Source organism: Mucilaginibacter terrenus, assembly GCF_003432065.1.
GTDB classification, from domain to species: domain Bacteria; phylum Bacteroidota; class Bacteroidia; order Sphingobacteriales; family Sphingobacteriaceae; genus Mucilaginibacter; species Mucilaginibacter terrenus.
Genome location: NZ_QWDE01000001.1, coordinates 634,385 through 749,727, shown reverse-complemented (window position 1 = coordinate 749,727; position 115,343 = coordinate 634,385). Strand labels below are relative to the sequence as shown.

General features: G+C 44.0%; 113 protein-coding genes, 1 tRNA gene and 2 other RNA genes (2 of these 116 running past the window's edge). 67 read left to right on the top strand and 49 right to left on the bottom strand.

Going from position 1 to position 115,343, the window contains the following annotated elements; all coding sequences use genetic code 11:
* The 4 genes from mtaB to ppk1 all read right to left on the bottom strand — a co-directional run.
* Positions 1-1,000, bottom strand: the 5' portion of a protein-coding gene (gene mtaB / locus DYU05_RS03140; RefSeq protein ID WP_117381525.1) for a tRNA (N(6)-L-threonylcarbamoyladenosine(37)-C(2))-methylthiotransferase MtaB. 320 nt of this gene lie to the left of the window's left edge; only the first 1,000 of its 1,320 coding nucleotides appear in the window; the start codon lies at positions 998-1,000; the stop codon falls past the left edge of the window.
* 120 nt (positions 1,001-1,120) lie between these two features.
* Positions 1,121-1,687: a UbiX family flavin prenyltransferase gene (locus DYU05_RS03135; protein ID WP_117381524.1), complete on the bottom strand. Its 567-nt coding sequence runs from the start codon at positions 1,685-1,687 to the stop codon at positions 1,121-1,123.
* Positions 1,688-1,844: 157 nt separating this feature from the next.
* Positions 1,845-2,732 carry a Ppx/GppA phosphatase family protein gene (locus DYU05_RS03130; protein WP_117381523.1) on the bottom strand — a complete coding sequence of 296 codons (888 nt, stop codon included), beginning with the start codon at positions 2,730-2,732 and terminating at the stop codon, positions 1,845-1,847.
* The gene (gene ppk1 / locus DYU05_RS03125; RefSeq protein WP_117381522.1) at positions 2,729-4,783 is read right to left on the bottom strand and encodes a polyphosphate kinase 1; all 2,055 of its coding nucleotides are present in this window, start codon (positions 4,781-4,783) and stop codon (positions 2,729-2,731) included. Before ppk1 ends, DYU05_RS03130 begins: the two co-directional genes overlap by 4 nt.
* A gap of 140 nt (positions 4,784-4,923) precedes the next feature.
* On the opposite strand from ppk1, the gene DYU05_RS03120 reads away from it, so the two are divergent.
* A complete protein-coding gene (locus DYU05_RS03120) occupies positions 4,924-5,415 on the top strand; it encodes a YajQ family cyclic di-GMP-binding protein (protein ID WP_117382935.1) in 492 nt (163 codons plus the stop codon).
* Between the two features lie 50 nt (positions 5,416-5,465).
* Here the strand turns inward: DYU05_RS03120 and DYU05_RS03115 are convergent, their stop codons facing one another.
* Positions 5,466-6,038 (bottom strand): hypothetical protein, encoded by a 573-nt coding sequence (locus DYU05_RS03115; RefSeq protein ID WP_117381521.1) that lies wholly within the window; start codon positions 6,036-6,038, stop codon positions 5,466-5,468.
* A gap of 111 nt (positions 6,039-6,149) precedes the next feature.
* Positions 6,150-6,587, bottom strand: a complete 438-nt coding sequence (locus tag DYU05_RS03110; protein WP_117381520.1) for an Hsp20/alpha crystallin family protein — start codon at positions 6,585-6,587, stop codon at positions 6,150-6,152.
* 134 nt (positions 6,588-6,721) lie between these two features.
* On the opposite strand from DYU05_RS03110, the gene DYU05_RS03105 reads away from it, so the two are divergent.
* The gene (locus DYU05_RS03105) at positions 6,722-7,168 is read left to right on the top strand and encodes an acyl-CoA thioesterase (protein ID WP_117381519.1); all 447 of its coding nucleotides are present in this window, start codon (positions 6,722-6,724) and stop codon (positions 7,166-7,168) included.
* Positions 7,169-7,173: 5 nt separating this feature from the next.
* Here DYU05_RS03105 and DYU05_RS03100 read toward each other — a convergent pair whose 3' ends face one another.
* The 3 genes from DYU05_RS03100 to DYU05_RS03090 are packed head-to-tail and all read right to left on the bottom strand — an operon-like array spanning position 7,174 to position 10,067.
* Complete coding sequence (locus DYU05_RS03100; RefSeq protein ID WP_117381518.1) at positions 7,174-8,571, bottom strand: FAD-binding oxidoreductase; 1,398 nt, start codon at positions 8,569-8,571, stop codon at positions 7,174-7,176.
* 11 nt (positions 8,572-8,582) lie between these two features.
* Positions 8,583-8,939, bottom strand: coding sequence for a dihydroneopterin aldolase (folB, locus tag DYU05_RS03095; RefSeq protein ID WP_117381517.1), 357 nt, complete (start codon positions 8,937-8,939; stop codon positions 8,583-8,585).
* 42 nt (positions 8,940-8,981) lie between these two features.
* Positions 8,982-10,067, bottom strand: coding sequence for a DNA topoisomerase IB (locus tag DYU05_RS03090; protein ID WP_117381515.1), 1,086 nt, complete (start codon positions 10,065-10,067; stop codon positions 8,982-8,984).
* A gap of 121 nt (positions 10,068-10,188) precedes the next feature.
* Between DYU05_RS03090 and DYU05_RS03085 the strand changes: the two genes are divergently transcribed.
* Positions 10,189-10,635: a GNAT family N-acetyltransferase gene (locus DYU05_RS03085; protein ID WP_117381513.1), complete on the top strand. Its 447-nt coding sequence runs from the start codon at positions 10,189-10,191 to the stop codon at positions 10,633-10,635.
* Positions 10,636-10,693: 58 nt separating this feature from the next.
* On the opposite strand, the gene DYU05_RS03080 is transcribed toward DYU05_RS03085, so the two are convergent.
* Complete coding sequence (locus DYU05_RS03080) at positions 10,694-11,707, bottom strand: threonine aldolase family protein (protein WP_317127848.1); 1,014 nt, start codon at positions 11,705-11,707, stop codon at positions 10,694-10,696.
* 180 nt (positions 11,708-11,887) lie between these two features.
* On the opposite strand from DYU05_RS03080, the gene DYU05_RS03075 reads away from it, so the two are divergent.
* A complete protein-coding gene (locus tag DYU05_RS03075) occupies positions 11,888-12,547 on the top strand; it encodes a hypothetical protein (RefSeq protein ID WP_165851961.1) in 660 nt (219 codons plus the stop codon).
* A 78-nt stretch (positions 12,548-12,625) separates the two neighbouring features.
* Here the strand turns inward: DYU05_RS03075 and DYU05_RS03070 are convergent, their stop codons facing one another.
* Positions 12,626-13,291 carry a hypothetical protein gene (locus DYU05_RS03070; RefSeq protein ID WP_117381508.1) on the bottom strand — a complete coding sequence of 222 codons (666 nt, stop codon included), beginning with the start codon at positions 13,289-13,291 and terminating at the stop codon, positions 12,626-12,628.
* A gap of 180 nt (positions 13,292-13,471) precedes the next feature.
* Here DYU05_RS03070 and DYU05_RS03065 point away from each other — a divergent pair, with 180 nt between their 5' ends.
* Positions 13,472-14,002 carry a 5' nucleotidase, NT5C type gene (locus tag DYU05_RS03065; RefSeq protein WP_117381506.1) on the top strand — a complete coding sequence of 177 codons (531 nt, stop codon included), beginning with the start codon at positions 13,472-13,474 and terminating at the stop codon, positions 14,000-14,002.
* Positions 14,003-14,010: 8 nt separating this feature from the next.
* Entirely contained in the window at positions 14,011-14,889 is an 879-nt protein-coding gene (prmC, locus tag DYU05_RS03060; protein WP_117381505.1) for a peptide chain release factor N(5)-glutamine methyltransferase, read from the top strand.
* Here the strand turns inward: prmC and xerD are convergent.
* On the bottom strand, positions 14,879-15,787 hold the full coding sequence (gene xerD / locus DYU05_RS03055; protein ID WP_117381503.1) for a site-specific tyrosine recombinase XerD: 909 nt from the start codon (positions 15,785-15,787) through the stop codon (positions 14,879-14,881). The genes prmC and xerD overlap by 11 nt on opposite strands.
* 40 nt (positions 15,788-15,827) lie before the next feature.
* Between xerD and aroQ the strand changes: the two genes are divergently transcribed.
* A complete protein-coding gene (gene aroQ, locus DYU05_RS03050) occupies positions 15,828-16,250 on the top strand; it encodes a type II 3-dehydroquinate dehydratase (protein WP_117381501.1) in 423 nt (140 codons plus the stop codon).
* An 84-nt stretch (positions 16,251-16,334) separates the two neighbouring features.
* Complete coding sequence (locus DYU05_RS03045) at positions 16,335-18,863, top strand: mechanosensitive ion channel family protein (protein ID WP_117381500.1); 2,529 nt, start codon at positions 16,335-16,337, stop codon at positions 18,861-18,863.
* A 45-nt stretch (positions 18,864-18,908) separates the two neighbouring features.
* Here the strand turns inward: DYU05_RS03045 and DYU05_RS03040 are convergent, their stop codons facing one another.
* Positions 18,909-19,952: a glycosyltransferase family 2 protein gene (locus DYU05_RS03040; protein WP_117381498.1), complete on the bottom strand. Its 1,044-nt coding sequence runs from the start codon at positions 19,950-19,952 to the stop codon at positions 18,909-18,911.
* The gene (locus DYU05_RS03035) at positions 19,949-20,833 is read right to left on the bottom strand and encodes a lysophospholipid acyltransferase family protein (RefSeq protein ID WP_117381497.1); all 885 of its coding nucleotides are present in this window, start codon (positions 20,831-20,833) and stop codon (positions 19,949-19,951) included. The genes DYU05_RS03040 and DYU05_RS03035 overlap by 4 nt, the downstream gene beginning before the upstream one ends.
* A 40-nt stretch (positions 20,834-20,873) precedes the next feature.
* Between DYU05_RS03035 and DYU05_RS03030 the strand changes: the two genes are divergently transcribed.
* On the top strand, positions 20,874-21,485 hold the full coding sequence (locus DYU05_RS03030) for a WbqC family protein (RefSeq protein WP_117381496.1): 612 nt from the start codon (positions 20,874-20,876) through the stop codon (positions 21,483-21,485).
* A gap of 2 nt (positions 21,486-21,487) precedes the next feature.
* Entirely contained in the window at positions 21,488-22,612 is a 1,125-nt protein-coding gene (corA, locus tag DYU05_RS03025) for a magnesium/cobalt transporter CorA (protein WP_117381495.1), read from the top strand.
* 74 nt (positions 22,613-22,686) lie between these two features.
* Here the strand turns inward: corA and DYU05_RS03020 are convergent, their stop codons facing one another.
* A complete protein-coding gene (locus tag DYU05_RS03020) occupies positions 22,687-23,529 on the bottom strand; it encodes a phytanoyl-CoA dioxygenase family protein (RefSeq protein WP_117381494.1) in 843 nt (280 codons plus the stop codon).
* Between the two features lie 182 nt (positions 23,530-23,711).
* Here DYU05_RS03020 and DYU05_RS03015 point away from each other — a divergent pair, with 182 nt between their 5' ends.
* On the top strand, positions 23,712-24,230 hold the full coding sequence (locus tag DYU05_RS03015; protein WP_205771775.1) for a helix-turn-helix domain-containing protein: 519 nt from the start codon (positions 23,712-23,714) through the stop codon (positions 24,228-24,230).
* Positions 24,231-24,561: 331 nt separating this feature from the next.
* Positions 24,562-25,296: a heavy-metal-associated domain-containing protein gene (locus tag DYU05_RS03010; RefSeq protein WP_117381491.1), complete on the top strand. Its 735-nt coding sequence runs from the start codon at positions 24,562-24,564 to the stop codon at positions 25,294-25,296.
* Here the strand turns inward: DYU05_RS03010 and DYU05_RS03005 are convergent.
* Entirely contained in the window at positions 25,293-26,921 is a 1,629-nt protein-coding gene (locus DYU05_RS03005) for an alpha-amylase family protein (RefSeq protein ID WP_117381490.1), read from the bottom strand. The genes DYU05_RS03010 and DYU05_RS03005 overlap by 4 nt on opposite strands.
* A gap of 114 nt (positions 26,922-27,035) precedes the next feature.
* On the opposite strand from DYU05_RS03005, the gene lepB reads away from it, so the two are divergent.
* From lepB to DYU05_RS02975, 6 genes are all read left to right on the top strand, one after another.
* Positions 27,036-28,148, top strand: a complete 1,113-nt coding sequence (gene lepB, locus DYU05_RS03000) for a signal peptidase I (protein WP_117381488.1) — start codon at positions 27,036-27,038, stop codon at positions 28,146-28,148.
* A gap of 65 nt (positions 28,149-28,213) precedes the next feature.
* The gene (locus tag DYU05_RS02995) at positions 28,214-29,152 is read left to right on the top strand and encodes an MBL fold metallo-hydrolase (protein ID WP_117381487.1); all 939 of its coding nucleotides are present in this window, start codon (positions 28,214-28,216) and stop codon (positions 29,150-29,152) included.
* A 28-nt stretch (positions 29,153-29,180) separates the two neighbouring features.
* Positions 29,181-29,420 carry a DUF3820 family protein gene (locus DYU05_RS02990; protein ID WP_235853940.1) on the top strand — a complete coding sequence of 80 codons (240 nt, stop codon included), beginning with the start codon at positions 29,181-29,183 and terminating at the stop codon, positions 29,418-29,420.
* Between the two features lie 320 nt (positions 29,421-29,740).
* On the top strand, positions 29,741-30,409 hold the full coding sequence (gene msrA, locus DYU05_RS02985; protein ID WP_117381486.1) for a peptide-methionine (S)-S-oxide reductase MsrA: 669 nt from the start codon (positions 29,741-29,743) through the stop codon (positions 30,407-30,409).
* Positions 30,410-30,509: 100 nt separating this feature from the next.
* Positions 30,510-30,881: RNase P RNA component class A (rnpB, locus tag DYU05_RS02980), an RNA gene on the top strand.
* An 807-nt stretch (positions 30,882-31,688) separates the two neighbouring features.
* Positions 31,689-33,065 (top strand): sigma-54-dependent transcriptional regulator, encoded by a 1,377-nt coding sequence (locus DYU05_RS02975; protein WP_117381484.1) that lies wholly within the window; start codon positions 31,689-31,691, stop codon positions 33,063-33,065.
* 89 nt (positions 33,066-33,154) lie between these two features.
* On the opposite strand, the gene DYU05_RS02970 is transcribed toward DYU05_RS02975, so the two are convergent.
* Positions 33,155-34,048: a hypothetical protein gene (locus tag DYU05_RS02970; RefSeq protein WP_117381483.1), complete on the bottom strand. Its 894-nt coding sequence runs from the start codon at positions 34,046-34,048 to the stop codon at positions 33,155-33,157.
* A gap of 158 nt (positions 34,049-34,206) precedes the next feature.
* Here DYU05_RS02970 and DYU05_RS02965 point away from each other — a divergent pair, with 158 nt between their 5' ends.
* Both DYU05_RS02965 and DYU05_RS02960 read left to right on the top strand, forming a co-directional pair.
* A complete protein-coding gene (locus DYU05_RS02965; protein WP_117381482.1) occupies positions 34,207-34,740 on the top strand; it encodes a DinB family protein in 534 nt (177 codons plus the stop codon).
* A 211-nt stretch (positions 34,741-34,951) separates the two neighbouring features.
* On the top strand, positions 34,952-36,979 hold the full coding sequence (locus tag DYU05_RS02960; protein WP_117381480.1) for a tetratricopeptide repeat protein: 2,028 nt from the start codon (positions 34,952-34,954) through the stop codon (positions 36,977-36,979).
* Between the two features lie 103 nt (positions 36,980-37,082).
* On the opposite strand, the gene DYU05_RS02955 is transcribed toward DYU05_RS02960, so the two are convergent.
* Positions 37,083-38,786: a GMC oxidoreductase gene (locus DYU05_RS02955; RefSeq protein ID WP_117381479.1), complete on the bottom strand. Its 1,704-nt coding sequence runs from the start codon at positions 38,784-38,786 to the stop codon at positions 37,083-37,085.
* Between the two features lie 130 nt (positions 38,787-38,916).
* On the opposite strand from DYU05_RS02955, the gene DYU05_RS02950 reads away from it, so the two are divergent.
* On the top strand, positions 38,917-39,741 hold the full coding sequence (locus tag DYU05_RS02950) for an MOSC domain-containing protein (protein WP_117381478.1): 825 nt from the start codon (positions 38,917-38,919) through the stop codon (positions 39,739-39,741).
* A gap of 79 nt (positions 39,742-39,820) precedes the next feature.
* On the opposite strand, the gene DYU05_RS02945 is transcribed toward DYU05_RS02950, so the two are convergent.
* From DYU05_RS02945 to DYU05_RS02925, 4 genes are all read right to left on the bottom strand, one after another.
* Complete coding sequence (locus DYU05_RS02945) at positions 39,821-40,309, bottom strand: SRPBCC family protein (protein WP_117381477.1); 489 nt, start codon at positions 40,307-40,309, stop codon at positions 39,821-39,823.
* A 495-nt stretch (positions 40,310-40,804) separates the two neighbouring features.
* Positions 40,805-41,731, bottom strand: a complete 927-nt coding sequence (locus DYU05_RS02935) for a TIGR01777 family oxidoreductase (protein WP_117381474.1) — start codon at positions 41,729-41,731, stop codon at positions 40,805-40,807.
* 6 nt (positions 41,732-41,737) lie between these two features.
* Positions 41,738-42,550: a DCC1-like thiol-disulfide oxidoreductase family protein gene (locus DYU05_RS02930; protein ID WP_117381473.1), complete on the bottom strand. Its 813-nt coding sequence runs from the start codon at positions 42,548-42,550 to the stop codon at positions 41,738-41,740.
* The gene (locus DYU05_RS02925) at positions 42,534-42,932 is read right to left on the bottom strand and encodes a hypothetical protein (protein WP_117381472.1); all 399 of its coding nucleotides are present in this window, start codon (positions 42,930-42,932) and stop codon (positions 42,534-42,536) included. Before DYU05_RS02925 ends, DYU05_RS02930 begins: the two co-directional genes overlap by 17 nt.
* Positions 42,933-43,126: 194 nt before the next feature.
* Here DYU05_RS02925 and DYU05_RS02920 point away from each other — a divergent pair, with 194 nt between their 5' ends.
* Both DYU05_RS02920 and DYU05_RS02915 read left to right on the top strand, forming a co-directional pair.
* A complete protein-coding gene (locus DYU05_RS02920) occupies positions 43,127-44,017 on the top strand; it encodes a diacylglycerol/lipid kinase family protein (RefSeq protein WP_117381470.1) in 891 nt (296 codons plus the stop codon).
* On the top strand, positions 44,018-44,566 hold the full coding sequence (locus DYU05_RS02915) for a dual specificity protein phosphatase family protein (protein ID WP_117381469.1): 549 nt from the start codon (positions 44,018-44,020) through the stop codon (positions 44,564-44,566). It begins immediately after the preceding gene.
* A gap of 3 nt (positions 44,567-44,569) precedes the next feature.
* On the opposite strand, the gene DYU05_RS02910 is transcribed toward DYU05_RS02915, so the two are convergent.
* Positions 44,570-45,667: an SMP-30/gluconolactonase/LRE family protein gene (locus tag DYU05_RS02910; RefSeq protein ID WP_165851984.1), complete on the bottom strand. Its 1,098-nt coding sequence runs from the start codon at positions 45,665-45,667 to the stop codon at positions 44,570-44,572.
* A 190-nt stretch (positions 45,668-45,857) separates the two neighbouring features.
* Between DYU05_RS02910 and DYU05_RS02905 the strand changes: the two genes are divergently transcribed.
* The 3 genes from DYU05_RS02905 (at position 45,858) to msrB (ending at position 52,108) form a co-directional block, all read left to right on the top strand.
* A complete protein-coding gene (locus DYU05_RS02905; protein WP_117381468.1) occupies positions 45,858-48,188 on the top strand; it encodes a penicillin-binding protein 1A in 2,331 nt (776 codons plus the stop codon).
* Between the two features lie 61 nt (positions 48,189-48,249).
* Positions 48,250-51,441 (top strand): DPP IV N-terminal domain-containing protein, encoded by a 3,192-nt coding sequence (locus DYU05_RS02900; RefSeq protein ID WP_117381467.1) that lies wholly within the window; start codon positions 48,250-48,252, stop codon positions 51,439-51,441.
* Between the two features lie 178 nt (positions 51,442-51,619).
* Positions 51,620-52,108: a peptide-methionine (R)-S-oxide reductase MsrB gene (msrB, locus tag DYU05_RS02895; protein ID WP_205771774.1), complete on the top strand. Its 489-nt coding sequence runs from the start codon at positions 51,620-51,622 to the stop codon at positions 52,106-52,108.
* Here the strand turns inward: msrB and DYU05_RS02890 are convergent.
* Positions 52,098-52,463, bottom strand: a complete 366-nt coding sequence (locus DYU05_RS02890) for a GIY-YIG nuclease family protein (RefSeq protein ID WP_117381466.1) — start codon at positions 52,461-52,463, stop codon at positions 52,098-52,100. The genes msrB and DYU05_RS02890 overlap by 11 nt on opposite strands.
* Positions 52,464-52,548: 85 nt before the next feature.
* On the opposite strand from DYU05_RS02890, the gene DYU05_RS02885 reads away from it, so the two are divergent.
* The 7 genes from DYU05_RS02885 to DYU05_RS02855 all read left to right on the top strand — a co-directional run bounded on the left by DYU05_RS02885 (position 52,549) and on the right by DYU05_RS02855 (position 57,857).
* On the top strand, positions 52,549-53,322 hold the full coding sequence (locus DYU05_RS02885) for an XRE family transcriptional regulator (protein ID WP_117381465.1): 774 nt from the start codon (positions 52,549-52,551) through the stop codon (positions 53,320-53,322).
* 126 nt (positions 53,323-53,448) lie between these two features.
* Positions 53,449-53,802 (top strand): Spy/CpxP family protein refolding chaperone, encoded by a 354-nt coding sequence (locus DYU05_RS02880; RefSeq protein WP_117381464.1) that lies wholly within the window; start codon positions 53,449-53,451, stop codon positions 53,800-53,802.
* A 68-nt stretch (positions 53,803-53,870) separates the two neighbouring features.
* Complete coding sequence (locus DYU05_RS02875) at positions 53,871-54,998, top strand: aminotransferase class I/II-fold pyridoxal phosphate-dependent enzyme (protein WP_235853939.1); 1,128 nt, start codon at positions 53,871-53,873, stop codon at positions 54,996-54,998.
* Complete coding sequence (bioD, locus tag DYU05_RS02870; protein WP_117381463.1) at positions 54,991-55,608, top strand: dethiobiotin synthase; 618 nt, start codon at positions 54,991-54,993, stop codon at positions 55,606-55,608. Before DYU05_RS02875 ends, bioD begins: the two co-directional genes overlap by 8 nt.
* Before the next feature lie 96 nt (positions 55,609-55,704).
* Positions 55,705-56,592 (top strand): 3-hydroxyacyl-CoA dehydrogenase family protein, encoded by an 888-nt coding sequence (locus DYU05_RS02865; RefSeq protein ID WP_117381462.1) that lies wholly within the window; start codon positions 55,705-55,707, stop codon positions 56,590-56,592.
* A gap of 98 nt (positions 56,593-56,690) precedes the next feature.
* An RNA gene (gene ffs, locus DYU05_RS02860) (signal recognition particle sRNA small type) lies at positions 56,691-56,789 on the top strand.
* Positions 56,790-56,885: 96 nt separating this feature from the next.
* A complete protein-coding gene (locus tag DYU05_RS02855) occupies positions 56,886-57,857 on the top strand; it encodes a YpdA family putative bacillithiol disulfide reductase (RefSeq protein ID WP_117381461.1) in 972 nt (323 codons plus the stop codon).
* Here the strand turns inward: DYU05_RS02855 and DYU05_RS02850 are convergent.
* Both DYU05_RS02850 and DYU05_RS02845 read right to left on the bottom strand, forming a co-directional pair.
* Complete coding sequence (locus DYU05_RS02850) at positions 57,832-58,350, bottom strand: 2'-5' RNA ligase family protein (RefSeq protein ID WP_117381460.1); 519 nt, start codon at positions 58,348-58,350, stop codon at positions 57,832-57,834. The two genes, DYU05_RS02855 and DYU05_RS02850, sit on opposite strands and share 26 nt — an antisense overlap.
* Before the next feature lie 21 nt (positions 58,351-58,371).
* Positions 58,372-58,566 carry a hypothetical protein gene (locus DYU05_RS02845; protein ID WP_117381459.1) on the bottom strand — a complete coding sequence of 65 codons (195 nt, stop codon included), beginning with the start codon at positions 58,564-58,566 and terminating at the stop codon, positions 58,372-58,374.
* 130 nt (positions 58,567-58,696) lie between these two features.
* On the opposite strand from DYU05_RS02845, the gene DYU05_RS02840 reads away from it, so the two are divergent.
* The 7 genes from DYU05_RS02840 to DYU05_RS02810 all read left to right on the top strand — a co-directional run bounded on the left by DYU05_RS02840 (position 58,697) and on the right by DYU05_RS02810 (position 64,590).
* Positions 58,697-59,383, top strand: coding sequence for a GNAT family N-acetyltransferase (locus DYU05_RS02840; RefSeq protein WP_117381458.1), 687 nt, complete (start codon positions 58,697-58,699; stop codon positions 59,381-59,383).
* Positions 59,384-59,397: 14 nt separating this feature from the next.
* The gene (locus tag DYU05_RS02835; protein ID WP_117381457.1) at positions 59,398-59,754 is read left to right on the top strand and encodes a four helix bundle protein; all 357 of its coding nucleotides are present in this window, start codon (positions 59,398-59,400) and stop codon (positions 59,752-59,754) included.
* A 42-nt stretch (positions 59,755-59,796) separates the two neighbouring features.
* On the top strand, positions 59,797-61,005 hold the full coding sequence (gene argG / locus DYU05_RS02830) for an argininosuccinate synthase (protein ID WP_117381456.1): 1,209 nt from the start codon (positions 59,797-59,799) through the stop codon (positions 61,003-61,005).
* Between the two features lie 7 nt (positions 61,006-61,012).
* The gene (locus tag DYU05_RS02825) at positions 61,013-61,435 is read left to right on the top strand and encodes a cupin domain-containing protein (protein WP_117382930.1); all 423 of its coding nucleotides are present in this window, start codon (positions 61,013-61,015) and stop codon (positions 61,433-61,435) included.
* A complete protein-coding gene (gene argC, locus DYU05_RS02820; protein ID WP_117382929.1) occupies positions 61,422-62,405 on the top strand; it encodes an N-acetyl-gamma-glutamyl-phosphate reductase in 984 nt (327 codons plus the stop codon). Before DYU05_RS02825 ends, argC begins: the two co-directional genes overlap by 14 nt.
* Positions 62,406-62,469: 64 nt before the next feature.
* Positions 62,470-63,600, top strand: coding sequence for an aspartate aminotransferase family protein (locus tag DYU05_RS02815; RefSeq protein ID WP_117381455.1), 1,131 nt, complete (start codon positions 62,470-62,472; stop codon positions 63,598-63,600).
* Positions 63,601-63,642: 42 nt separating this feature from the next.
* Entirely contained in the window at positions 63,643-64,590 is a 948-nt protein-coding gene (locus DYU05_RS02810) for a Rossmann-fold NAD(P)-binding domain-containing protein (RefSeq protein WP_117381454.1), read from the top strand.
* 110 nt (positions 64,591-64,700) lie between these two features.
* Here DYU05_RS02810 and DYU05_RS02805 read toward each other — a convergent pair whose 3' ends face one another.
* Positions 64,701-66,158 carry an NADP-dependent isocitrate dehydrogenase gene (locus tag DYU05_RS02805; RefSeq protein ID WP_117381453.1) on the bottom strand — a complete coding sequence of 486 codons (1,458 nt, stop codon included), beginning with the start codon at positions 66,156-66,158 and terminating at the stop codon, positions 64,701-64,703.
* Positions 66,159-66,334: 176 nt separating this feature from the next.
* Between DYU05_RS02805 and DYU05_RS02800 the strand changes: the two genes are divergently transcribed.
* Together DYU05_RS02800 and purE are read left to right on the top strand one after the other, a co-directional pair.
* Complete coding sequence (locus DYU05_RS02800; RefSeq protein ID WP_117382928.1) at positions 66,335-67,474, top strand: 5-(carboxyamino)imidazole ribonucleotide synthase; 1,140 nt, start codon at positions 66,335-66,337, stop codon at positions 67,472-67,474.
* A 4-nt stretch (positions 67,475-67,478) separates the two neighbouring features.
* Positions 67,479-67,976 (top strand): 5-(carboxyamino)imidazole ribonucleotide mutase, encoded by a 498-nt coding sequence (purE, locus tag DYU05_RS02795; protein WP_117381452.1) that lies wholly within the window; start codon positions 67,479-67,481, stop codon positions 67,974-67,976.
* Between the two features lie 360 nt (positions 67,977-68,336).
* On the opposite strand, the gene trxB is transcribed toward purE, so the two are convergent.
* The 4 genes from trxB to DYU05_RS02775 all read right to left on the bottom strand — a co-directional run bounded on the left by trxB (position 68,337) and on the right by DYU05_RS02775 (position 72,930).
* Complete coding sequence (gene trxB / locus DYU05_RS02790) at positions 68,337-69,293, bottom strand: thioredoxin-disulfide reductase (protein ID WP_117381451.1); 957 nt, start codon at positions 69,291-69,293, stop codon at positions 68,337-68,339.
* A 104-nt stretch (positions 69,294-69,397) separates the two neighbouring features.
* Complete coding sequence (locus tag DYU05_RS02785; RefSeq protein WP_117381450.1) at positions 69,398-70,573, bottom strand: dipeptidase; 1,176 nt, start codon at positions 70,571-70,573, stop codon at positions 69,398-69,400.
* A gap of 332 nt (positions 70,574-70,905) precedes the next feature.
* Positions 70,906-71,298, bottom strand: coding sequence for a DUF3592 domain-containing protein (locus tag DYU05_RS02780; RefSeq protein ID WP_117381449.1), 393 nt, complete (start codon positions 71,296-71,298; stop codon positions 70,906-70,908).
* 3 nt (positions 71,299-71,301) lie between these two features.
* Entirely contained in the window at positions 71,302-72,930 is a 1,629-nt protein-coding gene (locus DYU05_RS02775; RefSeq protein ID WP_117381448.1) for an acyl-CoA carboxylase subunit beta, read from the bottom strand.
* 117 nt (positions 72,931-73,047) lie between these two features.
* On the opposite strand from DYU05_RS02775, the gene DYU05_RS02770 reads away from it, so the two are divergent.
* Positions 73,048-73,659: a hypothetical protein gene (locus DYU05_RS02770; protein WP_117381447.1), complete on the top strand. Its 612-nt coding sequence runs from the start codon at positions 73,048-73,050 to the stop codon at positions 73,657-73,659.
* 41 nt (positions 73,660-73,700) lie between these two features.
* Here DYU05_RS02770 and DYU05_RS02765 read toward each other — a convergent pair whose 3' ends face one another.
* The 5 genes from DYU05_RS02765 to DYU05_RS02745 all read right to left on the bottom strand — a co-directional run bounded on the left by DYU05_RS02765 (position 73,701) and on the right by DYU05_RS02745 (position 79,449).
* Positions 73,701-74,285 carry an LOG family protein gene (locus DYU05_RS02765; RefSeq protein ID WP_117381446.1) on the bottom strand — a complete coding sequence of 195 codons (585 nt, stop codon included), beginning with the start codon at positions 74,283-74,285 and terminating at the stop codon, positions 73,701-73,703.
* Positions 74,286-74,377: 92 nt separating this feature from the next.
* On the bottom strand, positions 74,378-75,853 hold the full coding sequence (gene guaB, locus DYU05_RS02760) for an IMP dehydrogenase (RefSeq protein WP_117381445.1): 1,476 nt from the start codon (positions 75,851-75,853) through the stop codon (positions 74,378-74,380).
* A 134-nt stretch (positions 75,854-75,987) separates the two neighbouring features.
* Positions 75,988-77,268, bottom strand: coding sequence for a M16 family metallopeptidase (locus DYU05_RS02755; protein WP_117381444.1), 1,281 nt, complete (start codon positions 77,266-77,268; stop codon positions 75,988-75,990).
* Positions 77,269-77,313: 45 nt separating this feature from the next.
* On the bottom strand, positions 77,314-78,591 hold the full coding sequence (locus DYU05_RS02750; RefSeq protein ID WP_117381443.1) for a M16 family metallopeptidase: 1,278 nt from the start codon (positions 78,589-78,591) through the stop codon (positions 77,314-77,316).
* A gap of 453 nt (positions 78,592-79,044) precedes the next feature.
* Complete coding sequence (locus tag DYU05_RS02745) at positions 79,045-79,449, bottom strand: VOC family protein (protein WP_117381442.1); 405 nt, start codon at positions 79,447-79,449, stop codon at positions 79,045-79,047.
* Between the two features lie 226 nt (positions 79,450-79,675).
* Here DYU05_RS02745 and mnmA point away from each other — a divergent pair, with 226 nt between their 5' ends.
* The 3 genes from mnmA to DYU05_RS02730 all read left to right on the top strand — a co-directional run bounded on the left by mnmA (position 79,676) and on the right by DYU05_RS02730 (position 83,778).
* Entirely contained in the window at positions 79,676-80,764 is a 1,089-nt protein-coding gene (gene mnmA / locus DYU05_RS02740; protein WP_117381441.1) for a tRNA 2-thiouridine(34) synthase MnmA, read from the top strand.
* A gap of 141 nt (positions 80,765-80,905) precedes the next feature.
* On the top strand, positions 80,906-83,287 hold the full coding sequence (gene topA, locus DYU05_RS02735) for a type I DNA topoisomerase (RefSeq protein ID WP_117381440.1): 2,382 nt from the start codon (positions 80,906-80,908) through the stop codon (positions 83,285-83,287).
* An 86-nt stretch (positions 83,288-83,373) separates the two neighbouring features.
* The gene (locus DYU05_RS02730; protein ID WP_117381439.1) at positions 83,374-83,778 is read left to right on the top strand and encodes a hypothetical protein; all 405 of its coding nucleotides are present in this window, start codon (positions 83,374-83,376) and stop codon (positions 83,776-83,778) included.
* On the opposite strand, the gene DYU05_RS02725 is transcribed toward DYU05_RS02730, so the two are convergent.
* Positions 83,773-85,278 (bottom strand): gluconokinase, encoded by a 1,506-nt coding sequence (locus DYU05_RS02725; protein ID WP_117381438.1) that lies wholly within the window; start codon positions 85,276-85,278, stop codon positions 83,773-83,775. The genes DYU05_RS02730 and DYU05_RS02725 overlap by 6 nt on opposite strands.
* 281 nt (positions 85,279-85,559) lie before the next feature.
* Here DYU05_RS02725 and DYU05_RS02720 point away from each other — a divergent pair, with 281 nt between their 5' ends.
* From DYU05_RS02720 to DYU05_RS02685, 8 genes are all read left to right on the top strand, one after another.
* Positions 85,560-85,949 (top strand): response regulator, encoded by a 390-nt coding sequence (locus DYU05_RS02720; RefSeq protein ID WP_117381437.1) that lies wholly within the window; start codon positions 85,560-85,562, stop codon positions 85,947-85,949.
* Positions 85,927-87,021: a sugar transferase gene (locus tag DYU05_RS02715; RefSeq protein ID WP_117381436.1), complete on the top strand. Its 1,095-nt coding sequence runs from the start codon at positions 85,927-85,929 to the stop codon at positions 87,019-87,021. Before DYU05_RS02720 ends, DYU05_RS02715 begins: the two co-directional genes overlap by 23 nt.
* A 3-nt stretch (positions 87,022-87,024) precedes the next feature.
* On the top strand, positions 87,025-87,708 hold the full coding sequence (locus tag DYU05_RS02710) for a TolC family protein (protein ID WP_117381435.1): 684 nt from the start codon (positions 87,025-87,027) through the stop codon (positions 87,706-87,708).
* Between the two features lies 1 nt (position 87,709).
* On the top strand, positions 87,710-89,854 hold the full coding sequence (locus tag DYU05_RS02705) for an exopolysaccharide transport family protein (RefSeq protein ID WP_117381434.1): 2,145 nt from the start codon (positions 87,710-87,712) through the stop codon (positions 89,852-89,854).
* 189 nt (positions 89,855-90,043) lie between these two features.
* The gene (locus tag DYU05_RS02700; RefSeq protein ID WP_165851983.1) at positions 90,044-91,546 is read left to right on the top strand and encodes an O-antigen ligase family protein; all 1,503 of its coding nucleotides are present in this window, start codon (positions 90,044-90,046) and stop codon (positions 91,544-91,546) included.
* Positions 91,547-91,555: 9 nt separating this feature from the next.
* A complete protein-coding gene (locus DYU05_RS21455) occupies positions 91,556-92,170 on the top strand; it encodes an acyltransferase (RefSeq protein ID WP_117381432.1) in 615 nt (204 codons plus the stop codon).
* Positions 92,171-92,195: 25 nt separating this feature from the next.
* On the top strand, positions 92,196-93,533 hold the full coding sequence (locus DYU05_RS02690) for a lipopolysaccharide biosynthesis protein (RefSeq protein WP_117381431.1): 1,338 nt from the start codon (positions 92,196-92,198) through the stop codon (positions 93,531-93,533).
* 216 nt (positions 93,534-93,749) lie between these two features.
* Positions 93,750-94,940 (top strand): glycosyltransferase, encoded by a 1,191-nt coding sequence (locus tag DYU05_RS02685; protein ID WP_117381430.1) that lies wholly within the window; start codon positions 93,750-93,752, stop codon positions 94,938-94,940.
* A gap of 5 nt (positions 94,941-94,945) precedes the next feature.
* On the opposite strand, the gene DYU05_RS02680 is transcribed toward DYU05_RS02685, so the two are convergent.
* On the bottom strand, positions 94,946-96,370 hold the full coding sequence (locus DYU05_RS02680; protein WP_117381429.1) for an ATP-dependent DNA helicase: 1,425 nt from the start codon (positions 96,368-96,370) through the stop codon (positions 94,946-94,948).
* A gap of 64 nt (positions 96,371-96,434) precedes the next feature.
* Between DYU05_RS02680 and DYU05_RS02675 the strand changes: the two genes are divergently transcribed.
* The 4 genes from DYU05_RS02675 to coaD all read left to right on the top strand — a co-directional run bounded on the left by DYU05_RS02675 (position 96,435) and on the right by coaD (position 99,430).
* Complete coding sequence (locus DYU05_RS02675) at positions 96,435-97,253, top strand: DUF3822 family protein (RefSeq protein WP_117381428.1); 819 nt, start codon at positions 96,435-96,437, stop codon at positions 97,251-97,253.
* Complete coding sequence (rsmD, locus tag DYU05_RS02670; protein WP_117381427.1) at positions 97,229-97,768, top strand: 16S rRNA (guanine(966)-N(2))-methyltransferase RsmD; 540 nt, start codon at positions 97,229-97,231, stop codon at positions 97,766-97,768. The genes DYU05_RS02675 and rsmD overlap by 25 nt, the downstream gene beginning before the upstream one ends.
* A gap of 130 nt (positions 97,769-97,898) precedes the next feature.
* Positions 97,899-98,870, top strand: a complete 972-nt coding sequence (locus tag DYU05_RS02665; RefSeq protein ID WP_117381426.1) for a hypothetical protein — start codon at positions 97,899-97,901, stop codon at positions 98,868-98,870.
* A 98-nt stretch (positions 98,871-98,968) separates the two neighbouring features.
* Positions 98,969-99,430, top strand: a complete 462-nt coding sequence (coaD, locus tag DYU05_RS02660) for a pantetheine-phosphate adenylyltransferase (protein WP_117381425.1) — start codon at positions 98,969-98,971, stop codon at positions 99,428-99,430.
* Here the strand turns inward: coaD and DYU05_RS02655 are convergent.
* On the bottom strand, positions 99,405-100,037 hold the full coding sequence (locus DYU05_RS02655) for an NUDIX domain-containing protein (protein WP_117381424.1): 633 nt from the start codon (positions 100,035-100,037) through the stop codon (positions 99,405-99,407). The two genes, coaD and DYU05_RS02655, sit on opposite strands and share 26 nt — an antisense overlap.
* Here DYU05_RS02655 and pyrE point away from each other — a divergent pair.
* From pyrE to DYU05_RS02625, 6 genes are all read left to right on the top strand, one after another.
* On the top strand, positions 100,036-100,677 hold the full coding sequence (pyrE, locus tag DYU05_RS02650) for an orotate phosphoribosyltransferase (protein ID WP_117381423.1): 642 nt from the start codon (positions 100,036-100,038) through the stop codon (positions 100,675-100,677). The two genes, DYU05_RS02655 and pyrE, sit on opposite strands and share 2 nt — an antisense overlap.
* Position 100,678: 1 nt before the next feature.
* On the top strand, positions 100,679-101,074 hold the full coding sequence (locus tag DYU05_RS02645; RefSeq protein ID WP_117381422.1) for an SRPBCC family protein: 396 nt from the start codon (positions 100,679-100,681) through the stop codon (positions 101,072-101,074).
* A 405-nt stretch (positions 101,075-101,479) separates the two neighbouring features.
* Positions 101,480-103,108 (top strand): ABC-F family ATP-binding cassette domain-containing protein, encoded by a 1,629-nt coding sequence (locus DYU05_RS02640; protein WP_117381421.1) that lies wholly within the window; start codon positions 101,480-101,482, stop codon positions 103,106-103,108.
* Between the two features lie 69 nt (positions 103,109-103,177).
* Positions 103,178-103,250: transfer RNA gene (locus tag DYU05_RS02635), tRNA-Lys, on the top strand.
* A gap of 149 nt (positions 103,251-103,399) precedes the next feature.
* On the top strand, positions 103,400-103,993 hold the full coding sequence (locus DYU05_RS02630; protein ID WP_117381420.1) for a dihydrofolate reductase family protein: 594 nt from the start codon (positions 103,400-103,402) through the stop codon (positions 103,991-103,993).
* A gap of 349 nt (positions 103,994-104,342) precedes the next feature.
* The gene (locus DYU05_RS02625; protein ID WP_117381419.1) at positions 104,343-105,479 is read left to right on the top strand and encodes an AAA family ATPase; all 1,137 of its coding nucleotides are present in this window, start codon (positions 104,343-104,345) and stop codon (positions 105,477-105,479) included.
* A 239-nt stretch (positions 105,480-105,718) separates the two neighbouring features.
* Here DYU05_RS02625 and DYU05_RS02620 read toward each other — a convergent pair whose 3' ends face one another.
* The gene (locus DYU05_RS02620) at positions 105,719-106,618 is read right to left on the bottom strand and encodes a BRCT domain-containing protein (RefSeq protein ID WP_117381418.1); all 900 of its coding nucleotides are present in this window, start codon (positions 106,616-106,618) and stop codon (positions 105,719-105,721) included.
* Positions 106,619-107,246: 628 nt separating this feature from the next.
* Between DYU05_RS02620 and DYU05_RS02610 the strand changes: the two genes are divergently transcribed.
* The 3 genes from DYU05_RS02610 to DYU05_RS02600 all read left to right on the top strand — a co-directional run bounded on the left by DYU05_RS02610 (position 107,247) and on the right by DYU05_RS02600 (position 109,760).
* Complete coding sequence (locus DYU05_RS02610; RefSeq protein ID WP_117381417.1) at positions 107,247-107,822, top strand: hypothetical protein; 576 nt, start codon at positions 107,247-107,249, stop codon at positions 107,820-107,822.
* A 2-nt stretch (positions 107,823-107,824) separates the two neighbouring features.
* Complete coding sequence (locus tag DYU05_RS02605) at positions 107,825-108,814, top strand: DUF4407 domain-containing protein (protein WP_117381416.1); 990 nt, start codon at positions 107,825-107,827, stop codon at positions 108,812-108,814.
* A gap of 277 nt (positions 108,815-109,091) precedes the next feature.
* Complete coding sequence (locus DYU05_RS02600; RefSeq protein WP_133300152.1) at positions 109,092-109,760, top strand: hypothetical protein; 669 nt, start codon at positions 109,092-109,094, stop codon at positions 109,758-109,760.
* Between the two features lie 130 nt (positions 109,761-109,890).
* On the opposite strand, the gene DYU05_RS02595 is transcribed toward DYU05_RS02600, so the two are convergent.
* The 9 genes from DYU05_RS02595 to DYU05_RS02555 all read right to left on the bottom strand — a co-directional run.
* Positions 109,891-110,046 carry a DUF2256 domain-containing protein gene (locus tag DYU05_RS02595; protein ID WP_117381414.1) on the bottom strand — a complete coding sequence of 52 codons (156 nt, stop codon included), beginning with the start codon at positions 110,044-110,046 and terminating at the stop codon, positions 109,891-109,893.
* Positions 110,033-110,515, bottom strand: a complete 483-nt coding sequence (locus DYU05_RS02590; protein ID WP_117381413.1) for a DUF4385 domain-containing protein — start codon at positions 110,513-110,515, stop codon at positions 110,033-110,035. Before DYU05_RS02590 ends, DYU05_RS02595 begins: the two co-directional genes overlap by 14 nt.
* Before the next feature lie 78 nt (positions 110,516-110,593).
* Positions 110,594-110,938 (bottom strand): 50S ribosomal protein L20, encoded by a 345-nt coding sequence (gene rplT / locus DYU05_RS02585; RefSeq protein ID WP_117381412.1) that lies wholly within the window; start codon positions 110,936-110,938, stop codon positions 110,594-110,596.
* Positions 110,939-111,014: 76 nt separating this feature from the next.
* Positions 111,015-111,215 carry a 50S ribosomal protein L35 gene (gene rpmI, locus DYU05_RS02580; protein WP_022829872.1) on the bottom strand — a complete coding sequence of 67 codons (201 nt, stop codon included), beginning with the start codon at positions 111,213-111,215 and terminating at the stop codon, positions 111,015-111,017.
* 84 nt (positions 111,216-111,299) lie between these two features.
* Positions 111,300-111,866, bottom strand: a complete 567-nt coding sequence (infC, locus tag DYU05_RS02575; RefSeq protein ID WP_117381411.1) for a translation initiation factor IF-3 — start codon at positions 111,864-111,866, stop codon at positions 111,300-111,302.
* Between the two features lies 1 nt (position 111,867).
* On the bottom strand, positions 111,868-113,793 hold the full coding sequence (gene thrS / locus DYU05_RS02570) for a threonine--tRNA ligase (RefSeq protein WP_117381410.1): 1,926 nt from the start codon (positions 113,791-113,793) through the stop codon (positions 111,868-111,870).
* Positions 113,794-113,945: 152 nt separating this feature from the next.
* Complete coding sequence (locus DYU05_RS02565; protein WP_117381409.1) at positions 113,946-114,221, bottom strand: hypothetical protein; 276 nt, start codon at positions 114,219-114,221, stop codon at positions 113,946-113,948.
* A gap of 42 nt (positions 114,222-114,263) precedes the next feature.
* Positions 114,264-114,992: a (Fe-S)-binding protein gene (locus DYU05_RS02560; RefSeq protein ID WP_117381408.1), complete on the bottom strand. Its 729-nt coding sequence runs from the start codon at positions 114,990-114,992 to the stop codon at positions 114,264-114,266.
* Positions 114,993-115,020: 28 nt separating this feature from the next.
* A protein-coding gene (locus tag DYU05_RS02555; RefSeq protein ID WP_117381407.1) for an MFS transporter crosses the window boundary here: on the bottom strand, positions 115,021-115,343 show its end. The gene runs 979 nt beyond the window's last position; 323 of the gene's 1,302 nt are visible here — the last part of the coding sequence; its start codon lies beyond the right edge, outside the window; the stop codon is at positions 115,021-115,023.

Genomic DNA, 115,343 nt, shown 5'->3' with positions numbered 1-115,343 from the left:
CAGAGTAAGTAAAAACGTGCAGATAGGATACATCTAAGTTGTTAAGGAAGTTGTAAGTATCTACAAAGTCCTCTCTTGTTTCGCCGGGGAAACCCACAATAACATCCACACCAATACAGCAATCCGGCATTACTTTTTTTATCTTCGCTACACGGCTTGCGTACAGCTCTCTTTTGTAACGCCTGCGCATAAGGCCCAAGATCTTGTCTGACCCGGATTGAAGCGGAATATGAAAGTGAGGCACAAACTTTTTTGACGTTGATACAAACTCTATTATCTCGTCGCTAAGCAGGTTTGGTTCTATTGATGATATACGAATGCGGTCTATGCCTTCAACCTCGTCAAGGGCTTTTACGAGATCAAAAAAACGGTCTTCACGGTTGCCATTGCGGATACCAAAATCTCCCAGGTTAACTCCGGTCAAAACAATCTCCTTCACCCCAGAAGCTGCAATTTCATAAGCTTGCGCTACAGCATGCTCAATGGTATCGCTGCGGCTTGCGCCACGTGCTAAAGGTATAGTGCAAAAAGAACAGCTATAGTCGCAGCCATCCTGCACTTTTAAGAAGGTACGTGTACGGTCGCCAATAGAAAAGGATGGAATAAATTCATTGGCTTGTGTTACCGGCTGATTGTAAACAACTGTTTTAGGATTCTTAGTTAAGTCGGTAAGAAACTCTACTATCCTGAACTTTTCTGCAGCACCCAATACCATATCTACACCGGGTATATTTGATATTTCGGCAGGTTTCAATTGGGCATAGCAACCCACAATGGTCACATGTGCATTAGGGGATATTTTAAGCGCTTCTTTAACAATCTTCCTGCATTTCTTGTCAGCATTTTCGGTTACAGAACAGGTGTTTATAACATAAACATCCGGGGTATTAGTAAAATCAACTGTTTGAAAGCCAGCCTCGTTAAACATGCGCCCGATAGACGATGTCTCAGAGTAATTTAGCTTGCAGCCAAGTGTATAAAAAGCAACCTTCTTGTTCATTTTCAGGCCGCAAAGATAAGTATTTGTGCTGAAAGCTTAAAGACCAAAGCCAAAAGCGACTTTGCTTCAACAATCGGTTCTTCAAGATCAAACAGCTTACTACCCGTCGAGCATCTGTGCTTAGTTATCTTCGCTCCAGCGGTAACTGTCATTTTCCAGACCAATAAGATCGATTACACGATTTACAACGGTGAGCGCGACATCTTCTATGGTCTTGGGTTTGCTGTAGTATGATGGTACAGCCGGGCAAATTATACCGCCGGCTTCTGTCACCGTTTGCATGTTTCGTATATGGATGAGATTGAGAGGGGTATCTCGTGCAACCAGTATCAAACGCCTGCGTTCTTTCAGAATTACGTCGGCTGCCCTGGTTATCAGGTCGTCCGACACGCCTGAGGCGATGCGGCCCAGTGTTCCCATAGAGCATGGAACTACGACCATAGTGTCAAATCTTGCCGAGCCGGAGGCAAACGGAGCCATAAAGTCGCTCTTGGCATAGAATTTAAAGGGGTAATTGCTGTAAGCGGTATTATCTAATTCAAACTCCCACACCTGCTTTGCATTATCAGACATTACTACACCCACTTCTGCCACCTGTTGGTGTAGCTGCTGCAGCTTGTCTAACAACAATTTAGCATAAATAGATCCACTGGCACCGGTAACTGCAACTACAATTTTTCTCATCATCTTGGCAACAAACGTACGGAAGAAAAGTTAGTGCACAAAAAAGGGTCGAATAACTCGTACTCGACCCTACATCTACCTATGAAAAACATGCCCTTTGAGCGGGCACAACAAATATAAAAACAGTTTTTGTATTTATAAACTATTTGTTAAAAAATTTTTAAGCTTTTGTACTTAAATTTTTTTCAATCAAAGTCTGTATAATTCCATCTACCATACCCACTGTTGGCACATACATATTCTTTATATTAGCGCATTTAAGTACAGTTAGGTAAATCTCGCAAGCCGGTATTATAACATCCGCACGGTCCTGGTTAAGCCCTAATACGTTGATGCGGTCCTTCATCGAAAATGAATCAAGATAATTGTATAGCGACTTCAGTTTAAGATAAGTAAGCGGCGCATCATCTTTCTCGCCGGATAACTTGTAAAGCTTGTTGATGTTGCCACCTGTACCTATGCCAAAAATGTTCCTGTGATGACGTGTGTGTTCTCGTAAAAACTCGCGCATTTCATTCCAGGTCTCTTCTTTATCCTGGTTGTCCAGTATACGAATGGTTCCTAAATTGAATGATTGAGAAGCAAGCAGCTCCCCTTTGGAGAACAGCGATAATTCGGTACTGCCACCGCCTACATCTATATACAGGTATGTTTTATCCTTATCAATATTTACTTCTGCATGGCTGGCAGATATAATTCTGGCTTCCTTCTCCCCTTCAACAATCTCTATCCCTATTCCACTCTCCTCCTTTATTCTGTCTACAACCTCACTTCCATTACCTGCTTCTCTCATGGCGGACGTTGCGCAAGCCATGTAGTGCTCCACTTTAAAAACGTCCATTAAGTTTGCAAACGCCTGCATGGTCTTTACCAGGTCATCGGCTTTCTTTACCGAAATGCGGCCATTCAAAAATGCGTCATCACCAAGGCGCACCGGCACACGTACCAGGGTGTTCTTTTTAAACGAGTACGAACCGTTGTTCTCTATAATATTTGCTATCAGCAGCCTAACCGCGTTAGATCCTATGTCAATTGCAGCGTATTTCAAGTTGTTGCGTTTTTAAGTTTCAGGTAATTGTATATATCTATTTGCGACCTTGTAAGGGCCTCTGCATTAGTTTTGTGATATTTATTAGCGCTGGTTCCGGTAAGTTCCCTGGCCTTGGTATTGTCGCGCAGTTGTATATCTATTATGTCGCGCACCTCTTTCTTTAACGTTGGATCGTAAATAGGGAAACCAACCTCTACACGGTTGTCTATGTTACGGGTCATGAAGTCGGCCGAGGTAAGGTAAATCAGTTCATCTCCTCCGTTGCAGTAAATGTGCACACGAGCGTGTTCCAGAAATTTATCTACAATGCTTATTACTTCAATGTTCTCACTAAATCCTTTTACTCCGGGAATAAGGCAGCACATTCCGCGAACGATCATTTTTATTTTCACCCCTGCATTGCTGGCCTGATAAAGCTTAGCTATCATTTGCTCATCGGCAAGGCTATTCATCTTAAAAATCATGTATGCCTTTTTACCTGCTTTTGCGTTTCTAATCTCCGTGTCTATCAACCTGTAAATTGCAGGTCGTGAGTCAATCGGTGATACAATCAGGCTTTTAAGATCTTTAGGGAGGGTGAGCTTGTTTAATGCCCTAAACACAGCTACCATATCTGCCGTGATCTTTTTGTTTGATGTAAGCAGCGTATGATCCGCGTAGATGCGCGCAGTTTTTTCGTTAAAGTTCCCGGTAGACAAACAACCGTAATAAGCCGGTTTGCCTTTTTCCATCCGCTGTACCAAGCATATTTTAGAGTGCACTTTATACCCGTCTATACCATACAATACATTTACCCCCTCTTCTTCCAGCCTGTTGCTCCAATAAATGTTGTTCTGTTCGTCAAACCGGGCGCGCAGCTCTACCAGGCAGTTTACCTTTTTTCCGTTCTTGGCAGCATTTATCAGCGCGTAAATAATTTTTGAGTTCTCTGCCAGCCGGTAAACCGTTATGCTGATCTCCTTAACCTTTGGATCGATAGCCGCTTCACGAAGGAAATGTATAATGTAATCAAAAGACTGGTATGGTGTGCTGATGAGGTAGTCGCGTTTGGCCACCATGCTCATAAGGCTTTTGCCAAACATCAATCCATCCACCGGCAACGGGCGTGTTTTGGAATATTCTAGCTCCGGACGACCTACGTTGGGGAAGTTGATAAAATTTTTAAAATTGTGGTACCTGTTTCCGGGAATAAGATTTTCGCCCTGCAATCTCATTTTTTTTACCAGATAAGATAACATATCAGGCGGTATTGCAGTATCGTAAAGTAACCGCATAGGTTTGCCTTTACGTCGTTTCTGCAGGCTTTTTGCAAGCGAATCAATAAACTTCTCGCTAACTTCTTTATCCAGGTCAAGTTCGGCATCACGGGTAAGCTGTATCGAATATGCCTCTATGCTGTCGTGCTCAAAAATGAAAAATATATCTTCGAGGCTATACCTGATGATGTCGTCCAGCAGGATGATAAATTTCAGCTTATTGGTGTCTGGTAGAACCAAAAACCGTGAAAGATTGTCGGGTATCTCTATCAGCGCATAGCGGCATTTACGTCCGCGGGTAAGTTTTACAAAAAAATAAATGGCGCGGTCGCGTAGTTCAGGAAATGGTAACTCATCATCCAGCATAATCGGAACAAGTGTTGAGAGTAGTTTATCCCTAAAAAACTCCTTCACAAACTCACCGCGGATAACATTCAGTTGCTTGTCATTTAACAGGAATATTCTTTCTTCGGCAAGTTCTTTAACTATGATATTCTCATATAAGTTGTTAAACTTCTTTTCCTGCTTTATTACTATGTTTTTAATCTGACTAAGCAATTTTTTAGGGTTGTAACCTAATATTTCTTTTGCTTTTTCATTGAGGTTGGCCAGGCGGCTAAGCGTGGCTACACGTACGCGGTAAAACTCATCAAGATTAGAAGAGAAAATAGCTAAAAACTTCACACGTTCTATAAGCGGTACTGTTGGGTCGGCAGCTTCCTGCAACACCCGGTCGTTGAAGTATAGCCAGCTTATTTCCCTATTTACAAGTGGAAGGTTTTTAGTATCCATAAAGCACAAATCTGCTTATTTATTTATTAAGGTAATATTAAGAAATTGTAACGTGTGTAAAGCAGGTAAACCATTTACCCGTACTATAGTTTATGGTGGAATACAAAACTTACATTAGCTTTGCACAAAAACCACCAGTTATGCCATCATTTGACATTGTAAGCAAGATAGACGGACAAACGCTTGATAACGCAATTAACACCGCTAAAAAGGAAATATTGAATCGTTACGACTTTAACGGTTCTAAAAGCTCGATAGAGCTGGACAAGAAAACAAATGAGCTTACCGTAGTTACCGAAAATGATATGCGCCTTAAAGCTATTCAGGACTCTATCATCAGCCGAATGATGAAACAAGGACTTGACCCGAAAGCGCTGGATTTTGGAAAAGAGGAATATGCGTCAGGCAACATGATACGTAAGGAGATCAAGGTTAAAGAAGGTATTGATAAGGAAGTTGCAAAGAAAGTTGTTAAAAAGATAAAGGACAGTAAACTTAAAGTTGAAGCTTCTATCATGAACGACCAGGTACGTGTTACAGCTAAAAAAATTGACGATTTACAGGCTGTAATAAGCTTGTGCCGTACAGAAGATTTTGGCCAGCCGCTGCAATATATTAATATGAGAGCTTAGTAGTAAATACTGGCGGTGTCCCTTAATTGCCGGAGACACTGCCAGCTTTATTATAATAGCTTAAAGCTTTGAACTGCTGATTCAAAAAGTGGCTGATACTTACCAACCTGAGATGTAAGCGAAGAAGCGGTCAGTACATATGCTGTGTTGTCTTTGGGAAGTATGTACGAGTTAATCGCAATGTCGCGGCCTCCATATTGATAAGAGTAAGTTAGCTTTTTACCTTTTAAACCAGCTGCCTCTATATCTTCAGTTTTCAGGTTCTGTATCTTCATGGCTTCCATCTGCTTTAAGTTAAAGTCGATATATTCGGCCATCGTTTTTCCTTTCATATCATCTGCCAGGACATTCATATTTGGCGAAAAATCACCATCTTTTGGACCTGCAATGATCAGTAGGGTAAATTTACCGGCGGTTCTCTCTGACTTTTTCCAACCTTCCGGCTTGGTAATCTGATACTGAGTTGTTGACACAACGTTTGTGTCTGCCGCACCATTTACAGGCTTGGTCTGGCTTTCGGAAGTTGATAAACTGTCTTTCTTGTCGGCTGAGCTACCGGAGCCTTTGCAAGCGGCAAAAAACAACAGTCCTGCCGCTAAAAATACTAATTGTGATTTCTTCATACATGCTGGTTATATGGTACTCAACACGAAAATTTTCAAATAGTTCCAAAAAAAAACCGCCCATTGCTGGGCGGCCTTCAACTAAACCAAACTTATGAAAACACACTTTAATTATTTAATAGCTATTTCGCGTGACTGAAATTTAGCTTCTTCTCTTTTTGCAACGGTAAGCTTTAATATACCGTCGGTATAGTCAGCTTCTATTTTTGAATAATCGGCTGTTTCTGGCAAAGTGAATGAGCGTACAAACGAGTTGTAGCTGTATTCGCGTTTGCTGTACTTTTTAGTTTCTTCGTTGTTTTCAGACTTCTTTTCAGCTGAAATGCTTAACACATTTTTGTCAAGGCTAATTTTGAAATCTTCTTTCTTTAAGCCTGGTACCGCCAGTTCAATATGGAACTCACCATCGTTTTCTGCGATGTTAACAGCAGGAACGCGGGTAACCAGTTTGTCGCTAATGAAAGAATCGTTTAAAAATGATTCGAATACATCTGTGAAAAACGGATTAGTATTGCTTTTTAAACCGTTGTTGAATTTTACTAGTGTCATTTTTATATCCTCCTGAGTTTTTGTTTTATTAACTTCGTAACCATTATATCAAGCGATATACCAATGGCATTTAGTGAAGCAATTCACGCCAATGTGTCCGGAATAAATCACACCTACAGACAAAGTGTCTTAAAATGGCTGAAAAACTATCAGATTACAAGTACAAAACTCCTATTCACATCCGGTTTTCGGATATTGATTCTGTAGGTCACGTTAACAACGCCATATATCTTACCTATTTTGAGGTGGCACGTATCAGCTATTTCAGGAATGTGGCAGGTTGGGACACCAAAACTACCGGGATAATTGTAGGCAGATCGGAAATCAACTACTTAAAGCCCGTAACTATTGAAGATAAGATAATGTGCTACGTAAGAGTGGTGCGTATAGGTAACAGCAGCTTTGATGTTATGCACGTTTTAGTTAAGGTTACTGATGATGGCGAAGAGATATGCACTACTTGTAAAACAGTCTGCATTAGTTATGATTACTCGGCAAACAAATCTGTTCCAATTCCTAAAGATGGCCGGAGCAAGATGATAGCCTATGATGAGCCCAGATTGATCCTGAATACGAATTAATCTGCTTAAAATATCTTTCCGGGATTTAAAATCCCATTTGGATCAAAAACGCTTTTGATTCCTTTCCATATGGCAAAGTGTACCGGCGAGTACTTAAGGGGCATAAAATCTTTTTGAACCAGGCCGATGCCGTGCTCTCCTGAGAGTGTTCCGCCGAGAGCTACCGTTAGCTCGAATATTTCGGTAATACCATCTTTAAGCTTACTGTTCCAGTCTTCATCGCACATACCTGCTTTAATGATGTTTACGTGCAGGTTACCATCGCCGGCGTGACCATAGCAAACTGATGAGAACCCGTATTTACTACCTATAGCCTTTATGCCGTTGATGAGCTTTGGCAAGGCGGCGCGGGGTACAACCGTATCTTCCTCCTTATAAACCGAGTTAGACTTTACTGAGACTGCCATGGTACGCCTGATGCGCCATAGTTCTTCTTTTTGCGCGGATGAATCGGCAAAAAGTACATCCTGGCAATTGTACTGCTCCAACACACCGTTTATCTTTTCGCAATCTGCAAAGATTGAGTCTAGGTCGGAGCCGTCAGCTTCTATCAGCAAGAAAGCTTCCACACCATCCTTCAGGTCGAACGTGAGCCCGTCATGTTCTATCACCCACTCTATCCCACGACGTTCCATAAACTCCAGTGCAGATGGAACTATACCTGCCCTGAATATGGCTGAAACAGCCGCACAGGCATCTTCGTTAGTGGCGAACGACGCCAGCATCAGTGCATCCTGAGTTGGTTTTGGTATCAGTTTAGTTACTATTTTAGTCACTATGCCTAAAGTACCTTCGCTGCCTATCAGCAGCTGGGTGAGGTTATAACCAGATGCATATTTAAGCGTGTTGGCACCTGTCCAGATAACATCTCCGTTCGGCAGCACTACCTCCAGGTTTAGCATATACTCGCGGATGGTACCATATTTTACAACCCTGGGTCCGCCACTACAGTTGGCAACGTTGCCGCCAATAAAGCAACTGCCCTTGCTTGCGGGGTCCACCGGGTACAGCAGGCCTTTTTCGGCAGCCGCATTTATAAAAATTTCTGTAATTACACCTGGCTCTACAATAGCCTGCAGGTTAGCTTCATCAATATCAATAATCTTATTGAACCGCTCCATTGAGATCAGCAAACCGCCGTTAACCGCCAACGCGCCGCCTGCCAGGCCCGTACCGGCTCCGCGGGGCGTTACCGGGATAAGGTTGTCGTTACAAAGCCGCATCAAAGCAGATACTGCTTCCACCGTTTTAGGCTTTACCACTACTTCCGGGAAATAAATCAGGTCCTCAGTCTCATCGTGGCTGTAATCCTGTATCTCTGCCTCAGAGGTGAGCACAGCATCTGCACCAACAATTGCTGTTATTTCCTGCAGTAGCTGTTCAGTTATTTTATTGTAGATCATGTACTTGTAAACTATTTCGCGTAGCTGATAGTCACCACGGAGTTCTTTACCGGACCACCAAGGGCCGGGTTTGCTTTTCTGATAGTAACAGATGATGTTTTCACAAAATTGTGCCGTGCGATAACGGCATCGATGATGGATTGCGCAACTGTTTCTATGAGCTTACGGGTATGCGCCATTTCGGCTTTAGCGAGATTGTAAAGCTCCTCGTAATTGACGGTGTTGGCTATTTTATCGTCATTGAAATCATAAGCATTATCAAATACCACATCGATATCAACAATGAAGCGGGTCCCCAAAAGCTGCTCTTCGGGGTAAAAGCCGTGGTACGCGAAAAACTCCGCTCCTTCTAAAGCTACTTTAACCATTAGCCAAAAGTAAATATTGTTTACAGGAATACGGAATAGAATTTAACTCGCCTCGGCAAGTTTCTCATTCTCTAAGATGTTGAGCAGGGCTTTTTCCGCCGTATTCAGCTCTGATGCTTTTACATCCTTTTCCTCATCAAGCTCACTGATGTACTTAAATAGTGTACCTTCTTCGTAGCTTTTTATTACCGTAGGATGCACATAGTATTTCTTGCAAACCGTACGCGTATTGCCCAGGTTTATAGCAACTTCGTCCAGAACGCTTACGATCTTCTTGCGGCATTCCGACTGGTTGTTATATTCACCAACTGATTTAAATGCATATAACGCGCTAACGCTGCCCGCCCATGTACGGAAATCCTTTGCGGTAAAATCTTCACCGGTGATCTCTTTTAAATAGTGGTTGATGTCGCCAGAACCAATTGTGCAGCGTTGCCCCTCTTCATTATAGTACTGAAAAAGCTCCTTGCCAGGGATGTCCCTGCATTGTTTCACCAGCTTGGCCAGCTTTTTACTTTGCAGCGCTATTTTGTGGAAGACGCCCTTCTTACCCTTAAATTCAAAGTTGATCTGTGAGCCTTCGATCTTAACGTGCTTATCCATCAGCGTGGTGAGCCCGAAAGATCCGTACAGCTTTTTATAAGATTCGTTACCTACGCGTATGCTCGTGAGCTCCATTAGCCTCACAACAAGTGCTACAACCTTTTCATGATCAAGATTGCGGCGGGCAAGGTCATGATCGACCTGCTGGCGGATAGCCGGCAGATGTGCGGCGAACGTTTGCAAACGGTGGTATTTACTTTGGTTGCGAATTTTGTTCCAATATGGGTGATACCGATATTGTTTACGGCCGGCCGCATCTGTGCCGGTAAACTGCAGGTGCCCGTTCTCGTAAGGAGATATCCAAACGCTGGTATATGCCGGCGGGATCACCAGCTTGTTAAAACGTTGGATGATTTCTTTATCTTTTACTAAATCACCCTGGGAATCGTAATAACTCCAGCCTTTGCCTGATTTCTTTCGGGTATAACCAGGTGTCGAATCTGAAACATAACGCAGGCCTACCGCTTTCGCGGTGATCTTTGGGTCGCGGCCAATTTTTTCTAACTTTTTGAGAAGACGATTCATCTGGAGTTTACAACATCTGATAACGTTATAAGTTTTACTGGCTTACGTACTCCTTTGACGCTTATTAATACTTTGTGTAGGTGATGTATTTACACTATCTTTAGTAACATCAACACCCCGAATGCAATTTATCCCAGTAGCACTCACAATAGAGGCAAACGCCGGCTTACTGAATTATCCTGAATGTGCAGAATCGTTGCAGGAATCTATTAATTTCTACTCGCGATCTGGCTTTACACCGCCCTGGATATGCTATTATGCTACCGAAAATGGAGAGCTAATTGGTTGCGCCGGCTACAAAGGGCCACCTGTAAACGGCCGCGTTGAAATTGCTTACGGTACCTTCCCTACGCATCAGCAAAAAGGCGTAGGCACCCGCATTTGCCAAAAACTTGTTGAACTTGCTTTACTTACAGATCCTTCGGTAAGCATTATAGCACACACGCTTGCGCAGGATAACTATTCATCACGCATTCTAAAGAAGAACGGTTTTGCATTTACAAGCAGTTTTGAAGACGAAGAAGATGGCATGGTATGGCTGTGGAGCCATCAGCCCGATAGCAAATGAAAAGCCCGGATGAAAGTTGCAGCTTTCAAGTCCGGACTTCTTGTGATTTGAACCAGTCTTATATGCCCGCTAATTGCGAGATCACGTATTCTACCTGATCAGGGTGGACATCCAGGTGGGTTACAAAACGTATGCGGTGCGTATCTGTGGTGTTGGCCTTTATTCCTTTGGCTTCCAATTTAGCTAATATACCCTCAGCAGGCGCTGCGGTATCAAACAAAACAATATTAGTTTCGACCGGTACCACATTAGTTACCCAACTTTGTTTACTCAGCTCCTCACCTATTATTTGCGCATGTTTGTGGTCTATCTTTAAACGCTCCACATGATGGTCTAACGCGTAAATAGCTGCAGCAGCTAAAAAGCCTGCCTGCCGCATACCTCCGCCCAACACCTTGCGTATTCGCCGCGCATAAGCAATGGTCTTTTTATCAGCTAAAAATACTGAGCCTACGGGAGCGCCCAAGCCTTTAGACAAACAAACAGATATACCATTGAAGTACTTACCGTAATCACTGGCCTTGTCGCCAGTGTGGGCCAGGGCATTGAATATACGTGCGCCATCCAGGTGCAACTTCAGATCACGATCATGGCAAAGCTGCGCTATGGGTTTTATCTGGTCCAATGTGTAACAGCTGCCCCCGCCTTTATTCACTGTATTTTCCAGCACCACAAGGCTTGTATTAGGGTAGTGTATGTTTTGCGAGTTAATCTCGGGCTCTATCATTTCTGCAGTGATAATACCCCTGTAGCCATTAAGCAACCGGGTAGAAACGGCCGAATTGAACGCTATGCCTCCACCCTCGTAACGGTACACGTGAGCGGTTTGGTCGGCAATAAGTTCGTCCAGCGGATTGGTAAAACATTTAATCGCTATCTGGTTGGTCATGGTACCCGAAGGGCAAAAAATCGCCGCTTCCATACCGAACATCTCCGCGGCCTTTTGCTCCAGCGCATTTACAGTTTCATCTTCACCAAAAACGTCGTCACCAACCTTCGCGCTCCACATGGCTTCCAGCATACCGGGTGTGGGCTTAGTAACGGTATCGCTGCGCAGATCAACAGTCATCATATTGCGTTATTTCTATTATTTTTGAACATCAAATATCTAAATCTTGAGCGAAAAGTATGATTGTTTGTTTGTCTTTTTGGTGTTACAATCAAACCCAGAAATAAACAGTTGTACTTTGCGTTAATTGAAGCAGACAACATACATATGCACAGCAAAGTAATATTCGGAATAGTTTTGTTGATGTCTTCCGCATCAGCCACATCTGCGCTTGCTCAAAAATGGCTTCCCGGCCACTTCACCGATGCAAAAGGCAACCGGTCGGACGGTTTTATTTACCAGAACCCAGGCGGCAGCGGACCTATAAAGAACGAAGGTTTTATTGAGTTTAAGGATGGCGAGAAAACCAATCCTTATAAGCTTAGCACCAGCGACCTGCAATCATTTGTAATTGGTAAGGACAGCTTTGTGGTGGCACATGCGCCGGGTAACGAAACTTGGGCCAAAAAAGAGTACGATTTCGTGCGTGTGGCTGTGGACAGCGATACCAAGATTTATGTTACTCGTGGGGCCGGCAGCGGTGGTGGCGGTGGCGGCATACATGTTTCCCCGGGGTTTGGCTTGAGTACCGGCGGTGGCTACGGCACATCGTATGGAGGTGGATTAGGTATATCGCTCGGCGGCGGCAATGGCGGTGGCGGCAAACAAAAAGCCACTTATTACTACGGCAGTAACACCGCGACCATGCAGCACATTACTAATGAAAATTTTGTTGACGTAATGAGCGAAGCTATGGGCGACGAGCCTGAAGTGGTAGAGCAGATACGGGCAGGTAAATTCGGCCTTAAAAACATGGATAAGCTGCTGCAATATTTTGAGAAAGTAAAGGCCTCTCACAAATAATTATTGTTATCACCTGATATTTAAAATCAAATGGCGGCGGTTTAACCCGTCGCCATTTAATTTTAGAGCCTAAGCTATTTATTTGCCAAAAGTGTAAAACACAGATACGCCTAAGCCATTATTAATAAAGTTAAAGTTTACGCCATCTCCGTCGCTGTTGCCCGCGACGCCGCTGTCGGCATTATAGTGCTGGTAATTTAAATTGGCAAGCATAAGTGCTACCCCCAGTTTTTTAGTTGGGTAAAACAAGAGATCGAGATTTAATCCACCAGTATATGAGTTGCCAGTAGTTTTAGTCTCCATACCGCTTCCGCCGCTCAAGTTGGTAACGGTTGAACTATTGCGGTTGTAAGTGAAATATGGACCAGTGCGTATCCCTATTTTACTTTCGTACATAACATACTTGCGCAGATAAATACTGGCTCCGTAGTTGTAATTTGTTTGTTTTTGAGTGTAGTAGGCCGTTCCGACATTATTAATCTTAGTTAAGCCGTATTGCAGTCCCACACCCAGATCGAGATTGTTGCTCAAGAATGTGCTAAAATTGGGGCCAATGTAAAAGTTGGTGTTTTTTTGATCCTGAGTGTACATAGTTCCCGATGCCTGATCAAAGATGTTGTTGTTGGTGGTTGCTCTGTAAAACTGAAGATTGATGCCCAGAGTGCTGTTACCCTTGTCTGTTTGCGCAAAGGCACAACCTGTAAATAAAATAAATGCGATTACTGTAAAGAGTGTTTTTTTCATGTTATTGGTTTTAAGTTTCGTCTTTAACGACCTCTAACAACTAATATTTTAGTTAAATACTCGTCTGAAACTTTATTTTTTTTAGATGTATTTTCGCCCTCAACAACAGCAATAACATGCAAGAACTATCGTTTTAGTTGGTTTCATCTGCGTTTTCACCTGTTCAGTAAGTATTTCATTATGAAAAAATCGATAGCTATAGATATGGACGGCGTGATTGCCGATGTAGAACAACAGTTTGTTGATTGGTATCATCGCGACTATGGCGTGTTGCTGACCAAGGAGGATCTGGTGGGAAAAAGTGATGACACGCTTTTCCCTGAAGCAGGGCTTGCACGCAAAATGGTGCTTTCGCCAAATTTCTTCCGTACCTTGAAGGTTATGGATGGTGCTGTAGAAGCTTTGCAAAAACTAAATGAAAAGTACGAGGTGTACATTGTTTCCGCAGCGATGGAGTTCCCGCTTAGTCTTGGTGAAAAACTTGCCTGGCTGAATGAACACTTTCCATTTATCAGCTGGCGCAACATTATCTTTTGTGGCGATAAAAGCATTATCAATACGGACTACATGATAGATGATCACCTTAGAAACCTTGATAACTTTAAAGGTAAAACCATTATGTTTCATGCATTTCATAACGTAAGCTATAGCAACCACGTGCGTGTAAACAACTGGAACGAAGTATTGGCGTTATTTGACAAGGAGGCATAAGCAGCGCTATGCAAAGCATAAAACAGGTTTTCACCAGCTTTCACAACGCCCTTGACGATTTGTATGGCCCGACTGAAAGTGAAGCGATAGCTATGCTGACGATTGGCGAATTAACCGGCTATTCACGTGCAAAAATAAAAGCTTTTCCTGATGACAACGTGCCCGCCGATGTTGAAGAGCGACTACCTAAAATACTCGGCGAACTTAAAACAGGTAAACCGGTGCAATATATACTTGGTAGTACAGAGTTTTATGGGATATCCTTTTTGGTAAATCCATCTGTACTCATCCCCCGCCCCGAAACTGAAGAACTTGTTGAGTGGATTTTAGAGACCTGCAGGAAACCACCGCAAAGCCCAACCTCAATTCATTTGCTGGACATTGGCACAGGCAGCGGCTGCATTGCCGTCAGTCTTAAAAACAACCTGGTTAACGCTGCTGTAAGCGCCATTGACATTTCCACCGAAGCCTTGAAAACTGCCGAACGAAACGCAGTTATGAACAATGCGGAGATTAACTTTATCAACGCCGACGTTCTTGATACATCGGTAACCTCGCAACTTGATACGTTTGATGTTATAGCGTCCAACCCGCCCTATGTAACGCCTGCTGACAAAGCTTTGATGCACACCAACGTAAACAACTTTGAACCGCATACGGCTTTATTTGTACCGCAGGATGATCCGCTGCTGTTTTATCGTGCCATAGCGGATATTGCTGCAGAAAAGTTAAATCCTGGCGGATATCTTTTCTTTGAGATAAATGAAAGTTACGGGAAAGAAACAGTTAAGCTGCTCAATACAAAGCAATTTACAGACATACAGTTAAGGCAAGATATGAGTCTGCGCGACAGAATGATCAGAGCTACAGCGCCGCTTAAGGCTTAGTAGACCGGGGATGAAATTCGGTTATTACGCTTTTCAAATAGCTCCTGTCTAAATGTGTATAGATCTCCGTTGTGGTGATGCTTTCGTGACCAAGCATCTCCTGCACCGCACGCAGGTCTGCGCCTCCCTCAACCAGGTGGGTTGCAAACGAGTGCCGGAACGTATGCGGACTAATGGTCTTCTTTAAACCTAACGTTGCGGCAAGTTCTTTTATCAACAGGAACACATATACCCGCGACAGCCGCTTACCCCGCCGATTCAAAAAGACCATATCCTCTTCACCCTTTTGTACAGGGACATGTACCCGCACCAGCTCTATCCATAACTTTAAAGCCTTAACAGCCGCACTGCCTATAGGTACCAGGCGCTCTTTGCTTCCCTTTCCGGTGACCTTGATAAATTCTATTTCAAGATGTAGGTTAGACAGCTTAAGCTCTGTCAGTTCAGACACGCGCAGGCCGCACCCATACAATACCTCCAGCATCGCTTTGTTGCGGGTGCCTTCAGGTTTGGAAAGGTCTATAGCGGAAATCATTTGATCAATTTCTTGTACGCTTAATGTATCCGGCAGCTTGCGGGTTATCCTGGGTGTTTCCAGCAATTCAGATGGGTCTGACTTGATATGGTCTTCCATCAGCAGGAATTTATAGAATGCTTTGATACCCGAAATAATGCGCGATTGTGTGCTCGGGATCATACCCAACTCGTTTACCCAAGCGATGAAATCCCTTAGATCTGTTAAAGAAAAATCTGTAGGTGATTTCTTATCTACCTGTAATTCAGAATACTGATAAAGTTTATCTATATCTTTAGTATATGCATCTATAGAGTTCGCTGATAAAGAGCGTTCCAGTTTGAGGTAAGCCTTAAAGCTTTTTGTTGCTGAAGCTCTGTTCAATTGATTTTTGTTTTAGCGTTTTATATTTAAGTTTGAGCAAATGAAGATACAAATTATCAACGGCCCTAATTTAAATCTCCTTGGTGTTCGGGAAAAATCTATTTACGGCAATACCGATTTTGAAACCTACCTGCAAACCTTAAGGCAGCGCTTCACCGATTTAACTATAGATTACTACCAGAGCAACGTTGAAGGCGAAATTATAAACAAACTGCACGAGATAGGTTTTACCTACGACGGAATTGTTTTGAACGCCGGAGCCTACACCCATACTTCCATTGCTATAGCAGATGCTATTGCGGCAATTAACACCCCTGTTATAGAGGTACACATCTCCAATGTTTACAAGCGTGAGGAGTTTAGGCACACCTCTATGCTGGCTGCCAGCTGCAAAGGTGTCATAGCGGGCTTCGGCATGAACTCATACCAGTTGGGGATAGAAAGCTTTTTAATTGAGCTGTAGTTTGCGTACTAACCAAAACCTGACAATAAATCCGGTGTTATTGCGATTAATCTATTTAAATCATAAGCATTTTTATACCTCACAATGAATCGGGTAGTTAAAATATTTGCTCCGTTACTGCTTATACTAGGTTTATTCACAATTGATTGTGTAGCACAATCATCTAAAAAGGAACGTAAGCTGAGCGTGCGCGACTCGTTGCGACAATCTATCCTGCGCCGCGATTCGATGATGAGGTCGTTTAAGAAGTCGGATACCACTATTAACACGCTGCTACAAAAAATAGAATACTATACCAGTTCGTTCAACCAGATAAAAACAAGCCTGTCGCGCAATATCGATACAGCCGACATCAGTACAGGCCTGCCATCCTTTGAACGCCGTGTAGGGCTTATAAAGACGCTTATAGACAACGACAGGAGCAGTACCCTGCGTTACCTCTACGCCATTCGCGATATACTTACGCGCAGCGACACTCAGCTGGATATATGGCAGGAGCGACTAAGCGACATCAACGCCAAATTGCAACAGAACCAGAGTGAGCTTTCGGCCATGAGCAAAGACTCTGGCCTGCGCATTGTGCCGGCAGATAGCAGCCTGCGTACATCCTTTCTGGTGCAGAAAATAGCCATCGATTCTAAACATAAACGGCTGGATACCATTAACAAAAAGCTTCTGCTTAAAGTAGGTTTATTGCAGAACCGGGTGGCATCGGTATACATTTCGCTCATAGACCTTCGTGACCAGATAGATCTTAAGATACGAGAGTTCAGCGTACAGGCCTTGTCCGACGAGGACAACAGCATCTGGCACATGGGCGACAATACCGAAACGGATTTCCCGTCGGCGTTATCAAAAACGATAAACATGAACAGCCGGCTGCTTAACTTCTTTGTAGGCCGCGACCCGCTTATCCACTTTGCAGGTCTAATGATACTTGTGCTGTTCTTTATCTGGATCTACACGAATACCCGCAAGGTGATGCATGTGAAGGACGCCCCGCACACTGTGTTGGAACATGCTAAATACGTGGCGTTCTCGCCGCTCACCTCAACCCTTGTGGTAACCTTTGCCATTGTACCCAACTTTTATGACCATCCACCGGTAGTAGTGCTAGAGATATTTTTCACCATCCTTATTGCTTCGATACTTGTTTTGGTAAAGCGCACCTGTCCGCCTGAGTTGTTTAAGTTCATGCGTATATTGTTTTGCCTTACAGCCGTTTATAGCTTCAGTAATTTATTTGTTGAGGTATGTGATACCGACAGGGTAATCGTATTACTGTTAGCTTTGGCTACTGCCGTGGTTAGCTACCGTTTTTACCTGGTAGTGAAAAAGGAACCCGGGGATTACCTCCCCTATACGGTACCGGTGTTGCGGTTCTTTATCATTTTGCTAACCGCATCATTCCTTTGCAACCTGTTTGGAAGGGTCACCTTATCCAAGATAATTGGCGTTACAGCAGTGTATAACCTGTGGCTGGCGCTGGGCATGTATTACCTGGTGCAGATCATTATGCAAAGCATGTTCCTGCAGTTAGAGGGTAACAAGAACAGCAACTCGCTAAGTTCTTTTATCGACTTCAAGATGCTACAGAACAAGTTCCGCAGCATTTTAACGGTACTTGCCGCAGTGCTTTGGTTGGTAATGCTTACCCAAAACCTGAGTATTGAGGATGTGGTGTTCACTTACATCAAGAACTTTCTAACGCAAACACGCAGCCTGGGTGGTGCAAATACCACATTTACATTCCAGAGCATCATTATTTTTATTGCAGTTATCTGGCTCTCTTCCGTAGCTGCCCGAATTATCAGCTACCTTTATGAAGTGGCCGGCAAAAGCGCTACTGATATAGACATACTAAAAAAGAAGAACCGCACTTCTACCCTGCTTATTAAGATCGCTGTTTTTGCCGTGGGCTTTCTGCTGGCAGTAACCGCATCTGGCTTCCCGCTGGATAAGATCACCATTATTATTAGTGCTTTCGGTATAGGTATCGGTTTTGGCTTGCAGAACATTGTGAATAACCTGGTATCAGGCCTTATCCTGGCATTTGAAAAACCTATCCAAATAGGCGACATAATCGAGGTGGATAACCGTAGCGGTACCATCATGGAAATTGGCATCCGCAGCAGTAAGATAGCCACCAGCGATGGCGCGGAGGTAATTATCCCCAACGGAGATCTTATTTCACATCACGTTATTAACTGGACGCTGAGCAACAACAACCGCCGTGTGGAGCTGATCATCGGTGTAGCGTACGGATCGGACATTGAAAAGGTAAAACAGGTACTAACGGACCTGCTCTGCAGCCGGGAAGACATTATGGACAACCCCGCGCCTCTGGTGTTTGTACATAATCTTAATGAGAGCTCGGTAGACTTCCGCCTATTGTTTTGGGCTGCAGATATTACCAAGTGGCTATCACTTAAAAGTAATATACTAACAGATATTTACGCCACTTTTGCTCAGGAAGGAATTGAGATACCTTTTCCGCAGCGTGACCTTCACTTACGCCTTACAGAAACGCAAACTGATCTGTTTGCCGGTAAGGCCAAATCAAATACTAATGCAGATAGAAAGGATGTTGACAGCGGTATATCAGGTAATTAAAAAGAATCCGATGGTTGGCTGTTTTAGATAAAAAGAAGTTACACCTCAGCTGAAATCCTGCTTATCCAGTTCACTGAACCTCTTCTTTTTTCCTACAAAAAAATCCCACACAATGCTGCGTTTGTAGGTATGAGATGCGATATGGTTACGTTGCGGAACGGCGATGGCTTTTGGTTGTAGTTTTTTTGATTGAAAAAGTCCCCGCACAAAGTTCCTGTGCGCCTTACTAATTGCCCAGGCATTTTTTGCTTTTCCATCTGCTAGAAATTTCACCAATGCAAGCAGGTCCAGCCAGAAACGTATAAATATTATCCTAAACGCTTTTCTACCTGGCAGGTTATTTTTCAAGAGCAACAAGTTATTACGGAAATTGAGGTAAGTTTTAAAAGGGCTCTCGGCGTTAAGCGTGCCCCCGCCTACATGGTACACTACCGACTGCGGACAATAGACAATTTTATAGCCCATATTCTTTAACCGCCAGCAAAGGTCAATCTCTTCCATGTGGGCAAAAAAACTCTCGTCAAAACCGCCTCCCTCATCCCAGTACACCTTTTTTATGAACAGCGCCGCGCCGGATGCCCAAAAGATTTCATCCTGCTTGTCATATTGCCCATTATCCTCTTCCAGTTCCGTGAATATACGTCCTCTGCAGAATGGATAACCATACTTGTCAATATAGCCTCCGGCTGCACCCGCATACTCAAAATAACTCTTTTGATGGTAAGACCGCAGCTTGGGCCCTGCTGCTGCAATTGCTGCATCACTTTCCATTAGCTTTATAACGGGTTCTATCCACCCTGGTTCCACCTCAACATCAGAGTTAAGCAACACATAATAATCTGCGTCAACGCCGCTTAGTACACGGTTATACCCGCCTGTAAAGCCGTAATTCTCGCTGTTCTCTAAAATAGCCACATCAGGGTACCTGCCTTTAAGGAAGGCTACAGACCCATCTGTTGACGCATTATCGCCCACAACAACCTGCAGGTTTGGGTATGATGATGCCAGTACCGAAGGCAGGAACTGCTCCAAATACTTTTGTCCGTTCCAGTTTAGTATTACTACGGCAACTTTGGGCAGGTTACTCATTTATTAAAGTTCTCGGGTTTAAATTTCCAGCGCTTGTGGCTCCATAACCAATACTGCGGCGTTTCATTTATTTGGCGCTCCAGGTATCCTACGTGGGTGTTGGTTATCTCGTACTCAGCTGTTTCTTTTGGGTGCTCTATCAAGGGTATGAATTGAAAGGTGTAATACCCCCTCCTGATGCGTTCTATACGGTAAAATACCACCACAGCATCCGTCATTTTTGCAAGCTTCTCTATCCCCAGGAAAACCGCTGTAGGCTGGTTTAAAAAACTGGTGAAGTAATTTACTTCGTTTATGCCAGGCGTTTGGTCTGATGCCAGGGCGGTTATTGTTCGCTCGTTTTTTACCGAAAGCACGGTTCGTAATGTTTGCTTCATAGACACCATTGTAGAACCAAACCTTGCACGCTGCTTGTTCAGGAAGTTGTCGAAAATGGGATTGTTCAACGGCTTATAAACAATAATGGTTTTATTTGGGGTAAGCAAGCCAAACGCTAGTGCAGACATTTCCCAGTTGCCGTAATGCCCCGCTGCTGCTATAATGCTCCTGCCCTGTTTAAAATAGTGCTCTACAATCTCGGGATTTAGCATCCGCATACGTCTACGCAGTTCCTTTTCACTAATGCTGATCATCTTAAAGGTTTCTACCAGTAAGTCGGCCATATAGCGAAAGTACTCTCGTTCTATCTTCAGCCTTTCGCTAACCGTTTTCTGCGGGAAAGCATTTTGCAAATTTTCTCTTACTACTTTCACCCTGTACTTTATCAAATGGTACATGATAAGGTAGAGCAAGTCTGATACAAGGTACAGGAACCAGAACGGCAGCAACGAAAACAGGTACCAGAAAAATATACCCACATTGCCACCCGCCTTTTTTAACATTATTTTAACCAATTTTGCTGCAAAAATAGGAAAATATATCATGATAGATCGCGGCGCTGTTTTACCCTTGTTCTACCTCCCACCCGTTGAATACTTTACCCAGCTTAACAAATTTAAGCCGGACGTGGTAATAGAAAAGGAAGAACACTTCCCAAAGCAAACCTATCGCAACCGAGCAAACATTTACTCCCCTGATGGTGCCTTGAGCCTGGTGGTGCCGGTTATAAAAGGATCTAAAACCCACACCAAAATAAAAGATGTAAGAATCAGCTACGATTTCAGGTGGCAGCGCCTGCACTGGATGAGCCTGGAAAGCTGCTACAGGCGCTCGGCCTATTTTGAGTACTACGAAGATCAGTTTGCGCCATTTTACCAGAAGCACTACGACTTCCTGTTTGATTACAACCAGGAGCTGCTGGAACTATTGCTTAAGCTGATGAAAATAAAACTTCCAATGCAATTTACCGAAACTTACGAAGCAGAGTACAACGGCCCAAACGATATGCGTTATAGCATGAGCGCTAAAACGCCCCCTGTGGTGGAACAAAAACCCTATTTTCAGGTTTTTGATGAACGGCATGGGTTTTTAAAGAACCTGAGCATCGTAGACCTCCTTTTTAACCAGGGGCCGCAGGCAGTAAATTATTTATAGTAATGGGCACTTTTAACACCCGCGTACACTTCAAGAACCGCAAGTCTAAAATTAACGTGGGTGCGCAGCCCGGAACCATCGACATTCCGGAAGACGCGTTGCCGCCCAAGATCGTGATCTACTCGTTCAACCAAAACGATCTCCAAACCAGCGAAGGCACGGACATGAAAACCATTACCGAGCAGATTAAGGTTTGTAACGATCACACCCATTGGATAAAAATTAACGGCTTAGGTGATGCTCAACTGATAGAGGACATAGGTACTTTCCTGGGCATTAATCACCTGGTATTGGAGGATGTGGTGAATACTCATCAGCGGCCTAAATTTGACGAATACGACAACTACGTTTTTGGCACCAGCCGCATCATTTTTTTCAACAAAAATAACGAACTGGTAAATTGCCAGTTTAGCGGTATAGTAAAGGACAATATTGTCATCAGCTTTGAAGAAAGCCATACCGACTATTTTGAATCTGTAAAAGCCCGCTTAAAGGCAGGTAAGGGCCTTATACGTACTGCCGGGCCGGGCTATATATTTTACGCGCTTACCGATACCATACTGGACAATTACTTTGTAGTGTTGTCGCAAATAGGCGATCGTATCGATGCTACCGAGGATAAGCTTTATCTGCGTCCCGACAAAAGCATCATGTTTGAAGCACAGCAGTTAAAGCGTACCCTGATTATCATACGACGCTCCTGCTGGCCGGAGCGGGACAAGATCAATGATATGATACGCAGTGAAAGCGACCTGATCACCAAAGACGTGAAAATATACCTGCGTGATGCATATGACCATTGTATACAGGCAATGGACATGGTAGAGAGTTATAAAGAGGTAACTAGCAGTATTATTGACCTTTACCTGAGTATGGTAAGTAACCGCATGAACGAGATCATGAAAGTGCTCACCATTATCTCCGTAATATTTATTCCTCTGACGTTTGTAGCGGGTGTGTACGGCATGAACTTTAGCCGGACGGACGATCATGGACATTTATTACCAGACAACATGCCCGAACTTTACACCCGGCATGGTTACGTATATGCAATTGGTGGTATGATACTGCTAGGTTTAATACAGGTGTTTATCTTTTGGAAAAAAGGCTGGTTTAATAAATTGTAGCCTCTTTACCACACTTTGGCTAAATCTCTCCGTTCGGAGGATTATCATACCCGATCAAACCATGCAATTGCCACCTATTGCTCCCAGCCGGTTTTCTTTAAGGCTGGGTCATTCTCTTTCGAAAGAAAATTATTATCAGACAGTGGTGCTGCCGCCCAACCCAAAATAGCCTCGTCAGGTACAATGTCCACCGGAACTTTCCATGATGTTGAAGTTTCGTTGTAGGCCAGGTTAGACTGTAACGAATAACAGCTTATGATAGACCAACGCGGCGTGTCTGACAAATTTGCCTCAGACCTGTGGAGCAGGTTGCTATGGAAGAAAAGCGCATCGCCGGGCTCTAGTTCACAGTAAACAAGTTCCATAGTTTTTAAGGCGTTTTCAACCATTACCATATCCGCGCCTACTTGCTCGCCTGCAAAACCATGATTAACCCGGCCAAGCCGATGCGATCCTTTGATGACCTGGAGACATCCATTCTGTTTATTAGCCCGCGTCAGCGCAACCATCACGCTCATCAATTCATCAGGGAACATAAACTGATTTTTATACCAGTAGCCATAATCCTGGTGCCACTCCCAGGCACCACCTACACGGGGTTCTTTTTGCATCAGTTTGCTGTGGAAGTGACATACCGGCGCATGTTCACCCAAGAGTTGTGCTACCGGCGTTATCATCTTTTTGCTGCGGGTGAGGTAACCAAACACATCATTACCAGGCGTAAACCAAAGCGATAAACGCGTTTTCTTCCCGGTTTGATCATTAAGATCAAGCGCGTTCTTGCTCATGGCAGTATCGGTAACGGCAGCGTTATACATTTTCTCCGTTTCTGCGCTGCTACAGAAATCCCTTATGATGATGTAACCGTCTCTGCGGTATTGCGCAAGTTGTTTTTCATTGAGCGTGTTGCTTTGCATGGTTCTGTAATTGGTTATAGTAAATGTAAACAATTGCAATGTATTTTATTAGTTGACTTGCTAACTGCAGAATGGCTGAGTGAAAAATAAGTTACAGAGGCCTGATCATCATAATGCCTTAAGATGGTTACTTTTGACACGTGAAACTGTACATCCGGAACATGGTTTGCAGCCGCTGCAAAATGGCTGTAAGATCCGCTTTTGAACAAGCCGGATTAAAGCCCTTATCTGTTGAGCTTGGTGAAGTTGAACTTACTACCGAACCTGATAAGCTAGCTTATGAAAGGCTCGAAAATGAATTAAAACCACTGGGCTTCGAGATAATAGATGACCGGAAAAGCCGCATAATAGAACAGGTAAAAACAACCCTTATCAGCCTGATTCATCATCAGGAAGAACAACCCGGCACCAACCTGTCCGATTACCTTGCGGGTAAGCTCAACTACGATTATGGCTACTTGAGCAATTTGTTTTCCGAGGTAGAAGGCACCACGATAGAAAAGTACTTTATCGCTCAAAAAATTGAGAAAGTTAAAGAACTATTGATGTACGATGAACTGACCCTCTCGCAGATTGCCGATAAAATGGGGTATAGCAGCGTGGGTTACCTCTCATCGCAGTTTAAAAAGCAGACGGGACTTACGCCCACTTACTACAGATCTCTAAAGGAAAATAAGCGCCGGAACATAGAGGATATTTAGAGCATATCTGCATTAAAGGTGCTTTATTAAGTGTCCCAAATTTGCTGTCCTGCTTAACTACACTCAAAATAGTGTAAAATCGTTTATTATTCTAATTATTAGCTACTTAACAAAACCTAACTAAAGTTTTTGTACTGTCCCGGGGTGTCCCGCCCTTTCCAGTTAAAAAGCTATTTACCAATATTTTATATTTTTCAGGTGTCCCGGGTGTCCCGCTTTTTAAGCGGGACACTCAACATCATCAATCAGTAGATTTTATAAACCATTTACATGATTACATAAACACTGCGGCACTGTGGTGACGTATCTTTGTCTCATAAAATTAATAACAATGACACATACCTATCATATAACCGGAATGACCTGCCAGGGCTGCGTTTTTAAAGTGCAGTCGGTGCTATCGTCTATTCCCGGCATCACCAACGTTGAGGTCGATCTACCAAATAATACAGCGACAGTAAGCATGGATCATCACGTTCCTATAGCAGATCTCCAGGCCGCTTTCGCTCCCTATCCAAAATATGGTTTGACAGAAGAAAACCAGCAGCACAACGTGCCAGCGTTTGTCGATACTGAAGAAAAGCGCTCCTTTGTTGAAACATATAAGCCTGTTCTGCTGCTGTTCGGCTATATACTGGTGGTATCGCTACTTGTAAGCACCACTACAGGCTTTAACTGGATGCTGGCTATGCGTGTATTTATGGCTGGCTTTTTCCTGGCTTTTTCCTTTTTTAAGTTGCTAAACCTACAGGCATTTGCAGATAGCTACGCCATGTATGATGTTGTGGCGCGCAGGTTTAAGGCCTGGGGCATTATTTACGCCTTGCTGGAGCTTGGGCTTGGAATAGCTTACGTTGTTAACTTTAATCCGGTAGTGGTAAATATTATCACGCTGCTGGTAATGGGTGTAAGCATCATCGGGGTACTGCAAAGCGTCCTCAATAAAAAGCAAATACAGTGCGCCTGCCTTGGTTCGGTATTTAATCTCCCCATGAGCACACTTACAATTATCGAGGACGCCGTTATGATACTAATGAGCGCAGCAATGCTTATGGCTACTATTTAGTCCCATTTAAAATTCACCTCCCGGTTGTTCAGCTTCCATTTGGCAGGCAGTGGATTGGTCATCCAGTCCAATGGCTCGCCTGTAGGCTGAACGCGGGCAGCGTGAGCAAAAGCTGTCTTTATAGCGGCTTTTTTGTCCGCGTCCAGTATATCAAGCTCTGCTGATATGAACAGAGGTGAGCCGCTTTCAGATAGCAACTGCAGCCACTGACGGTTCTTTTCCCAAGGCACATCTTTTGTAAGGCCCACGCAGTCGCCATCAGCCGCGTAAAATGCATTATGCTGCGGCAAACGGAAGCCCAGGGTATTCACACCGTACTTTTTAGTACGCTCCCACTCACGGCCGCTGGTATCGTCGCCAATGCGATTGAGCTCGAACACACCGGCAGAAAGGTGGCTCATAGTGTTGCAGCCAATAATGTACATGTCACCCGCTGCTCCTCTTATCGCCTGGTACAGGTTGTTGATGATTTCGGCGTTAGTTTTGGTTTGATCCTGAAAGGTCCAGCCGGGAGCCGTCATGGTATCTTTCATCTGGAAGCCCCACCTGCCGAAGATATCCCAGGTGCTGAAGTCGTGCTTAACCATTTCATAACCCCATTGTTTGTATAAGCGAATGTTGCGCTTAACCCGTTCAATATTCTCGGGAATAGTGGGATCGAGTATCAATTCATCAGTTTGGTCACGTCCTTTTATTTTCGGTGAAAGCAGCGTTTTGCTGTCATCCTTACGGGCAATCAGTGGTCGTGTCCATAGGCCAGGACGCATACCCAAGCCCTTTATTTCTTCACCCATCTTGTGCATATCCTTGAACTTCTCATTAGCTATAGAAAAGTCATCAGGTTGTTGCCAGCCATCATCAATTAAAGAAAATGGCTTGTTAGCAGCGTTAGTTACAAACTGCGCCATGGCAGCAGTTTGGTCTTTTATAGTCTGGTAGGAGTTTTTACCATATGCCACATACCAGTCATTAATACCATACACCGGCTGTTTAGGTAAACGTGGTTTGGGGCACATCATCTTACAAAAGCGGTGATCAGTGGCATAAGCATTCTCTCCGGCGCGACTTGAAGTAGTTATTATGTCTGCGGCGTGCAACTTACGATCGCCAAGTTTTACGCCGCCAGCACCGGAGTGTGTATCGATTGTAAGTGCAAGCTCATCTTCGCTTACTCCCCACCAGCAAATAGTACTGCAGCCGGTTTTTACACCAAAGGCAGCGGTGTTTGTGCCATCATTAATTAAAACATACCACGGATTTTTAACTTTTGCGTCTACAGATTTCCAGCCCATATCGGCATAGGTACGTTCCCAATGGTCGCCAAGGACTTTGCTAAAGCTTTTTACTTTGTTCTTCCAGGTTAACCTCACTCCCATCAACTCAGCTTTAGGCGACTGAATGTATACAGATTTTGAATCTGCGCCGGATTTGATATCTACTCGGATATCCTGATAGATGAATCCAGTTCCGCTGCGGGTCATCTTCACCCATTGGTCGTTTACGTTTGCCCAGGCAGCGTCGGGCTGTTGTACCAGCGCGAACGCTCCGGCGGCGTAAGTAAGATTACTGAACATAGCCGCGGCGGTACCTGCGACAGAAAGCTTAAGGAAATTGCGTCTTAACATAGATGTTTTGTTGTTGCGCTAAAACTAAAAATTTAATCTAAAATATGTTGTAACAAATAGAAAGTATGAAGGTCTAAAAATAACGGAATGTTATAATCAACTTACGATAAGCACATGAATTGGAAATTTTTCTCCCAAAAAAAAGCTGATGCGACGAAACCTAAAAAGAGCAAAACGCGAGAATGGCTTGATGCTATCTTGTTTGCTTTAGTAGCGTCTACTATCATAAGAGGGTTACTTTTTTCAGCATTTGCTATCCCTTCCGCATCTATGGAAGGCAGCTTGATGACCGGTGATTATCTTTTCGTGAGTAAGCTTGCTTATGGCGCGCGGATGCCTATGACGCCCATAGCTATTCCATTTACCGAATCCACCATTACTAATTTAAATATAAAAACTTACTGGGACGGCTTACAGCTGCCATACTATCGCTTGCCGGGTTTAGGCAAGGTCAAGATTGGCGATGCTGTAGTATTCAATTATCCGGCAGAGGTTGTACCGCGGCCGGTAGATATGCGTGTTCACTACATCAAGCGTTGCGTAGGCTTACCTGGCGATATCATCACTATTGTTGATGGACAAGTTTATGCTAATGGAAAAGCGGAGAAGAACCATCCGCAAGCTCAAACATCTTACATAGTAACTACTGATGGCAATAACCTTAACCCGGAGCTAATTCAGAACCTGCATATCGAAGTACGGCAACAATTGGACGCTGCTAATTACGAGATGATTATCCCGGCAGATAGTTATAACGAATTTAAAGCAACTGCTGGTATAAAGTCGATTAAGCCGGTGATAGAACCCAAAGGTGCTGCCGACATCCGCGTGTTTCCGCAGAGTACATTATTCAAGTGGAACGAGGATAACTTTGGCCCACTCCTTGTCCCAAAAATTGGCACAACCATTAAGCTAAACGACTCTACAACGGCGCTATACAGCCGTGCTATTGAGGTTTACGAACACAACAAACTCGAAGTTAAAGGGAAAGACATCTATATTAATGATAAGAAGGCCGATACCTATACCTTCAAAATGAATTACTACTGGATGATGGGTGACAACCGTCACAATTCCGAAGACTCACGTTTTTGGGGTTTTGTGCCTGAGGATCACATTGTAGGTAAGGCGGTGATTACCTGGATGAGCCTGGATAGTGAAGGTTCGTTCTTCAGTAAAGTACGTTGGAATCGCATCTTCAGGCCTATTCACAGCGTAGACCAGTAACATATCCTGCTGCTGATTACAAACCATTCTTAGCCAATACTGTTAGCATAGTACCATTATAACTTATGCTGACAAAAAAAGTAAAATACTTCCAGGTTGGACAAGGCGTATGGGGCATGCGCCTTGCCTTTGTTAATATTTACATGATAGCCAACCGCCGCAGTGCGGGTAAGGGCTGGGTGCTGGTGGATACCGGCACTAAGGGATCAGAAAAAAAGATCATTGCAATGGCCGAGGCACTTTTCGGCCCGGGCACTCGTCCCTCGGCTATAGTGCTTACCCATGGTCATACTGACCACGCGGGCTCTGTTTGCGAGTTGCTTAAAGTTTGGGATGTACCCGTGTACGCACATCACATGGAAGCACCTTACCTTACAGGCCGCTCTTCGTATCCACCGGTCGATCCTGAAACTGGCGGCGGATTGATGAGCCTGATGTCAGTAATGTTCTCTACCAAGCCCATAAACATCAGCAAGAACCTTCGGGAAATAGATATGTACGACGGCATTCCTGAGCTACCCGAATGGCGTGTCATTCATACTCCTGGCCACACTGCCGGGCATATATCGCTGTTTTTCCCGCTAAATACAACCTTAATAGCAGGTGATGCTTTTACTACCACTCAGGCCGAATCCGCTTATTACCTGCTTACCTACAAAAAGAAGGTTAGCGGCCCGCCCAAATACATTACTAGCGACTGGAAAGCTGCTGCACGTTCGGTACGTAAGCTTGCAGCGCTGCAGCCTCGTATAGCGGCGACCGGGCACGGCCCTGTAATGCGTGGAAAAGAATTGCAGGGAGAATTAAATTACCTGGCTAACCGTTTTGAGGAAATTGCTGTGCCTGCAACCGGCAGGTATGTCCGGCGTGCTGCTATAACCAATGAGGATGGTGTAATGTACGTTCCGCCTTACAGGAGTAGCACCAAGCTAAAAACGGCGGCTGCAATAACCGGTGCCTTGGTTGGTTTTTTATTGGTAAGCAAAGCAGCAAAAATGTGGTAAGCCGATTAGCTTTAGCTAACTTCGGCAAGTGGAAAACATAGGCCCCGATCCGCAGCTGCTAATAGATATTGTAAAAACTAAAATGCCATTTGGTAAATATAAGGACACGCTGGTGTGCGATATCCCGGTAAGTTACCTGGAATGGATGCACCGCAAGAACGCCTTCCCCGAAGGAAAATTGGGTATGCTGATGCGTACCGCTTACGAGATTAAAATTAACGGGCTCGACAAACTGTTATGGGCTTTAAAAGATAAAACACTCAAGTAGTTGCGCTGATAAACTGTCCCGCTTTGAGAGCGTGACACCCGGGACACCTGAAATACGCAAATAGTTGTCTTATAAGAGTTTATACTGTTAAAGCGGGACACACCGGGACAGTACAAATACTTTAGGTAAAATTTACAAATACCTGTTGACCAGCTCATTGATTAATTATATAGCTTTTTAATTTTTAATGCTGGGACACCAAAAAAGTATACAAGTTGGGACACCTGAGAACCCGTTGATACAATGCTACGTTTACGCTTAAATGACAACCACTTTGTAAGGTTTCGTCGTATCTTCATACAAATACTATAAAAAAGATCATGAAGAAAATAGCATTATATTTTGCATCTATTATTCTGTTTGTGGGTTGCGCAAACGGACAACCGAAGACTAACCAAAAGACCAACCAAAACGCGATGGCACCGCTTCCAAAAGCTGCCGCTGGCGAAGCAATAGCCACATTCGGCGGCGGTTGTTTCTGGAGCATGGCTGAGGCTATGAGTGAGTTAAAAGGTGTTAACAAAGTAGTTTCGGGTTATGCCGGTGGCAACACCGCTAACCCTACTTACGAAGATGTAAGCAGCCGCACAACCAACCACGCTGAGGTTGTCCAAATTTACTACAACCCTAAGGTGATCAGCTATGCAACATTAGCCGAAGCATTCTTTTTTGCGCATGACCCTACCACACTAAACCGCCAGGGACCGGATGTAGGTACTGACTACCGTTCAATTGTGTTCTACCGCAACGCTGAGGAAAAAGCGACATTGGAAAACACCATTAAAAAAGTGAATGCCACCAAGCATTACAGCAACCCTATAGTTACACAAGTAGTGCCTTTTAAAGCATTTTATACTGCAGAGAACTATCATCAGGGCTATTACCGCATACATGGCGATAACCCTTACATCAGCAGTGTTTCTGAGCCCAAGGTTATGAAGTTCCGTAAGGCAATGAAGGCCGAGCTAAAGCCTGAGTTTCAGAAATAATTCATCATAGAATTTACAAGATTTTAGAATATCGTTTGTAACCAACATCTTGTAAATTCCCAAATTCTGTAAATTCTAATACAGACATCGTACATTTGCCATTGCAAAACGTTCTATCGCTGCCCTTCACCGGGCGGAGGAAAGTCCGGGCAACACAGAGCATCCTGCTTCCTAACGGGAAGGCGCCCACAGCGGGCGACAGCAAGTGCCACAGAGAATATACCGCCCTTCGCGGGGTAAGGGTGAAAACGTGAGGTAAGAGCTCACGGCTTTGCCGGGCGACCGGTATCGCGGTAAACCTCAGGAGTTGAAAAACCAAATAGGTCCTGGAAGCGGAGCTGCTCGCTCCCTTAGCGAAAGCTACGCCAGGATGGGTAGGTTGCTTGAACCTGCCGGCAACGGCAGGGCCAGATAAATGATAGAAGCCCTTTTTATAAGGGAACAGAACCCGGCTTATAATTTTGCTGCTGAACGGCCCCCTTCTTGAAGGGGGCTTTTTTATTTAGCTTCCATTCGCCTAGCTGAGAGCAACGTTACTATTAACTTTCTCCCCTTTTTTCGATTCTCGCATAGAGGTCGACGATTCAGCAACGTTGAGGTGAGTCGATGCTGAGACGGGCAATTGGTAAGTTGACTCACCCCTGCCCTTCTCTGCTACGCAAAGGTGTTGATTTTTTTAGTCTGCTGCCTTTTAACCCTCTTTGCGCAAAGCGGAGAGAGGGTCGACGAGCGAAGCAACGTCGGGGTGAGTCGATGCTGAGCGCGTTATTTGGTGAGTTAACTCACCCCCTGCCCCTTTCTGCTACGCAAAGAGCGGTGTTGATTCTTTTTTAGTCTGCTGCCTTTTAACCCTCTTTGCGCGCAGCGGAGAGAGGGTCGACCAGCGAAGCAACGTCGGGGTGAGTCGATGCTGAGGTGAGTTGACTCATCCCTGCCCCTCTCTGCTACACAAAGAGGGGTTTTAACTCTTTTTTCGTCTGCTACTTTTTAACCCTCTTTGCGCAAAGCGGAGAGAGGGTCGACGAGCGAAGCAAGGTCGGGGTGAGTCGATGCTGAGCGTGCAATTGGTAAGTTGACTCACCCGTGCCCCTCTCTGCTACGCAAAGAGGGGTTTTAACTCTTTTTTCGTCTGCTACTTCACCTTGCGCGTAGCGGAGAAAGAATCGAGAGCAAAGCACGTCGGGGTGAGTCGATTGATCCTGAATAAAAGTGTTTAATATTCTATACATTTTTTATATTAGCACCAAAACATTACTACCTATTTTTAGTTTAACAGCTAATGGCAAAAATTTTAATAATCGATGACGAGCGGTCGATCCGTAGCACTCTCCGGGAAATTTTAGAATACGAGGATTATACAGTAGAAGATGTCGATAACGGCGTAGACGGGTTGGAACTTATCCGTAAGAACGACTACGACCTGGTGTTGTGCGATATTAAGATGAACCGTATGGACGGTATGGAAGTGCTTACCGAAGGGCTTTCCATTAAGCCGGACCTTCCGTTTATTATGATATCCGGCCACGGCACAGTAGAAACTGCCGTGGAGGCCAGCAAAAAAGGCGCGTTCGATTTTATATCAAAACCGCCTGATCTGAATCGTTTGCTCATAACCGTACGTAACGCGCTTGACCGCGGTAGCCTGGTTGTTGAGGCTAAGGTTTTAAAACGTAAGGTATCCAAGGTTCGCCCTATTCTCGGTGAATCTCAGGCAATCATTAAAATTAAGGAAACTATAGAACGTGTAGGCCCTACTGACGCCCGCGTACTGGTTACCGGTGCAAATGGTAGCGGTAAAGAGCTGGTTGCACGCTGGCTCCACGAGAAAAGCAATCGCAGTAATGGCCCTATAATAGAGGTAAACTGCGCCGCTATCCCTTCAGAACTTATTGAAAGTGAACTGTTCGGTCACGAAAAAGGCTCGTTTACATCAGCTATCAAGCAGCGTATCGGTAAGTTCGAGTCTGCGAACGGTGGTACGTTGTTTTTGGATGAGATTGGCGACATGAGCCAATCGGCACAGGCAAAAGTGCTGCGTGCATTACAGGAAAGCAAAATAACCCGTGTGGGTGGCGAGAAAGAGATAGACGTTGATGTACGGGTAGTAGCGGCAACCAATAAAGACCTGTTGAAGGAGATTGAAGCCGGCAACTTCCGTATGGACCTTTACCACCGTTTAAGCGTAATACTGATACACGTACCGCCATTGGTAGAACGCCGGGACGATATTGCCCTGCTGACACAAGCCTTTTTAGAGGAGATATGCAACGAGTACGGCATGCCTACCAAAAAGATATCAGACGCTGCGCTGGAAGCCTTAAAAGCATTGCCATGGACAGGTAACATCCGCGAGCTGCGCAACATGGTAGAACGCTTAATTATCTTAAGCGATAAAACGATTACTGATGGTGACGTAAAATCTTTTGCAAATCCATCCGCACCGGTTGCTGCTACAGCCGCTGCCCCTGCCCCGCAGACAGATTTCGATCAGTTTACCAACTTCCAGGAATATAAGGACTTTGCCGAGCGCGAGTACATCAAATTTAAACTGGAAAAGAACAACTGGAACGTATCTAAAACTGCCGATGATATTGATATACAGCGCAGTCACCTTTACAGTAAAATAGAAAAATTTGGTTTGAAGCGGGGAGAATAAACAATCGCCCAGAACGTGGTCGATGCCCCGGAAACTATACGAAATAGTCCCGACGCTTAATGCGTTCGGGACTTTCTTTTGTAAAGCTGTTATTTATCGTATTTGAGAAGTAATCCTTTATAAATCTGCAACTGCTTTTTTAAAGCTAGCTGCTGCGCTTTGGAAATATTAACCACCTTGAAGTACTTGTCACCTTCATATTTTACCTTTGCCTTTTTTGATGTAGCAATCTTAATCAGCATTGGCAGATCAGCATCAGACACTGCATCATCGCTCCACTCCCATATGGCACCAGCACCGTTGTCCGTTTTAAAAACTGGTGCATAGTAAAAGTTTTCCCCGCCGGCATTAAAAGTCATGTTCTTTATAAAAAGCCATTCGTCTGCCGTATACTGAATACAAAAACGAAGTTCCATTCCGGTACTTTCCATATTAATATAAGCAAAAACGCCGTTGTAGTTAACGTAACGCGGAGACGATTTATCATAAACTACTGTTGAACCAGAGAATGGATCTTTTTTCTTCCACGCATTTCGGTACAGCTTTTTAAAAACAGAAACATTCACCTGTACGGGTTTCATCTCTTCAAGCGCCGTTTTAACGTAGGTCGGCGTTTCATCAGCGCTATTTTTAGTGGTGTTTGGTTTATCTGGTGAGTTTATTGAATCGGCCAAAAGCGTATCTGAGTAACTAGATTGATTTGAATGCGACCGATTGTTAACACCCATAACTATTGCGAAAATTAAGATTATGATAAAAGCAACAATTATTATCCCTGTACCGCTATCCGGCTTGGTTTCTTGTACAGTGGGGGGCTTTATTGATGGTGTTGAGTTGCCTAAAGCATTCTGCGGCTTAGCAGATACTTCGAGGTTGTTGTCTTCCAAAATACTGCCGCAGTAATCGCACTTAATTTTATTTCCTGCTTGCGTAAATACTTGTGCACCGCAGTTGTTGCAGTTCTTCTGTGTTTTGTTATTCATCAATTGTATAAGGCAAGGAATGCTATAGATAAGTTGCTGATGTAATATTTTTATCAACAGCTGTCAAATATCTAAAAAAACAAACGCTCTATAAAATTTCTATAAACGGAAGTTACGATGTTATTAACTTACCTTAGCAGCACTAAATTAAACCCATCATGAAAAAAACATTACTGTTAGTTGCCTTTATGGCTTTTACTTGCGTATCTGCATTTGCGCAGTTAACCAAAGACCAGATAGTGAGTGAGTGGACACGTGCTAAAAATTACACTAAAGCCTATTTGGATGCAATGCCTGCAGATGGCTTCGCCTTTAAAGCTACACCAGAGGTACGCAGCTTTGCCGGACAGATGCTGCACCTTGCAGATGCAAACTACTTTTTTGTAGGTGTAGCAAGTGGCAAAGAAAGCCCGCTGGGCAAAAACGTATCATTAGAGAAAACGGTTGCCCAAACAAAAGAGGCCACTACCAAAGCGGTGCTGGATAGCTATGATTTTGCTATAGCTGCTATACAAGGGATGACCGAAGCTCAGTTTGCCGAAGTGGTTACGCTGCCAATGGGCAAAGACATGAAGGCCAGCAAAGGCCAGATGCTGGCAAAAGGTTTCGAGCATCAAACTCATCATCGCGGCCAAACTACACCTTACTTAAGGCTTAAAGGTGTTACCCCTCCCCCTGAGATGTTGTTTTAAATACGTATATAAATTCAAAAAGGCGAAGGATGTTATCCTTCGCTTTTTTTGTTTGATCAGCCCGTGCCAAGTACAATGTTCTTATTGCTCAACATTGTAACCATAGCTTTTAGTTGTATTAAACTATAGCTTAAAACAGCCCAAAATTGGGCATTTACTAAACCATATTTCTGTTTTTACGTATCTTAGGGACGTTTGGTAAACTAGTTTAATGAAGAAATTACTTTTTGTTCTGTTGCTGTTCCCGGCCATGTGCATGGCTCAATCTGCCAGCGATTACCTCACCAGCGGTAACACAAAGGCCAACATGAAAGATTATAAAGAAGCCATTGCAGATTTCAGCAAATCTATTCAGCTGAACCCCTCTGTAGCGCGCGCGTATCTTTACCGGGCCAATGCGTACAGCAACCTGGCCGATTACACCAGCGCTGTTGCCGACTTTACTAAAGCCATTCAACTAGACCCACGGCTGCTTGACGCATGGCATTATCGTGCAAACGCAAAAAGCAACCTGAAAGACTACCAGGGTTCTGTTGATGATTTTACTAAAGCTATATCGCTTAACCCGCAGTTTGGAGAGCTTTATAAATACCGGGGCGTGGCAAAAGCAAACCTTAAAGACAATAAGGGTGCTATTGCTGATATGGACATTGCTGCGAAGCTGCTGCCGAACGATGCCGACCTGATATTTTACCGGGCCAACTCAAAGGGCAACATGGGCGATTACAAAGGTGCAATAGCTGATTACAACGAATCTATAAGATTAAAGCCTGAGAATGCCGAAGCATGGTTTTACCGTGGCAACGCTAAAGTAAACCTGCGCGATTATAAAGGTGCTATAGCAGATTACAAAAAGGTTATCGAACTTAATCCGCAAATGGCCCAGTTGTACCAATACCTTGCAAGTGCGTCAAGCAATGCAGATGATAGTAAAGGTGCAATCGAGTTTTTTGACAAAGCTATAGAGCAAAGCCCTAAAAAAGCTGATTTATACCTTGGCCGGGGCATTGCAAAAAACAATGTTGGCGAGAAACAGGAAGCGCTTGATGACCTCACCACAGCTGTAAGAATGAACCCCAAGTTTGATGAGGCTTATCAGAACCGCGCCGACATCAGGATATCAATGAAGGATTTCAAAGAAGCACTTGCCGACGCTGATACTGCTATAAAAATCAATCCTAAGAATGCTTACGGGTATCTGTCCCGCGCCAAAGCCAAAATAGAACTGAATGATACCACCGGCGCACTTGCCGACTTTGCGACCACCATTAAAATGGAGCCAAAGGCATCCTACGCTTATGTAGGCAGCGGAGACATAAAAGCGGCACAGCGCGACTATGCGGGTGCTATTGCACTGTATTCGAAATCATTATCGATTGATGCGCGTAACCCGGACGCACTGCTGCACCGGGCCAGGGCGAGGATGAAAAGCGGGGATGTTGAAGGTAGCCTGGGAGATTACAAAGCAGCTATCGAGTCTACCCCGCAGAATAACGACTTATACATTGCTTACGGTAAAGCGCTGATTGCCAGCGGCAGATATACTGAAGCCGTAAAACTGTTTGATAACGGCTTGCAGGTAAATGCCAAAAACACCAACTTTTATAGCTGGCGCGGCGTGGCAAAAAGCAAGCTGGGAGACCTCACCGGCGCAATGGCAGACCACGACCTCGCCGTTAAGCTTTCACCATCATCTTCAGAGGCTTACCTTAATCGCGGCAACAGCCTGGTAGCGCTGCAAAAGTATGATGAAGCTCTTAAGGACATCAACAAAGGCATCTCTCTTAACGAGACCAATGATGAGGGTTACCTCGCCCGTGCAGAGCTAAAAATGGCTAAAAAGGAATACCTGGGCGCGCAATACGATTACATTAACACATTGTTACTCAATCAGAACAATACTAAAGCTTACGCCGGCAGAGCAATTGCTGAAAGTGCATTGGGCGATACCCTCGCCATGCGGAAAGACTTAACCACCGCCCTTAAACTTGAACCCGGGAGCACTGAAGTTATTTTGGCACGTGGGATAACAAACATGAACTTAAAACATTGGACGTCAGCTATAAAAGACTTTTCTACAATAATTCTAATGGACTCCAAAAATGGTTTGGCTTACCTAAACAGAGGGTTAACCAAGGCGCAGTCAGGTGATAAATTCGGCGGCTGTGCAGACCTAAACAAGGCATCACAACTTGGTACGCCGGGTGCAAACGAGCAATTGGCCACGTATTGCAAATAGCGCATCGGCTAATTTCGTCTTCGAAATGCATGAGCAAAAACCTTCGAAAACCACACTTTTTAAGTGTGGTTTTTGCTTTTAAAAAGAACCGTGCTAAGTATATTTAAATAGCGCCTTTTTTTAACTCTTCGGCGGCAAAGTTAGCGGCGCGGGCGGTTAGTGCCATGTAAGTAAGTGAAGGGTTCTGACAGGCAGACGAGGTCATGCAGGCACCATCAGTTACAAAAACATTTGGAGCATCCCACACCTGGTTATGTTTGTTCAGTACAGATGTTTTTGGATCGAGCCCCATACGCGCGGTGCCCATCTCGTGGATGCCGTCACCAACGTTATGGCCGGTGTCGTGCGTTTCTATATTCTTTACTCCGGCTGCTTCCAGCATTGCCTTAGCTTCCTTAACAATGTCTATCCGCATTTTGCGCTCATTGTCTTTTATTTCGGCATCCATGGCTAGCACAGGTAAGCCCCACTTGTCTTTGCGGTTCTTATCAAGAGTGATCTTATTCTCATGGTACGGCAGCAGTTCTCCAAAACCACCTATACCTATCTGCCATTCGCCCGGTTCGGCGAGGGCATCTTTATACCTGCCACCTACGCTGTACTCCGCAATCTCCCTTGACCACCCCTGCCTGCTTGCACCACCCTGATAACCAAAGCCACGCAGGTAGTCGCGCTTATCGTCAAACAAGTTGGCGAAACGTACTACGTATACGCCATTGGGCCGGCGTCCGTAATAGTATTTATCTTCATAGCCGTCTACAGTGCCACTGGCACCCAGGTTATAATGGTGATCCATGATGTTATGGCCTAACTCCCCGCTGCTGCTGCCCAGCCCGTCCTGCCAAACATCGGTAGCGCTATTCATCATTACCCAGGCGCTGTTAAGCGCAGAGGCGTTCAGGAAAACTACTTTAGCATAGTACTCATAAGTTTTATTGGTTTCTGCATCAAGCGCTTCCACTCCTGTCGCACGCTTGGTGTTCTTATCATAAATAACCCGGGTAACTATAGATTGCGGCCGTACAGTAAGGTTACCGGTCGCAAGCGCCGCTGGCAATGTAGATGATTGTGTACTAAAGTACCCGCCAAACGGGCAACCTTCCCAGCACCTGTTGCGGTACTGGCAACTACTACGGCCCGGTATTGGCGCTGTAACATGTGCAACCCTGCCGATAATCATGTGCCTGCCAAATTTCTTTTTAATGCTTGCTGCTACGTCCTTCTCTACGCAATTCAGATCCATAGGCGGTAGAAAGTGGCCGTCGGGCAGTTGCGAAAGCCCTTCTAAAGACCCACTTATACCGGCAAATTTTTCTACATGATCATACCATGGTGCCAGGTCTTTGTAGCGGATAGGCCAATCTATGGCCCAGCCATCCTTCGCATTAGCTTCAAAATCATGATCGCTCCAGCGGTAACTTTGCCTGCCCCAAAGGATAGATCGTCCCCCCATCTGGTATGACCGCCACCAGTTGAAAGGCTTTATTTCGGTATATGGCGCGGCTTGTTCGTCCGTCCAGTAATCCATTATAGGTTCCACTGCTCCCCACCCACGGGATATAACAGGCCGTTGCTTACGCTGTTCCTGAGTTGGTACCCGCCGGTGCGGGAAATCCCAGGGATTGTCCTGAGCTGTTTTGTAATCTTTAATGTGTTCGAAGTTTCGGCCGCGCTCCAGCATCAGTGTTTTTAAACCCCGCTCGCTGAGTTCTTTGGCAGCCCAACCTCCGCTGATGCCCGAGCCTACAACAATTGCGTCGTACGTGTTACCGGCCTTAGCCCTAAGATTAAGATTTGGTGCAGTCATAAGTATAGGATTGGCTAGAAAAGATGTAATTGGTTAAACAATACTATTAATTAGCAGCCAATAAAACAACCGTAGTATCAACATTTATTATTGTTGATATTTAATCGATGCAAAAAATTATTTTTACTGCATGCTTAACATCAGTGGTCTTTACATCTACCCCATAAAATCATTAGGTGGTATTAAGGTAAACTCAGCCGTGCTCACCGACCGGGGCTTAGAGCACGATCGCCGGTGGATGCTGGTTGATGAGAACAATCGCTTTCTCTCCCAACGCGAGAACATACAAATGGCCTTGCTAAAAGCTAGCCTGGTTTCGGATGGTATAAAAGTTACCTACACACCTGAGGGGACTTCCGTTGTCATTCCTTTTAAACCTATAACACAGACACCAGTCGACGTAACTATTTGGGACGACAAGTGCATGGCTCATTTGGTAAGTACTGAACTCGATACATGGTTCAGCAGTAAACTGGGCATTGACAGCAGGCTGGTTTATATGCCTGATGACAGCCTCCGCCAAACCGACCTACGGTACACTGATGAAGGAGCCATAACTTCTTTTTCTGACGCTTACCCGATGCTTATCATCGGGCAGAGTTCGCTTGACGACTTAAACAACCGCTTAGACGAGCCATTGCCAATGGACCGTTTTCGACCTAATATTGTGTTTACAGGAGGTGAGCCTTACAGCGAGGATATGATGAAGCACATTCGCATAAACGGCATTGACTTGTTTGGTGTGAAGCTTTGCGCCCGCTGTGTAATGACGACGGTAGACCAGGTAACAGGCCAAAAAGGTAAAGAGCCATTAAAAACATTAGCAAAATACAGGCTGAGAAATAATAAAATATATTTTGGTCAAAACCTGGTGTACCTGGGGAACGGAAAACTAAACGTGGGTGATGAGCTACAGGTTATAGAGGAACATACGGAGGAGCGGTTCTTTATCTAACAGGATAACCTGCCCGTAGCAGGTTATTTAAGCCATACAAAGATACGCATTTCAATCGTGTCGCGATCAATAAATGCACTCATGCAATTGCCTTTTCGGCATCTTCCATAAACCTGGCCTGAGTTTCCGCCGCATGCTTTATCACGTCGTTTCTTTTAGTAAGCAGCTTACGCATGTATGGCTCCAGCAGGAATTTATCTACTATCTTACCTATCCAGCCAAAAGGTGATCTGAAAATAAATTCGTCGCTCATTACAGTTGCCCTGCCCTTACGTTCAAAAGTATGCAGGTGACGCAACAACTTGAAAGGGCTTTTTACTATTTCATCAATAAAGTACTCGGGCCATCGCATCTCACTTATTCTGATCGTCATCCTGAACTTTAGGCCAAAATGCCTGGCCTCCCAAGTCACCTGATCGTTTAGGTCCATGTGGCCAAATAGCCTGCCTGCTACGGCACGCTCGTCGGTATGCTGCATAGAATTCAGGTGAAGATCTATGCTCCGGGAAAGATCAAAGCAGATATCTGCCGGAGCATTTATATTGGTGGTTAATTTGATGATAGACATTGTATTCGTTTTTGGTTTACTCACCCCCTGCCCCTCTCTCCGCTATTGCGGAAAGAGGGGTGCTATCAGCCGGTGATTTGTTTATTGACTCTCTTTTTAAAACCCTCTTTCCGCAGGCGGAGAGAGGGTCGGCCAGCGCAGCGTTGCCGGGGTGAGTCGGTCGGCGATAGTTCGCAAGTTTACTCACCACCCGTACCCCTCTTTCCGCTGCCGCGCAGAGAGGGGGTGCTGTCAGCGGCATTTGTAGCTTTATAAATTTCAATTTTCTAACCCTCTTCCCGCATAGCGGAGAAAGGGTCGGCCAGCGCAGCGTTTCCGGGGTGAGTCGGCCAGCGATAGTTTGCAAATTTACTCACCCCCGTCCCCCTCTCTGCGCGGCAGCGGAGAGAGGGGGTGCTGTCAGCGGGGTCACTTGTTTTTATGTTCTTGTTCTAAACCTTCTTTCCGCAAAGCGGAGAGAGGGTCGGCCAGCGTAGCGTTGCCGGGGTGAGTCAGTTACACACGCAGGCTTAACAGATCGTGTACAGCGTGTTCTGCCTTACTGTAGGTGAACATATAGCCACTTTGTAACAGCCTTGTCGGCGCTACCCAGCGACTTTTTAGCACCAGTTCCGTTTCTGAACCGATGATGAACATTCCTATTTCAAGCAGCCACTGCGGGGCCGGTAATCCAAATGGTATTCCGTAAGCTTTACGGATAATCCGCATCAGGTCCTTGTTCTTTATTGCCTCCGGAGCAGCGCAGTTAATCACACCATCTAGTTCGGGATGGTCAAATATGTGTGCTGTTACACGTGCAGTATCGTGCTCGTGTATCCATGATACATATTGTTCCCCGTCGCCCTGTTTGCCGCCCAATCCAACTTTTGCCAGGTTAAGCAACCGCGGAAATGCGCCATCGCTCCTGCCCAGTGCAATTGCATGCCGAAGCACCACTTTGCGGGTATTTGGCGTGTTAATACCAAAAAATGCCTTTTCCCATTGTTCACAAACTTCTACAGAAAACCCGGTGCCTATCTCGCCAGTTATCTCATCCTGGGCATGGTCTTCGGCATGGCGGTAAATGGTAGATGATGCCAGGTTGATCCATACCTTGGGTGGATTGTCAAGTTTGCCAATCACCTGCCCCAACAATGTAGTTGGCACCACCCGTGAGCGGACGATCTCTGCTTTGTTCTTTTCGGTATACCTGCAGTTAACGTTTTTGCCGCAGAGGTTAATTAGCATGTCGGCGCCCTCCAGCATAGCGGTCCAGTCACCTTCATTAACTGCGTCCCATACTATCGTCCTGACATTCCCGTCTGTTGCCGCAGGTTTGCGGCTCAGCAAAATAACTTCAGTTGCCAAGGGCTTGTAATAGTTAGCAAGTACGGTACCCAGATAACCGTTACCTCCTGCGAGTACTATCTTATGGTATTTCATATCTGTTTAGTTTAAAATAATCGCCAACAGCGCCAAACGGTATACTACCCAGCTGATGGTGAGCAGCCAGCCTAGCTGCATTAGTTTTGTGCGGCGGATATGCTCTAAAAACATGAGCCCCGCCACTGCTAAAAAGCATAAGGTACATATTAGTGCAGGTAGGCCCAGCAGTTTAGCCACAAGTATTACGGGTAGCAGCAATAACGCGCCTGCAAAAGAGATAGTCATCATGTTACCCAGGTAGTCCCAGCGTTTGGCAGGCGCATACAGGCTGATAACTATACCCTGAAAGACGATCTGCCCGCCACAGATATAGTATTCCCGCAATGGGTCGCCAATGGGTACCAAAGGGGTTAAGTAATGGGCGTATACCGTAAGTATACTGCCCACTAGTAACCATGTAAACAACAAATAAAACAAACGATAACCCAATTTAAAGCTTGGCTGTATGCCATCCTGCGCATGGGTTGCAGGTATAATTACCCTGCGGTTGTAGGATATAAAGGCGTAAACCTTTTTCATGATCCAGATGAATGGAGCAAATGAAAACAATGGATTTAAAAATGGTACACTATTGCCGATAACCTTAAACAAACTTTCTACACCATAACTAACTTCACCGGTGCGGGTGTCAACCAAAGCTATCTCGTTCACTGCACGCTGCCGGTCAACCACGGGGCAAACCTCTGCAGGCATTTGCTGGTAACTGGCCCTGCCGTTGGCATCAAGCATACCGCTGCGTGTGAACGCTTTTGTGTAAGCCTGGCACATGGGGCACTCGGCATCGTAAAGAATGATGTGGTTATTTAAGGTTTTCATGGCTGATGGTTTGCATGCGTTGTGCCAGTGTTAAAGTATGCTGAGCTCTGTTCCTCAGTTTAAAAAAGATAATAAGGTTAAGGAAGTGCATACCGCCAAGAATTAATATGATCCATCCTACTTTATAGCTCAGTACCTCTATTACCATTTGCGTGTTAAGGATATTGTTGGTCTCCTTTAACGCCAGGCTCATGTAGCCGATGTTGACAAGATAAAAACCAACTACCAGGAGTTTGTTCACGCTGTCGGCCAAGTCGTTATTGCCATGGAAAATATCTACCAGGAAAATACGGCCATTCTTGAATAGCACCCTGGCTACCCAAATAGTAAGTAAAATGCTAACCAGTAAATAAACGATGTAGGTAAGGATAAAATAATTCATGACGATTGAAGCTATAGTGAGTAATTTAATTTTCAGTAAAAAATGAAAGAAATTTTTAAAAATAAATGCATTGTGGTGAATGCATGTACAAATGTCTATATAAATATTGAACTTTCAAAATTTATTGAAATTAAATTTATGTTATCTTATCCCCAATGTTACTTATGTGGAATGATATTTGAAATCAGGAGGATATGCAGCCTAAAAACATTCACTTTATTATCAATCCCGCGTCTGGTAAAGAAGAACCCATACTTAGTTACATCAACAATGCCATAAAAGACACCAAAATTGCCTGGCAAGTAACTGTAACCACCCATGAGGACGATATTTATAATACAGCCAAAAAGCTGATCGGGAAAACAGATATAGTAGTTGTTTACGGGGGCGATGGCAGCATAACCAAAGTTGCCAGGGCATTGCAGGGCACTCCTACCCCAATGGGCATTATCCCGGGTGGCACAGCCAACGTTATGTCTAAAGAACTGGGCATACCACAGGATGCTAAAGAGGCTATTGATCTTATTGTTAAAGGAAAATTTAAAGTTGCCGAGATGGACATGGGCGAAGCCAACGGCGACTCGTTCCTGTTACGGATTAATCTCGGCATCATGGCCGACATGATCATTAATGCTGATCCTGCTTTAAAAAGCAAGATAGGCCAGGTAGCATATGGTATAACTGCGGCTAAAACTGCTGCCGCCGCCGAACAGGTAAGCTACAACATGACCATAGACGGAAAAGTAATAACGGAAGAAGGAGTATCATTAACCGTGACAAACGCCGGTAACATGGGTTTTGGCAACGCGAGCCTGGTTGAAGGCATCAGTATATTTGACGGATGGCTGGATGTAGTACTGCTCACCAGTGCCGATCCGCTCTCGTTATTGCAGGCGGCAGGTACAGCTTTCCTGAACATAGATACTGATGTAGTAAAACACTGGAGGGCGAAAGAAGTAACAATCCGGTTAAACAAACCTACTTCCTATATATGTGACGATTGTGAGGAAAAAGCGCAGAAGATTGAAATAAAACTGCTGCCGAAAGCGCTGAAGGTGCTGGTACCATCTGAAAAGAACAAATAGATGCTGGAAAAAGTTAAAAGCACGTGGCTGATTGTTGTGATTTTTCTGGAAAAGATGATCGACATTATGCATCGGTATATATTTGGCTTGCCTAACGTTAAACGCAGCCAGATAACGGCCAATCTTTTTCTTGGAAGTCAGTATAATTTGGTTGGGTTAAAAAAGCTTAAAGCACTTGGGGTAACCGCTATAGTAAACATGCGCATCCATTCGGTCTATACAGAAGCCCAATACGAAGGTTTTAAATACCTGCACCTCCCTACGATTGATAATACTCCGCCAGACCTCGACATGCTGATGAAAGGCGCAAGTTTTATAGAGAACGAAATTAAAGCCGGTGGCAAAGTTTATGTACACTGCAGGCAGGGACTTGGCCGCGGGCCTACCATGGCTATTGCTTACCTTATAAAAGCCGGAGCCACCTATGAGGATGCGTTTAAACTGGTACAGAGCGTACGGCGATTTATAAACCCCAGGCCGGGGCAGCGCGAACGCTTGAAAGAACTGGAGCGTGTATGCCGCTTAACTAAAAGCGGTACAAAATCTTAATTCCTACTGCGGCAGTTTAACCTTGTATACTGCGTACGGATAAGCGACTTTATCCTCTCCACTATTATACTTAGGTAACCTGTTCATCTGCGAGGCGCTGAAGTAAAGAAACCCATCATTACCAATGCCGAAAGAGTCTGGCCAAATGATACGGTCGTCCTGTACCAGCATGTGCAGCTTTTTATCCGGCGAAAGATATTGGATAGCATGATTTGGTGAATCGCTCAGGTAAACATTTCCTAACTGGTCGCTTATCATGCCGTGACAAATACCCGTTTCCGCAGCTAGCTCAACTTTTTTGGACAGAACTGCATCTGATAACTTTATGTTTGTCAGCAGGTCTGTTGCTATTCTGTAAAGCTTGGTTTGATTGATGGCTCGAAAATAAAAGTATTTATAGTCGCGGCTGAGCGCAATGCCGTTCACGTTAGAAACAAAAGGGTTTCCCTGAGCATCCACCACATCTTTACCATCCAGGTGCAGCTTCAGGCCAGGCTTTGCAAGGGTTGCTTTATCGTCCTGCAGCACTACCCGGCTCTTACCTGTATTCAGGTCCAGCACAATTATTGCGTGCAGACCGGGGTCAGATAAATAAGCCAGCTCACGGCTGTTGTCAACGCAAACGTCGTTAAGCGCACTTTTATCTTTAGGCAGATCATCAAAGGTATAAATGCGCTTTATAGCATTGTCATCAAGGCTTATCTTCATCAGCTTAAATTGCCCTTGCTTCGCTTTTGAGTTCCCTATTACAGCGGCACCGCCGGCCGGTGCAGAATCCAGCACCCATAAACAGTTACGGTCATCAGCATACAGGTCTTGTACGTTAACGAAGTGCGCATCCGGATTGTCAAGTACATGATGGTTCCATGCGGTGTCTGGATAAGGAACTCTTTTCCCATCCACTATTTCGGTAAGCCCGTACAAAAAGGGCTCATGATACGGAAACGACACGAACAGGCGGTTGCTTGATGGCGCAACAGTTACGCCGATTGGTTGGTTCTGGCCGAACGATGCCACTTCTATCAGCTTTTCGCTTTTTTGTGCCAAGGCAGGTAAGGAAAACAAGCTTATCATCAAAATAACTGGGGCAATGTGTTTCATTTAGATACTTAATAACGTTTAACTGCAAATGGTTTCTCTTTTTTTTAGCGATGATTATACTACACGTTAAATGATGGCGAAAAATAATTTTAACTGCACCCTGCTCCTTAAAATTTACTTGTTAAAATTGCGTTGTTTATTTTTATCGGTGCAGTTATGATTTAGCGGCATAAATTTCCATATTTACCCAATGTTCAGCAGTATAAGAAACCGGTTCCTCAGATATCTGATCATCTTTATATATTTTGTTATCATCTTTTTCTGTGCCATTGAGTTAAACTTTTTGTGGCTCTTCGGTTACTCGCCGGACATGAACGATATAAAGACACCTGTGCTCTCCCTCTCATCGGAGGTTTACACTGCTGACGGCAAACTAATCGGCCGCTTTTACAAGGAAAATCGTTCACCGGTAGATTATAAAGGCATCTCCCCTAACCTCATAAATGCGCTGGTAGCAACAGAAGATGCCCGTTTTTACAAGCATCATGGGGTAGATTTCTATGGCTTTATGACCGGCATGCTCTCTACCGCAAAAGGTGACAGACGCGGTGCCAGTACCATTACACAGCAGTTAGCAAAAAACCTCTTTAACACACGTAAACGCAAATCACAGGGTGTAATAAGGCATATACCGATACTTAAGACGGTAGTTTTCAAGTTTAAAGAATGGCTTACCGCCTTTAAAATAGAACATGTTTACAGTAAAGAACAGATTCTCACTATGTACTTTAACACTGTTCCGTTTGGTAATAATTCATACGGTATTAAAACGGCTACTTTAAAGTACTTCAACACCACTCCGGACAAGGTTACACCAGCGCAGTCCGCTACACTGGTGGGCATGCTAAAGGCCACTTCTACGTACAACCCGGTTAGTCATCCGGACCGTGCTTTAGACCGCCGCAACATTGTACTGGGGCAAATGCTTAAGTATGAATTTCTGAAGAAACCAGATTACGACAATTACAGCAAACAACCGTTGGCGCTCGATTTGAGCTATGTTGACAACAGCGGACAAGGCGACTCGTACATACGCCGGGCTGTTGAAAAGTGGCTGGATAAGTGGTGCAAGGATAACAACTATGACCTCTACGAAGACGGGCTGAAAATATACACTACTATTGACAGCAAACTACAGCAATATGCCGAAGAAGCAGTGGCTGATAAGATGAAAATGCTTCAGCGCCGCTTTAATAACCTATGGGGCAATAAAAACCCATGGCGCGACAGCAAAGGTGTTGAGATAAAAGACTTTTTGCTGAAAGCAGAACAACGCTTACCTATATATAAGCTGCTAACTAAAAAGTACAAAGGTGATACTGTAGAGATCAACAAGTACTTTAATGCCAAAAAGCGCATGACCGTTTTCACCTGGAAGGGTGATCAGGACACCACATTTTCCAGCGCAGACTCTATTAAATACTACACCAAGATACTGAATACCGGTATGATGACCATGGAGCCATCTACAGGTAAAATTAAGGTTTGGGTTGGCGGTATCGATCATCAGTACTTTAGTTACGATCACGTAAATCAGGCAAAACGCCAAGCAGGTTCTACATTTAAACCTTTCGCTTACGTTACCGCGTTAGATAATGGCTTTACCCCTTGCGACAAGTTTACCGACAAGCCGGTAAGCATCAAATTTAAAGACGAAGGCAAAGATGATATATGGGAACCAAACAATGCCGACTTTCACTTCTCTTACCGCGAAATGACGCTGCGTTGGGCAATGGGAAAATCGGTAAACTCCATTACAGCGCAACTTACCGAGCACGTTGGCTGGGATAAGATTGTGCAATACGCGCATAAACTGGGTATCGAAAGTCCGCTAAAATCCGTACCATCGGTATCGTTAGGATCTAACGATGTTTCGGTGTACGAGATGGTAAGAGCCTACAGCACCTTTTTAAATAAGGGAAAAAAGGTTGACCCGTTGCTGGTAACCAAAATAACTGATCAGCGCGGCGAACTGATTCAACAGTTTGACCTGAAAGAGGAACAAGTGCTGAGCCCTGAAACGGCATGGCTAATGCTCTATATGTTCCGCGGCGGTATGGAAGAACCAGGCGGCACATCTCAGGCGCTTTGGGAGTACCCTGGTTTATGGAAAAAGGATAACCAGATAGGCGGCAAAACCGGCACCTCGAGCGACTACGTTGATGGGTGGTATATGGGTATAACAAAAGACCTGGTTACAGGTATTTGGGTGGGTGCGGATGACCGTAGCGTACATTTTACCACGTCTGAAACCGGTGAAGGATCGCACACGGCACTACCAATCTTCGGCGAGTTTATGGAAAAAGTCTACGCAGATGCAAAAACCGGCTATAGCTATGGGCCGTTTCCTAAACCCTGGGTGAAGATCACCAAGGAGTATATGTGCCCTACGCCGCATTACGCTGAGGCGGATACCGCATCGACCGACAGTACTCAAATGCCTGTGGACACATCGACCGTTATACAGGCCCCGGCGACCGAAGAAGCCCCGGAGAACAATCCGCCGCCAGGTAACAAATAACTAGAATAAGGATACTTATACAAACATCCTTTAATTATATTAGTACGTATTGTAATAGCTTATGAATAAACGCTACTCCCTCAGTATTAAGCTTCCTGTTATTTTACTTTGTATGGTTGCGGCTTTGCTGTTTAACCATCAGCAAGCTAAAGCACAATATTTTGGGCAAAATAAGGTCCGCTACAAAAACCTCAAGTTTAAGGTTTACAAAACGCCTCACTTCGAGATTTACTATTACATTAAAAACGACAGCTTACTTAAGCGCTTTGCCCAGGAAAGCGAGCTTTGGTACACGTTACACCAACAAGTTTTCAGGGACACCTTTAACAAGCCAAACCCTATTATTGTATACGCCAATCACCCCGATTTTCAGCAAACCACAGCTATAGATGGCGAGATAGGCGTTGGTACCGGCGGTGTTACCGAAGGCCTTAAGAACAGGGTGGTGATGCCATTTATGGAAACTAACCAAACCACGCGACACGTGCTTGGCCACGAGTTGGTACATGCTTTTCAATACCATACGTTGCTTGGTCATGACTCCTCAAGTTTTGAAAACATCGGCAATTTACCGTTGTGGATGATTGAAGGTATGGCAGAATATCTGTCTATCGGTAAAAAGGATGCGTATACCGCAATGTGGATGCGGGACGCTTATCTCAACCACGACATCCCTACTGTAGAGGCTTTAACCAATAGCAGTAAGTATTTCCCTTATAGGTATGGTGAAGCTTTTTGGTCATTTCTTGGTTCCACTTACGGAGACACCATCATTGTGCCTTTTTTCAAGAACACCGCTCGTTTCGGGTTGGAATATGGCATAAGGCGAACGTTTGGATATGATCATAAAACGCTCTCGCGACTGTGGAAGAACTCTATTGAGAATACTTACAAACCATACCTTAAGGACACCGTACAAAAACCTGTCGGTTTAAGGGTAATAGATGATAAGGTTGGCGGCGACCTTACCGTTGCACCTGCAGTAAGTCCGGATGGTAAGTACATTGCCTTCCTCTCTTCAAAAAGCTTATTCAGTATTGATCTCTATTTGTCTGATGCACGAACGGGGCGCATAATAACCCGGCTCACCAGCAAAACGGCCAATTCACATGTTGATGAGTTTAACTTTATAGAATCGGCCGGTGCATGGTCACCGGACGGGAAACGGTTTGCATTCAGCGTATTTAGTAAAGGACGCAATCGTATGCTGGTCGTTTCTGTTCCGGATGGGCGCATACTGAATGATATCTCCATGGGCAAAGCCGAGCAGTTTAGCAACCTTACCTGGTCTCCGGACGGCAAAAATGTTGCCTTCCAGGGGTTGTCAGAAGGGCAAAGCGATCTGTACATGTATAATTTCGATACGAAGTCAGTAAGACAACTTACCAATGATAAATTTTCAGATTACCAGCCAAGCTTCTCCAGGGATGGCAGAAAGATCATCTTCAGCAGCGATCGTACAACTTATGACAAAGTGCTATCGCAGGAGATCACCTTTAATTTGGCAGAACTTGACCTCGCAAGTGGTAAGGTAACAGACATCAACGTTTTCAACCACGCCAATAACCTCAACCCTATTTACTCTGCTGATGGTACGCAGGTATTTTTCCTGAGCAACCGCGATGGCTTCCGCAATATGTACCGCTACACTTTATCATCAGGGAAGCTGGAGCAAATGACAGACCTGTTCACAGGCATTTGCGGTATTACCGAGTATTCTCCCGCGCTAAGCGTATCTGCTAATGACGACGTGGTTTATTCTTATTACCGTGCACAAAAATACAGCATCTATAACGCAAAAGCGTCGGAGTTTAAACCTGTGGTGGTTGATCCCGGAGCAACCAATTTCGAAGTAGCAATGCTGCCGCCAACACGTGCTGTTGGTGTAGATTTGATAAATTCCAACCTGAATAATTACTTGGCTTATCCTAAGATCTCTACAGATTCTATCACCAGCATTGCTTATAAGCCTAAGTTCAAAATGGATTATCTGGCAAGTAATGGAATTGGTGCTTCAGTAGGTTCGTATGGTACAGGCCTGTCAAGTGGTGTACAGGGTGTTTTTAGCGATATACTTGGCCGGAACCAAATCTATGCAGGTGCGGCGGTGAACGGCGAAGTTTATGATTTTGGCGGACAAGTAGTTTATATTAATCAGCAAGGCAGATGGAACTTTGGCATTGGCGCCTCTCATATACCTTATCAATCCGGCACTTACGGTGTAAGCCAAACCACCAGGCAGTACAACGGGCAAACCGTTAATGTGTTAGACCAGCATACCGATATTATAAGAACTTTTGAAGACGCGTTCCAATTATTTACCTCCTACCCTATATCTCGTTCTACACGTGTAGAGCTTGGTACAGGCGCCTCTCGTTATAGCTACCGGGTAGACAGGTATAGCACCTACTACCCTTATGATTCTACGGGGGTTGTATATAACGCCATAGACTTTGAAAAACATAAGATCTCGCGCGAACAGTTCAGAGGCGAAACCGGCTATGATCTTGTTCCGTTTACTACCTACCAGGTAAGCACGGCGCTGGTTGGCGATAACTCAGACTTTGGTATAGCTGCGCCGCTAAATGGTTACCGCTACCGTATAGAAGCTCAATACAATCTGGGTACATACAAGTTTTTTGCGCCTACTATAGACCTCCGCAAATACGTACGCGTACAACCTGTAACTTTTGCTGCGAGATTGTACGGCTATGGACGTTTGGGTGATGAGGCGAGAGGACTCTATCCCCTGTTTGTTGGCTATCCGTTTCTGATACGAGGGTACGAAGCGCAAACCTTTTACAATTCAGGACGCGTTAGCACCAACAATTTCACTATCGATCAACTATCCGGCAGCCGTATAGCAGTAGCAAACTTTGAAATGAGGCTGCCATTTACCGGTCCCGAAAAGTTGTCAGTTATTAAATCCAAGTTCTTATTCTCTGACCTGAACATATTCTTTGATGCAGGTTTGGCCTGGAACAAAGGTGATAAGGTACAGTTCAAAAGTAATCCTGAGCTGCTGAGGGTAGCCCCTGTGGTTGATCAGAACGGCGCTCCTGTGATAGATCCCACAACGGGCAACCAGGCAGTAAGTGCGGTATATAGCCGTGTTCCGGCATTAAGTGCAGGTATATCACTAAGGGTAAACTTCTTCGGATATTTTGTACTGGAGCCATACTACGCATTTCCGTTCAATCGTACCGATGTTAAAAAACCCGTATTTGGTTTAACCTTCGCGCCGGGCTGGTAACCTCTTTATGTAAATAAATTGGAGGATTGGCTAACGCTGATCCTTTTTTATTTTAAAGATTCTAACGCAGTGTAAGGAATTGTGCGATTAAACGACCAATTCATGACAATCGAATTAACATCAAATTCGTAACTTAATAAAATTGGACATCAGTGTCCATCATCAATCAGAAAAATAAATGAAAAAGTCAATTTTAGCCGTACTTATGGTAAGCATCTTTGGGCTTATCAGCTGTGAGAATACAAACGGGCAAGCGAAAAAGCAACAGGCCAACAGGCCGAAGAGCAAACCTGCTGCAGAGTGGAAAAAAACACTAACACCAAACCAGTACAATATAATGGTGGAGAGTGGCACAGAACCGCCTTATAAGAATGCTTATTACAACAACCACGAAAAAGGTGTTTACGTAAGCGCTGCTACCGGCGATGTCTTATTTACATCTGACGATAAGTTTGACAGTGGAACGGGTTGGCCAAGTTTTGTTAAACCGGTTGACCCCAGCAAAGTAGAAATAGTACGCGATAACAGCTATGGCATGTCTCGCAATGAAGTAATTGAGAAGAGCACAGGTTTGCACCTTGGACATGTGTTTGACGATGGCCCTGCCAACCGCGGCGGCAAACGTTACTGCATGAACTCCGGCGCGTTAAAGTTTATTAAAAAGTAACCAGCCTGCGAGAAGGTTGAATAGAAGGCCGTCCGTAAAAAGCGGATGGCCTTGTTTTTACCCCGCTTTCGTAGTTTAAACCTATTGTAAGATCCACCCAGTCGGTATTAACCGCCCTTATCATTTTCTCTTTTTGCGGCCTTGTATAAGTGCTCACTTGTTTAAAGCGCTCCATGGCCTGCTCCTCGGTATTAATCTCTTCAAAATAAACCAACCGGTTTAACTGCTGCGCGCTGTCAAAAAATAATGTCGGCATTTCGCTGTAGAACTTAATGGTTTTCAGCAGGTCTGTGCACATTCCTACATGTAAGTTCTTACGGTTCCTGTCAGTGATGATATAAACAAACCTCTTCATTTGATAAAAAATTTTGCCGGTTAAAAAATAATTACTAATTTTATGAGCATAAAAATACTAACTATTTTAGCAAAAGCAAATTTTTATGTCAAAAATTTCATCAAATATTAAATTCCTCCGCAAAAAGAAGGGATTAACACAACAGCAGTTCGCTGATCAGGTAGGCATAAAACGTTCTTTAGTAGGTGCTTACGAAGAAGAACGTGCTGAACCAAAGTATGAACTACTAAAATCATTAGCACTATTTTTTGACATATCAATTGATGATTTTATCAACGAAACTATAGATGAAAAGTGGGCACCCAAGCCAAAAGGCAACCCAGCAAACCTTAGGGTGCTAAGTATTTCGGTAGATAAAGAGGATAATGAAAATATAGAAATGGTACCAATGAAAGCGAGTGCAGGGTATCTTAACGGGTATGCTGATCCGGAATATGTTGCCGCCCTGCCTAAATTTTATCTGCCCATGTTTAAAAATGGCACATTCCGTGCTTTCGAGATCAAAGGTGATTCTATGCTGCCGCTTCCATCCGGTTCTGTTATAATAGCGGAGTACCTGGAGAACTGGGCCGATGTTAAAGCGGGAGAAACCTATATAGTAGTTTCTAAAACTGAGGGTATTGTTTACAAACGTGCCGGCAACAAGTTTAAAGAGAACAAAAAACTAAAGCTGATATCTGATAACCCGGTTTACGATCCTTATGAAATAAGCGGCGAGGATATACTGGAGATATGGAAAGCAAAAGCGTTTTTATCTACCCAGTTGCCAGAGCCAACCCCGGAACCAACTATGGAAAGCCTTACCAGCATGATGGCGCAAATGCAACGCTCAATAGCCGGCTTGCAAACCAAGAACTAATTTTTTTAGTTGATCTTTTACGATCATTAGGCAAACCAGTGGTTAGCAACAATTAAGTTACAAGGTTGTAATTAAACTAATGCTATCTACCTTTATCAAAACATCAATAAACTAAAAAGAAAAATAATGAAAAAACTTATGTTGATCTGCTGCTTCCTTGTTGGGATCACAGCAGTAAGCCGCGCGCAGGGTGGTATGAGAATGACTGCAGCTGATCGTGTTAAAGCGATGAAAGAGTCGTTAAAATTAACCGATGACCAGGTGACCAAAATCACGGCGATCTACGAAGGCCAAACTAAACAAATGGACAGCTTGCGCAACGCAGGTGCCGACAGGTCGGCTTTCCGTCCTATGATGCAGGCTACTAACGATAAAGTAAAAGCGGTGTTAACTGCAGAACAAGCTGCTGCATGGCAGAAAGAAATGGACGAGCGCCGTGCACGTATGCAAAACGGCGGCGGTGCCCCACCACAGAAATAAGTCTGTATAATAATATAAAAGAGCGGCCTTAAGCCGCTTTTTTTATTTTAGCAGAAATTTTAAAGCCTTTGGATAAAGCACACCAATTTCTTGCCGATAAGCTAAACGAACGTAAAGACGCTGGTATGTACCGGATTTTAAAACCGGAGAACAACCTGATAGATGTTTGTTCTAACGACTACCTTGGCTTTGCACGTTCACATAAAATGAGAGACGCCATTTTAATGGAAGTAAACGCTCATGTGCAGAGCTTAAATGGATCTACCGGTTCAAGGTTATTGTCCGGCAACACGACCTACGCTGAAGGCCTGGAGAAAGAGATAGCAAATTGGCATAACGCAGAAGCTGGACTTTTATTTAATTCCGGCTACGACGCCAATATCGGCCTGTTTTCATCAGTGCCGCAAAAAGGCGATACAATCATCTGTGATGAACTGATACATGCATCCATCATAGATGGCGCGCGCCTGAGCTACGCTAACCGGTACAGCTTTAAACACAATGATTTGGAAAGCCTGGAGGCAAAGCTCAAAGCAGCTAAAGGCAACTGCTACGTCGTAATAGAAAGTGTATACTCCATGGATGGCGACACACCGCCTATTCTTCAAATACAGGAGCTAACCGCTAAATATGGTGCAAACCTGATTATTGACGAGGCGCACGCTGTTGGCTTATACCCGAGAGGTTTAATTGCAGAACTTGGCGTACAGGATAAGGTATTTGCCAGGGTGGTTACCTTCGGCAAGGCGCTCGGCTGCCATGGCGCAATGGTATTAGGTAGTGAAACACTCCGCAACTTTCTTGTCAATTTCGCAAGGTCTTTTATTTATACTACTGCTGCTTCGTTTCATCAGCTGGCTTCTGTAAAGATCGCCTATCAAATGTTGACCACGGCGGATGTTCTTATAGCACCGCTGAAACAAAATATAGCTACATTTAAAAATGGTATAGCCGAAAGCAAAAGCTTTCCACTTCTGCCTAGCTCCAGCGCCATCCAGTGTATCGTACTCAACAGTAACGAAAAAGCGCGCGAAGTAGCTGGTGCGTTACAGGAGGCAGGTTTTGATGCACGGCCAATACTCAGTCCAACCGTTCCGAAAGGTTTGGAAAGGATCAGAATATGTCTTCACTCCTTTAACACTACACAGGAGATACAACTACTCACATCAACGATAAATAGTTTATTAGATGAATGATAAACCGCTTTTTATAACAGGTATAGGCACAGGAATTGGTAAAACATTGGTATCAGCAATACTAGTGGAAAAACTAAAAGCCGATTATTGGAAACCTGTACAATCAGGAGACCTGGACAACTCTGATACAATGAAGGTGCGCAGTTTGGTGACGAATACGCAATCTTATTTTCATGAGGAAGCTTATCGGTTAACTCAGCCCTATTCGCCGCATAAGTCTGCGTTATTAGATGGTATCGCTATTGATGAGCATAAGCTGTTAAAGCCTTCAACAACCAACAAGTTACTGATTGAAGGTGCCGGCGGATTAATGGTACCATTGAACGATCATTTCCTGTTGGTTGATCTTATCAAAGCCCTTGAAGCCGAAGTTGTGCTGGTCTCTCAAAACTACCTTGGCAGTATTAACCATACGCTGTTGTCGATAGAATTCCTCAGGGCTCGGAGCATCCCGATTAAAGGCATCATCTTTAACGGCGAACCAAATACCTCATCTGAGGAATACATCATTAAATATTCGGGCCTTGGTTGCATAGGGCAAATCCCTACGTTAGCAAATATTGACAAGGCTACAGTAGCAGCGGCTGGTAGCAACATCAATCTAGATTAATATACGTCACCAGCTATTTCGCATTAAAAGTTTCAGAGGACAACTAGCAATATGTGCCCTGATATTGTAAGTTTGCGAACATAGTAAACCAATCTCATGAAAAACATTACGGTTATCGGTTCGGGTACAATGGGCAATGGAATAGCTCATACTTTTGCGCAAAATGGCTTTAAAGTATCGCTTGTAGACATCAACGATGCTGCTCTGCAAAAAGCGCTGCAAACCATAGCCGGCAACCTGGACAGGCAGATTAAAAAAGGTACAATTGACGAAGCCGCGAAAGCTGCTACGCTACAGAACATCAAAACCTACACTGACGCTATTGAAGGTGCTGCCGATGCAGACCTGGTTGTTGAAGCTGCTACCGAAAACCGTGATATAAAGCTCAGACTGTTCAAACAACTGAGCGAAGTTTGCAAACCGGGCGCTATCCTGGCATCTAACACATCGTCTATATCCATAACAGAAATAGCATCGGTAACCAAAAACCCCGCTAATGTTATAGGTATGCACTTTATGAACCCCGTGCCGGTAATGAAGCTGGTTGAGATTATACGCGGCTATGCTACTACGGATGAGGTGACCAAAACAATAATGGATCTTTCCGTAACGCTCGGCAAGGAGCCTGTTGAAGTAAACGATTATCCGGGTTTTGTCGCCAACCGGATATTGATGCCCATGATTAATGAAGCTATTTACACCATTTTTGAAGGTGTAGCTGGCGTACACGAGATTGATACAGTGATGAAGCTAGGCATGGCCCACCCCATGGGACCGCTGCAATTGGCCGACTTTATAGGCTTGGATGTTTGTTTGGCTATTTTAAAGGTACTACATAATGGTTTTGGCAGCCCTAAATACGCCCCATGCCCTTTGCTGGTGAATATGGTAACCGCCGGGCATCTTGGTGTAAAAAGTAGTACTGGTTTTTATAAATACACTGCCGGCAGCAAAGAACTTATTGTCGCCGATAAGTTTAGATAGCCGGCCCTCACATAAAATTAGCGGACTGAGAACCAACGTGTAAGCGTCAAGTTTAACATTTTATTAACCGGAACGCATCATTTTCCTATATTTGCGGCGGGTAAGTCTTTTACGGCCAGCTCCTCTTGAACTCCCCCAGGGTGGGAACGCAGCAAGGGTAGAGAGTTGAGCGGCGCGATAAAAGTAGCTTACCCATTTTTTTTTGCCTAAAATTTCGGTAGGATAAATGACGGTACAACGTCAAAATACTACAACACTAATACAATAGGAGATTTACCTGTTATCTTAGCCGCATGCTTGATATACTCATCATTGGTGGCGGCCCTATTGGCCTTGCATGCGGATTAGCAGCGCAAAAAGCAGGTTTAAGCTTTGTAATATTAGAGAAAGGATGCCTGGTAAATTCCCTTTACAATTATCCTGCAACCATGACGTTCTTTTCGACGAGCGACAGGCTAGAAATTGGCGGCGTTCCCTTCATCAGTATTAACAAGCAGCCCAACCGCAACGAAGCGCTGGAGTACTATCGCCGTGTAGCTCTGGATAACAAATTACCAATTAAACTTTTCGAGGAAGTGACAGGAGTTGAACGCAATGGTGATAACTTTGTAATTACATCATGCAAGCAAACTTACCATTCAAGGAAAGTTATATTAAGTACCGGATTTTACGACATTGCAGTAAATCTTGATATTCCTGGAGAGGATTTACCTAAAGTAAAACACTACTACAAAGACCCTCACTTTTATGCTATGCAAAACGTGGTTGTGGTGGGTAGCAGTAACTCTGCCATAGATGTTGCGTTAGAAACATACCGCAAAGGCGCAAAGGTCACTTTGGTAGTTCGCGGAGATGAGGTCAGTAACCGGGTAAAATACTGGGTAAGGCCAGATATCATCAACCGAATAAAGGAGGGCAGTATTAAAGCTTACTTCAACAGCAATTTAGCCGCAGTACGCGAAACTGAGGTGGATATTAATACTCCTGATGGAAGGATAACTATTCCGAATGATTTTGTTATGGCCATGACCGGTTACAAGCCTAATTTTGAATTCCTCGCAAAGCTTGGCATACACCTGACTAAAGACAAGTTTGTTCCTGAATACAATCCCGAAACAATGGAGACCAATTTGCCCGGTATGTATCTTGCAGGTGTAGTATGCGGCGGATTGGACACTCACCTTTGGTTTATTGAGAATTCAAGAATTCACGCGGAGATGATCATAGAAGATATCACCGCTAAGTTTCAGAACCACCAAAGCTAAAGGTTTGGATAAAACGCCATGGCCCGTTTAAGTATTCCCAAAGGTTAAATCCGGTGGCTGTTATACTAAATGGCTCAAATTGCCCTTTAAGTTCCTCCAATAGTAGTTTTGCTGTGCTAGCAGCAACTTTGTTCTGTATAGTTATATGTGGCCAAAGCTTTTGTTTATCCTGTGGAATCAGAAATTTGCTCCACTCCTTTTGTAACAGTTTATGCAAGTGTTGTAATAAACTGCTCTCAATTTTGTAGGCAACTCCATTACCTATACTCGCTACGGCGCCTACTTCAGCTTTAAATGATTTTTGTTCCGCTGCGATCCTGCTTAAGCAATCTATAATCGCGATATTATCTGGTGGAAGCTGATGAAAAAGAGTAAGATGTGCTGCAAGATAATTGCGTTCGGGCGGAAAATATCTGCTACGCAATTGATCAAAGAAGTTTTGTGAAGCTTCGTCTATCTGTAGTGTTAATATAAGTGGCGCAACATGGCTCATTAAGGCAATTTAACCTCAACATCATATTAAAGTTTTTTCTTGCATAAATAAATTATTATGCAATACTTTGCAAAAAATTAAAAAGGCGTTGCCTTTGTTAAAAATGAATACAGAAAGCTTATATACACGCGTTGCGCGGGCCAACATTGCCCCTGTAGCCACTGCTTTGGTTTCATTTACCCTTCTGTATACACCTTGCCGACGACGGGTATTCATCCCGAGGGTTTGAATTGAGCTTTAGCGCTTAATACAACCACGAAGTTTCTTTTTAAACTTCTCTAACCATTGTCCATCTAATTATTCGAAGTTTAATCTGAGAATAGTTTAAAGGTAATTTTCTACAATAATGACCATACAAGATTTTGATATACAGGTAGCTACAGCACAGCATGCCGATTTCGCCCCTCATATTTGCGAGGAAATGGCCGAATCTGCCAAAGCACGCGGCACTGGTATTGCACAACGCTCTCCTGAATACGTTGCTAATAAAATGCTGGAGGGTAAAGCCGTTATAGCATTGCATAAAGACGGCACCTGGGCCGGATTCTGTTATATTGAAACCTGGAGCCATGGGGACTTTGTGGCAAACTCCGGCCTTATTGTAAATCCGCTTTACAGAAAAGCTGGTTTAGCCAAAGCCATTAAGCACAAAATTTTTGAACTTTCTCGTAAGAAGTACCCTGAAGCAAAGATATTCGGACTCACTACCGGATTAGCGGTAATGAAGATAAACTCTGAGTTAGGTTATGAGCCGGTAACTTATTCGGAACTTACCCAGGACGAAGATTTTTGGAAAGGCTGCAGAAGCTGCGTAAACTACGACATCCTGATGAGCAAAGGGCGCAAGAACTGCATGTGTACTGCCATGCTGTTTGATCCGGCAGAGGTTCAGAAACAATACGAGGAGAAGATGAAAAAGATCACCAAAAAGGCGACCTTGCTTGAGCGTATAGAAAACGCTATAAAAAAGCGTTTGGAGCACTTTGAGCAGAAAGCTGAAAGACTAAAGCACAAAGCATTTCAAGGAGCTTAAAAAGCTTTGATGCGATGAGAGACTACAGGAAGTTAGAGGTATGGAAGAAAGCGCATGTGATGGTTTTGCATGTCTACAAAAACATTCTGCCACTTCTTCCAAAGGCAGAGCAGTTTGACTTGAAAAGTCAAGCAAAAAGAGCAGCGTATTCGGTACCGATGAATATCGTAGAAGGCAGCGGACGTTTTACAGAAAAGGATTTCGTTCACTTTCTTGACATTGCACTTGGTTCGGCACACGAACTGGAGTATCGTTGTTTACTTTGCAAAGATCTTGGCTACATAGGTGAAGACCTTTATAATGATACTAACAAAATAATTAACGAAGTAAAAGCCATGCTGATTGGCTTAATAAAAAAGCTAAGAGTATAGGACTTTGATCTTTTCGCTCTTTGCTTTTAGCTTTATAAAAAGATGAAGAAAAAAGTAGTTTTGGCTTACAGCGGCGGTTTAGATACCTCATTCTGCTGTATTTATTTAACCCGCGATCTTGGTTACGAAGTTCACTCGGTAATTGTTAATACCGGCGGCTTCAGTGAAGAAGAATTAAAGGGTGTTGAAGAACGTGCTTACCAGATGGGCGTTACGTCACACCATGTGGTAGACGAAACTGAAAACTTTTACAATACCTGCGTACGTTATCTTATTTATGGCAACGTATTAAAAAATAACACCTACCCCCTATCTGTTAGCGCGGAACGCGTAAGTCAGGCAACGGCAATTGCCAACTATGCCAAGGAGATCGGTGCTGAATTTGTAGCTCACGGTAGTACAGGTGCTGGTAATGATCAGGTTCGTTTTGACATGATCTTCAATATCCTGGTGCCTGAAGTACAGATCATCACTCCTATTCGTGACCTGAAGCTTAGCCGTGAGGAGGAAATAGAATACCTGAAAAAACACGGCGTAGAGATGAACTTTGAAAAAGCCAAATACTCAATCAACAAAGGTATTTGGGGTACATCTGTAGGTGGTAAAGAAACACTTACTTCTAACCTGGGCTTGCCGGAAGAAGCCTGGCCAACGCAGGTTACACAATCAGAAGTAAAAGATATTGAACTAACCTTTGAACAGGGCGAATTGGTTGCTATAGATGGTACAACTTACGATCACCCTACCAAAGCTATACAAGCTTTACAAGCAATTGCTCAGCCATATGGCATTGGCAGGGATATACATGTTGGCGATACTATTATTGGTATAAAAGGCCGTGTGGGTTTTGAAGCTGCTGCGCCGATGGTAATCATTAAAGCGCACCATACGCTGGAAAAACATGTACTTACCAAGTGGCAGCTATCATGGAAGGATCAGTTATCATCTTTTTACGGCAACTGGTTGCACGAAGGCCAGTTTCATGATCCTATCATGCGCAACATAGAGGCGTTCCTTACAGATACGCAGAAGCAGGTAAGCGGTAAAGTATTTGTTCAGCTGCACCCTTACCGGTTCCAGGTGGTGGGTATCGAGTCTGATCACGACCTCATGTCTAACAAGTTCGGCAGCTATGGCGAAATGAACAATGCATGGAGTGGCGAAGACGTAAAAGGCTTTAGCAAGATTTTTGGTAACCAAGTTATGATTTACCATAAGGTGAATGCCTCCCACACTGAGGGAACTAACTAACACTGTTATGAACGACCAATTAAACGATAGCAAAGATATCGGCGCTACTCCTTCTTCTACCATTTCTTACGAAGGTCAGGACATTGCTCCACTCTCAAAAAAATCCAGTGTTCACTACAAGTGGGGCGAGAATTGCGATGGGTGGACCTTTGTTGAAAACGACAACATGTCTGTAAAGCAGGAGCGCATGCCTCCAGGCACTTCAGAAACCATGCACTATCATGAGAAGGCGACGCAGTTCTTTTTTATGCTTAAGGGGACCGCAATTTTTACACTTGATGGTACTGTGAAAGTTTTAACTGAGCATGAAGGTATAGAAGTGAAGCCTGGTCAAAAGCACCGCATCACCAACCATAGCGAAGCAGATATCGAGTTTACGTTGTATTCACATCCATCAACAAAAAATGACAGAATTAATGTCGAAAGTTAGAGCAGGCATAGTTGGAGGCGCGGGTTACACCGGCGGCGAAATGTTGCGCATCCTTATTAACCATCCCAATGTAGATATCGTATTTGTGCACAGCAATAGTAACGCTGGTAAACACGTATGCGAAGTCCATACAGATCTTTTTGGAGATACAGATCTGCAGTTTGCATCCGAACTGGCTTATAACATTGATGTGCTTTTCCTTTGCGTTGGCCATGGTGATGCTAAGAAGTTTTTAGAGCTTAACGAAATGCCCGGCAACATCAGGATAATTGACCTGAGCCAGGATTTCAGGTTAAGTCAGAACGCTAACTTTAAAGATAAGAACTTTGTTTACGGCTTGCCGGAGTTGAACCGTGAGGATATCCGCAGTGCTGAAAATATTGCTAACCCAGGCTGCTTTGCCACTTGCCTGCAACTTGGTTTGCTGCCACTAGCCGATAAAGGATTATTAACTCACGAAGTGCACGTTACGGCAACTACCGGCTCCACAGGTGCGGGGCAAAGCTTATCGCCCACTTCACACTTTACCTGGCGCAATGATAACTTATCTGTTTACAAAGCGTTTAACCACCAGCATCTAAACGAGATAGGGCAATCTTTAAACCAGCTGCAAAGCGGTTTTAGCGAAGCAATCAACTTCATTCCTTACCGTGGCGACTTTACAAGAGGTATAATTGCGTCTATTTACACGGAGAGTGATCTTGCAGAAGCAGAGGCCTTACAGTTATATAAAGATTACTATGCCGGTCACCCGTTCACTCACGTAACCAGCAGGGATATAGACCTGAAACAGATAGTCAACACCAACAAATGCTTTATTCAGGTTAAAAAGCATGGCAATAAGATATTCATCATAAGTATTATGGACAACTTACTTAAAGGTGCGTCCGGACAAGCCGTACAGAACATGAACCTCATGTTTGGTCTTGACGAACGCGCAGGATTACGACTCAAGGCGACGGCTTTCTAAGAAGTCGTTCGCCACCACCGGTCAACAATCAATTAAGTTTAATGTACTCCTGATCTTTAAAAAAATGAATTTATTCGACGTATACCCAATCAACCCAATCAATATTGTTAAAGGCGACGGCAGCCTTGTTTATGATGACAATGGCACCGAATACCTTGATCTTTACGGCGGTCACGCTGTAATATCTATCGGCCACACCAATCCGCATTATGTAAAACGGCTGGAAGACCAGTTGCATAAAATTGGTTTTTACTCCAACTCAATTGAAATCCCTTTACAAACCCAATTAGCGGAAAAGCTGGGCCATGTGTCGGGTAAGGAAGATTACCAATTGTTCCTTTGCAACTCCGGCGCAGAAGCCAATGAAAACGCGCTTAAGCTTGCTTCTTTTTACAACGGTAAAAAGAAAGTAATAGCTTTTCGCAAAGCTTTTCACGGCCGTACATCGCTTGCTGTAGCAGTTACCGATAACCCGAAAATTGTCGCACCTGTAAATGAAACAGACAACGTTATCTTCCTGCCCTGGAATGATGAAGCGGCGCTTGAAGAAGCATTCCGGAACAACGAGGTATCTTCCGTTATTATTGAAGGTATCCAAGGTGTTGGTGGCATCCAGGTAGCTCCCATCCCATTCCTGCAAAAAATCCGTTCATTGTGTGATGAGCATAACGCTGTGTTTATAGCAGATTCGGTACAATGCGGATATGGTCGTACCGGTAAATTCTTCTCACATGATTTTGCGGATATTAATGCAGACATCTACTCAATGGCAAAAGGCATGGGTAACGGCTTCCCTATTGGCGGGATTATTATATCGCCCAAAATAAAGCCTGCATATGGCATGCTGGGTACTACGTTCGGCGGAAATCATCTAGCTTGTGCTGCGGGATTAGCTGTGCTGGAGGTGATAGAGCAAGATAGTTTAATGCAAAATGCAGCCGATGTTGGTGGCTACCTTATTGAAGAACTAAAGAAGTTTAATAAAGTAAAAGAAATACGCGGGCGGGGTCTGATGATAGGTATAGAATTGCCGGAAGAGTTGGCCAACGTAAAAAAAGATCTGCTGTTTAAGCACAATATTTTTACAGGCGAGGCTAAGCCAAACGTGGTAAGGCTTTTACCAGCGCTTAACCTGACTAAAGCATACGCTGACAGGTTTTTGGACGCTTTCAGCAAAACATTAAGTAACTCCTAAATAAGCATAGCTTCTTGTTGACAGAAGCACTTTATCACGCACATGAAACTATTTTCTTCTGTAAACGACGTTCAGGACGTGCCGGCACTGGTAGCTGAGGCATTACGGCTAAAACAAGACCCTTTTGCATACAAGCAACTCGGCCTTAATAAAACCATATCGCTGGTATTTTTGAACCCAAGCCTGCGCACACGCATGAGCACGCAAAAAGCTGCCATGAACCTGGGTATGAACGTTATTGTATTAAACATTGATAAAGAAGGCTGGGCGCTGGAATTAAGAGATGGCGTGGTAATGAATGGCACTACTGTAGAACATATACGTGAAGCAGCAGCAGTTATGGGCGAGTACTCCGACATTATTGGCGTGCGCTCGTTTCCGGGCCTCAAAGACCGCGATGAAGATTATAGCGAAGCTATTTTCAATAAGTTTGTGGAGTTTTGTAAAGTACCTGTGGTAAGTCTGGAATCTGCAACCCGTCATCCGCTGCAAAGCCTTGCCGACCTGGTGACCATTGAAGAGTTAAAAACGACCAGCCGGCCTAAGGTGGTGCTTACCTGGGCGCCTCATATAAAGCCGCTGCCACAGGCTGTGCCGAATTCTTTCGCCGAGTGGATGTGCAGAGCCGACGTAGATTTCGTCATCGCTCACCCGGCTGGATACGAGCTTTCACAAGAATTTACAAGTGGCGCTACCATTACGCATGACCAAAATGAGGCACTAAAAGATGCTGACTTTATTTACGTAAAGAACTGGTCTGCATATGAGCCTTATGGTAACGTGCTGCCCGGAAATGAAGACTGGATGCTGACCAACGACAAGCTTGGTATAGCTCCTAACGCGAAAGTAATGCATTGCCTCCCGGTAAGGCGTGATCTGGAATTATCATCAGAGATATTGGATGGCCCAAGGTCTGTTGTAATACACGAGGCAGGAAACCGTGTGTGGGCGGCACAGGCGGTGCTTAAAAAGATACTTGAGAGTAATTAATTATATACTCGCTCTCTGCTTCGGAGAAGTGTCTTCGGCCATTAGCCAAATAGAAAAGCCCTGACGTATGTCAGGGCTTTTCTTCGTTTTGATGTATATTATTATTGTTATTATTGACCCTGCGCCAAAGTGTACCCTATTTTACCACCAAACTTCATCAGGAACTCCACCGAGCAAACTTTTAGGCTTTCTGATAGATCTGCCGCAATGTGCAGTATCTCTTTTTGGGTGATCTCAATGCCTTCCTTCTTTTCAAAACGGATACGATATTCGTTTACAAGTTCAGTAAAGATGGAACCTGTAGGCCAAACCTGCGTACCACGGTTAGATATCATGATAAGTTCAAAGTTGCCTGTTAGTTTGGTTTGAGCTATAGCGGCCAACTCAGATGGCTGCAGGTTAGACTCAACAAACACGTCAACTCCAATCATTTCCTCTTTAACGTTGCCGTTGGTAACAGTAAGCTTATTTTTTGCGGGATGATCCTGATTGGCTTTGTTCGGTACATCTGGCTGGGCGATGACACCATCTTTGGATGGCATTTTGCCTAAATTGCTAATGATCGCATCAGCAAAGGTGTCTGTGTTAGAAGCGGGAACAGATTTGTCACCGAAGTCGCCTGTATGAATACCTTGCTCGAGTGTGTAAAGTAAAGCATTCTCAATCTTAGCTGCCGTAGATGTAAATCCTAAGTAGCGCAGCATCAAAATACCCGAAAGCAGAAGTGCTGTAGGGTTCGCAATTCCTCTGCCAGCAATATCTGGTGCAGTACCGTGAACTGCTTCGAAAATTGAAATGTTATCGCCGATGTTAGCCGACGGAGCGAAACCCAAACCGCCCACTAATCCGGCACAAAGGTCAGATACAATATCGCCTTGCAGATTGGTAAGTACAATAGCCTGGAACATCTCTGGACGGGAAACCAACTTCATGCAAAGATCGTCGACAATAATGTCGCTCGACTGAATGTCTGGGTACTCCTTAGCTATTTCATAAAATGTTTCAAGAAAAAGTCCGTCAGTAAGTTTCATGATATTAGCCTTGTGACCGCAGGCAAGCTTACTATAGCCTTTACGGCGCGCCATCTCAAAAGCGTACCTGATTACCTGTGCCGATCCGGGACGGGTAATAATACGACGTCCTACAGCAACATCATTGGTCAGCAAATGCTCAATACCACCATAAGTATCCTCAATATTTTCGCGAACAATGGTCAGGTTTATAGGAATGCCCGCTTTAGAGAACACGGTATCTACTCCATTTAAAGAGCGGAAGTCACGTTGGTTGGCATAAGTGTTCCATACCTTGCGGGCAGTAACGTTGATACTTTTAACACCCTTACCTTTGGGTGTTTCCATTGGGCCTTTGAACAAAATACCCAAACGCTCGATGGTTTCCTTTGCTTCGGCGGTCATCCCTGTAGAATGGCCGGCGTCGAAATAAGATTTACCCATTTCCACGTACTCGTAACCTAACTGCACTTCAGCTGCGTCGAAAATCCGCAACACGGCCGCCATTATTTCCGGGCCAATACCATCACCCTTTGCTACTGCTATATTAAACTTCATGTAATTAAATAAGATGTAAAAAACGAGGCAAAGGTACGTTTTTACGGCTTCATTTCTACCGTTTAACAGCCTTTACCGTTGTGTGTAAACTAAACAGCGCTTTGTAAATGTTGTTTGTGAACGTGTTGTTAATAGTATGTAAGTGTTTGAAAGAAAACCCTAAATTTGTCAGCTACATGAAAGCATTCTACGGCGATCTCAGATTAGGCATTTTAGGCGGGGGCCAGTTGGGCCGCATGCTTATTCAACAAGCTATAAATTACAACGTTACCATTAAAGTTTTAGATCCCGATCGCGAGGCTCCCTGCCGCCGGCTCTGCAATGAGTTTGTAGTGGGCTCATTAAGTGATTACGAGACCGTATACAATTTTGGCAAAAAGGTAGACCTGCTTACCATTGAAATTGAAAAGGTTAACGTAGACGCGCTGGAACAGCTGGAGAAAGAAGGCGTAATGGTTTACCCGCAAAGCCGTATTATCCGGTTAATACAGGATAAAGGATTGCAGAAACAATTCTTTAAAGAAAATGATATCCCAACCGCTGAATTTCAGATCATATCATCGGCTCAGCAATTAAGGGAGAGCCACATTCCATTTCCATACATCCAAAAACTTCGTCGTGACGGTTACGACGGCAAAGGTGTGTTTAAGGTTGTGGACGAAAGCTACCTTGAAAATGCATTCACCGAACCAAGCCTGATAGAACGTTGGGTTGATTTCGAAAAGGAAATTGCTGTTATAGTGGCCAGAAACGAGGCAGGCGATGTTAAAACTTTTCCGTTAGTGGAGATGGAGTTTAACCCTGAAGCCAATTTGGTGGAGTTCCTGATCTCACCATCTAACCTGCCGTTTGAGATACAGCAAGAGGCGGAGCAAATAGCTAAGAAAATTGCTGAAACGCTGAACATTGTAGGCTTGCTTGCTGTAGAAATGTTCCTGGACAAAAGCGGTAAGATACTGGTTAACGAACTCGCTCCACGTCCGCACAATAGCGGACACCAGAGTATTGAGGGCAACGTTGTTTCACAATTTGAGCAGCATCTGCGTGCTATATTCAACCAGCCGCTGGGAGATACCAATTGCCTGAGCAACGCTATAATGATAAACATCTTAGGTGAAGCCGGCTATGAAGGACCTGCCATTTACCAGGGTATAGAAAAGGTACTTAAATGCGCCGGTGTTTACGTTCATTTGTATGGGAAAGCTTTAACTAAGCCCTTCCGTAAGATGGGGCACGTAACAATAATTGATAGCAACCGTGAGAAAGCCATCGAGACAGCACGATATGTACAACAAACACTTAAAGTGATTGCATAACACTATGAACACTCCTCAACCTAAAATAGCCATTATAATGGGCAGCAAGTCCGACCTGCATATTATGCAAGATGCTGCTGACGTACTAAAAGAACTTGGTGTAGATTACGAGATCACCGTGGTGTCGGCGCACCGCACGCCTGATCGCATGTTCAGCTTTGCGCGTGCAGCTGCTGACAGGGGCATTAAAGTGATTATAGCAGGCGCTGGTGGCGCCGCGCACTTGCCGGGCATGGTTGCATCGCTTACACATTTACCCGTAATTGGCGTGCCTGTAAAATCCAGCAACTCTATTGACGGCTGGGACTCTATCCTCTCCATACTACAAATGCCTAACGGAATCCCTGTAGCTACGGTCGCGTTAAATGCTGCAAAAAACGCAGGCATTTTAGCAGCACAAATACTTTCTACCGGAGATGAAACCATAACCGGAAACCTCATTAAGTATAAGCAGGAACTTGCCCGTAAAGTAGAAGAATCGGCAAAGGAAATGGAAGGTTAGTTAGCTTAGGTGTCCCGCTTTGAGAGTGGGACACGTGGGACAGCTAAAACAGTTAAGTGTCTGTATAAAAGCTATTTACCTGATTAAAGCGGGACGCCCCGGGACAGTACAAAAGGTTTAGGTCATTTGATTTAATGACCTAAATGACAATAATTTATATCATTTTCGCATAGTGTCAAATGCGAACCTTGGGACAGCTAAAATACTCCAGAGCGTGACACCTAATATTTTATCAACTGGCAATAATTTGCCTGCTAAGTTGCCGGATGTCTTACCCAGACTAACATAATTTTAAACTTAAAAAAGAAGAGCGCTTACAAGTATATGCAAGCGCTCTTCATTATGTCTATCGGAAGGAGATTAAGCTGTAACCACGTGCTCTTTTGCAGCAAGGTAACGCTCGGCATCAATGGCTGCCATACAACCTGTACCCGCTGCAGTAACCGCCTGGCGGTAGATGTGGTCTTGTGCATCGCCGCAGCAAAACACGCCTTCTACATTGGTTACAGTTGATCCGGGATGTGTAATAATGTATCCGGTCTCGTCCATCTTTAACCAGCCTCTGAATATATCGGTATTAGGTTTGTGTCCGATAGCAACAAAAAAGCCGGTAACATCAAGCGTACGGGTTTCGTTAGATTGGTTATTGATAACTTCAACGCCGGTAACACTTTGCCCGTCGCCAAGTATTTCTTTCGTTTCAGTATTGTAAAGCACTTCAATATTCGGGGTGTTCAACACGCGATGAACCATTGCCCTTGAAGCCCGGAAGTCATCACGACGAACAATCATGTAAACCTTACGGCACATTTTGGCAAGATAAGTAGCTTCTTCAGCTGCGGTATCTCCCGCCCCTACAATGGCTACATCCTGGCCTTTAAAAAAGAATCCGTCGCAAACAGCGCAGGCAGAAACGCCAAAACCGCTATATTTTTGCTCAGACTCTAAACCCAGCCATTTAGCAGATGCACCTGTAGAAATGATGACGGTATCAGCCAGAATGGTTTTGCTTTCATCAACCACTACTTTGTGCGGAAGGGAAGCAAAATCAACAGAGCTAACGTAACCAAAACGAATATCCGTACCTAAACGCTCCGCCTGTTTACGAAAATCTTCCATCATTTCTGGCCCCATAATACCGGCCGGATACCCCGGAAAGTTTTCCACCTCGGTAGTTTGGGTAAGCTGACCGCCGGCCAGCATACCGGTATACATTACCGGTTTAAGGTCTGCGCGTGAAGCATATATTGCGGCTGTGTACCCAGCAGGCCCAGAGCCTATAATTAAACATTTTACGTGTTCGGTATCTTGTGACATCAGTATCAAAAATATTGAATACAAAGGTAATAAAAAGATGCACGGGCATGGTCAAACGGCAGTAAAACTTATCAACCAAGGCATATTTACACACAACTCCAGGGCTATTTTCCCTTATTCGCTTTCAGTACCCGTATAAAGTTTTCGCCCATGATCTTTCGGAGGTCTTTTTCGCTGTAGCCCAGCTTTAGCAGTTCGGCAGTTACCTTAGGGTAATCAGTTACGCTGTCCAAGCCTAGCGGGTATGATTCTGCGCCGTCAAAGTCAGAGCCAATACCCACATGGTCTACCCCCATCAGCTTAACCATGTAATCAATATGTTTGATCAACATACTTAATGGCGGTCGCAGCTGGTCGGCTTCCTTTTTGTTGATGACATTGAGGCGTATGCTGGCAAGGTCATAGTCATTGTATACTTTAATCAACGAATCCAGTTCCGGTTTATGCCTGGCCAGGTAAGCCTCGTGTTTGGCATCATACGTACTATCTATAAAGCCGCTGTAAAAGTTTACAAATACCACTCCCCCGTTTTTGGCAATGGCTTTTAGCTGGTAATCTTTAAGATTGCGACGGTGCTGACACAGCGCGTAAGCACAACTGTGCGATGCAATAACCGGCTTTGTAGTTATGGCCATTACATCTTTAAAAGTTTGCTCGCCGGGATGCGACAGGTCAATCATGATGCCCATATCGTTCAGCTTGTGTACTACCTGCCTGCCAAAGTCGGTAAGGCCTGTTTGCTTCAGCCGTTCTTTATGCAATACTTCGTCTCGAGCAGAGCTTGCCCAATTGGTACTATTGTTCCATGTAAGGGTGAGGTAACACATGCCTCTTTTTGCGAGACTGTCTATATAGTCGAGCCGGTCTTCTATCATGTGGCCGCCCTCTACACCCAACATAGCGGCCATTTTATCCTGTTTTACAGCTTTCTTCAGATCTTTGGCTGTGCGTACCAGCACTGTTCTGTCCGGGTTACGGTTGATAAGCGCCAGTACTGAATCTATCTCCCGGTTGGCAAAGGCGTATGCAGTGCCATTACTGTATTGATCGCCGCACCAAATAGAAAATACCTGCACATCCAGTCCTGCCTGCTTTGCCCTAACCAGGTCAAAGTTGCCAGTAGTTTGAAGCTTGCCAAGGTCGTTCTTTGTAATAAGTTCGTTGGAAATTGCGTCGTTATGGGTATCTACGAGGATTGCATTCTGATGAATTTTATTGACGTCCTGAGCCTTCAGCTGCGACGCTGAAAACATGAAAAGTATAAAGAACAATTTTTTCATTCGGGAAGGTAGGAAATTTGTTTTAGCGCGGCAAGGTTTAAACTCATGCCATTTATTGCCTGCTAAATTTATCCTCCGTTAGGAAAGGATGATGTTTTTGTAAAATCTGTGGATGGTACTTTCTTTGACCGCCAAAGAAAGTACCGCAAAGAAAGCTCGCGGCTGCACAACCGGCTTCCGAGCAAGTGCGTTAGCAATGCTTGTGCTGACCGCCGGTTCTGAGGCCGCATTTAGGTTATCGTCCCGTTCTTCAGTATTAAAGCTGTAGTCATTTGATAAAGCGACTTCGATTAAAACAAGGTCGAGAAGGCTTTTTGAACAAGAGAAGGCCTTTACTTCAACAAATAGTAAATATAAGCCCCGATGAACAAAGCAACACCACCTGCCATAAAGAACAGCCATAAATATCTTGTTGTTTTGTTATCTATAACAAAGCTTGAAGCATCATCAGGATCATAAATAACCTCTACTTTTTGCCCTTCTGAATACTTGTCTGCTGAACTTACCGCAACGTCGTACTGTTCGGTCAGTATCTTCTTATCCGCAGTAACATACCTTATCAATGGTATCGGCAAACTATCAGCATCTGCACGAGGCGCAAAACCGGCTACTGTACCAACTACCCTTATGCCTGAGCGCAGCAATTTTTTACGTTTAAGATAAACAATGCAGCCCACGGCAAAGAGCAACCCGCCTAGGGCTGCAGTAAATAACTCATCGTTCATTGCTTAGGTTTGTATAATGCCCACATTAAACTGTTTCTCAATTGGCGAATGATTGGCCGCTTCTATCCCCATGGATATCACTTTTCGTGTTTCCAGCGGATCTATGATGCCATCTACCCAAAGCCTGGCCGCAGCATAATAAGGCGTAGTTTGGGCATTATATCGGTCGGTCGTTTGTTTTAACAGTTCGGCCTCTTTAACACTGTCAACCTCTTCGCCTTTCGCCTTTAAACCGGCGGCCTGCATTTGCACCAGCACCTTGGCCGCTTGTGCACCACCCATTACCGCTATTTTAGCTGATGGCCATGCGTAAATAAGCCTTGGATCGTACGCTTTGCCACACATGGCGTAATTACCTGCCCCGTACGAGTTACCTATAACAATGGTAAACTTAGGCACTACCGAGTTAGACACCACGTTCACCATTTTAGCGCCGTCTTTAATAATTCCGCCGTGTTCGCTACGGCTGCCTACCATAAAGCCGGTGACGTCCTGCAGGAAAACTAAAGGAATCTTCTTTTGGTTACAGTTCATGATAAAACGTGTGGCCTTATCTGCCGAGTCGGAATAGATAACCCCGCCAAACTGCATTTCTCCTTTTTTGCTTTTAACCACTTTGCGTTGGTTAGCTACAATACCAACTGCCCATCCGTCCACACGGCCCAATCCGCAAATGATGGTTTGACCGTAACCTTCTTTGTATTCTTCGAAGTTAGAATCGTCCAGCAGTCGAAAAATGATCTCCTTCATATCGTAAGCCTTCTCCCGGTTATCCGGCAGTATGCCGTAAATGTCTCTTTCGTTTAGTTTTGGTGCGGATGGCTTTATACGGTCGAACCCGGCCTTGCTATAATCACCCACCTTGTTCATAATGTTGCGGATGGAGTCAAGACAAGCCTTATCGTTGGGGTGCTTGTAATCCGTTACGCCTGATATTTCGCATTGGGTAGTTGCACCGCCCAAGGTTTCATTATCTACATCCTCTCCTATGGCCGACTTTACAAGGTAAGATCCTGCCAGGAAAACCGACCCTGTACCGTCTACAATCATCGCTTCATCACTCATGATAGGCAGATACGCACCACCAGCTACACAAGAACCCATAATGGCGGCTATCTGGATAATGCCCATGCTGCTCATCAGCGCGTTGTTGCGGAATATACGGCCAAAGTGTTCCTTATCCGGAAATATCTCGTCCTGCAGCGGAAGGTATACGCCGGCAGAATCCACCAGGTAGATAATAGGCAAGCGATTTTCCATGGCAATCTCCTGTGCACGCAAATTCTTTTTTGCCGTTATCGGGAACCACGCACCGGCCTTAACGGTGGCATCATTAGCCACCACAACACACTGCCTGCCGCTTACATAAGCAATACCGCATACCACACCGCCACTTGGGCAACCGCCGTGCTCGGCATACATACCTTCAGCAACAAAGGCGCCTACTTCCAGCCAGGGCTTGTCGTCATCAATCAGGTAAGCTATGCGCTCCCGGGCCAGCAGTTTTCCTTTTTCCTTTTGCTTGGCAGCAGCTTTTTCGCCGCCGCCGGCGTATATCTTCTTCAGTCGTGTAGTAACTTCAAAGGCGAGTTGCTTGTTAACATCCTCGTTTTTATTAAATTCCAGATCCATAATTGTTTATAATAGGTGCTGTAAGTTTAGGAAAATTTGCCCATTAAACCTGCCCATGCAATTAATGTTTAATTTAGCGCACTGCCGGATTAATACCCGCGTTTATTGCTATACATTATGATAAAGCAGATACTTACAATTACAGTTTTTCTTACATCTGTTCGGTCCGCTGCGTACGCGCAGATCATTTTTGATGTTAAGGGAAAAACAATGGAGTATGTAAAAACGTTTGAGAAAGCAGCCAAAAGCACGCCTGTGTTTTTGGAGAACACCTACTTAAACGCGCCGGGAGTTGGGCAGCCCGTAGTATACCTCCGCGAAGAAAAGCTACTTCCGAATGTACTGGTATATTATTTTCCAAACACGAGAGACTCCACCATCAACTATATTTTGTACGAACTGGACGAAAGCAATTTTGGGAAAGACCAGCAAGCTATAAAACGCCCTGTAGAGGACCTATTGCCGTTTATAGACCGCTACAAGAAGTTTCTCACGCAAGCACAAGCAATATTTGGCCCGGGAGAAAGCAGCGGCTCATTAGATGACACGTCGGCCATTGAAAGCGGCAGATTTAAGCGAACAGATAAATTCTCGAAAGATGGTGTTGAGGTGGAGATGTACATTGTGCTCTCCAATAAACAAGAGACCAACGGGATTGTAAGCATTACGCCAACACACCGGCTAAGAGTATATGTAAGAAATAAACGGGCAGGTAGAAGTTTGCAGTAAGCAATTGACAGTTGTTTTCTATTGCGCAAACACACCCAAAATCAGGTTAGGTCACGATCGTGGAACCATACTTCGTCGGGTTTGATCTCGATCTCGTCCATCAGGTTCACCAACTCTATAGCATCAGCCGACGCAAGTACCAATTTACGGTTTGCCGGTTTAAGGTAGCGCTGTTCTACCATTACATCCATTTGCATCAGCAAGTGATCGTAAAAGCCGCCAACGTTGAGTATACCCACCGGATGATTATGCAAGCCAAGCTGCAGCCAGGTAAGCACTTCAAAAAACTCTTCCAGGGTACCAAATCCGCCCGGCAGCATAATGATTGCATCACATAGATCATTCATTAGCTGCTTGCGCTGATGCATATTTTCAACAACATGCAGTTCGGTAATTCCGGTGTGACCAACTTCTTTATCAAGTAAGAATTGTGGAATAACGCCTACCACCTTGCCGCCGCGCTTCAGCACCGCATCAGCCAGTAAGCCCATCACACCAACCTTCCCGCCGCCATAAACCAGTTGAATGCCGCGGTTCACCATTACTTCTGCAAGTTGCTCAACAGCATTAGCCAATGCAGCATCACCATTAAAATTTGCTCCGCAGAAAACGCAAATGCTTTTCATAGTTGTAAGTAAGGTAAATCGAAAAGTCCGGAAGTCCGAAGGATGTGTTCTCTATCCTCCGGACTCCTGGACTCCACGACTTTCGGACTTTTTTATCCTCTGCTCGTATAATTAGGTGCTTCTTTAGTGATAGTAATATCGTGTGGATGGCTTTCGCGCATGCCGGCTGCTGTTATCCGTACAAACTTGGCTTTCTGAAGATCTTCGATGGTTGCAGCGCCGCAGTAGTGCATACCTGCACGCAGGCCGCCTATGTACTGGAAGATAACCTCGGCCATGTTGCCTTTAAATGGCACGCGGCCAACAATACCTTCAGGAACTAATTTAGTAACTACGTCAGTCTCGTCCTGGAAGTAGCGGTCCTTAGAACCTTTAGCCATTGCCTCTACCGAGCCCATACCACGGTAAGATTTAAACTTACGGCCTTCGTAAATGATGGTCTCGCCAGGTGACTCTTCAACACCGGCAAACAGGGAACCCGCCATAATAGAGCTTGCACCGGCAGCAATAGCCTTTACAATATCACCGGTTTGTTTGATACCACCATCAGCAATTACCGGTATACCGCGGCCTTCCATAGCCTTAGCGCACTCGTAAACAGCGTATAACTGTGGTACACCCACACCGGCAATAATACGTGTAGTACAAATAGAACCCGGACCTATACCTACTTTTACTGCGTCGGCACCTGCATCTGCAAGGGCGTTGGCAGCATCAGCAGTAGCAATGTTTCCGGCGATTACCTGCAATTCCGGAAACTCGGCCTTAACCGCTTTCACCATCTCGATAACTCCTTTGGAATGGCCGTGAGCTGTGTCTACGGTAACAACGTCAACACCGGCGGCAACTAGCGCCCTTACACGGTCTATGTTATCAGCAGCAACGCCTACAGCTGCGCCAACACGCAGGCGGCCAAATTCGTCTTTACAGGCGTTAGGAAAGTTCTTTACTTTTTGAATGTCTTTATAGGTGATAAGACCCACCAGTTTACCTTCATCATTCACTACCGGAAGTTTCTCGATCTTGTTATCCTGAAGGATAGAAGCAGCTTCGGTAAGTGTGGTGCCTTGTGGAGCGGTAATAAGATTGGTCTTGGTCATGATGTCACTCACCGGCAAACTCAGGTCCTTCTGAAAACGAAGATCGCGGTTGGTGATAATACCTTTTAGCTTGTGATCGACATCAATAACGGGGATTCCGCCGATGCCATACTCCCGCATAATATTCACGGCGTCAGACAGCAGTGCATCTTTATCAAGCGTCACCGGGTCCTGTATCATCCCGCTTTCAGAACGTTTAACCTTGCGTACCTCATCAGCCTGCGCCTGTATGGTCATGTTCTTGTGGAGTATACCAATACCACCAGCCTGGGCAATGGCAATAGCCAGTCCAGCCTCGGTAACGGTGTCCATAGCGGCAGAAATAATGGGGATGTTCAGCCTTATCTTTTTTGTCAGATAAGTGCCGGTATTAACTTCGCGTGGTAAAACTTCGGAGTAAGCCGGGAGGAGCAGAACGTCGTCATAAGTTAATCCTTCGGCGACAAATTTAGATGGGTCTAACTGCATAGCAAATAATTATTTGGAGTTATTATTTGCCGGGCAAAGATATGCTTTTAATTCGATTAAAAGAATTGCATTTTGATATTTGTTTAATGTGACACTAGGTTGATCTTAGATCAACCTAGTGTCACAGCGTACTGTTAATACTTCCCAACAATCACTTTGTAGAACTCATCAAAGTTCCAGTATTTCTGCGCCAGTTGCTGCAGTTCTTCAGCGGTGATGCTTTTCACCGTGTTTGTGTAACGCTCGTAATAGTCGTAATCCAAATTAGAGAAGTAGAGGTTCTTGAACTTGTCAGCATGCGAAAACACATTCTCCAGGCTGCCTAGAAGCGAACCCAGCATAAAGTTGCGCACAAGGGATAGTTCTTCTTCGGCTACTAACTCGTTTTTCAGCAAGTTTACTTCTTTTTCTATCTCTGATACGGCTGCCTTACATACATCCGCACCAACTTCTGAAGCGATAAAAAACGAGCCACCCTGCTTAAAGGACGACACACCCGAGCCAATACCATAGGTATAGCCCTTATCCTCACGAATGTTTGCCATTAAGCGCGAGCCAAAGTAGCCACCCAAAAGCGTGTTCAGCACTTGCATGCCAGGGAAGTCCGGATGGGTGCGGTTGATGAACGGCATGCCAATCCTAATTGCGGATTGCAGCGCACCTTCCTTTTGCGTATAATAGAACTTTTCTGCTGCGGGTTTAATCGCTTCCTGTACAGCATCGGCAGTTTTAGCGCCGTTCTCCCACCCTTTCTCAAAATGTTCAGCCAACAGGTCGATGTGCAGTTTTTCTATTTTGCCGGCAAGGATAATAGTACAATTGCCAGGCTGGTACATCTCTTTAAAGTGCGTCAGCAGGTCTTCCCGTACAATACTGCGATAATGTTCGGGCTCAGCGGTGAGGCCGTATATATTGTCTCCATTTACCGCACGATTAAAAATGCGACGTGCAACAAAATCGTTCTTCTGCAGGCTTACCGCAAGTTTTTGCTGCTGGTTGCGTACGTAGGTTGCCAATTCCTTTTCAGGGAAGACAGAATCAGTTATTACATCCCTGATTATCGGCAATATTTGCGGCAAATGCTTGGTTAATGAATACAGCGTAACCTGCGAAGTATCGTAGCTATAATCTACCTGCAAAAATGCGCCATAAAAATCCACTTTGTCTGCAATTTCTGCCGAAGTTAGTGTGTTTGTGCCCTCAGTTAGCATGGTGTTTACCGCTACATTAAGCAGCGGCTTAGCCGGATTAAACCGAAGATTATTGAATATCCATTCAATACGTACTAACTCCTGCCCGCCAGAATTAAATGAATATAAATTGCAGCCGTTGGCAAAGGCGGTATGTTCCGGACGAATGAGGTTTATGGCTTCCACCCCATTAAAAGCCGGTGGTATAGTTCTGTTCAGTGTCATGTGCTTGTTTTTGAGTTCTTAACAAAAGAACTGCTCAGCATTTTGTTAATTTTCGAGTTCTGAAAACTCCTGTTCCGATGGTACCACCTTTTCAGCAAGGTATATCAGTGTTGATGAGTTCTCTTTTCGGAATATCTCTATTGCCTGCTGTTGTATTTGTGCAGGCGTTACAGCCAGATATTTAGCTGTTTCCTGGTTCAGCTCTTCTGCATCACCCATTAGCTCATAATAAGCCAGGTTCATGGCCTTGTCAAGCAGGGACATTTCTGAAAACGCCATGGTCGACTCAGTCTTATTCTTCACCTTGGTAAGTTCGTCTGCAGGTACAGGTTCTGTTTTTAGCCGTTCTAGCTCGGCCCAAAGCTCCTCTTCGGCTTGCTCTATGCTGATGCCTTCTGTCGGTTTACCCTCAAGTAAAAACATTCCTTTATCTAAACTGCCGGTGATGTAGGCATGAACTTCGCTGAAAATTTGCTTGTCCTTTACCAAACTTTTATAAAGGCGGGATGAATTCCCCCTGGAAAGTATGTCAGATATTAATTCAACGGCATAATAGCCTGGATCTGCACGATTACTCATTTGAAACGCGATATATACATCGTCCAGCGGAACTTTGGCCGTTACTGTTTCACGCCGTTCTTCGTTCTGCGGCGCTTCCACAGGTAATTTGCGGTTGTACTTCTCTCCTGCCGGTATTGGTCCGAACCATTTTTCGGCAAGTTCCCTAACCTGCCCTGTCCTCACATCACCGCCAACAACCATTATAGCATTGCTGGGGTTGTAATGCTTTTGAAAGAAGGCTTTTACGTCTTCTATTTTAGCGTCCTCAATATGCTTTATGGTTTTGCCAATGGTTGCCCACTGGTAAGGGTGCTGTTTGTATACCATCGGCCGCAGCCTTAACCAAACGTCGCCGTATGGCTGATTTAAGTAGCGCTGTTTAAACTCCTCTATCACAACGTTGCGCTGTACCTCCAGGCTTTTTTCGCTGAAAGCAAGGCTTAACATCCGGTCGCTCTCGAGCCAAAAAGCGGTCTCGATATTTGCCGAAGGCAGCGTTATGTAGTAGTTAGTAATGTCGTTGCTGGTGAACGCGTTGTTTTCGCCGCCGACACGCTGAAGCGGACCATCATAGTTGGGGATGTTAACAGATCCGCCGAACATCAGGTGCTCAAACAAGTGCGCAAAACCGGTCTGATCCGGGTTTTCGTCACGTGCACCTACATCATAAAGTATATTTAATACGGCCATTGGCGTGGTGCTATCTTCATGTACCAGCACCCTGAGGCCATTTTCCAGTGTAAATCGGTTGAATTTAACCATGTAATAACAAGTGTTTAACCTGACAAATGTATAATTTTTGTGTATCCGTAAGAATCAATACACCTATTATGTTGTAAGGCTCATGTCAGTTTATTGTTTTACCTGGCGGTAATTACAAAGCAAAGTGTCCCGCTTTTAAAGCGGGACACCCCGGGACACCTAAAACAGTTAAGTTCTTGTTAAATAAGTACTTACTTAGAGTAAGCGGGACACCCCGGGACAGTACAAAAACTTCATATGAGTGGGTATAAATACCTGTGTATTAGTATAATAAACAGATTTAAGATGATTTACCATCTAAAGAATTTCGACACTTGGGACACCCTTAATCGGTCATCAATTTTCTTCAGATTTCGCACTTTTACTTACATCTTAGTTTTGGACTTTAGCCTTCGTCCTTAATTGAAGTTCAATGTTATAGTACGGTTAACCTAAACACCTATTTAAAACGACTTACTCTGCAGACTGCTCTTCAGCAGACTCATCGCCCGGCTCCCAAAGTTCTATTATGTTTCCTTCAGGGTCCAGTATATGAACAAATTTACCGTAATCGTACTCAGCAATCTGATCAACAATCGTTACGTTTTCTTTTTTAAGTTCTTCTACTAAGGCAGTTAAATTCTCTACACGATAGTTGATCATGTAAGGCTTGGTCGACGGATCAAAGTTCTTTGCATCGTTTGGAAAAGCGCACCAAGTTGTAGAACCCATTTTTGATTGATCATCAGCATGCCGCCATTCAAACGTTGTTCCATACGCGCTGGTCTCCAAACCCAGGTTTTTCGCATACCACTCGTTCATGCCTTTCGCGTCGTCGCATTTAAAAAAAACACCACCAATACCAGTTACTTTCTTCATAATGTATATTTATTTATATTAATAGTCACTTTAATTACTGTGTATAGCTTGTAACACTATCGTTTTACCCAGCACATCAAAATTGCCATAATCAGCCGACAATTACCTCATACTTTAGGATGATTTTTGCAAAACCTGTTTGATTTTAGCTGCTACATTGGTGTAACGGCATTTTACGCTAACCTGACCCTTACATCACGTTTAAACACTTATCTTTGCAACCATAATGAGTAAGCACGGAAGAATATTAGTGGCCATGAGCGGCGGGGTTGATAGTTCGGTAGCAGCAGTAATGCTGCACGAGCAGGGCTACGAAGTTATTGGCCTAACTATGAAAACATGGGATTACGCCTCTTCCGGCGGCAGCTCAAAAGAAACCGGTTGCTGCAGTCTCGACAGTATCAACGATGCCAGGGCGCTTGCTGTTGGCTATGGTTTCCCGCATTATATACTGGATATCCGCAACGAGTTCGGCGATTTTGTGATCGACAACTTTGTTGACGAATACCTGGCTGGCCGCACCCCAAACCCATGCGTACTTTGCAATACCCACATTAAATGGGAGGCATTGCTTAAACGCGCCGATAAGCTCGATTGTGAATTTATTGCAACGGGCCACTATGCCAACATCCGCCTTCAGGATAACGGCAGGTACGTTATATCTAAAGGTAAGGACGAAAATAAAGATCAGTCTTACGTGTTGTGGGGCGTATCGCAAAAGAACCTGGCCCGGACAAAGTTCCCGCTGGGCAGCTTTTCCAAGCCCGAAATACGCCAGATGGCGGTAGAAATGGGACAGTTAGAGCTTGCCGGTAAAAGCGAAAGCTATGAGATTTGCTTTGTACCCGATAATGACTATCGTTCTTTTTTACGCCATAAGGTAGAAGACCTGGACGAACGCGTTGGCCCGGGTAACTTTGTACTTACCGATGGTACCGTGATAGGCAAACACCAGGGATATCCTTTTTATACTATTGGCCAGCGTAAAGGCCTGGGCATTGCTTTAGGCAAACCGATGTTTGTTACCCAGATACAGGCAGATACTAACACCGTGGTATTGGGTACAGCTGAAGAACTGGAACGTAAAGAAGCCTGGGTACGTAATCTTAACCTGATAAAGTACGACAGCATTACCGAGCCGCTTGAGGCTATTACCAAAATACGTTATAAAGACGTTGGTGCCCAAAGCAAGATTGTGCAGATAGGCGATCACATGAAGGTGTCTTTCGACCACATGGTTTCCGGCATTGCACCGGGCCAGTCTGCTGTTTTTTACGAAGGCAGCGATTTACTGGGCGGCGGCTTTTTACTGTAATTAAACCAATTTGGCGGGAGCTTTTTCCTGCTCGCCAAAACAACATTACCATATTATATCTTACAACTGTGCAGAGCTGTAGCGGAAAAAACATTTGTGTTTCTGTTACTTTATAGTTTCTTTGCAGAAAAATACCTGTTAATGGCTAAAAATTTATTGATAGTGGAGTCGCCGGCGAAAGCCAAAACCATAGAAGGATATCTCGGGAAAGATTTTACCGTTAAGTCCAGCTATGGCCATATACGCGACCTTGTGAAGTCCGAAGATGCCATTGACATTAACAACAATTTTCAGCAGCGGTATGAAGTACCGGCTGATAAGAAACAGGTAGTAAGCGAATTAAAGAAATTAGCTAAAGAGGCCGACATGGTTTGGCTGGCATCGGACGAGGACCGCGAAGGAGAAGCCATTTCGTGGCACCTTTTTGAGACCCTTGGCCTTAAGGAAGCCGACACCAAGCGCATTGTTTTTCATGAGATAACCAAGCCCGCTATTTTAAAGGCTATTGAAAACCCCCGCAAGATAGATTACCACCTGGTAAATGCACAACAGGCACGCCGTGTTCTGGACAGGCTCGTGGGCTTTGAGCTATCGCCTGTACTATGGAAAAAGGTAAAACCATCATTATCTGCGGGCAGGGTACAATCGGTTGCGGTACGTTTAATAGTAGACCGCGAGCGGGAAATAAATAAATTTACATCAGAGGCCGCTTTTAAAATAGTGGCCCTGTTTGGCAAAGGGCGCGACGCGTTTAAAGCTGAACTGGCAGAGCGTTTTAGCAAACAGGAGGATGCTGAAAAGTTTCTTCAGGACTGCGTAAGTGCAACTTTCGAGATAAAATCTCTGGAGACCAGGCCAACCAAACGTTCACCGGCCGCACCGTTCACTACCTCTACCCTGCAGCAGGAAGCCAGCCGCAAACTGGGTTTCTCGGTAGCGCGTACCATGCAGGTGGCTCAAAAGCTTTACGAAAGCGGTAACATTACCTATATGCGAACCGACTCGGTAAACTTGTCTGACACAGCTTTAGCTGCAGCGGCAAGCGAGATCAACAGTGCATGGGGTGATAAATACCACCAGCAACGTAAGTATAAAACTAAAAGTGCCGGTGCGCAGGAAGCTCACGAAGCTATACGCCCCACTTATTTTAATAAGCATACCATTGAAGGCGACAACTCCGAAAAGCGTTTGTATGACCTGATCTGGAAACGCGCAATAGCATCGCAAATGAGCGAAGCACAATTTGAGAAAACTGTTGCTAAGATTGGCATCTCTACCCGTAAAGAAGATTTGGTTGCCAACGGTGAAGTAATGAAGTTTGACGGCTTCCTGAAAGTGTACCTGGAAAGCAGCGACGACGATGACGATAACCAAACAGCAGACGGCGAGAACGCCATATTGCCACCATTAACTAAAGGGCAGGTATTGCAGCTACAGGAAATGAACGCTACTGAAAGGTTTTCGCGACCGCCTGCACGTTACACAGAAGCCAGTCTGGTAAAAAAACTGGAAGAACTGGGTATCGGCAGGCCGTCTACCTACGCCCCTACAATCTCTACCATCCAAAACCGTGGTTATGTGGTTAAGGAAGAACGAGAGGGCCGTCAAAGAAACTTCCGCGTGTTAACCCTTAAGGGTGGGAATATCAGCAAAGAGGAAAAGACCGAAAATACCGGTGCCGAACGCGGGAAACTATTTCCCACAGATATAGGTGCTGTTGTGAACGACTTTTTGGTACAGCACTTTAAAGGCATTGTAGACTTTAACTTTACCGCCAGCGTTGAAAAACAGTTTGACGAGATTGCCCAGGGTTTACAGGAATGGACTAAAATGATCCGCACGTTTTACGATCCTTTCCACAAGGACGTAGAGAGCACCATACAAACAGCAGACAAAGCTACCGGCGAACGTGAGTTGGGCGTACACCCGGAAACCGGCGAAAAGATATCTGTACGCATAGGTCGTTTTGGGCCGTTTGTACAAATTGGCGAACAAACCGAAGATAAGAAGCCGCTGTATGCAAGTTTGCGCACCGGACAAAGCATAGAGACAATATCGCTTGAAGAAGCGCTGGAGTTATTTAAGCTGCCAAAAGTTGTTGGCGAATACGAAGGTAAGGTAATGAAAGTGGCTATAGGCCGTTTCGGGCCATACATTAGCCACAACAGTGGGTTTATTTCGTTGCCGAAAGAAATTGACCCTCATGATGTCACCGAAGAAAAGGCAATTGAGCTTATCAATGAAAAGCGTAAAAAGGACGCCGAAAAGCTGATTAAGAGTTTTCCGGAAGATGAAACGGTAAAGGTGCTGAATGGCCGCTTTGGTCCTTACATTGAATTCGGAAAACAGAACGTTAAGATACCTAAAGATAAGGACCCAAAATCACTCACCTACGAAGAGTGTAAAGCACTGGCCGATGCTGCACCGAAAGATGTAAAAAAAGGCCGGTTTGGAAAAGCTGCAGCTGCAAAGCCCGCTGCTAAAGCGCCTGCAAAGAAAAAAGCGGCACCAAAAAAGAAGTAATCAGAGGTAATGCATAAATGTAGCTGCAATGGCAATCAGCGGCAACATTTATGCGTTACAATCTTGCAACTTTTTAATAACAAAACATGATCAAGGACCTTCCCCAGAATGTAGTTAAGGATATCGCCATAGCTGTGGCATTGGAAAGCGAGAACGCGGAGAGAAAGGTGTGGTATGTATACCTGATCAACCTTAAAAACATCCCGCTGGAAACGGTGCTGATCACCTCGAAAGGTTATGGTGAGAAGGATGGGGAACAAGTTAAAACATCAGTACTAAGGCATGCATTTCCAACAATACCTGCCAACTCCTTTAAACTGATAGAGCCGATAGATGAGCAAACCTTTGGGCTTACCAACGAGTACTGGCTCAGCTACTACATTGGCAAAGAAATATTCGACAAAAAATTCATCTTCCTGCCGGAGAGTATAATCGACGATAATTTTATTAAACTTCCGGTTGTGAACAAGCCCGGGGTGATGATTTTATAGATCGAGGTCGTGCAGTTTATGCATTGCCGATCTTACATCGGCATATAGTTGCCGGTATACGGCAAACACCCTCGTATAAGTTTGATGCGCATCCTGATTAGGATTTATAGTTTTCGCCTCTGCATCAGCTTTGGCCAATATTGGTGCTATATCAATCCCTAAAGCTTCCATTGCCAGGTAAATAGCACCCAGTGCGGATGAATCGCCGCCTTCTTGCAATACCAGTTTTTTTCCGGTGATGTCCGCCAGTATTTGTACCCAAACTGGTGAGGAGATAAACCCGCCGCTTGCCACAATCTCGTTTACCTTGCTGGATGATTCTTCTACGGCATTAAGCACGTCGTTCAACGCAAAGCATACACCCTCCAGCGCAGCCCGGAGAAAATGTGCCTGCGTATGCTTAGGGCGAATATTTAGAAACGCCCCGGAACTTTTCGCATCCCACACCGGCGCCCGCTCGGCATACAGGTATGGCAAAAATACCAGCCCTTCGCTACCCGCACGTATAAGTTTAATAGTTTTAAATAGTTGGTTGTAAGCCACACCGGATACCGGCTCCAGACCAAGAAAATCCTTCAACAACCAGTCAATTGCTGCACCGCCGTTATTTACCGCACCACCGCAAATAAACGTTTGCTCGTTAAGCAGATAGTTAAATGTCATTGCCTTATAGTTATAGGCAGGTTTGTTTGACCCTACCCTAACCGCGCCGCTGGTACCAATTGTTAATGCGCCCACGCCCGGCCGTATGGCATTACCCCCGAGATTGGCGCAGCAACCGTCGCTGGCACCTATTACAAAAGCGGTCTCTTCTGCTATGCCCGGAAACGACCCGTTTGTAATACGCCGTATATAGGTAGTGCTTACCGCTACAGATAGCTGCGTGGCGTTTATAGCTGCCAGTTCTAAAGCTTTAGGATACCACGTGCGCTGTAGAATGTCAAACATGCCGGTAGCCGATGCAATAGAATGATCTACTTCGTACACGCCGAACAGCTTGTACCAAATGTATTCTTTAATAGATATGAACTTGTAAGTTGCAGCAAATAATTCGGGCCTGTTTTCGCGCAGCCACATGATCTTGCAAAGCGGCGACATGGCGTATATGGCTGTACCCGTTGTGCGGTACAAGTTTTCGCCGTTTACAGATTCTCTTAACGATTGAGCTATTTCGCCGCTCCGGGCATCTGACCAAATCATCGCGTTGGTTAATGGGTTGCCGTTGGCGTCTAACGGCATTATGCTGTGCATAGCACTGCTGAAAGAAACCGCCGTAGGCGATTGTTCAAAATGTGCGATAACATCATTAAGGCACGTTTTAAACGCTTGCCAAATCAGGCTGACATCTTGTTCGTTAAAAGCAATATCAGAAGTAATAGTGGGGTAATGTTGCTGCGTTGTGTAGATGGTGTTCCCCAATTCGTCAGTCGCCACGGCCTTGGTACTGCCGGTTCCTAAATCAATCCCAACAAAATATGCTTTCAAACGTAGTAGTGACATATGATGGCTAAGGTAATTACACGTACTCAAATATTTGCAAATAATCCACAAATGTGGTTTTTGCCAACAATTGCACTACACCTGGTTTCGGTAAACCTGTCTGCAAACGAAATCGTTTAATTTTACAGCAATTATCGGCACGATATTTTAACACAACTTATAGTTGTTAATCATCGTACAATTGATAATATCGCTGTAAAACACCGATCGTATTATTTTTTTGACACAAATTTTTCAATAAAAAGTGCCATATTTATAGCACTAACTACCACAGTTAACGGATGAAGAAAACATTACTAATTGTTGACGACGACCTGAGCATACTTAAACTTCTCAGTTTCATCCTATCCAAGGAATACGAAATCGTTGTAAAAAACAACGGTATAGATGCTTTTAGCTGGCTGGAAGATGGTAACAGGCCAAAGCTCATTATCTCTGACCTCCAGATGCCTTATTTTGATGGTCAGTCATTCATAAAAAACGTAAAGATCAGCGGTTTTTACCGCAATATACCAGTGATAGTGCTGTCAGCAGCCCATGACCTGGAAGAGCAGGTTGCAAACATGCCGTTTAAATTAGACGCCTATATACATAAGCCCTTTAACCCTACTGTTTTAAAGTCCGCAATCAACCAAGCCCTGGAAGTTTATGATGAATCAGACAACAACTAACTGGAACGAGAACTCGGGCTCGCAAATAAACGTTGCCTATGCGGGTTTGGAACTAAGGGAACTGATAGCTAAGGACCTGGGAGATAGCTTTCACTTCGCTTTTAACGATACGGTAGAACAATTGGGCGAATACCTGGGCAATCAATCTATACTTACTATTCCGGAAATCGTATTAATGGAGGTAGATAAGGAAGAGAAATGTTTTGCAATGGTGGAGACACTGCGCAAGAACTTCCTGATGAATGGGGTAATTATTGTAATGCTTTCTACCCGTGCAGACAAGCGTTTGGTACAAACCGCCATAAAGCTGAAACTGCATGACTTTTATACCTACCCTTTTGCAACATCAGACCTCCGCGAACGGCTTAACTTCCTGGTAAGGTTCAAGCTGATAAAACCGAAGCTGCTGGAGATTGGCAAAGAGGTAGATACCACCTATAAAATGCCTGCCGGTAAACGGTTTCTGGATCTGTTCATATCTATAACCATGCTTATTTGTTTATCGCCAATAATGCTGATTGTAGCGCTGGCAATAAAGCTTGATTCAAAAGGTCCTATTTTTTATAAAAGTAAGCGTGTTGGTACCGGGTACAAGGTATTTGACTTCTACAAGTTCAGGTCTATGCGTACCGATGCGGATCAGTTGCTGGCTAAGCTTTCTGAAACCAATAACCAATACGCCGCCGAAGAAACCGGTGTGGCAAAATCAGCTTTTGTGAAGATCAAGAACGACCCGAGGATTACTAAACTGGGTAATTTCCTGCGCAATAGCAGTCTTGACGAGCTCCCGCAACTATTTAATATCTTGCGCGGCGATATGTCCGTAGTTGGTAATCGTCCGCTGCCTGTTTACGAAGCAGAGATGCTTACGTCTAACGAGTGGTCCATGCGCTTTTTGGGCCCTGCAGGCTTAACAGGCCTTTGGCAGATAAGCAAACGCGGTAAAGAGGATATGAGTGAACGCGAACGAAAAAAACTTGATAACTTTTACGCTCAAAAATATTCTTTCTGGCTTGACCTAAAGATCATATTCGGTACTATCCCGGCCATGCTCCAGAAAGAAAAAGTTTAAACTATGTACATTAAATTAAAGCTGTTCGTTGTTGTTTTATTTTTCGGACTAATCTGCTCATTATCGCTCCGCGCACAGGAGACGATGATCAATGATATCAATTATCAATACCTGGAGAAATTAATTGCCACGGCAAAAAAGAACTACCCCCAGGTAAAGCTAATGGAGTCAAATTTAGTAATTGCCAAAACGGGTGTAAGCCAGGCAACTGTAGGTTGGCTGGATGCTTTTACAGCCTCTTATATATATAGTCCGCGGAACTCACTTAACCTCATTACGCCTAATATCTTTAACGGTTACCAGCTAAGCATATCTGTTAACATAGGTCAGTTTTTGAGAAAGCCGTTCGCTGTAAAAAGCGCCAAAGAATCGGTAAACATAGCCCGCTACCAAAAAGAGGAGTACGATTTAAGCCTAACGGCGCAAGTAAAAAGACTGTATTTCTCGTACCTTAGCGCCCAGGCCGAATTACGGTTGCGTTCTGGTGCTATAGTAGACGGAGAGACTGCTGTTAAACAGCTAAAATATTCCTTCCAAAAAGGGGAAACGACATTCCAGACCTATAATGAGGCTTTAACAAGCCTTTACCAGCAAGGTGGTTACAAGGTACAGGCAGAACTATCTCTGCTAACTGCAAAAACTAATCTTGAAGAGTTGCTGGGTGTTAAATTAGAAGATATTAAATAAAATGGAGTTTGCGAGTTTTCTGAAGGTATTATGGAAAAATAAGAACCTGCTAATTATAATTCCGCTTGTTACCATTATAGTGTCTTACTTTTTGGTAAAAAACCTGCCGGACAAGTACCTGTCTTACGCCCATATCGCCACTGGTATTGTTGATGAGTCTCGTCATTTGCTCGACAATGACAATAACCAGGTACAACGGCAGCAGATAACCCAGAACTTTAGTAACCTGATTGAAATGATGAAGCTGAGCAAGCTTTACAACCAGGTATCTTATCGCCTAATTCTGCACGATCTTACACAGCCTACCCCTTTTAAACCCTATAGCAAGCTGTTCATGACCATGAACGATGCTGCAAAGAAACATGCTATAGTAGTATTTACGGACAAGCTAAAGCGCATGGAGCCGCTGGATACCTACGATAAAGACCAGAGAGGACTTAACAACCTCCTTAACTCGATGTGGTATGACGAGCGCAGCCTTAGGGGTATACTTTGGGCAGAGCGCGATGGTGACAGCGACTTTATTACCGTAACCAGCGAATCGTCGAACCCGCAAATGTCTGCATTTGTGGTAAATGCACTTTGCGAGGAGTTCATAAGTTATTACACCCATACCGTTCGCCAAAATGAAACTGATGCAGTTACGTTTTTAGCCGGCCTGCTTAACGAGAAACGAGAAGCCCTTAACAGGAAAACTGCACAGTTACAGCAGTACAAAATAGAACATGGCGTGCTCAACATTGATGAACAATCAAGGGGCATCTTTAGCCAAATCATGACGTACAACGACCGCAGGCTATCTGCGGAGAAAGATGTTGCTTCTTATGAGGGTACAATAAAAAACATCAACGGAAAATTTGATCCTAAGGACAGGCAGTACATAGAAGCATCCCTTAATAAATACAACACATCGGTAACTGCTACACAAGATGAGCTGCACGCATTAACTAACAAGTACGTTAGAAGTAACTTTGACCCTGCAGTAAAAGCACAGATAGACTCGGTTACTAAAACGCTGTCGCAGCAAATAGCATTAACGTCAGACAAGTACCTGACAAACCCGTTGGCAACTAAGGAAAACCTTGTTACGCAAAAAATAAATCTTGAGATATCGCGTGATATTGCTAAGTACAGTATAAAAGAGATTGACAAGGCACTTGCTGGTCTAAATGCTAAATTCCAGCAATTAGTGCCGTTTGATGCCACCGTAAAAACGTACAACTTTGAACTTGATATAGCAAGCAAAGAATACCTGGATGTATTAAACAAGTATAACGAGACTAACCTGCAGTCCACCTTTTCGGTAAAGCTGCAACAGGTTGAGCAAGCAACCCCGCAGGGTGCCGAGCCGTCAAAGAAAATGCTGCTGATTATTCTCAGCGGTATTATAGCTTTTGCGTTTTGCGTAGTTATACTCTTCATCAGGTTCTTCCTTGACGATTCCATTAAATCCCCTGCGGACCTTGTAAGACAAACTAATTTGCCGTTGTTGGGCTACCTAAATACTGTGAGCGGCGGTTCATTAGACCTGAGGAAACTTTGGGATGTGGAACACCGTGAAAAAATGAAGCACTTTAAGGAATTAATCCGTTCGATAAGGTTTGAGATAGACCAGGAACTTAAAGGCGACAAGGTTTTAGCCATCACCAGTTTGGTACCTGACGAAGGAAAAACCGTGCTGGCAATAAGCCTGGCATATTCTTATGCCATGATCAATAAAAAAGTATTGCTTATCGATGGTAATTTCTCCCACCCTACAATCACCAACACCGCTCAGCCAAGGCTGTTTGTGGAGGACTACTTTAAGAACAATCCTGATAATTATGAAGCGTTCTCAGGCGCTACCACAGTGTTAGGGAACCATGGTGATGATGTTACGCCGCTGGAAGTAAGTGACGAAATTTTTATACGAAACAGGTTTGCAGAACTGAAGACCAAGTACGACATCATCATTATTGAAACTCCTGCCCTGTCCTCGCTAAATAAATCAAAAGAGTGGATGCTGTTTGCCAACAAAGTAGTTGCGGTTTATGGCGCCAGAAAAAGTGTCAAAAGTTCACAAAAAGAGAACTTAAACTTTTTGCGCAGCCTTGACAACAAATTTGCAGGGTGGATATTAAACAAAGCAGCTATCCCTGAAGATTAATTCGAACATTCTTTCGGACAAATACTCCGGCTACATGAAAATAGTTCCTCAAGATAAAACCAAGCAAGACCCTTACGCACAGCTTTCCCCTTTGGAGAAGCGTACACGCACTGCGGCTATATGGTTTGTTTTTGTAGGTGTATTTTTTTGGGCGGTAAAAATATTGTTCTTAGCGTAAGCAAGTTAAATATGCTCAATAACCGGGTACGTAATAGCAGGTTTAAAAGTCTCCGCGATAAACTCGCGCCTGCTAACTGGACACCCGGCACTCTTATCATCCTGCTCATCCCTTTTGCCTTGCTTATCAGCTTTATAGTTGTTAAAGGTGGCATTATTGGTGCAGCCGGTATTTTAGCAGTTGTTGTGGGTCTGCCTATAGTTTACGGGATAATTGCCTATCCGGAATTTGGTATAACCGTATTGGTTGTTGCCTCTTTTATGCTCAACTATGTTTCGGAGTTTTTACCTAATGGAACACCTACGGGTATATTGCTGGATGCGATTACCTACATGCTCATCTTCGGTTTTTTTCTTAAGAAGAAGTTCGATAACAGTTGGTATTACTTTAAAAATCCCATCAGCTACCTTGTACTGGCATGGCTGGCTTATAACTTTTTAGAAGCCATTAATCCGGTATCACCATCCATACTTGCATGGGTGTATACCGTACGTACTGTAGGCTTTATTATGCTGATGTACTTTATTTTCCTCTACCAAATACAAAGAATAGAGTTTATTAAGTTCCTTTTTAAACTGTGGCTTGGCTTGTGTTTGCTTGCGGCGATATCCGGTTTTCAGCAGGAGAACTTTGGATTTCTCAGTTTTGAAAAAACCTGGTATTACTCGGATCCAGCAAGGGTAAAATTTTGGTTCATTAATGGCCACTGGCGCAAAACGGCAATTTTTGCCGACCCGGTAACTTTTTCTTACAATATGGTTGTAGCAGTTACTATGTGCATTTGCTTTGTGATGTTAAAAATTAGCCGTTGGAAAAAGGTGCTAATGATGTTACTTATCCCGTTCTACATTTTGGCCATGTTATACTCCGGTACCAGGGGTGCTTATGTACTTTTACCGGCAGCGCTGGCCTTACTTGCAATACTTAAGTTTAACAAAAAGATAGTAACAGGAGTTGTAGCGGCAGGCTTTTTGTTGTTGATAGTCATATTTATGCCGACGTCTAACCCCACTATAAAGCGGTTTCAATCTGCCTTTAACCCTTCAAAAGATGCATCCTTTAATGTGCGTGCAGAAAATCAGCGGCGTATAAAGCCCTACATACTCTCGCACCCAATTGGTGGTGGCTTGGGTTCTGTAGGTGTTTGGGGTAGACGGTTTGCGCCAAACTCTTTTCTTGCAAATTTCCCGCCGGACAGCGGCTACGTGAGGGTTGCTGTTGAGATGGGCTATATAGGTTTAATACTATTTTGCACGCTAATGTTCGTCATTTTAAAAACGGGTATAAACAATTATTATCTTATACAGGATCCTGAGCTTAAGAATTATTGCCTGGCCATGATACTGGTAATATTTGTATACAATGTAGGCAATTACCCGCAGCAAGCATTAGTACAGTACCCATCCAACATACTGTTTTATATGGCGAGTGCGCTACTTAGCATCACTCTGAGATTAGATATTGATAAAAGAAAAGAATTAGCAGATACAACGGCGAAGTCGTTAAAAGATTAAGTTTTAAGGATGACGTTAGGAGAATTTATTAAATCGAAGCCCAGGCTAAAAAAGTTTGTGCATAAAATGCTGGTGCGGTCGGGTCACTCCCGCCCACGCTTCTGGACGCGCTGGTTTGTAAACCCTTTTTTTCACAAGTATGAAAAAAGCGTTAGGATAGGCTTCTATTCCAGAATGGATCTTTTCCCATTCAATAAATTCGTTATAGGACATCACAGCATCGTAGAAGATTTTGCAGCAATTAACAATGGTGTTGGTGATGTTATCATCGGCCATAATGTAGGTGTTGGGCTGAGCAACATAATTATTGGCCCGGTAACTTTGGGCAATTATGTCATGGCAGGGCAAAATGTTGTATTTTCGGGCTTGAACCATGGTTTTGAAGACATTACCATCCCGCCACGGTTGCAAAAGGTTAATACCAGCAAAATTACAGTTGAGGATAACGTTTGGATAGGTGCTAATAGTGTAATTACCGCTGGGGTTACAATTGGTAAACATGCTATAGTTGGGGCCGGAAGTGTAGTAACAAAAGATGTACCGGGCTATAGCGTTGCTGTAGGCAACCCTGCAAAAGTGATAAAAATGTATAACTTCGAATCTGGTAGCTGGGAAGCTGTTTAGCCAGAAATATAATAAACCAATATCCTTGTTAAAAAAGATCGTAAACAAACACACTATCAGTCTCGCAAGCAGTGCTGCTATGCCTGTAATCGGCTTGCTGGTACTGTCGCAATTAACGCGCAAACTTGGCAAGGTTGACTTTGGAAATTACATTTTCTTTCTCCAGACCTTCTTACTTGCGGATATGTTCAGGACAGGTTTCCTGCAAACATCTCTTATTAAATTTTACGCAGGTGCGCCAAAAGAACGTGCTGCAAAGGTGGCTGGTTCCGCCTGGTCAGTAGGTTTTATATTAACCTTCGGGTTGGCTGCTATTGATCTGCTTGCCTTTATATTTTACAAAGGCGCTGACGCTAACCTTACAGCAACACTAAAGTGGTTCGGGCTTATCTATGTTTCTACCCTTCCTTCGGCCATTGCAGGCTGGATGTTGCAGGCTGACGGCAGGTTCGACAAGATGTTTATCATCCAGATCACTAATCAAGGCGGGTTTTTGTTACTTGTACTGGCAACCATTTATTTGAAGACCATAGATTTTGAAACGGTAATACATTGCTACCTGGGAGCTAACGTATTTACAAGTTTGATGTGCCTGTTTACAGGCTGGTCGCAAGCGCATACCATAAGGCATAAAAGCGTTGAGGCTATGAAAGAGCTTGCAAACTTTGGCAAGTACAGTGTAGGTACCTCGCTTGGTTCTATTCTACTGAGGAGTTCAGACATCTTTATCATCAAATGGATGTTCCCTACAGAATTAGTTGGCGTGTATTACATTCCGCAGCGTTTAATGGAGTTTTTTGAGATCCCCATGCGTAGTTTTGTGGCAACTGCCCTGCCAGAACTTTCCGCAGCGTCGCAAAACGACAACAAACCCCTAGTAGCCACCATCATGAAAAAATATGCGTCGCTACTTACGGTTTTACTCCTGCCAATTGCAGTAGCCGGCTTTCTGCTGGGAGGCTTAGTGATTCATATTTTAACGGGTGAGAAATACGCGGGATCAGATGCATTCAACATCTTCCGCATCTTCTTGTGCTACGTAATCATTATGCCTGTAGATAGGTTTCTGGGCGTAACTCTCGATATATTAAACAAGCCGCATCTAAATATGATGAAGGTTTTCCTGATGCTTACTGTTAACGTGGTAGCCGATTTCCTTGGCATAGCTATTTTTCATGATCTGTATGGCGTAGCAATAGCATCGTTGTTCACCTACTACTCCGGCCTAATATTTGGCTATGTGCAACTAAAAAAGAACCTGAACTTTAGATTTAACGATATTCTCAGTGTAGGTTACGGAGAATTAAAGAAGATGATACAACATCTCCTTCACAAAAAAGCTACACAACAAGGGAATGTCTGACTTCCTATCAAAGATATAAGTCAAAATAGTTGATCAGCTATTGCACAATAAACTACTTTTAAGGGGAACTTTACCTATGCTGTTACGTAAAAGCACAAGTGTTTTTGTAAAACATGACATTAAGTTATGGTAAATGTTGCTAAGTTTACGTTAGAACACGAAAGCGATATTGCTTTATAATTGAATTAACCAAAAGCTCGCTTAGTCTGTAAAATTATGATAGAACTAATACGATTTATTTTCTGGCTTTTATTTTCGCTAGTGTTCATCTATCTGGGTGTTTACAGCTTATACCTGTTCGTATTCTCAGTTACCGGTAAGCTAATCATCAAAAAGGCACCACCGGTTGCCCGCGGATTTAAGAAGTTTGTAATTTATATCTGCGCTTATAAAGAGGACGCTATAATACTGAATTCCGCAGCACAGGCACTTACAATTGATTACCCCAAGGACAAGTTCCATGTGTGTGTGATAGCCGATTCTATGCAGCCGGAGACAATTGTAAAGCTTAAAGAGATGCCGTTGCAAGTGGTTGAGGTGGTTTTTGAGAGCAGCACCAAGTCAAAAGCATTGCACAAAGGCATAGCTAACACGGAAGAAGGTTTCGATGCCGCCGTGGTATTTGACATTGACAATATTGCCGCCCCGGATTATCTGCATCATATCAACAATTATCTTTATGCTGGCGATGTAGTAATACAGGGCCATCGTGTAGCCAAAAACACAGAGACACCTGTAGCCATACTGGACGCAATAAGTGAAGAAGTAAATAATCACATTTTCCGCAAAGCGCAGCGTGTATTTAATTTGTCCGCGGCAATAATAGGATCAGGCATGGCGCTTGAGTACCGGTTGTTTAAGGACACTATGGCCAAAATAGATGCCGTCGGCGGCTTTGACAAAGAAATGGGCCTGGTACTTACCCGCCAGAAAATACATGTAGCGTATGCTGACGCCGCGCTGATTTATGATGAAAAAGTAAGCAACCCAGAGGTATTTAAAAAACAACGGCGCAGGTGGTTATCTGCTCAATTTAACCTGCTTAAAACTTACGGTGCTACTGGCTTTACAGAGCTATTTAGACGCGGTAATTTCGACTACTTTAACGAAATCTATCAAACAGCCATATTACCCAGGATATTGATGCTTGGCTTAATGCCGTTTATGCTGCTGGTGTCTATCATCTTCCCCGGCGTCGGCCCTACCTGGCAGGCCTGGGCTACTGCAACTGCATTATGCTACATCGGCATCTTAGTGGCTATACCGGGACAATTCTTTAACGGTAAATTGTTAGGCGCTGTAATGAAGCTCCCTTTGATCTTCTTTACTATGGTCATGCTGTTGTTTAAACTTAAGGGTGCCAACAAGAAGTTTATCCATACACCACACAACCCAACCAGCCACTGATTTTATTATACCTCTGGCTGGTCGGCAAAAAAGAGATCATTAAAGTTGACAAGAAATAGCTCATCGGTAGCCCTGGTACAAGCCGTGTAGAACCAACGAAGGAAATCGGTGTTCACCATCTCTTCTGTTAAGTAACCCTGATCAACAAAAACAGCACCCCATTGCCCGCCTTGCGCTTTATGGCAGGTAATGGCATAAGCAAACTTCACTTGCAGCGCATTGTAGTACGGGTTCTTTTTTAGTTCATCGTGCTTGCTCTTTTTACTGGGTATGTGTTCATAGTCCTTCATTGCTTCCATATAAAGGCGCTTTTGCTCTGCAGGAGGCAATGCAGGCGCATCGGTATACATTGTATCCAGCAGTATTTTGCAATCCATAATAGGATCTTCTGCGTAGTCTATAAACTCTAACTGCACATCAGCAAAGCGGAATCCGTACATATCTTCAATCCTTCTCACCTTTCTCACGCGAGCTATATCGCCGTTGGCAATAAATCCCGTACTTCCCTCCTCCTGATCCTGCAACCAGAAGTAGTTGTTGCGTACAATCATCAGTTGGTCGCCGCCGGTAAGTTCTTCTTCGCGATATAAAATCCGTCCACGTATCTGGCGGTTATACAGGTTAGCATTTTTGTTGCTGCGGCATATTACCAGCGCCCCATCATATCCATACTTGCGGTAGGCATAGTTAAGGCCTTCTTCCAGCATATCGCCGCGCATGCGGTAAACATCCTTATAACCTTTTGTCACTATTCGTGGCATTTGCTCCAGCCCTTCGCGTATCATGTCTCGAACCTTAGTAACATTAAACAGAATGCCGGAGTCCTGCTGCTGGCGCAGCACGTGGGTCATCTCGTAACTATAAATATCAAGCATAAACTGGTCTTTCATTAAAGCAGCGTCCAGCGCCGGGCTTTCATCCGTTCCTACAGGCGGGAGCTGGGCAGTATCGCCTACCAGCATCAACTTGCAATTGCGTGTATTGTAAACGTAATTAACCAGATCTTTTAGTAAACTGGATATATTATGGCCATTAATATCGTCAGATATCATAGATGCTTCGTCTATGATAAATAACGTATTGGCATGCATGTTTTCGTTCAGCAGAAATGCCTCGTCCATATTCATGGCCGAGCGCTTACGATATATCTTTTTATGGATTGTAAATGCCTTACGGCCCGAGTAGTTGGTTATTACTTTGGCTGCGCGGCCCGTAGGTGCTAGTAGCACTGACTTGTAGTTGTATGCAGCCAAAGCTTTTACCAGCGCGCTCACAACCGTTGTTTTACCGGTGCCGGCGTATCCTCTCAGAATAAAGCACTCGTTGCCATCGTCGCTTAACAGAAAGGTATGTAGCTTTGTAAATAGTTCCTGCTGCTGCGGTGTAGGCTCAAACGGAAACGCTTTGCTGATCTGCTCAGATGTAGGCATATGCAAAAATGATGATAATTAAGCAGATCAACTATGGCAAATTATATTACTTTTGTTTACCTGAATGAGCGAGCACAACTATAAATATACCGACGAAAGCCTTGATTTAGGCGCCGCGCGCGACTATGTTTTGTTGTTGCAAATAGACGCCGCCAGCTTTTCTTACATCATAGCACACAACGGGCAGCTATTGGCTTGGGCAGAGAATTGCCCGCTAGCCGAATTAACCAACCCACAAGAACTGTCAGAAATTTTAACAGCAGAGTATAAGCAGGTAATTGCCGGGGTTAATGACACCGGGTTCACGCTGGTTCCAAAAAGTTTATACGATGGTGAGTATGCCGCCAACATTGCGCGTCTGTTAAATGTGTCGGCAGAGAATAGTGTTTACGCTCAGGATTTCGATGGTAATAATGTTATAGTATATAAAACGCAAATCGGCACGCCGGATGCTTCCGGGCTTGCTGCTCTGCATGAACAATTAACAGTTCACCGTGCAAAAGGCTGGGTAAGTGCTGTAGCTAACAACTATCCTACCAGTACCGACATATTTCTAAACGTAGAGAACAGCGTCGTAGAGGTGCTTAACTTCAATTATAACCGTTTACGTTACTTCAATTCATTCACTTATAAAAATCATGAGGAGCTTGGCTACTTTGTGGCCCTGGTTGCCAGTGAATTAAAGCTTAAACCAGCGGATATTACGTTGGTATTTAGCGGCGATATCAATGCTGCCGATATGAGCTTTAGCTATCTTACAGACTTTTTTGGCCATGTTAAGTTGAATACCATTCAAACGCTGGACTTACCCGAAGCTATAGTTCCTCACAAAATTCTTAGCCTCGCAGCTCTTTCGCTATGCGCATCATCGGAGGAAAATTAAAAGGATTACGGCTCAACCCGCCTAAAAACCTTCCTGTACGCCCAACTACTGATCTTGCCAAGGAAGCCCTGTTTAACATTCTGCAAAACCAGATAGACTTTGAGGAGATTGCCGTGCTTGATCTTTTTAGCGGTACAGGTAACATCTCAATGGAATTTGCATCACGTGGTGCAGCGCAAGTTACAAGTATTGACCGTAGCCAGCAATGTATATATTACCTGAAAGACACCTCCCGGCAGCATGGGCTGGATCAGATAAAAACCTACAAGGCGGACGTATTCAAATACTTGCAGGCCGAAACGGAGCAGTACGACCTGATATTTGCCGACCCACCATATGATCTTAACAGGATACCTGAAATATCTAAGACAGTTTTTGAAAAAGGACTTCTGAAAGATGGCGGCCTGCTCATCGTAGAGCATCAAAGCATGCAAAACCTAAGCAACCACTCAGCTTTTGTTGAACAGCGTAAATACGGTCATTCATCCTTTTCTTTTTTTAAGAAAATATTATAGACATTTCGAGTTAAAAAGCATTGTATTATTAGTTAAGTGTAAGTAAACCTTTATGCAATTTTTTCAGATGATATTTAATTATTGTTTATTATATTCGTTTAAATAAATATTAATAAACAAATCTTATCACATGAAAAAAAAATTGCTATTAGCAGGGGCATTGCTCTTGTTTTTTGGATCCTCGTGCCAAAAAAATTCAGAAACTCATTCAAGTAACGAAAGCCAAAAACCTAATGTTTCTGAAGAGATCACAAAATTTTACGATTACAATCTTCAGCAAAGGCAAAGTAGTGCCGGTACTACGTCAGGTTCGTTAAGTAAAGCTGAAGAAAGCTTTTCTTCTTATGTCAATGGTCAAGCAGAAAAAGTAAAACTGTTCAACTCATTGGTAGCTGAGCTTTCAGGGAAATTTATTAATCCGGATAAAAGTGTTAAAAGCATTTTAAAACCAAACCTTGTGAATCCCAACCCGAGTGATCCGCCAACTCCGGTTACACTTTTCTCTGACTATATGGCGCAAGCATCTACTGTTCCAGCAGAAATGCAATCTAACATACCGACTGCCTCATATTCATATTTAGACAACTTAAACAGGTCGTTCATTTCAGCAAGTGAAACCGCCTTTTCTACATACAGCAATCAGACAAGCTTCACGGCAACGGATGTAAGTAATATTAAAAGGCGTTATACCAACATAATATCCAATACACAGTCTCAGGTAGAGAATGATTTTTCGTTACCTAGTGATCAAAAGACAGCTATGGTAAACTCACTAATAGCTATTAAGGCTTATATTAACAGCTCTGATTTCGACTACAATTTTAGTAGCCTGATTAACGCACCACTTGCCGTAGATAATGTAAAACACTTATCTACAAACGCCCTACAAAACCAATCGTTGTGGAGTGCGCTGGCATCTATCGGCAAGGCAATTGTTGCTGTAGTAGTAGTAGTAAGTTGTATAGCAATCGGCGCTGCAATTGGTAGTCAAATCAATCCGCTTTACGGTGGAATTATTGGTGGAGTATCCGGATATACTGTAGGCGGCTACCTGGCTGAAAAATGGTTTGGCGTAAGTTTCCTACCGGGAGGTATTGATTAAACATTGGAATTTAATAAAATAACAGAATGCTTAATAGCGTTCTGTTATTTTATTATAAAAAACTACTTAGCTATACTTATAATTGTACATCCATAATTATGAAAATAGCGCTCTTTCCTGGTTCGTTCGATCCTATTACAAAGGCCCATGTGGACATAGTACGCCGGTCGGTTGATCTTTTCGATAAATACTACATTGGTATTGGTGTAAACAGTACCAAGCAGGGATTACTAAGTGTTGGTAAAAGGGAGGAGATGATACGCGCTGTATTTGACAACGATCCAAAAATACACGTTGTTGCTTACGAGGGGCTTACGGTAAATTTTTGCAAGAGCATAGGCGCGGAGTACATGATCCGGGGCATACGAACTGTGTCGGACTTTGAATATGAAAAAGCCATCGCTCAGATGAACCATGCGCTGGAGCCCGAAATTGAAAGCATTTTTATTGTGAGCAAGCCGGGGTATTCCTCTATTAGTTCAAGCATCGTCCGCGAGATCATCCGTTACAATGGAGATGTAACGCAATTTATCCCTAAGGAAGCCTTACCCTATCTGTAAGGAGTTCTGCTTTCTCCAGCACATCCATAATTGATGGAAAGGTATTTTTTACAATTGCCGCTATCTGTGTTTTATCAAACCAGCGCACATCGGTAATACCTTCTTCGGTCTGCGGCACCAGTTTTGCCTTGCCTTTATGGCTCATGAGGTACCAATATGTTTTTTTAACAACCGTTTTTCCCTTCCAGGTGTACATATGGTACGTTCTGCAGAGCTTTTCCTCAAGCTTATTTACTTTTATACCACACTCCTCTTCTACCTCGCGTACGGCAGCTTCTTTCTTTTTCTCGTTTTTTTCAAGCTTGCCCTTTGGCAGGTCCCACTTTTCGTTACGATAGATGAACAGGTAGGTGCCATCGTCATTCTGTACTAAGCCTCCGGCCGCCTCAATTAAGGTTGCTGTTCTTACTGCCTTCTTCAAAAAGGCTTTAGGATCATTAACTCTAACGTAGAAGTACTTCCCTGGCTGCGCATCTACCCACGGATAAATAATTTTCAAGTCAAAATGCTCAGCATCAATTCTTTGAAACTTGTTAGCCTGTTTAGGAGCAGTGTTGGTTATCAACACTACTTTTTCGTTTATATAAATTCTGTATTTTTGAGACATGTTAACCTATAGTGAGACCGAGCAGCAGGTGGCCGAATTTCTGCTGCAAATTAAAGCAATAAAATTACAACCTAATAATCCTTTTACTTGGGCTTCGGGCTGGAAGTCACCTATTTATTGCGATAACCGCATAACGCTCTCCTATCCTACTATCCGCACATACATTAGGCAGCAGCTGTCTTCCTACATACAGGAAAAATTTGGCGCTGTTGGCTGTATTGCTGGTGTTGCTACCGCCGGCATACCACAGGGTGTACTGGTGGCACAGGAGCTTGGTTTACCTTTCATATACGTTAGGGCCAAGCCTAAAGAACATGGCACCGGTAGCCTTATAGAAGGCGAAATATCTACAGACAAGCGTGTAGTGGTTGTTGAGGACCTTATATCTACCGGCAAAAGCAGCTTACAAGCTGTAAACGCGTTGCGTGATGCAGGGTATAATGTAGCAGGGCTTGCAGCTATTTTCAGCTATGGATTTGATGTTGCCGAAGAGAATTTCAAAAATGCCAAATGCCCGTATGTAACTTTATCAAACTATAACGCGTTAATTAAATACGCCAGCGATAAACAATACATATCTGAAGCGGATACTGATATGTTAAGGAAGTGGCGTGAAGAGCCGTCTACATGGGGAAAATAGTATGAGTGTTTTTGAGAGTACAGTCCAAATAAATCAACCTGTAGAGCCGGTGTATAACTTCTTGGCCGACATGAATAATCATGGCCGGCTAATGCCTGATAACATCATCAACTGGCAATCTAACGCTGAAGAAGCAAGCTTTGAGATACAAAATATCACCAAACTCAGCCTAAAGATTAGTTCGCGTGTTCCTAATTTTGAGATCACGATTATCCCGGCAGAAAAACCGCCGTTTGATATGGAGTTGAAATGGAAATTAGAGGCTGATGGCAATACTACCCAAGCGACATTTATAATAACCGCCAGCCTTAGCATGATGATGAAAATGCTAGCCTCCAGCCAACTGCAAAAGCTTACAGAAAACGAAACCCAAAGACTTACTGAGGTTTTCAGCTGATCTTTGGGTTAAGCCGGGGAAGCGTTTATATTTATTTAATAAATTTTTCTTTCCTCCACGTTACGCAGTGCCGTTGCAATATTAACGACAACCAAACAGATTATTACGGATCCCATAACTAAAATATAAAAGGTTTAAATAGTACGTTTTAGTAAATGCTAGTCAAAGGGCGTTCCAAAAGGTAGTAGCGGCTGTAAATAGGTTAATTACTCATAAATAACGCGTTGGATAATTGGTTAGTTTGTTTTCAAATGTAATTTATGGGTACTACAATCCCCAATTTTTTTAAACTTTTGGGGAATTTTTAATGTTAGTGTGGAAACTTAATTTTCTTAATAATCAACCACCTTTATTCATGCTAAAAAACTAAGTTTTAAAGCGTATTTTTGCAGAAATTACAAGTAAATGATTACGGTATCTAATTTATCTTTACGTTACGGAAAGAGAACGCTGTTCGAAGACGTTAACCTTAAGTTTACACAGGGAAATTGTTATGGTATTATTGGTGCAAACGGTGCCGGTAAATCTACCTTTTTAAAAATATTATCAAAAGAAATTGACCCTACTAGTGGGTCTGTTAGCTTCACTCCAGGCGAGCGCATGGCGGTACTTAGCCAAAATCACTACGCTTTTGATGAGTTCACCGTTCTCGAGACTGTTATGATGGGTCATAAAGAGATGTACGCGGTGATGAAGGAGAAGGACGCTATTTACCTGAAGGAAGATTTTAGCGATGCTGATGGTGAACGTGCCGGAGAACTGGAAAACCTTTTTGCTGAAATGGATGGATGGAACGCGGAAAGCAATGCTGCAACCCTCCTGAGCAATCTTGGCATTAAAGAAGAGTTCCATTATAAATTGGTGAAGGAGCTTGACAATACTCAAAAAGTAAGGGTATTACTTGCCCAGGCACTTTTCGGCAAGCCCGACATCCTGTTACTGGATGAGCCCACCAACGACTTGGATATACATACCGTAACCTGGCTGGAAGATTTCCTTGCGTCCTACGAGGCTATTGTATTAGTTGTATCGCACGACAGGCACTTTCTGGACACCGTGTGTACCCACGTAGTAGATATCGACTTCAGCAAGATGACTACCTACACCGGTAACTACACCTTCTGGTACGAATCTAGCCAATTGGCCTTAAAACAGCGTGCTGAGCAGAACAAGAAGGCTGAAGACAAGGTAAAAGAACTGCAGGAATTCATCCGTCGCTTTAGCGCAAACGCATCAAAATCTAAACAAGCTACCAGCCGTAAGAAAGCTTTGGATAAGATCAATCTGGACGAGATACAACCATCTAACAGAAAATATCCTGGTATTATCTTTAACAACCAGGGCCGTGAAGCAGGTGACCAGGTGCTGCAGACAGAGAAACTCAGTAAAACTCTTAACGGCGAACTGCTCTTTTCTGATGTAAACCTACACGTAAATAAAGGTGACAAAATTGCCATCCTGTCAAACAACAGTTTGGCCACTACCGCCTTTTACGACATCCTTACCGGTCGTGATGTTGACTATAAAGGCTCATTCAAATGGGGAGTTACGATCAACTGGGCTGATATCCCTATCGACAACGCAGAATACTTTAAAGGCAAAGATCTTAATCTGATTGATTGGCTGCGCGAGTACTCGCCGGGCGAAAAAGATGATCAATTTATACGCGGTTTCCTGGGCAGGATGCTGTTTAGCGGTGAAGAGGTGCTAAAGAAGAGCAACGTACTATCAGGCGGTGAAAAAATGCGCTGCATGTTCAGTCGCATGATGTTGCAGCAGGCTAACTTACTGATGTTTGACGAGCCAACCAACCACCTGGATCTTGAATCTATCACAGCCCTTAACAACGGCATGAAAGACTTCCGTGGCACTATCCTGTTCACATCGCGAGATCATGAACTTGTGGAAACAGTAGCTAACCGTATAGTGGAAATTACCCCGGGTGGCACGATAGATAAGCTGATGACCTACGACGAGTACATCAACAGCGACGTGGTACAAAAGCAGCGCGAGGAAATGTATGCAATGGCATAATACACTCCTTGCAGAGTATTGACACAAACCTGTTTGTAAAATCACATAAAGCTGTATATTTGCAGCCCCGACTCGGTAGCTCAGCTGGTAGAGCAAATGACTCTTAATCATTGGGTCGAGAGTTCGAATCTCTCCCGGGTCACGTTTTAAGTATAAAGCCTCAGGTCGAAAGCCCTGGGGCTTTTTTGTTTTGGCGCTATTCTCCCCCCTTTTACTGTCGCATTTGCCCCTCATTTTTCGCTTTTTTATTGTTGATGTTTGTAATAATTAATCACAAGCAAAGCAATAGCCATGAGAAAGATAATCGTTTTAACATTCATCACATTGGATGGTGTGATGCAGGCGCCGGGCGCACCCGACGAAGACACATCAGGCGGCTTCGAATACGGTGGATGGTCTGCACCTTATAATGATGAGGTTTCCGGGCAGATGATGCGAAAACAAATGGCACCTGCAGACCTCCTCCTCGGCAGGAAAACCTACGATATATTTGCCGGCTACTGGCCGCAGCATGCCGAGTACTGGCCCGGCATTAACGAGGCTACAAAATACGTCCTGTCCAACACGCTTGAACAATCTGACTGGAGCAATACCATTTTTCTCAAAAACGTTGCAGACATTCAAAAGCTCAAGAACACCGACGGTCCCGACCTCAAAGTTTGGGGCAGCGGCGAACTCGCCAGGTTATTGCTTAAACATGACCTGGTAGACGAGCTCTGGCTCAAGCTCTACCCCGTAGTGCTGGGCAACGGCAAACGCCTCTTTAACGATACCATTATCCCTGCGGCGTTCACGTTGACCGAAAGCACGGTTACGCCGGGCGGTGTAATCTTTGCCAATTACAAGCGCGCCGGTGAGGTTAAAACAGGTACCATCGGCGGGTGAACGAACGTAATTCCTGATGCTGTACGAGCGGAACAAGTAAAACTGTTCCGCTTTTTGGTGCCGAAGTGTCCCGCTTTGAGAGCGGGACACCCGGGACACCTGTTTTAAACAATAATCTGTACACCAGCAACTTACACACCTCAAGCGGGACACCCCGGGACAGTACAAATACTTCAGCTAAACATATCTAATTAGTTGTTATAGATGTTGTTAAGCTATTTTCAGGTTGTTTGTCTCGCAAGCAGTGGGACACTTCGGGACGCTGAGGTTGGGACACCCACTGACAAAACAGTGTCAGCACTTCTTATTTTTATTATGGGTAAATTTGTAATACAAATCCACAAATTTCATGACCTATTACCCATCCTATCACACGGCCGAACGCCCTATGGAGATCGAGCTGATACGCTCCATGATCCGCGGCGACATTACCTCCGACGAAGCTTTTGAACTAAAGCGAAAACACGACGAGGACAAAGAGATAAACACCGACGACGCGTTTATTTCTAAAACAGCTACCGAATGGCTTAATGTACCCAAAGAAGAGCTGTCCTTCAACCGGCTCTTTGGTACCTTTTGGAGCATGGGCGAACTGTGCATCCTGTTTGCCGATACCAACGTAGGCAAGTCCATCCTCGCCGTACAGATCGGCAACTCCATCACCAGAGGTGAAATGATCGGCGGCTTGTCGTGTACAAAGCAGACAGACCCTGTGCTGTACTTTGATTTTGAACTTAGCGCGGCCCAGTTCGCGCTGCGGTACAGCAACCGCGGCTACAATACGTACGAGTTTGCCCCGCACTTCCATAGGCTGGTGATCAACCCTGATGCCGGACGCGAACGCAAGTTTGCCAGCTTTCATGATTACATTATTAATGCTTTTGAGAACGTGCTGGTAACTACAAAGGCACGGACGATGATCATCGACAACATTACCTGCCTGCGCACCAGTACCGAATCCGGCGCCGGGGCCATAAAGCTGATGCAGAGCCTGCAGCGTATAAAGCAGAAGTACAACCTGTCTATACTGGTGCTGGCGCATACGCCAAAGCGTAACCCAGCCCGGCCAATTACCCGTAACGATTTGCAGGGCAGTAAAATGCTGCTGAACTTTGCCGACAGCGCCTTTGCCATGGGCGAAAGCCACACCTCCCCCGGCATGCGCTACCTTAAACAAATAAAAGCGCGTAACGATGAGGTGGAATTTGGCGCAGATAGCGTAATGCTGTGCCGCATAGTTAAGCCATACAGCTTCTTAAAGTTCGAGATGATTACCAGGGAACCGGAAGCTGCCCACCTGCTCACCCATACCGAGCAGATGCGTAAAACCAACGAAGATACCATAAGCAAGCTGCACGCTGAAGGCCGCAGCGTACGCCAGATAGCCGCCGAAGTTGGGCAATCGCGACAAACGGTATTCCGGGTATTGAAGAAATTGGAGAGAACGGAGGAGAGTGCTGGCTCACCTATAGGCGACCCGCCATAAAGGTTGATGTGCAAGCTTGTAACATGTCATCCATTAAAAAAGCTACTTGCATTCTTTTAGTGCAAATATAGGTAGTAAGGAGGCACCAATAGCGCCAACAACAGAAGCTCCGCTTGTTTCTCCCAATTGCTTTTTTCATAGCTCTACTTGTTGGTGACAACACCAACAAAGCTCACGAAACGGCAATTAGGGCTGAATACTTACCTAGCCTACATATTTTTGCCAACAGGGTTGGTAAACTAAGCATCTTGAACAGCATCCCAAAAGTCAAATTCATGTATTAACGAAATCCTCGATCCCTGCTTACGTAAGTTTACTGCACTTTCTACCTTGCGACCATAGCAAGCAAATACCCAACAAGGATTACCCCCTTCACCTACAATCAAATAATCTGTCGTTTGCAGAACATTGGAGTGATACTGTCCGCCAAGTTCCGTTATTCTCTTTTGTATAATAGAACGAGTGTAATTTTTGGCAACGCCGGTAAAACAAAACGTTTTTCCGTCAAAGCTTATATCAGGATCAACTGTACAAATACCATTTATTTTTATGTCCTTAATGTCTAATTCAATTTGTTTTGTAAGTTGCTTATCGTTCAAGCTTACAAATTCATTGAAGTAGGCAGTTAAGCGCAATCGCTCATCCTCGGTCACTTTCCCATCTGATAAGATACAAACAACTAAGCTTCTAAGCTCATCATAAGGATAGTAACTGGAGAGATGTTCGTTATTTTCCAGCCACCGATCCAATTCAAATATTTCAGCGTTATTGATTACACCATCTGAAAGAATTCCATGACAAATACCTTGTAAAATTTGCATGTCGGCTGTAAATGCGTCGTAGTAATAACTGTCTGATTCATACTTTTGGCAAAGCCAATACAAGTCATTTATTATTTCAACTCTGTTCTCCTGCTCAATTACAGCTTGTTTAATACAATCCATTAAATCTTTGAACGGGTTTCTATTAACAAGTTCTTTGTGCTTTGTACACCATTCAACAAGCTCCGATATTTCGGCCTCATTGATTTCTTTATCGAACTGTATTCCGAGTAAAATACCTTTTAACGAATTAATAGCTTTGTCAGCCTCTGATTTAGTAGTAAATGTTCTAAAGCTAAGATTCTCATAAGATTCCATGTGATAAGAATTGGTTGGTTAAATATAACAACAATTATTTATACAATGAGGATTTGACCTCGTGTTCATCTTTTTCGTATTTAGTGAATGTCTAACGGCACCATACCTACCGCATGCGTATTTGATTGTTGGCGCTATTTGTTGGTGACAACACCAACAAAGGCTCAAACAGCGGTTAATATTATTTGCGTTATTAAATCTAATATGTATATTTATGAAATACAAACCTTATCATAATTAGCTATGTATGCTAGATACCTTCACCTACGGGACGTATCTTCCAAAAGGAAGGTGGGCTCTGGCGATCGTTTGAATAATGTCCTAAATGCAATAAGCGACGACCATAAAAAAAGCGCTTCATCACATGGCTCCTATGGTAGTCTACTTTTCGATGAAAGGTGGCGAGCAAAAAGGGCTTTAATCATCAAAAGGGACCATAACAAATGCGTTAACTGTCAATCATCAGATGAGCTGCAGGTTCACCACCGCCAATACCACTTTATAAAAAACATCAATCAATTCAAACCTCCTTGGGATTATCACAGCAGCTTGCTTATAACTTTATGTAAACGCTGCCATAATAAAGGTCATAACAAGTTCAAAGTGCCAAACATCAGTATTTAATATAATGGGAATATTTAACTTTTTAAAAAGAAGAGAGCCTGAAATAGACATTCCACAGATCATTTCGCTTAACTCAACTAAGGATCAAGAACATGCAGACATTCCAGAAAACGTGTTTATTCAAAGCGATGCTGTTGGTCTAACTGAAAAAGAAGAAGGTAACATTGTTGATAACAATATTAATTTACTCTTTAGCTTTTTGGACCGTAACCATGAAAGTAAGGGGTACAATGACGCGCTTATCAATCCAGATGTTAACCACTTAAATCAAAATTTGGATGCGATCAAAAATGAATTACTAAGGGTGGTAAACAAAGTGAAAACTTTTTACGAAGATTTCATTCGAGAAATCAACTATCATATCGATAGCCGAAGTAGAAGCGGTATGGTTGACACAGTCGAGGAGTTGTTAATGAAGAAAGGCATTGCTGAGAGTCACATAAAAAAAGTATTAGAGATTGAAGCTGATGCTCAAAATGGAACAGGTGATAGTCAAGGTGTTTTAATTAGTTATACAAGAGGGTTTAAAAATGGACTTGCAGCAATTTCTCACCACTCGATTTTAAACAGAAAATTTTGACCATGAAAAGTTGGTGGATAAAGTTTGGTTGTTTTCTCACAGGTTACAACTTCAATATAATTAATGTATCAAGTGAAGTTTCTGCAAAAGCTGTAAAGCGCTACACTTCAGCAATGTTAATCGTCTGTATTCTGTGGTCTTTTATTGGTTTCGTTTTCACGCAACGATACTTAAAGACTGGGTTTGTTGGTGCGATTTTCGGAGCAATCGTTCTGTGTGTTATAATTATTCAAGTAGAACGACAGATAATTTTAGCAGTTAAGAAGGACTGGAAAATGTATGCCTTTAGAAGTTTAATTGCATTAACGATGGCGATTATTGGTTCAGTGATAATCGACCAAATAATATTTAAGGAAGATATTGAACAAAAGCAATTGTATCTTCTGGATTCGAAGGTAAATCAAATTTTGCCTAACAAACAAGCCGAGCTGAAGAAGCAAATTGCTCAACTAGATACAATTATCAACGCTAAAGAATCAGAAAGAAAGAAAATTGTTGAAGACATTTCATTACACCCTACGATAAAAAATATCACCACTCAAACTCAATCTATTCCTGTAAGCAATACAGTCAAAGATTCTTTAAATACAGCGATCACCAACACCAAGATTGTAAAAGCAAACAGCATTACCGTAAATTCTATCAACAACCCTAAGATTGAGTTGCTGACTCCTTTAAACAAGCAAATAGAACAACTACGTGCTTCGAAATCTCTAAAAGACAATCAACTATTAGCTCTTAGACCATCGTTGGAGAAAGAAATTCAGTCTAAAGTTGGCTTTTTGGATGAGTTAAATGTAATGTTCCTCTTAATTACAGGGTCTGGTGTTGCTTTGTTTGTTTGGTTACTATGGCTGATTTTTTTGCTATGTATTGAGCTATTTATAATGATGAGCAAGATTGGGGAAGAACAAAATGATTATGACGCTACTGTGTTACACCAAATGGAACTACAAAAGAAAAAGCTCCTTTTATTATCAAATACGAACTGATATATACTAAAGAATGCTAAGTGCCTCACACCTGTTCCCGTGTTTGTGCCTAGCCAAACAGATAAATCACTTTTAGCCCTTGTTGGTGTTGTCACCAAAAAGTAGCCTACTGATGAATGTTCACCGGCACCGCAGCTACGGCAAAGGACTTTTAGTACGTATGCCAAACTCAAGAAGTCCAACTTACAGATTTGTTGCTCTCGGATATAAAATTGGCAACAGCTGTTTCACATAATGCTTTTCAGGCGTAATACATCTTAAAACCTAAAACGCCGAAATGAAAAACATTTACCTCTTAATGGTGATCGCTTTGCTGCTGGTCTCCTGCAAAAAAGAAAATACCAGTCCCAAGTCTGAAACCATTACATCGGGTTCAAAATGGGGTATTAGCATAGGCAGTTCGCCCCAGGAGGTATTTGCGCAATTGCAGCAAGCGGGTGTGCAGTATAATTTCAATACCGTTGCGATATTGAACCGCCCGGTTTACACTAAACCCGAACAGATAAAAGACTTGCTTCCTTTATACCAGTCGGTAATCTTACAAAGTAATGCATCGTTGCCTGCCGGCGCTTACATACAATTCCCGGGCGATAAGGTTACTGCTATAGTTCAATTTCCTAGCAGCAACGCACAAGAAACCAAATGGCCGCTGGATGTGCCTGATGATGCAGCCATCCACATAAACGACGCAGTGACCAGCCTTTACAATAAATTGGCAGCCATATACCAGGTGTCGGCATATAGCAACTACCAGTTGGTTTTACCCGATAAAACACTGGCAAAACCTTACGACACCGATATGGCTAATTATGAAGAATGGGCCTTTTCGTTCTCTAAAGATGTAAAAGCAGGGCTAACCGGTACAACCTCTGCCAGGCTCATCTTTAAAAACAAGAAGCTGGTAGCAATAAAGTACGACTATTCAGAAAACGTTTTAGCTATTTAGCTACGGGGTAAACGAGCCTTTAAACATTTAAAGCATAGTTTTAAACTTAACACCAGTTTGTTGGTGACAACACCAACAAAGGCGAAAGTAAAGGGGGTCTAGTATTAAATTATTGTACTGTGCACTCATACTACTGGCTGGTACCGCCAGCACGCTTTGTGCGGCACCAGTCAGAGCAATACTTAACTTCGTCCCAAACCTTTTCCCACTTTTTGCGCCAGGTGAACGGCCGTCCGCAGGTTACGCATATCTTTTGTGGCAGGTGTTGCTTTTTAACCCCTTTCATGTTTCCATTGCTTTTTTAGGGTACTGTAAACCGGGTTTGCCTTTGCCGCTTTCCATTGTTCGTAAAATACAGCCGCGGCTTCGGCTTTCTCCTGTTCGCCGGTCCCGCGTTCCAGTAAGCGGTAGTTGTCTGTCTCGTCGTACTTTTTACCGCCCTTGTAATTGGCATAACGCCGGGCCCGGGTGTAGCCCATTTGCAGGTACTTGCGGGCCATATCTGCACCAACAAAGTCACCTGCTTCCACATAACTGCAAAACATGGCGTAGATAGTCGCGCTGCTTTCCAGTGCTATTTCCTTGGTTTTAAAGCGCCAGTATTGGCCTATCTCGCTTTTGTAAGGCTCGCAAATCAGCACGCCTTGTTCGCCTTTGCCTACCCTGTATAGCTCGGGATGGTCGCGATAGTTAATGTCAGGCTTCCAGGCATAGCTTGTCAGGTCAAAATTAAGGTAAGATGGTTTGTCGGGCATACGTTAGGATAGCAAAACCTTTAACAACAAAAAAGGCCTTCCAGTTTGGAAGGCCTTTTTCTATTGCAATGAGCCGGTTTATTTTACCGCATCAACAATCGCTTTGAAAGCGTCGGGGTTGTTCATCGCCAAATCAGCTAACACCTTACGGTTAAGGCCGATTTCTTTAGCTGCAAGTTTACCCATCAATTGTGAGTAAGAAATGCCGTGCTGACGTGCACCTGCGTTGATACGTTGTATCCACAACGCTCTGAATTCTCTTTTCTTGGTTTTACGGTCGCGGTAAGCGTACTGTAAACCTTTTTCTACTGTGTTTTTAGCAACGGTATAAACCTTGCTGCGTGAACCCCAATAACCTTTGGCGAGGTTCATGATTCTTTTGCGGCGCCTTCTCGAAGCTACTGCATTTACTGAACGTGGCATTTTTGATTGTTTTTGGTAGTGAGTGTCCCCTGCGGGCGCTTTAGTACTCTAATACCTGGTTAAAAAATTAATTTGATTACTTCCCGATACAAAGCATACGTTTAACGTTACCCATGTCCGCATCAGATACTAAGCTGGTGTGGCCTAAGGCACGCTTACGTTTTGTAGACATCTTGGTTAAGATGTGGCTTTTGTATGCGTTCTTACGTGCAATTTTACCTGTTCCAGTAAGCTTGAAGCGCTTTTTTGCACTGGAATTGGTTTTCATTTTTGGCATAACTCTATTTGTTTGTTTTTAGATATTTACGTTTCGCAACGTTTTATTTTCAATGTACAAGCACTTTTCAGGTGCTGCACGTAATTACTTTTTAGCTGCCTTTGGCGCCACTGTCAGGAACATGCGTTTACCTTCCAGCTTTGGCAATTGCTCTACTTTGCCTACCTCTTCTAATGCCTGCGCAAAACGAAGAAGCAATATCTCCCCTTGTTCTTTATAAACAATGGCACGGCCTTTAAAGTGCACATAAGCCCTTACCTTTTCGCCGGATTCCAAAAACTTTGTAGCATGTTTCAGCTTAAATTCAAAGTCGTGGTCGTCTGTGTTCGGTCCGAAGCGTATTTCTTTAATTACCGTTTGCTTGGCATTGCTCTTTATCTCTTTTAGCTTTTTCTTCTGCTCGTAGATAAATTTGTTGTAGTCTGTTACCTTACAAACGGGCGGATTGGCGTTGGGAGATATCTCTACCAGGTCAAGTTCCAGTTGCTGAGCAATAGCTAAAGCTTCTTTAAGCGGATAAACGCCCTGCTCTATATTGTCGCCAACAAGGCGCACTTCCTGTGCCCTGATGAACTGATTAATATTATGTTCGGCTTCCTTTTTCTTAAATGGTAGCCTGGGTCCCCGGTTGAAAGGTTTGTTTAATGCCAAGTTATACTGTTATTTCTTTAATTATTTGTTGTTTAAATTCCTCTATGCTCATGCTTCCTAAATCGCCCTGTCCGTGTTTACGAACAGAAACCATGCCTTCGGCAGCTTCTTTCTCGCCCACTATAAGCATATATGGGATCTTTTTAACTTCAGCGTCGCGTATTTTACGCCCGATTTTCTCGTCCCTGAAGTCAATTAGCCCGCAAATATCGGAATTTTTTAACACATCAGAAACATTTTTTGCATAATCTTCATACTTTTCAGATATAGGCAAGATAATAAATTGCTCGGGCGACAACCACAGCGGGAAGTTACCTGCGCAATGCTCTATCAGCACCGCAACAAAACGTTCCATTGAGCCAAACGGCGCACGGTGGATCATCACCGGGCGGTGCTTTTGATTATCGGCACCGGTATATTCCAGTTCGAAACGCTCGGGCAGGTTATAATCAACCTGTATGGTACCTAGTTGCCACTTACGGCCAAGGGCGTCTTTAACCATAAAGTCGAGCTTAGGGCCGTAGAAAGCGGCTTCGCCTGTTTCTATTACTGTACGCAGGCCTTTTTCTTCAGCCGCTTCAATAATAGCAGATTCTGCTAATGCCCAATTCTCATCGGTACCAATATACTTGGCCTTGTTGTTAGGATCGCGTAGGGATACCTGCGCAATGTAGTCTTCAAAACCAAGCGCGCCAAACACGTAAAGTACCAGGTCAATTACTTTCTTGAATTCTTCCTTCACCTGGTCCGGACGGCAGAACAAGTGCGCGTCATCCTGAGTAAAGCCACGTACACGTGTAAGGCCATGCAGTTCGCCGCTTTGTTCGTAACGGTAAACGGTACCAAACTCAGCTAATCGCACAGGAAGGTCCTTGTATGAGCGAGGCTTTGTTTTGTATATCTCGCAGTGATGCGGACAGTTCATCGGCTTCAGGAAGAACTCTTCTCCCTCCTGCGGTGTTTTAATCGGCTGGAAAGAATCCGCGCCATATTTCTCGTAGTGACCCGATGTTACATAAAGGTTCTTATGCCCGATGTGCGGGGTAATCACCTGCTCGTAACCTGCCTTAACCTGCGCTTTCTGCAGGAAATTAGTAAGGCGTTCGCGCAATGCGGTTCCTTTTGGCAACCACAATGGCAAGCCCATGCCAACCTTTTCACTAAAAGCGAAAAGTTCCAGTTCCTTACCCAGCTTACGGTGATCGCGCTTTTTAGCTTCTTCAATTACATGAAGATATTCGGTAAGTTCGCTTGCCTTCGGGAAAGTAACGCCGTAGATGCGTGTAAGCTGCTTGCGGCTCTCGTCGCCACGCCAGTATGCACCGGCAAGGCTCATGAGCTTAGCGGCCTTTATAAAGCCTGTGTTGGGGATGTGCGGCCCGCGGCACAGGTCAGTAAAGTTGCCTTGTGTATAAAATGTAATGCTGCCATCAGGCAGATCTTTTATCAGATCAAGTTTGTACTCGTCGCCTTTTTCGGTAAAGTAAGATATCGCATCCGACTTGCTTACCGGCTTGCGGATGTACTCGCTTTTAGCTTTGGCAAGCTCTATCATCTTATCCTCAATCTTCTTGAAATCGTCGGACGAGAGGGTCTTGTCACCAAAATCTACATCATAGTAAAAGCCGGTCTCTATTGCCGGACCGATACCAAACTTTGTACCAGGGTACAACGCTTCCAGCGCCTCGGCCATTAAGTGGGCAGACGAGTGCCAATAGGTTGATTTACCTTTAGCGTCGTTCCAGGTTAACAGTTTTACGGATGAGTCTTGTTCTATGGGGCGGCTTGCGTCCCAAACTTCGCCATCAACTTCGGCGGCTAAAACGTTACGGGCAAGGCCCTCGGAGATAGACTGCGCTATCTGCATGGAAGTGATCCCTTTGTCATACTGACGAACGGAACCATCAGGGAGTGTAATATTGATCATATACAACTATGATTTGGCTTTTTTTGCCGGGTTGCTACAGCGCAGCCTGCTTAAAAGCCGGTTTTAAATTTGTTTGTTAGTCGATCACCTACTACTGTGATCTTCATTTTATGGAGACAAAAATAGAATAATTTGGCAATTAGCCTGCAATCTCAAAGTAAATCCTCAGCGAAGTCGCTTTTAGTCCAGCGATCCTTGTAGTTGTTGCGTACATCTTCATGCTGACTGATGTAGGTACTAAGCCCCTCTCCTTTTTTAGCGAGTGCTATCATCTTCTTAACGTGCTGCAAACCGGGCTTGTCGCTGTTGTACAGGTAATAGTGGTCATCTCTAAAAACCAGTAAAATACTTGTTTTGTCAAACGCATACGCCACTACACCACTGTCGTGCCCAAGCTTACCGTAAGGATGCATTTTTATGGGTGCCATGCCTCAACAAAAGCAAATTGGCTGCCAAACAGGTGTATGTTGTTAAACATTACCCCAGCCATTTGCCAGCACATCGGCAATATGGTAGGTTTTAATCGGAAGGTTGTTCTTGTCGATATAGCTTTGCAGGTGTAGCAGGCAAGATGTATCCGTAGAGATAATGTAATCGGCTTTGGCATCCATAGCGTGGTTTACTTTTTGCTGAGCCATGGCGGTGGAGATACCATCAAATTTCACGGCAAAAGTACCACCAAACCCACAGCAGGTTTCGCCATCTTTAAGGTCTACCAATTCCAATCCTAATACTTTGGACAGAAGCTGCCGCGGCTCTTCTTTGATCTTGCATTCGCGCAAACCGCTACAGCTGTCATGATAAACCGCCCTGCCATCCAACTCGGCACCAAAGTAATCTACGCCGAGTATATTCACCAGAAAATCGCTTAGTTCGTAAATGTTACTTTGGATGTTACGGCACTTATTATGCAAAATGGTATTGGTGAACAAATCGTTATAATAGTCGCGCACCATACCTGTACAGGAGGCAGATGGCGAAACAATTACGCTATCTTCCTTAAAGTCGTTCAGAAACTTGGTGCCGACGGTTTTGGCATCGTCCCAAAAACCAGCGTTGAAAGCAGGCTGACCACAGCACGTTTGCTCGGGATTGTAGTTTACTGTACAGCCGGCTTTCTCCAGCACCTTAACGGTATTGAAGGCAGTTTCGGGGTACAGCTGATCGATAAAACAGGGTATGAACAAATCTACAGTCATCAGCACAAAATTATCCGCCGCTAAAATCTTAAATTTTCTGCACTTTATGCTCTGTTCTTAATAAAGAAACCAGCAATAGTAAACCTACTACGAAAAACCCGCACAATGCCAGTGTAGAATTGCGCATGCTGCCGGTAAGTTCTTCTATGAATGCGAAGCTGAACAAGCCTCCAACTATTGCCAGTTTTTCGGTTACATCATAAAAGCTAAAGAAGGATGCCGTGTCGGTAGTGTCTTGAGGCAAATACTTGGAGTAAGTGGACCTTGATAATGACTGTATGCCACCCATTACCAGCCCAACTACAACTGCAATAATATAGAACTGCGTTTGTGTGGTTGTAAAGTAAGCTG

Bases quoted from the DNA above. Each gene is read 5' to 3' on its own strand.
- DYU05_RS03135 (WP_117381524.1), bottom strand. From the start codon at position 1,687: ATGATGAGAAAAATTGTAGTTGCAGTTACCGGTGCCAGTGGATCTATT.
- ppk1 (WP_117381522.1), bottom strand. From the start codon at position 4,783: ATGGATACTAAAAACCTTCCACTTGTAAATAGGGAAATAAGCTGGCTA.
- DYU05_RS03120 (WP_117382935.1), top strand. From the start codon at position 4,924: ATGCCATCATTTGACATTGTAAGCAAGATAGACGGACAAACGCTTGAT.
- DYU05_RS03115 (WP_117381521.1), bottom strand. From the start codon at position 6,038: ATGAAGAAATCACAATTAGTATTTTTAGCGGCAGGACTGTTGTTTTTT.
- DYU05_RS03110 (WP_117381520.1), bottom strand. From the start codon at position 6,587: ATGACACTAGTAAAATTCAACAACGGTTTAAAAAGCAATACTAATCCG.
- DYU05_RS03105 (WP_117381519.1), top strand. From the start codon at position 6,722: ATGGCTGAAAAACTATCAGATTACAAGTACAAAACTCCTATTCACATC.
- DYU05_RS03100 (WP_117381518.1), bottom strand. From the start codon at position 8,571: ATGATCTACAATAAAATAACTGAACAGCTACTGCAGGAAATAACAGCA.
- folB (WP_117381517.1), bottom strand. From the start codon at position 8,939: ATGGTTAAAGTAGCTTTAGAAGGAGCGGAGTTTTTCGCGTACCACGGC.
- DYU05_RS03090 (WP_117381515.1), bottom strand. From the start codon at position 10,067: ATGAATCGTCTTCTCAAAAAGTTAGAAAAAATTGGCCGCGACCCAAAG.
- DYU05_RS03085 (WP_117381513.1), top strand. From the start codon at position 10,189: ATGCAATTTATCCCAGTAGCACTCACAATAGAGGCAAACGCCGGCTTA.
- DYU05_RS03080 (WP_317127848.1), bottom strand. From the start codon at position 11,707: ATGATGACTGTTGATCTGCGCAGCGATACCGTTACTAAGCCCACACCC.
- DYU05_RS03075 (WP_165851961.1), top strand. From the start codon at position 11,888: ATGTCTTCCGCATCAGCCACATCTGCGCTTGCTCAAAAATGGCTTCCC.
- DYU05_RS03070 (WP_117381508.1), bottom strand. From the start codon at position 13,291: ATGAAAAAAACACTCTTTACAGTAATCGCATTTATTTTATTTACAGGT.
- DYU05_RS03065 (WP_117381506.1), top strand. From the start codon at position 13,472: ATGAAAAAATCGATAGCTATAGATATGGACGGCGTGATTGCCGATGTA.
- prmC (WP_117381505.1), top strand. From the start codon at position 14,011: ATGCAAAGCATAAAACAGGTTTTCACCAGCTTTCACAACGCCCTTGAC.
- aroQ (WP_117381501.1), top strand. From the start codon at position 15,828: ATGAAGATACAAATTATCAACGGCCCTAATTTAAATCTCCTTGGTGTT.
- DYU05_RS03045 (WP_117381500.1), top strand. From the start codon at position 16,335: ATGAATCGGGTAGTTAAAATATTTGCTCCGTTACTGCTTATACTAGGT.
- DYU05_RS03040 (WP_117381498.1), bottom strand. From the start codon at position 19,952: ATGAGTAACCTGCCCAAAGTTGCCGTAGTAATACTAAACTGGAACGGA.
- DYU05_RS03035 (WP_117381497.1), bottom strand. From the start codon at position 20,833: ATGTTAAAAAAGGCGGGTGGCAATGTGGGTATATTTTTCTGGTACCTG.
- DYU05_RS03030 (WP_117381496.1), top strand. From the start codon at position 20,874: ATGATAGATCGCGGCGCTGTTTTACCCTTGTTCTACCTCCCACCCGTT.
- corA (WP_117381495.1), top strand. From the start codon at position 21,488: ATGGGCACTTTTAACACCCGCGTACACTTCAAGAACCGCAAGTCTAAA.
- DYU05_RS03020 (WP_117381494.1), bottom strand. From the start codon at position 23,529: ATGCAAAGCAACACGCTCAATGAAAAACAACTTGCGCAATACCGCAGA.
- DYU05_RS03015 (WP_205771775.1), top strand. From the start codon at position 23,712: ATGGCTGTAAGATCCGCTTTTGAACAAGCCGGATTAAAGCCCTTATCT.
- DYU05_RS03010 (WP_117381491.1), top strand. From the start codon at position 24,562: ATGACACATACCTATCATATAACCGGAATGACCTGCCAGGGCTGCGTT.
- DYU05_RS03005 (WP_117381490.1), bottom strand. From the start codon at position 26,921: ATGTTAAGACGCAATTTCCTTAAGCTTTCTGTCGCAGGTACCGCCGCG.
- lepB (WP_117381488.1), top strand. From the start codon at position 27,036: ATGAATTGGAAATTTTTCTCCCAAAAAAAAGCTGATGCGACGAAACCT.
- DYU05_RS02995 (WP_117381487.1), top strand. From the start codon at position 28,214: ATGCTGACAAAAAAAGTAAAATACTTCCAGGTTGGACAAGGCGTATGG.
- msrA (WP_117381486.1), top strand. From the start codon at position 29,741: ATGAAGAAAATAGCATTATATTTTGCATCTATTATTCTGTTTGTGGGT.
- DYU05_RS02975 (WP_117381484.1), top strand. From the start codon at position 31,689: ATGGCAAAAATTTTAATAATCGATGACGAGCGGTCGATCCGTAGCACT.
- DYU05_RS02970 (WP_117381483.1), bottom strand. From the start codon at position 34,048: ATGAATAACAAAACACAGAAGAACTGCAACAACTGCGGTGCACAAGTA.
- DYU05_RS02965 (WP_117381482.1), top strand. From the start codon at position 34,207: ATGAAAAAAACATTACTGTTAGTTGCCTTTATGGCTTTTACTTGCGTA.
- DYU05_RS02960 (WP_117381480.1), top strand. From the start codon at position 34,952: ATGAAGAAATTACTTTTTGTTCTGTTGCTGTTCCCGGCCATGTGCATG.
- DYU05_RS02955 (WP_117381479.1), bottom strand. From the start codon at position 38,786: ATGACTGCACCAAATCTTAATCTTAGGGCTAAGGCCGGTAACACGTAC.
- DYU05_RS02950 (WP_117381478.1), top strand. From the start codon at position 38,917: ATGCTTAACATCAGTGGTCTTTACATCTACCCCATAAAATCATTAGGT.
- DYU05_RS02945 (WP_117381477.1), bottom strand. From the start codon at position 40,309: ATGTCTATCATCAAATTAACCACCAATATAAATGCTCCGGCAGATATC.
- DYU05_RS02935 (WP_117381474.1), bottom strand. From the start codon at position 41,731: ATGAAATACCATAAGATAGTACTCGCAGGAGGTAACGGTTATCTGGGT.
- DYU05_RS02930 (WP_117381473.1), bottom strand. From the start codon at position 42,550: ATGAAAACCTTAAATAACCACATCATTCTTTACGATGCCGAGTGCCCC.
- DYU05_RS02925 (WP_117381472.1), bottom strand. From the start codon at position 42,932: ATGAATTATTTTATCCTTACCTACATCGTTTATTTACTGGTTAGCATT.
- DYU05_RS02920 (WP_117381470.1), top strand. From the start codon at position 43,127: ATGCAGCCTAAAAACATTCACTTTATTATCAATCCCGCGTCTGGTAAA.
- DYU05_RS02915 (WP_117381469.1), top strand. From the start codon at position 44,018: ATGCTGGAAAAAGTTAAAAGCACGTGGCTGATTGTTGTGATTTTTCTG.
- DYU05_RS02910 (WP_165851984.1), bottom strand. From the start codon at position 45,667: ATGAAACACATTGCCCCAGTTATTTTGATGATAAGCTTGTTTTCCTTA.
- DYU05_RS02905 (WP_117381468.1), top strand. From the start codon at position 45,858: ATGTTCAGCAGTATAAGAAACCGGTTCCTCAGATATCTGATCATCTTT.
- DYU05_RS02900 (WP_117381467.1), top strand. From the start codon at position 48,250: ATGAATAAACGCTACTCCCTCAGTATTAAGCTTCCTGTTATTTTACTT.
- msrB (WP_205771774.1), top strand. From the start codon at position 51,620: ATGAAAAAGTCAATTTTAGCCGTACTTATGGTAAGCATCTTTGGGCTT.
- DYU05_RS02890 (WP_117381466.1), bottom strand. From the start codon at position 52,463: ATGAAGAGGTTTGTTTATATCATCACTGACAGGAACCGTAAGAACTTA.
- DYU05_RS02885 (WP_117381465.1), top strand. From the start codon at position 52,549: ATGTCAAAAATTTCATCAAATATTAAATTCCTCCGCAAAAAGAAGGGA.
- DYU05_RS02880 (WP_117381464.1), top strand. From the start codon at position 53,449: ATGAAAAAACTTATGTTGATCTGCTGCTTCCTTGTTGGGATCACAGCA.
- bioD (WP_117381463.1), top strand. From the start codon at position 54,991: ATGAATGATAAACCGCTTTTTATAACAGGTATAGGCACAGGAATTGGT.
- DYU05_RS02865 (WP_117381462.1), top strand. From the start codon at position 55,705: ATGAAAAACATTACGGTTATCGGTTCGGGTACAATGGGCAATGGAATA.
- DYU05_RS02855 (WP_117381461.1), top strand. From the start codon at position 56,886: ATGCTTGATATACTCATCATTGGTGGCGGCCCTATTGGCCTTGCATGC.
- DYU05_RS02850 (WP_117381460.1), bottom strand. From the start codon at position 58,350: ATGAGCCATGTTGCGCCACTTATATTAACACTACAGATAGACGAAGCT.
- DYU05_RS02845 (WP_117381459.1), bottom strand. From the start codon at position 58,566: ATGAATACCCGTCGTCGGCAAGGTGTATACAGAAGGGTAAATGAAACC.
- DYU05_RS02840 (WP_117381458.1), top strand. From the start codon at position 58,697: ATGACCATACAAGATTTTGATATACAGGTAGCTACAGCACAGCATGCC.
- DYU05_RS02835 (WP_117381457.1), top strand. From the start codon at position 59,398: ATGAGAGACTACAGGAAGTTAGAGGTATGGAAGAAAGCGCATGTGATG.
- argG (WP_117381456.1), top strand. From the start codon at position 59,797: ATGAAGAAAAAAGTAGTTTTGGCTTACAGCGGCGGTTTAGATACCTCA.
- DYU05_RS02825 (WP_117382930.1), top strand. From the start codon at position 61,013: ATGAACGACCAATTAAACGATAGCAAAGATATCGGCGCTACTCCTTCT.
- argC (WP_117382929.1), top strand. From the start codon at position 61,422: ATGTCGAAAGTTAGAGCAGGCATAGTTGGAGGCGCGGGTTACACCGGC.
- DYU05_RS02815 (WP_117381455.1), top strand. From the start codon at position 62,470: ATGAATTTATTCGACGTATACCCAATCAACCCAATCAATATTGTTAAA.
- DYU05_RS02810 (WP_117381454.1), top strand. From the start codon at position 63,643: ATGAAACTATTTTCTTCTGTAAACGACGTTCAGGACGTGCCGGCACTG.
- DYU05_RS02805 (WP_117381453.1), bottom strand. From the start codon at position 66,158: ATGAAGTTTAATATAGCAGTAGCAAAGGGTGATGGTATTGGCCCGGAA.
- DYU05_RS02800 (WP_117382928.1), top strand. From the start codon at position 66,335: ATGAAAGCATTCTACGGCGATCTCAGATTAGGCATTTTAGGCGGGGGC.
- purE (WP_117381452.1), top strand. From the start codon at position 67,479: ATGAACACTCCTCAACCTAAAATAGCCATTATAATGGGCAGCAAGTCC.
- trxB (WP_117381451.1), bottom strand. From the start codon at position 69,293: ATGTCACAAGATACCGAACACGTAAAATGTTTAATTATAGGCTCTGGG.
- DYU05_RS02785 (WP_117381450.1), bottom strand. From the start codon at position 70,573: ATGAAAAAATTGTTCTTTATACTTTTCATGTTTTCAGCGTCGCAGCTG.
- DYU05_RS02780 (WP_117381449.1), bottom strand. From the start codon at position 71,298: ATGAACGATGAGTTATTTACTGCAGCCCTAGGCGGGTTGCTCTTTGCC.
- DYU05_RS02775 (WP_117381448.1), bottom strand. From the start codon at position 72,930: ATGGATCTGGAATTTAATAAAAACGAGGATGTTAACAAGCAACTCGCC.
- DYU05_RS02770 (WP_117381447.1), top strand. From the start codon at position 73,048: ATGATAAAGCAGATACTTACAATTACAGTTTTTCTTACATCTGTTCGG.
- DYU05_RS02765 (WP_117381446.1), bottom strand. From the start codon at position 74,285: ATGAAAAGCATTTGCGTTTTCTGCGGAGCAAATTTTAATGGTGATGCT.
- guaB (WP_117381445.1), bottom strand. From the start codon at position 75,853: ATGCAGTTAGACCCATCTAAATTTGTCGCCGAAGGATTAACTTATGAC.
- DYU05_RS02755 (WP_117381444.1), bottom strand. From the start codon at position 77,268: ATGACACTGAACAGAACTATACCACCGGCTTTTAATGGGGTGGAAGCC.
- DYU05_RS02750 (WP_117381443.1), bottom strand. From the start codon at position 78,591: ATGGTTAAATTCAACCGATTTACACTGGAAAATGGCCTCAGGGTGCTG.
- DYU05_RS02745 (WP_117381442.1), bottom strand. From the start codon at position 79,449: ATGAAGAAAGTAACTGGTATTGGTGGTGTTTTTTTTAAATGCGACGAC.
- mnmA (WP_117381441.1), top strand. From the start codon at position 79,676: ATGAGTAAGCACGGAAGAATATTAGTGGCCATGAGCGGCGGGGTTGAT.
- topA (WP_117381440.1), top strand. From the start codon at position 80,906: ATGGCTAAAAATTTATTGATAGTGGAGTCGCCGGCGAAAGCCAAAACC.
- DYU05_RS02730 (WP_117381439.1), top strand. From the start codon at position 83,374: ATGATCAAGGACCTTCCCCAGAATGTAGTTAAGGATATCGCCATAGCT.
- DYU05_RS02725 (WP_117381438.1), bottom strand. From the start codon at position 85,278: ATGTCACTACTACGTTTGAAAGCATATTTTGTTGGGATTGATTTAGGA.
- DYU05_RS02720 (WP_117381437.1), top strand. From the start codon at position 85,560: ATGAAGAAAACATTACTAATTGTTGACGACGACCTGAGCATACTTAAA.
- DYU05_RS02715 (WP_117381436.1), top strand. From the start codon at position 85,927: ATGATGAATCAGACAACAACTAACTGGAACGAGAACTCGGGCTCGCAA.
- DYU05_RS02710 (WP_117381435.1), top strand. From the start codon at position 87,025: ATGTACATTAAATTAAAGCTGTTCGTTGTTGTTTTATTTTTCGGACTA.
- DYU05_RS02705 (WP_117381434.1), top strand. From the start codon at position 87,710: ATGGAGTTTGCGAGTTTTCTGAAGGTATTATGGAAAAATAAGAACCTG.
- DYU05_RS02700 (WP_165851983.1), top strand. From the start codon at position 90,044: ATGCTCAATAACCGGGTACGTAATAGCAGGTTTAAAAGTCTCCGCGAT.
- DYU05_RS21455 (WP_117381432.1), top strand. From the start codon at position 91,556: ATGACGTTAGGAGAATTTATTAAATCGAAGCCCAGGCTAAAAAAGTTT.
- DYU05_RS02685 (WP_117381430.1), top strand. From the start codon at position 93,750: ATGATAGAACTAATACGATTTATTTTCTGGCTTTTATTTTCGCTAGTG.
- DYU05_RS02680 (WP_117381429.1), bottom strand. From the start codon at position 96,370: ATGCCTACATCTGAGCAGATCAGCAAAGCGTTTCCGTTTGAGCCTACA.
- DYU05_RS02675 (WP_117381428.1), top strand. From the start codon at position 96,435: ATGAGCGAGCACAACTATAAATATACCGACGAAAGCCTTGATTTAGGC.
- rsmD (WP_117381427.1), top strand. From the start codon at position 97,229: ATGCGCATCATCGGAGGAAAATTAAAAGGATTACGGCTCAACCCGCCT.
- DYU05_RS02665 (WP_117381426.1), top strand. From the start codon at position 97,899: ATGAAAAAAAAATTGCTATTAGCAGGGGCATTGCTCTTGTTTTTTGGA.
- coaD (WP_117381425.1), top strand. From the start codon at position 98,969: ATGAAAATAGCGCTCTTTCCTGGTTCGTTCGATCCTATTACAAAGGCC.
- pyrE (WP_117381423.1), top strand. From the start codon at position 100,036: ATGTTAACCTATAGTGAGACCGAGCAGCAGGTGGCCGAATTTCTGCTG.
- DYU05_RS02655 (WP_117381424.1), bottom strand. From the start codon at position 100,037: ATGTCTCAAAAATACAGAATTTATATAAACGAAAAAGTAGTGTTGATA.
- DYU05_RS02645 (WP_117381422.1), top strand. From the start codon at position 100,679: ATGAGTGTTTTTGAGAGTACAGTCCAAATAAATCAACCTGTAGAGCCG.
- DYU05_RS02640 (WP_117381421.1), top strand. From the start codon at position 101,480: ATGATTACGGTATCTAATTTATCTTTACGTTACGGAAAGAGAACGCTG.
- DYU05_RS02630 (WP_117381420.1), top strand. From the start codon at position 103,400: ATGAGAAAGATAATCGTTTTAACATTCATCACATTGGATGGTGTGATG.
- DYU05_RS02625 (WP_117381419.1), top strand. From the start codon at position 104,343: ATGACCTATTACCCATCCTATCACACGGCCGAACGCCCTATGGAGATC.
- DYU05_RS02620 (WP_117381418.1), bottom strand. From the start codon at position 106,618: ATGGAATCTTATGAGAATCTTAGCTTTAGAACATTTACTACTAAATCA.
- DYU05_RS02610 (WP_117381417.1), top strand. From the start codon at position 107,247: ATGGGAATATTTAACTTTTTAAAAAGAAGAGAGCCTGAAATAGACATT.
- DYU05_RS02605 (WP_117381416.1), top strand. From the start codon at position 107,825: ATGAAAAGTTGGTGGATAAAGTTTGGTTGTTTTCTCACAGGTTACAAC.
- DYU05_RS02600 (WP_133300152.1), top strand. From the start codon at position 109,092: ATGAAAAACATTTACCTCTTAATGGTGATCGCTTTGCTGCTGGTCTCC.
- DYU05_RS02595 (WP_117381414.1), bottom strand. From the start codon at position 110,046: ATGAAAGGGGTTAAAAAGCAACACCTGCCACAAAAGATATGCGTAACC.
- DYU05_RS02590 (WP_117381413.1), bottom strand. From the start codon at position 110,515: ATGCCCGACAAACCATCTTACCTTAATTTTGACCTGACAAGCTATGCC.
- rplT (WP_117381412.1), bottom strand. From the start codon at position 110,938: ATGCCACGTTCAGTAAATGCAGTAGCTTCGAGAAGGCGCCGCAAAAGA.
- rpmI (WP_022829872.1), bottom strand. From the start codon at position 111,215: ATGCCAAAAATGAAAACCAATTCCAGTGCAAAAAAGCGCTTCAAGCTT.
- thrS (WP_117381410.1), bottom strand. From the start codon at position 113,793: ATGATCAATATTACACTCCCTGATGGTTCCGTTCGTCAGTATGACAAA.
- DYU05_RS02565 (WP_117381409.1), bottom strand. From the start codon at position 114,221: ATGGCACCCATAAAAATGCATCCTTACGGTAAGCTTGGGCACGACAGT.
- DYU05_RS02560 (WP_117381408.1), bottom strand. From the start codon at position 114,992: ATGACTGTAGATTTGTTCATACCCTGTTTTATCGATCAGCTGTACCCC.